At 62.0% G+C, this 115,343-nt stretch carries 93 protein-coding genes, 3 pseudogenes and 1 riboswitch (2 of these 97 cut by a window edge); of the genes and pseudogenes, 47 read left to right on the top strand and 49 right to left on the bottom strand.

Features of this window, described 5'->3' with window-relative positions:
* Together PFU01S_RS06380 and PFU01S_RS06375 are read left to right on the top strand one after the other, a co-directional pair.
* Window positions 1-39, top strand: the 3' portion of a protein-coding gene (locus PFU01S_RS06380) for an enoyl-CoA hydratase/isomerase family protein (RefSeq protein WP_028687476.1). Its footprint begins 1,032 nt before the window's first position; 39 of the gene's 1,071 nt are visible here — the last part of the coding sequence; its start codon lies beyond the left edge, outside the window; it ends in the stop codon at window positions 37-39.
* Between the two features lie 16 nt (window positions 40-55).
* Window positions 56-1,207, top strand: coding sequence for an acyl-CoA dehydrogenase family protein (locus tag PFU01S_RS06375; RefSeq protein ID WP_028687477.1), 1,152 nt, complete (start codon window positions 56-58; stop codon window positions 1,205-1,207).
* Window positions 1,208-1,256: 49 nt separating this feature from the next.
* Here PFU01S_RS06375 and PFU01S_RS06370 read toward each other — a convergent pair whose 3' ends face one another.
* Both PFU01S_RS06370 and PFU01S_RS06365 read right to left on the bottom strand, forming a co-directional pair.
* Window positions 1,257-2,189 carry a LysR family transcriptional regulator gene (locus PFU01S_RS06370; RefSeq protein WP_028687478.1) on the bottom strand — a complete coding sequence of 311 codons (933 nt, stop codon included), beginning with the start codon at window positions 2,187-2,189 and terminating at the stop codon, window positions 1,257-1,259.
* 5 nt (window positions 2,190-2,194) lie between these two features.
* Entirely contained in the window at window positions 2,195-2,908 is a 714-nt protein-coding gene (locus PFU01S_RS06365; RefSeq protein WP_028687479.1) for a tRNA (adenine(22)-N(1))-methyltransferase, read from the bottom strand.
* A gap of 126 nt (window positions 2,909-3,034) precedes the next feature.
* On the opposite strand from PFU01S_RS06365, the gene PFU01S_RS06360 reads away from it, so the two are divergent.
* On the top strand, window positions 3,035-3,415 hold the full coding sequence (locus PFU01S_RS06360) for a RidA family protein (protein ID WP_027914909.1): 381 nt from the start codon (window positions 3,035-3,037) through the stop codon (window positions 3,413-3,415).
* A gap of 145 nt (window positions 3,416-3,560) precedes the next feature.
* On the opposite strand, the gene PFU01S_RS22590 is transcribed toward PFU01S_RS06360, so the two are convergent.
* Window positions 3,561-3,998, bottom strand: coding sequence for a hypothetical protein (locus PFU01S_RS22590; RefSeq protein WP_028687480.1), 438 nt, complete (start codon window positions 3,996-3,998; stop codon window positions 3,561-3,563).
* 105 nt (window positions 3,999-4,103) lie between these two features.
* A pseudogene (locus tag PFU01S_RS22585) lies at window positions 4,104-4,337 on the bottom strand (hypothetical protein); the annotation flags it as partial.
* Window positions 4,338-4,545: 208 nt separating this feature from the next.
* Between PFU01S_RS22585 and PFU01S_RS06350 the strand changes: the two are divergent.
* Window positions 4,546-6,546, top strand: coding sequence for a peptidase U32 family protein (locus PFU01S_RS06350; RefSeq protein WP_028687481.1), 2,001 nt, complete (start codon window positions 4,546-4,548; stop codon window positions 6,544-6,546).
* 25 nt (window positions 6,547-6,571) lie between these two features.
* Here the strand turns inward: PFU01S_RS06350 and PFU01S_RS06345 are convergent, their stop codons facing one another.
* On the bottom strand, window positions 6,572-7,894 hold the full coding sequence (locus tag PFU01S_RS06345) for a sigma-54 dependent transcriptional regulator (protein ID WP_028687482.1): 1,323 nt from the start codon (window positions 7,892-7,894) through the stop codon (window positions 6,572-6,574).
* 341 nt (window positions 7,895-8,235) lie between these two features.
* Here PFU01S_RS06345 and PFU01S_RS06340 point away from each other — a divergent pair, with 341 nt between their 5' ends.
* Window positions 8,236-8,502 (top strand): YcgL domain-containing protein, encoded by a 267-nt coding sequence (locus PFU01S_RS06340; RefSeq protein ID WP_023535558.1) that lies wholly within the window; start codon window positions 8,236-8,238, stop codon window positions 8,500-8,502.
* Window positions 8,503-8,603: 101 nt separating this feature from the next.
* On the opposite strand, the gene PFU01S_RS06335 is transcribed toward PFU01S_RS06340, so the two are convergent.
* From PFU01S_RS06335 to cobW, 4 genes are all read right to left on the bottom strand, one after another.
* Entirely contained in the window at window positions 8,604-9,149 is a 546-nt protein-coding gene (locus PFU01S_RS06335; protein ID WP_028687483.1) for a vWA domain-containing protein, read from the bottom strand.
* A gap of 119 nt (window positions 9,150-9,268) precedes the next feature.
* Window positions 9,269-10,279, bottom strand: coding sequence for a magnesium chelatase ATPase subunit I (locus PFU01S_RS06330; protein WP_027914905.1), 1,011 nt, complete (start codon window positions 10,277-10,279; stop codon window positions 9,269-9,271).
* A 1-nt stretch (window position 10,280) separates the two neighbouring features.
* The gene (cobN, locus tag PFU01S_RS06325) at window positions 10,281-14,042 is read right to left on the bottom strand and encodes a cobaltochelatase subunit CobN (protein ID WP_028687484.1); all 3,762 of its coding nucleotides are present in this window, start codon (window positions 14,040-14,042) and stop codon (window positions 10,281-10,283) included.
* A gap of 3 nt (window positions 14,043-14,045) precedes the next feature.
* Window positions 14,046-15,113 carry a cobalamin biosynthesis protein CobW gene (cobW, locus tag PFU01S_RS06320; RefSeq protein WP_027914903.1) on the bottom strand — a complete coding sequence of 356 codons (1,068 nt, stop codon included), beginning with the start codon at window positions 15,111-15,113 and terminating at the stop codon, window positions 14,046-14,048.
* 100 nt (window positions 15,114-15,213) lie between these two features.
* Window positions 15,214-15,426, bottom strand: a riboswitch (cobalamin riboswitch).
* A gap of 337 nt (window positions 15,427-15,763) precedes the next feature.
* Here cobW and PFU01S_RS06315 point away from each other — a divergent pair.
* The 3 genes from PFU01S_RS06315 to PFU01S_RS06305 all read left to right on the top strand — a co-directional run bounded on the left by PFU01S_RS06315 (window position 15,764) and on the right by PFU01S_RS06305 (window position 19,360).
* On the top strand, window positions 15,764-17,362 hold the full coding sequence (locus tag PFU01S_RS06315; RefSeq protein ID WP_028687485.1) for an ATP-binding cassette domain-containing protein: 1,599 nt from the start codon (window positions 15,764-15,766) through the stop codon (window positions 17,360-17,362).
* Between the two features lie 74 nt (window positions 17,363-17,436).
* On the top strand, window positions 17,437-18,477 hold the full coding sequence (locus tag PFU01S_RS06310; RefSeq protein ID WP_255212319.1) for a branched-chain amino acid aminotransferase: 1,041 nt from the start codon (window positions 17,437-17,439) through the stop codon (window positions 18,475-18,477).
* Window positions 18,478-18,640: 163 nt separating this feature from the next.
* Window positions 18,641-19,360 carry a TorF family putative porin gene (locus tag PFU01S_RS06305; protein ID WP_023535690.1) on the top strand — a complete coding sequence of 240 codons (720 nt, stop codon included), beginning with the start codon at window positions 18,641-18,643 and terminating at the stop codon, window positions 19,358-19,360.
* Between the two features lie 43 nt (window positions 19,361-19,403).
* Here the strand turns inward: PFU01S_RS06305 and PFU01S_RS06300 are convergent, their stop codons facing one another.
* The 3 genes from PFU01S_RS06300 to PFU01S_RS06290 form a co-directional block, all read right to left on the bottom strand.
* A complete protein-coding gene (locus PFU01S_RS06300; RefSeq protein WP_028687486.1) occupies window positions 19,404-20,297 on the bottom strand; it encodes a DMT family transporter in 894 nt (297 codons plus the stop codon).
* Window positions 20,298-20,385: 88 nt separating this feature from the next.
* Complete coding sequence (locus PFU01S_RS06295; RefSeq protein ID WP_028687487.1) at window positions 20,386-20,814, bottom strand: RidA family protein; 429 nt, start codon at window positions 20,812-20,814, stop codon at window positions 20,386-20,388.
* Between the two features lie 142 nt (window positions 20,815-20,956).
* Window positions 20,957-21,169 carry a PLDc N-terminal domain-containing protein gene (locus tag PFU01S_RS06290; RefSeq protein ID WP_023535666.1) on the bottom strand — a complete coding sequence of 71 codons (213 nt, stop codon included), beginning with the start codon at window positions 21,167-21,169 and terminating at the stop codon, window positions 20,957-20,959.
* A 220-nt stretch (window positions 21,170-21,389) separates the two neighbouring features.
* Here PFU01S_RS06290 and PFU01S_RS06285 point away from each other — a divergent pair, with 220 nt between their 5' ends.
* On the top strand, window positions 21,390-22,397 hold the full coding sequence (locus PFU01S_RS06285; RefSeq protein WP_027914899.1) for a GlxA family transcriptional regulator: 1,008 nt from the start codon (window positions 21,390-21,392) through the stop codon (window positions 22,395-22,397).
* Between the two features lie 31 nt (window positions 22,398-22,428).
* Here PFU01S_RS06285 and PFU01S_RS06280 read toward each other — a convergent pair whose 3' ends face one another.
* Complete coding sequence (locus tag PFU01S_RS06280; RefSeq protein ID WP_027914898.1) at window positions 22,429-23,310, bottom strand: NHL repeat-containing protein; 882 nt, start codon at window positions 23,308-23,310, stop codon at window positions 22,429-22,431.
* Window positions 23,311-23,506: 196 nt separating this feature from the next.
* Here PFU01S_RS06280 and PFU01S_RS06275 point away from each other — a divergent pair, with 196 nt between their 5' ends.
* From PFU01S_RS06275 to PFU01S_RS06265, 3 genes are all read left to right on the top strand, one after another.
* A complete protein-coding gene (locus PFU01S_RS06275) occupies window positions 23,507-24,487 on the top strand; it encodes an aliphatic sulfonate ABC transporter substrate-binding protein (protein WP_028687488.1) in 981 nt (326 codons plus the stop codon).
* A 14-nt stretch (window positions 24,488-24,501) separates the two neighbouring features.
* On the top strand, window positions 24,502-25,893 hold the full coding sequence (locus PFU01S_RS06270) for an LLM class flavin-dependent oxidoreductase (protein ID WP_028687489.1): 1,392 nt from the start codon (window positions 24,502-24,504) through the stop codon (window positions 25,891-25,893).
* 106 nt (window positions 25,894-25,999) lie between these two features.
* A complete protein-coding gene (locus tag PFU01S_RS06265; protein ID WP_023535538.1) occupies window positions 26,000-26,836 on the top strand; it encodes a bifunctional allantoicase/(S)-ureidoglycine aminohydrolase in 837 nt (278 codons plus the stop codon).
* Between the two features lie 59 nt (window positions 26,837-26,895).
* Here the strand turns inward: PFU01S_RS06265 and sodC are convergent, their stop codons facing one another.
* The 3 genes from sodC to ggt all read right to left on the bottom strand — a co-directional run bounded on the left by sodC (window position 26,896) and on the right by ggt (window position 30,252).
* Complete coding sequence (gene sodC, locus PFU01S_RS06260; RefSeq protein ID WP_023535661.1) at window positions 26,896-27,411, bottom strand: superoxide dismutase family protein; 516 nt, start codon at window positions 27,409-27,411, stop codon at window positions 26,896-26,898.
* Window positions 27,412-27,510: 99 nt separating this feature from the next.
* Window positions 27,511-28,392: a LysR substrate-binding domain-containing protein gene (locus PFU01S_RS06255; RefSeq protein WP_027914895.1), complete on the bottom strand. Its 882-nt coding sequence runs from the start codon at window positions 28,390-28,392 to the stop codon at window positions 27,511-27,513.
* Between the two features lie 69 nt (window positions 28,393-28,461).
* A complete protein-coding gene (ggt, locus tag PFU01S_RS06250; RefSeq protein WP_028687490.1) occupies window positions 28,462-30,252 on the bottom strand; it encodes a gamma-glutamyltransferase in 1,791 nt (596 codons plus the stop codon).
* A 227-nt stretch (window positions 30,253-30,479) separates the two neighbouring features.
* On the opposite strand from ggt, the gene PFU01S_RS06245 reads away from it, so the two are divergent.
* Both PFU01S_RS06245 and PFU01S_RS06240 read left to right on the top strand, forming a co-directional pair.
* Window positions 30,480-30,878 (top strand): MerR family transcriptional regulator, encoded by a 399-nt coding sequence (locus tag PFU01S_RS06245; protein WP_028687491.1) that lies wholly within the window; start codon window positions 30,480-30,482, stop codon window positions 30,876-30,878.
* Between the two features lie 19 nt (window positions 30,879-30,897).
* Window positions 30,898-31,797: a hydroxymethylglutaryl-CoA lyase gene (locus tag PFU01S_RS06240; RefSeq protein ID WP_028687492.1), complete on the top strand. Its 900-nt coding sequence runs from the start codon at window positions 30,898-30,900 to the stop codon at window positions 31,795-31,797.
* Window positions 31,798-32,330: 533 nt separating this feature from the next.
* On the opposite strand, the gene PFU01S_RS06235 is transcribed toward PFU01S_RS06240, so the two are convergent.
* The gene (locus PFU01S_RS06235; protein ID WP_028687493.1) at window positions 32,331-32,837 is read right to left on the bottom strand and encodes an MgtC/SapB family protein; all 507 of its coding nucleotides are present in this window, start codon (window positions 32,835-32,837) and stop codon (window positions 32,331-32,333) included.
* A gap of 275 nt (window positions 32,838-33,112) precedes the next feature.
* Here PFU01S_RS06235 and PFU01S_RS06230 point away from each other — a divergent pair, with 275 nt between their 5' ends.
* From PFU01S_RS06230 to PFU01S_RS06215, 4 genes are all read left to right on the top strand, one after another.
* The gene (locus PFU01S_RS06230; protein ID WP_028687494.1) at window positions 33,113-33,352 is read left to right on the top strand and encodes a DUF3203 family protein; all 240 of its coding nucleotides are present in this window, start codon (window positions 33,113-33,115) and stop codon (window positions 33,350-33,352) included.
* Window positions 33,353-33,472: 120 nt separating this feature from the next.
* The gene (gene ccoG, locus PFU01S_RS06225; RefSeq protein WP_028687495.1) at window positions 33,473-34,876 is read left to right on the top strand and encodes a cytochrome c oxidase accessory protein CcoG; all 1,404 of its coding nucleotides are present in this window, start codon (window positions 33,473-33,475) and stop codon (window positions 34,874-34,876) included.
* A gap of 49 nt (window positions 34,877-34,925) precedes the next feature.
* Complete coding sequence (mapR, locus tag PFU01S_RS06220) at window positions 34,926-36,335, top strand: GntR family transcriptional regulator MpaR (RefSeq protein WP_027914888.1); 1,410 nt, start codon at window positions 34,926-34,928, stop codon at window positions 36,333-36,335.
* Window positions 36,336-36,819: 484 nt separating this feature from the next.
* Complete coding sequence (locus PFU01S_RS06215; protein WP_042139257.1) at window positions 36,820-38,463, top strand: PAS domain-containing hybrid sensor histidine kinase/response regulator family protein; 1,644 nt, start codon at window positions 36,820-36,822, stop codon at window positions 38,461-38,463.
* 16 nt (window positions 38,464-38,479) lie between these two features.
* Here the strand turns inward: PFU01S_RS06215 and PFU01S_RS06210 are convergent, their stop codons facing one another.
* Window positions 38,480-39,226: an SDR family oxidoreductase gene (locus PFU01S_RS06210; RefSeq protein WP_028687497.1), complete on the bottom strand. Its 747-nt coding sequence runs from the start codon at window positions 39,224-39,226 to the stop codon at window positions 38,480-38,482.
* 558 nt (window positions 39,227-39,784) lie between these two features.
* On the opposite strand from PFU01S_RS06210, the pseudogene icmH reads away from it, so the two are divergent.
* The 5 genes and pseudogenes from icmH to PFU01S_RS22430 all read left to right on the top strand — a co-directional run bounded on the left by icmH (window position 39,785) and on the right by PFU01S_RS22430 (window position 47,624).
* Window positions 39,785-40,578 (top strand): annotated as a pseudogene (icmH, locus tag PFU01S_RS06205) (type IVB secretion system protein IcmH/DotU).
* A gap of 116 nt (window positions 40,579-40,694) precedes the next feature.
* Window positions 40,695-42,881, top strand: a complete 2,187-nt coding sequence (locus PFU01S_RS06200; RefSeq protein ID WP_028687498.1) for a type VI secretion system Vgr family protein — start codon at window positions 40,695-40,697, stop codon at window positions 42,879-42,881.
* Window positions 42,878-43,780: a DUF4123 domain-containing protein gene (locus PFU01S_RS06195; protein WP_042139225.1), complete on the top strand. Its 903-nt coding sequence runs from the start codon at window positions 42,878-42,880 to the stop codon at window positions 43,778-43,780. The genes PFU01S_RS06200 and PFU01S_RS06195 overlap by 4 nt, the downstream gene beginning before the upstream one ends.
* Window positions 43,768-46,377 carry a T6SS effector BTH_I2691 family protein gene (locus PFU01S_RS06190; RefSeq protein ID WP_156041700.1) on the top strand — a complete coding sequence of 870 codons (2,610 nt, stop codon included), beginning with the start codon at window positions 43,768-43,770 and terminating at the stop codon, window positions 46,375-46,377. The genes PFU01S_RS06195 and PFU01S_RS06190 overlap by 13 nt, the downstream gene beginning before the upstream one ends.
* Window positions 46,377-47,624 carry a DUF6708 domain-containing protein gene (locus PFU01S_RS22430; RefSeq protein WP_050437963.1) on the top strand — a complete coding sequence of 416 codons (1,248 nt, stop codon included), beginning with the start codon at window positions 46,377-46,379 and terminating at the stop codon, window positions 47,622-47,624. The genes PFU01S_RS06190 and PFU01S_RS22430 overlap by 1 nt, the downstream gene beginning before the upstream one ends.
* A 115-nt stretch (window positions 47,625-47,739) precedes the next feature.
* Here the strand turns inward: PFU01S_RS22430 and PFU01S_RS06180 are convergent, their stop codons facing one another.
* Genes PFU01S_RS06180 through PFU01S_RS06170 form a run of 3 tightly spaced genes read right to left on the bottom strand, consistent with a single transcriptional unit; the run spans window position 47,740 to window position 50,966 of the window.
* A complete protein-coding gene (locus PFU01S_RS06180; RefSeq protein ID WP_027914885.1) occupies window positions 47,740-49,272 on the bottom strand; it encodes a DHA2 family efflux MFS transporter permease subunit in 1,533 nt (510 codons plus the stop codon).
* Window positions 49,269-50,462: an HlyD family secretion protein gene (locus tag PFU01S_RS06175; protein ID WP_027914884.1), complete on the bottom strand. Its 1,194-nt coding sequence runs from the start codon at window positions 50,460-50,462 to the stop codon at window positions 49,269-49,271. The genes PFU01S_RS06180 and PFU01S_RS06175 overlap by 4 nt, the downstream gene beginning before the upstream one ends.
* Window positions 50,463-50,492: 30 nt before the next feature.
* Window positions 50,493-50,966, bottom strand: a complete 474-nt coding sequence (locus PFU01S_RS06170) for a MarR family winged helix-turn-helix transcriptional regulator (protein ID WP_027914883.1) — start codon at window positions 50,964-50,966, stop codon at window positions 50,493-50,495.
* A gap of 238 nt (window positions 50,967-51,204) precedes the next feature.
* Here PFU01S_RS06170 and PFU01S_RS06165 point away from each other — a divergent pair, with 238 nt between their 5' ends.
* The gene (locus tag PFU01S_RS06165; protein ID WP_027914882.1) at window positions 51,205-52,203 is read left to right on the top strand and encodes a FecR family protein; all 999 of its coding nucleotides are present in this window, start codon (window positions 51,205-51,207) and stop codon (window positions 52,201-52,203) included.
* A gap of 11 nt (window positions 52,204-52,214) precedes the next feature.
* Here the strand turns inward: PFU01S_RS06165 and PFU01S_RS06160 are convergent, their stop codons facing one another.
* On the bottom strand, window positions 52,215-53,534 hold the full coding sequence (locus tag PFU01S_RS06160; RefSeq protein ID WP_028686349.1) for a Na+/H+ antiporter family protein: 1,320 nt from the start codon (window positions 53,532-53,534) through the stop codon (window positions 52,215-52,217).
* Between the two features lie 215 nt (window positions 53,535-53,749).
* On the opposite strand from PFU01S_RS06160, the pseudogene PFU01S_RS22865 reads away from it, so the two are divergent.
* The 6 genes and pseudogenes from PFU01S_RS22865 to PFU01S_RS06135 form a co-directional block, all read left to right on the top strand.
* Window positions 53,750-55,036, top strand: a pseudogene (locus tag PFU01S_RS22865) (methyl-accepting chemotaxis protein); the annotation flags it as partial.
* Window positions 55,037-55,138: 102 nt separating this feature from the next.
* Window positions 55,139-55,894, top strand: a complete 756-nt coding sequence (locus tag PFU01S_RS22860) for a methyl-accepting chemotaxis protein (RefSeq protein WP_371259672.1) — start codon at window positions 55,139-55,141, stop codon at window positions 55,892-55,894.
* Between the two features lie 69 nt (window positions 55,895-55,963).
* Complete coding sequence (locus tag PFU01S_RS06150; RefSeq protein ID WP_027914879.1) at window positions 55,964-56,980, top strand: ABC transporter substrate-binding protein; 1,017 nt, start codon at window positions 55,964-55,966, stop codon at window positions 56,978-56,980.
* Complete coding sequence (locus PFU01S_RS06145) at window positions 56,977-57,825, top strand: ABC transporter permease (protein ID WP_027914878.1); 849 nt, start codon at window positions 56,977-56,979, stop codon at window positions 57,823-57,825. Before PFU01S_RS06150 ends, PFU01S_RS06145 begins: the two co-directional genes overlap by 4 nt.
* A 90-nt stretch (window positions 57,826-57,915) precedes the next feature.
* The gene (locus PFU01S_RS06140; protein ID WP_027914877.1) at window positions 57,916-58,833 is read left to right on the top strand and encodes an AEC family transporter; all 918 of its coding nucleotides are present in this window, start codon (window positions 57,916-57,918) and stop codon (window positions 58,831-58,833) included.
* Between the two features lie 248 nt (window positions 58,834-59,081).
* A complete protein-coding gene (locus tag PFU01S_RS06135; RefSeq protein ID WP_027914876.1) occupies window positions 59,082-59,933 on the top strand; it encodes a CAP domain-containing protein in 852 nt (283 codons plus the stop codon).
* Window positions 59,934-59,997: 64 nt separating this feature from the next.
* Here the strand turns inward: PFU01S_RS06135 and PFU01S_RS06130 are convergent, their stop codons facing one another.
* From PFU01S_RS06130 to pgm, 4 genes are all read right to left on the bottom strand, one after another.
* Window positions 59,998-62,403 carry a TonB-dependent receptor gene (locus PFU01S_RS06130; protein WP_027914875.1) on the bottom strand — a complete coding sequence of 802 codons (2,406 nt, stop codon included), beginning with the start codon at window positions 62,401-62,403 and terminating at the stop codon, window positions 59,998-60,000.
* Window positions 62,404-62,534: 131 nt separating this feature from the next.
* Window positions 62,535-63,491, bottom strand: coding sequence for a FecR domain-containing protein (locus PFU01S_RS06125; RefSeq protein WP_027914874.1), 957 nt, complete (start codon window positions 63,489-63,491; stop codon window positions 62,535-62,537).
* Entirely contained in the window at window positions 63,488-64,000 is a 513-nt protein-coding gene (locus tag PFU01S_RS06120; RefSeq protein ID WP_027914873.1) for a sigma-70 family RNA polymerase sigma factor, read from the bottom strand. Before PFU01S_RS06120 ends, PFU01S_RS06125 begins: the two co-directional genes overlap by 4 nt.
* A gap of 78 nt (window positions 64,001-64,078) precedes the next feature.
* Window positions 64,079-65,716, bottom strand: a complete 1,638-nt coding sequence (pgm, locus tag PFU01S_RS06115; protein ID WP_027914872.1) for a phosphoglucomutase (alpha-D-glucose-1,6-bisphosphate-dependent) — start codon at window positions 65,714-65,716, stop codon at window positions 64,079-64,081.
* A gap of 232 nt (window positions 65,717-65,948) precedes the next feature.
* On the opposite strand from pgm, the gene PFU01S_RS06110 reads away from it, so the two are divergent.
* Together PFU01S_RS06110 and PFU01S_RS06105 are read left to right on the top strand one after the other, a co-directional pair.
* The gene (locus tag PFU01S_RS06110) at window positions 65,949-66,596 is read left to right on the top strand and encodes a DUF1345 domain-containing protein (protein ID WP_027914871.1); all 648 of its coding nucleotides are present in this window, start codon (window positions 65,949-65,951) and stop codon (window positions 66,594-66,596) included.
* Window positions 66,597-66,931: 335 nt separating this feature from the next.
* Entirely contained in the window at window positions 66,932-67,192 is a 261-nt protein-coding gene (locus PFU01S_RS06105) for a DUF1652 domain-containing protein (RefSeq protein WP_027914870.1), read from the top strand.
* On the opposite strand, the gene PFU01S_RS06100 is transcribed toward PFU01S_RS06105, so the two are convergent.
* The 9 genes from PFU01S_RS06100 to PFU01S_RS06060 all read right to left on the bottom strand — a co-directional run bounded on the left by PFU01S_RS06100 (window position 67,189) and on the right by PFU01S_RS06060 (window position 83,225).
* A complete protein-coding gene (locus tag PFU01S_RS06100; RefSeq protein WP_028686350.1) occupies window positions 67,189-69,255 on the bottom strand; it encodes a putative bifunctional diguanylate cyclase/phosphodiesterase in 2,067 nt (688 codons plus the stop codon). The two genes, PFU01S_RS06105 and PFU01S_RS06100, sit on opposite strands and share 4 nt — an antisense overlap.
* Before the next feature lie 145 nt (window positions 69,256-69,400).
* Window positions 69,401-70,888 carry an efflux transporter outer membrane subunit gene (locus PFU01S_RS06095; protein WP_028686351.1) on the bottom strand — a complete coding sequence of 496 codons (1,488 nt, stop codon included), beginning with the start codon at window positions 70,886-70,888 and terminating at the stop codon, window positions 69,401-69,403.
* The gene (locus tag PFU01S_RS06090) at window positions 70,885-73,992 is read right to left on the bottom strand and encodes an efflux RND transporter permease subunit (protein WP_027914867.1); all 3,108 of its coding nucleotides are present in this window, start codon (window positions 73,990-73,992) and stop codon (window positions 70,885-70,887) included. Before PFU01S_RS06090 ends, PFU01S_RS06095 begins: the two co-directional genes overlap by 4 nt.
* Before the next feature lie 31 nt (window positions 73,993-74,023).
* Window positions 74,024-77,119, bottom strand: coding sequence for an MdtB/MuxB family multidrug efflux RND transporter permease subunit (locus tag PFU01S_RS06085; RefSeq protein ID WP_028686352.1), 3,096 nt, complete (start codon window positions 77,117-77,119; stop codon window positions 74,024-74,026).
* Window positions 77,116-78,390 (bottom strand): MdtA/MuxA family multidrug efflux RND transporter periplasmic adaptor subunit, encoded by a 1,275-nt coding sequence (locus tag PFU01S_RS06080; RefSeq protein WP_028686353.1) that lies wholly within the window; start codon window positions 78,388-78,390, stop codon window positions 77,116-77,118. Before PFU01S_RS06080 ends, PFU01S_RS06085 begins: the two co-directional genes overlap by 4 nt.
* 218 nt (window positions 78,391-78,608) lie before the next feature.
* Entirely contained in the window at window positions 78,609-79,109 is a 501-nt protein-coding gene (gene tpx / locus PFU01S_RS06075) for a thiol peroxidase (RefSeq protein ID WP_027914864.1), read from the bottom strand.
* A gap of 153 nt (window positions 79,110-79,262) precedes the next feature.
* Window positions 79,263-80,543: a serine/threonine transporter gene (locus PFU01S_RS06070; RefSeq protein WP_027914863.1), complete on the bottom strand. Its 1,281-nt coding sequence runs from the start codon at window positions 80,541-80,543 to the stop codon at window positions 79,263-79,265.
* A 312-nt stretch (window positions 80,544-80,855) separates the two neighbouring features.
* Window positions 80,856-82,052, bottom strand: coding sequence for an amino acid aminotransferase (locus tag PFU01S_RS06065; RefSeq protein WP_028686354.1), 1,197 nt, complete (start codon window positions 82,050-82,052; stop codon window positions 80,856-80,858).
* Between the two features lie 147 nt (window positions 82,053-82,199).
* Window positions 82,200-83,225: an Ldh family oxidoreductase gene (locus PFU01S_RS06060; RefSeq protein ID WP_027914861.1), complete on the bottom strand. Its 1,026-nt coding sequence runs from the start codon at window positions 83,223-83,225 to the stop codon at window positions 82,200-82,202.
* A gap of 428 nt (window positions 83,226-83,653) precedes the next feature.
* On the opposite strand from PFU01S_RS06060, the gene PFU01S_RS06055 reads away from it, so the two are divergent.
* The 5 genes from PFU01S_RS06055 (at window position 83,654) to PFU01S_RS06035 (ending at window position 90,373) form a co-directional block, all read left to right on the top strand.
* Window positions 83,654-84,463 (top strand): gamma-glutamyl-gamma-aminobutyrate hydrolase family protein, encoded by an 810-nt coding sequence (locus PFU01S_RS06055; protein ID WP_027914860.1) that lies wholly within the window; start codon window positions 83,654-83,656, stop codon window positions 84,461-84,463.
* 285 nt (window positions 84,464-84,748) lie between these two features.
* Entirely contained in the window at window positions 84,749-85,660 is a 912-nt protein-coding gene (gene kdgD / locus PFU01S_RS06050; RefSeq protein WP_028686355.1) for a 5-dehydro-4-deoxyglucarate dehydratase, read from the top strand.
* Window positions 85,661-85,762: 102 nt separating this feature from the next.
* Window positions 85,763-87,127 (top strand): MFS transporter, encoded by a 1,365-nt coding sequence (locus PFU01S_RS06045; RefSeq protein WP_027914858.1) that lies wholly within the window; start codon window positions 85,763-85,765, stop codon window positions 87,125-87,127.
* 76 nt (window positions 87,128-87,203) lie between these two features.
* The gene (gene garD / locus PFU01S_RS06040) at window positions 87,204-88,757 is read left to right on the top strand and encodes a galactarate dehydratase (RefSeq protein WP_028686356.1); all 1,554 of its coding nucleotides are present in this window, start codon (window positions 87,204-87,206) and stop codon (window positions 88,755-88,757) included.
* A 23-nt stretch (window positions 88,758-88,780) separates the two neighbouring features.
* Entirely contained in the window at window positions 88,781-90,373 is a 1,593-nt protein-coding gene (locus tag PFU01S_RS06035) for an aldehyde dehydrogenase (NADP(+)) (RefSeq protein ID WP_027914856.1), read from the top strand.
* A 45-nt stretch (window positions 90,374-90,418) separates the two neighbouring features.
* On the opposite strand, the gene PFU01S_RS06030 is transcribed toward PFU01S_RS06035, so the two are convergent.
* The gene (locus PFU01S_RS06030) at window positions 90,419-91,168 is read right to left on the bottom strand and encodes a FadR/GntR family transcriptional regulator (RefSeq protein WP_027914855.1); all 750 of its coding nucleotides are present in this window, start codon (window positions 91,166-91,168) and stop codon (window positions 90,419-90,421) included.
* 138 nt (window positions 91,169-91,306) lie between these two features.
* On the opposite strand from PFU01S_RS06030, the gene PFU01S_RS06025 reads away from it, so the two are divergent.
* Window positions 91,307-91,957, top strand: coding sequence for a DUF998 domain-containing protein (locus PFU01S_RS06025; protein WP_028686357.1), 651 nt, complete (start codon window positions 91,307-91,309; stop codon window positions 91,955-91,957).
* A 74-nt stretch (window positions 91,958-92,031) separates the two neighbouring features.
* Window positions 92,032-92,361, top strand: a complete 330-nt coding sequence (locus tag PFU01S_RS06020) for a hypothetical protein (RefSeq protein ID WP_027914853.1) — start codon at window positions 92,032-92,034, stop codon at window positions 92,359-92,361.
* Between the two features lie 110 nt (window positions 92,362-92,471).
* Here the strand turns inward: PFU01S_RS06020 and PFU01S_RS06015 are convergent, their stop codons facing one another.
* Entirely contained in the window at window positions 92,472-93,686 is a 1,215-nt protein-coding gene (locus PFU01S_RS06015) for a YeeE/YedE family protein (RefSeq protein ID WP_028686358.1), read from the bottom strand.
* 135 nt (window positions 93,687-93,821) lie between these two features.
* Between PFU01S_RS06015 and PFU01S_RS06010 the strand changes: the two genes are divergently transcribed.
* Entirely contained in the window at window positions 93,822-94,730 is a 909-nt protein-coding gene (locus PFU01S_RS06010) for a LysR family transcriptional regulator (RefSeq protein WP_027914851.1), read from the top strand.
* Here PFU01S_RS06010 and PFU01S_RS06005 read toward each other — a convergent pair.
* The 4 genes from PFU01S_RS06005 to PFU01S_RS05990 form a co-directional block, all read right to left on the bottom strand.
* A complete protein-coding gene (locus PFU01S_RS06005; RefSeq protein ID WP_027914850.1) occupies window positions 94,715-95,248 on the bottom strand; it encodes a DMT family transporter in 534 nt (177 codons plus the stop codon). The two genes, PFU01S_RS06010 and PFU01S_RS06005, sit on opposite strands and share 16 nt — an antisense overlap.
* 188 nt (window positions 95,249-95,436) lie before the next feature.
* Window positions 95,437-96,726, bottom strand: coding sequence for a PQQ-dependent sugar dehydrogenase (locus tag PFU01S_RS06000; protein ID WP_027914849.1), 1,290 nt, complete (start codon window positions 96,724-96,726; stop codon window positions 95,437-95,439).
* Window positions 96,723-97,151 carry a DUF2231 domain-containing protein gene (locus tag PFU01S_RS05995; RefSeq protein ID WP_027914848.1) on the bottom strand — a complete coding sequence of 143 codons (429 nt, stop codon included), beginning with the start codon at window positions 97,149-97,151 and terminating at the stop codon, window positions 96,723-96,725. Before PFU01S_RS05995 ends, PFU01S_RS06000 begins: the two co-directional genes overlap by 4 nt.
* A gap of 194 nt (window positions 97,152-97,345) precedes the next feature.
* Window positions 97,346-99,532: an OsmC domain/YcaO domain-containing protein gene (locus tag PFU01S_RS05990; protein ID WP_027914847.1), complete on the bottom strand. Its 2,187-nt coding sequence runs from the start codon at window positions 99,530-99,532 to the stop codon at window positions 97,346-97,348.
* 263 nt (window positions 99,533-99,795) lie between these two features.
* Between PFU01S_RS05990 and PFU01S_RS05985 the strand changes: the two genes are divergently transcribed.
* Genes PFU01S_RS05985 through PFU01S_RS05975 form a run of 3 tightly spaced genes read left to right on the top strand, consistent with a single transcriptional unit; the run spans window position 99,796 to window position 103,855 of the window.
* On the top strand, window positions 99,796-100,251 hold the full coding sequence (locus tag PFU01S_RS05985; protein ID WP_027914846.1) for a (2Fe-2S)-binding protein: 456 nt from the start codon (window positions 99,796-99,798) through the stop codon (window positions 100,249-100,251).
* Window positions 100,251-102,491, top strand: a complete 2,241-nt coding sequence (locus tag PFU01S_RS05980) for a xanthine dehydrogenase family protein molybdopterin-binding subunit (protein ID WP_028686359.1) — start codon at window positions 100,251-100,253, stop codon at window positions 102,489-102,491. Before PFU01S_RS05985 ends, PFU01S_RS05980 begins: the two co-directional genes overlap by 1 nt.
* 17 nt (window positions 102,492-102,508) lie before the next feature.
* Entirely contained in the window at window positions 102,509-103,855 is a 1,347-nt protein-coding gene (locus PFU01S_RS05975; RefSeq protein ID WP_028686360.1) for a c-type cytochrome, read from the top strand.
* 31 nt (window positions 103,856-103,886) lie between these two features.
* Here PFU01S_RS05975 and PFU01S_RS05970 read toward each other — a convergent pair whose 3' ends face one another.
* Window positions 103,887-104,663 carry a substrate-binding periplasmic protein gene (locus PFU01S_RS05970; RefSeq protein ID WP_028686361.1) on the bottom strand — a complete coding sequence of 259 codons (777 nt, stop codon included), beginning with the start codon at window positions 104,661-104,663 and terminating at the stop codon, window positions 103,887-103,889.
* A 69-nt stretch (window positions 104,664-104,732) separates the two neighbouring features.
* On the bottom strand, window positions 104,733-105,050 hold the full coding sequence (locus tag PFU01S_RS05965; RefSeq protein ID WP_027914842.1) for a hypothetical protein: 318 nt from the start codon (window positions 105,048-105,050) through the stop codon (window positions 104,733-104,735).
* Window positions 105,051-105,361: 311 nt separating this feature from the next.
* Here PFU01S_RS05965 and PFU01S_RS05960 point away from each other — a divergent pair, with 311 nt between their 5' ends.
* A complete protein-coding gene (locus tag PFU01S_RS05960) occupies window positions 105,362-107,107 on the top strand; it encodes a BCCT family transporter (protein ID WP_028686362.1) in 1,746 nt (581 codons plus the stop codon).
* Between the two features lie 466 nt (window positions 107,108-107,573).
* Window positions 107,574-108,224 (top strand): TIGR04211 family SH3 domain-containing protein, encoded by a 651-nt coding sequence (locus PFU01S_RS05955; protein ID WP_027914840.1) that lies wholly within the window; start codon window positions 107,574-107,576, stop codon window positions 108,222-108,224.
* A gap of 158 nt (window positions 108,225-108,382) precedes the next feature.
* Here the strand turns inward: PFU01S_RS05955 and PFU01S_RS05950 are convergent, their stop codons facing one another.
* Entirely contained in the window at window positions 108,383-109,264 is an 882-nt protein-coding gene (locus tag PFU01S_RS05950) for a LysR family transcriptional regulator (RefSeq protein ID WP_028686363.1), read from the bottom strand.
* A gap of 133 nt (window positions 109,265-109,397) precedes the next feature.
* Here PFU01S_RS05950 and argC point away from each other — a divergent pair, with 133 nt between their 5' ends.
* Together argC and PFU01S_RS05940 are read left to right on the top strand one after the other, a co-directional pair.
* Window positions 109,398-110,357, top strand: coding sequence for an N-acetyl-gamma-glutamyl-phosphate reductase (gene argC, locus PFU01S_RS05945; RefSeq protein WP_028686364.1), 960 nt, complete (start codon window positions 109,398-109,400; stop codon window positions 110,355-110,357).
* 61 nt (window positions 110,358-110,418) lie between these two features.
* Complete coding sequence (locus PFU01S_RS05940) at window positions 110,419-111,105, top strand: GNAT family N-acetyltransferase (protein ID WP_028686365.1); 687 nt, start codon at window positions 110,419-110,421, stop codon at window positions 111,103-111,105.
* 44 nt (window positions 111,106-111,149) lie between these two features.
* On the opposite strand, the gene PFU01S_RS05935 is transcribed toward PFU01S_RS05940, so the two are convergent.
* From PFU01S_RS05935 to PFU01S_RS05915, 5 genes are all read right to left on the bottom strand, one after another.
* Window positions 111,150-111,905: an ABC transporter permease gene (locus PFU01S_RS05935; protein WP_027914836.1), complete on the bottom strand. Its 756-nt coding sequence runs from the start codon at window positions 111,903-111,905 to the stop codon at window positions 111,150-111,152.
* Entirely contained in the window at window positions 111,905-113,110 is a 1,206-nt protein-coding gene (locus tag PFU01S_RS05930) for an ABC transporter substrate-binding protein (protein WP_028686366.1), read from the bottom strand. Before PFU01S_RS05930 ends, PFU01S_RS05935 begins: the two co-directional genes overlap by 1 nt.
* Window positions 113,097-113,918 (bottom strand): ABC transporter ATP-binding protein, encoded by an 822-nt coding sequence (locus PFU01S_RS05925; RefSeq protein WP_028686367.1) that lies wholly within the window; start codon window positions 113,916-113,918, stop codon window positions 113,097-113,099. Before PFU01S_RS05925 ends, PFU01S_RS05930 begins: the two co-directional genes overlap by 14 nt.
* A complete protein-coding gene (locus PFU01S_RS05920; protein ID WP_028686368.1) occupies window positions 113,915-114,979 on the bottom strand; it encodes an acyl-CoA dehydrogenase family protein in 1,065 nt (354 codons plus the stop codon). Before PFU01S_RS05920 ends, PFU01S_RS05925 begins: the two co-directional genes overlap by 4 nt.
* Window positions 114,980-115,078: 99 nt before the next feature.
* A protein-coding gene (locus tag PFU01S_RS05915) for a carboxymuconolactone decarboxylase family protein (protein ID WP_023535132.1) crosses the window boundary here: on the bottom strand, window positions 115,079-115,343 show its 3' end. It continues 299 nt past the right edge of the window; 265 of the gene's 564 nt are visible here — the last part of the coding sequence; the start codon falls outside the window, past its right edge; it ends in the stop codon at window positions 115,079-115,081.

The raw sequence follows: 115,343 nt of genomic DNA, 5'->3' as shown, positions 1-115,343 counted from the left end.
GACCGCCAGCGGGTCGACCAATTCTTCGAAGGCCTGTGAGCCCGGGAGCAAGCAGATGCAAGACGTGGAACTGAGCGAAGAGCAGATCATGATCCGTGACATGGCCCGCGACTTCGCCCGCGGCGAGATCGCCCCCCATGCCCAGGCGTGGGAAAAGGCCGGCTGGATCGATGACGCCGTCGTGCGCAGCATGGGTGAGCTTGGCTTGCTGGGCATGGTGGTCCCCGAGGCCTTCGGCGGTAGCTATACCGACTACGTGGCCTATGCGCTGGCGGTGGAAGAGATTTCAGTCGGGTGTGGCTCCACCGGGGCCTTGATGAGCATCCATAACTCGGTGGGGTGCGGCCCGTTGCTGGCCTACGGTAGCCCCGAACAGCAGCAGCACTGGCTGCCGCGGCTGGCCAGTGGCGAGGTGATTGGCTGCTTCTGCCTGACCGAGCCCCAGGCAGGATCCGAGGCCCATAACCTGCGCACCCGCGCCGAGTTGATCGACGGGCAGTGGGTGATCAACGGCAGCAAGCAGTTCGTCAGCAATGCCCGTCGCGCCGGGCTGGCCGTCGTGTTCGCCGTGACCGATCCTGACCTTGGCAAGAAAGGGCTGTCGGCGTTTCTGGTACCGACAGACAACCCCGGCTTCAAGGTCGATCGTACCGAACACAAAATGGGGATTCGCGCGTCCGATACCTGCGCCGTCACACTCGACCAATGCCGTATCCCGGCTGGCAACTTGCTGGGCGAGCGCGGTAAAGGCCTGGCAATCGCTTTGTCCAATCTCGAAGGCGGCCGAATCGGCATCGCCGCCCAGGCTCTGGGCATCGCCCGGGCTGCCTTCGAAGCGGCGCTGGGCTATGCCCGGGAACGTGTCCAGTTCGGCAAGCCGATCCACGAACACCAGAGCATTGCGAACTTGTTGGCTGACATGCAGGTGCAGATCAATGCGGCTCGCTTGCTGATCCTGCATGCCGCGCGCCTGCGCAGCGCCGGCAGGCCCTGCCTGTCCGAGGCGTCACAGGCCAAGCTGTTTGCCTCGGAAATGGCTGAGCGGGTGTGTTCGATGGCCATCCAGGTCCACGGTGGCTACGGCTACCTTGAGGATTATCCCGTCGAGCGACACTACCGTGATGCGCGAATCACCCAGATCTATGAAGGGTCGAGCGAAATTCAGCGGATGTTGATCGCACGTGAGCTGAAACACTACGCGCTGTAAGGCCCGGCCTACCTGGCCTGCAGCGGCGTGAGCTTGTGCCCCGCTGCCGTCAGCGGCAATAACGGGGGTCTTCGACCAGGCGGGCGTGGGTGGCGAAAATGGGCGGCAGTCGTTCCTTGAGGTAGTCGATCCAGGTTCGGACCTTGGCGTCCAGGTAATGCCGCGAGGGATAAATCGCATACAAGGCGTTTTCCCGCAGCCTGTAGTCGGCCAGCACCCGGTACAGGCGCCCCTGTTCCATGGCTTGGCTGGCGGTGTAGAACGGCAGCAGACCAATACCCATGCCCAGCTCGCTGGCGACCAGCATGGCGTCCGCCACGTTGGTCATGAAGCTGTCCTGCGGTGCAATGACGCAATCCCCACCTGCCTGCGGAAACACCCAGTCACCCTCGTACAGCGGGTAGGCCATGCGCAGGCAGCGATGCTGGTGTAGATCGTCCGGGCGGGCAGGAACGCCTTTTTCATCCAGGTAGCCGGGAGCGGCACAGGCAATACTGAAAATCGTGCCCAAGGGGACGGCAATCAACTGTGAGTCCGGCAATGCCTGGTCCACGGTGATGACCACATCGTGCCCTTCAGCGAGCGGGTCAGGGTTGCGCTGGGAAAGCGTAAGCTCGATGACCACGTCGGGACAAAGCGCGTTGTAGCCCGCCACCAACGGCATCAACAGCAATCCAAGCCCATGCGGACAATGCACGCGTAGCCGGCCACGGGGCGTGAGGTGAGCACCCCGCGCCTCTCCCACTGCCTCGTCGGTCAATAGCAGTATCTGCCGTGCGCGCTCAAGAAACCGCTCCCCGGCCTCGCTCATGCGCAAGCGTCGGGTGGTGCGGTGCAGCAATCGGGTTTGCAGCTGATTCTCCAGCTCCGCCACGATGCGCGAGACTTGAGCAGCGGAGATGTCCAGCGCGTTGGCCGCCGCGGCAAAGCTACCGCACTCCACCACCCGGACGAAGGTACGCATGGCCTGCAACATGTCCATGAAGGCTAGTCCTCGGTGTGGGGGCGTTCGGCCAGCAGCCGGGTGATCCAGTCCACCTGTTGTTCGAAGTCTGCGACCTTGGCCGGCGGCACGGCAACGCGGGCCTGGGCGAAGTTGGCAAGGGTCTGCTTCTTTTGCCCAAGCATGCGTTGCCACTTTACGTGAAATGCCTGGCCATGGTCCTGCATCAACAGGGGGCCGAAATACAACTGCTGAGGGTTGTAGGCCACATAACCGGGTTCGGCCACGATGATTTCGTAGTCGAAGCGATGCTCGCGCAGAACATCTTCGGCGACGATACGGTAGCCATTGCTCATCAGCCACTGACGCACCTGCGGCTCGGCGCCATTGGGTTGCAGTACCAGGCGCTCGACACCCGCCAGGTGTGCCCTGCCCGCTTCGAGAATCTCGCAGATGGTTTCGCCGCCCATGCCGCACAGGCTGACGACCGTGATGCGGTCATCAGGCGCGATGACTGTCAGCCCATCGGCTAAGCGCACGGCAATGCGCCGTTCCAGCCCCTGCTTGCGCACATTGCGTTGAGCGGCCGCGAAGGGGGTGTTGGCGACCTCCCCGGCCACTGCGTACTCAATGCGCTCGCGAAGCATCAACGCCACGGGCAGGTAGCCATGATCAGAGCCAATATCAGCCAGACGAGCGCCTTCAGGCACATGGGTGGCCACGCGCTCCAGGCGCATGGACAAGGTGTGTTCGTTCACGGTAAGCCTCTCTGCAATGGCGGCGATTCTGACCGCGAATGCCGCGCTTTGCAAAAAACCGGCCTCTCGACCGGCGCAGGCCGCTCGCGTAGGCTTGAGGCTTTTCTACCCCGCAAGGCAGACCTCATGGCACATGCAGATATCGTCTACACCCCGGACAGCGACCCAGAATCCATTTCCTCCGATGTCGCCGAATACAACGGGATGCTGGTGACCACTCAAGTCCCGGTACACCCTGACGGTAGCCTGGCGTTGGGAGATATCGTCGAGCAGAGCGAATGCACGTTGCAGGCTTTGAAGGATGCCCTGGAGAAAGCCGGCAGCGGCATGGACCGGGTGCTGCACCTGACCATCTACCTGACCGATATGGCCGACCGCGCCGCCTTCAACCGGGTCTATCAACGTTTCTTCACTAAACCCTGGCCGGTGCGCGCTGCCGTAGGCGTGGCGGCGCTCGCGTTCGAGGGCATGCGCGTGGAAGTAACGGCAATGGCGGCCAAGAAGTGACGCTTAGCCGCCTGCTGGCAGGTGTCTCAATGCCGCACGTTGGCGGCGGCTCGTAGTGGTCGTGCTCAACCCTCGCCCTAGGGTAGCCATGCCACGCCGCCGCCGGCCCTTGTCTGGGCCGACAGAATCAGTGCAGGACCATGAGCTAAAGCTGCTGTCTGATTTTTTTGAGTTCAAGCAAAACGGAACGGTCGAGCTGTGCCATTGAAGCGACTCGAAAAGATTTCAGCTGTTTGGCAAAAGATTCTGGTCCGATTCCAGAGGCCGCAAGGGTAGCTTCTGTTGCAATGTAGCGGGTGATGATGGCAGCATCAGGCTTCAGAATTCGGGTGAAGTGCCTGTCCAGGTACTCTCCGGAAGCAAAAAATTCCCAAACCTTCTGATTGGATTCAAGACGATTGAGCCAGTCGGTACCAAGCGCTTGCGCTGCGGGCTCTCTAAAGCGTTTATCGCGCAATGTAGCCATGAAATTACTGCGCAAATCATTGCTTTTCTCTGGGCGCAGTAAAATACCGAGCGTGTGCTTGAGTTGTGCTCTGGCCTGCGCCAATCCAAAATCGATCTCCGGCTTTAACGGCGTCATGGGAGCAGATCTGGGCCGCTTCCAAAACTTCAATCTTTCCAATAGGTGTCCAGTTGGGTCGACGTGATTGACTGGATCGCCTGCGCAATACGCATAGGCGTTGAGGCCGCCTTGGTCGAACGGACTCAACGAATCGGGTGTTTCAAATCTCATCATGACACTGTTGAGGTATCTATAGCCCTGGCCAAACCCATAACAGCCCCGCAGCCCCTCCTGTACCGCCCCAACGTAACCCGTTTGGGAAAGGCGTGCGATGGCGCTATAGCCATACGGGGTATAGGCCGTAGGCGTGACAAGGGTTAAGCGACAACGCCCTGAAGCGGATGCCGGCCTGAGCATGTTATACACCTCCCTGCATCAATGGACTTGTCAGCCCTACTCTGTCCAGAGAGCCTACTGTAGGCAACTGCCATAAATACCAGGTCGTTGAAACACAGGCGCAGCCTGACAAGAGGCATTCATCCGACCAGCGCAGCCCGATGGTGTCGCCCGGCCGAATCGTCGGTACAATGCCCGGCTATACCGTGACAGCCGAAACCATAACGACATGTCCCTTCCCAAGCATCACCTGGAACTGCTCAGCCCTGCCCGCGACGTGGCCATCGCCCGCGAGGCCATCCTGCATGGCGCCGATGCCATCTATATCGGCGGCCCTAGCTTTGGCGCCCGTCATAACGCCTGCAACGAGGTGGGCGATATCGCCGAGTTGGTCGAATTCGCCCATCGCTACCATGCGCGCGTGTTCACCACCATCAATACCATCTTGCATGACAACGAGCTGGAGCCGGCGCGCGCGCTGATTCACCAGCTGTACGACGCCGGCGTCGATGCGCTGATCGTGCAGGACCTGGGGGTCATGGAGCTCGACATTCCACCCATCGAGCTGCATGCCAGTACCCAGACCGACATTCGTACCCTGGAGCGGGCCAAGTTTCTCGACCAGGCCGGCTTTTCTCAGCTGGTACTTGCACGCGAGCTGAACCTGCAGCAAATCCGTGCGATCGCCGCCGAAACCGACGCCGCCATCGAGTTCTTCATCCATGGTGCGCTGTGCGTGGCATTCTCCGGGCAATGCAACATTTCCCACGCCCAGACCGGTCGCAGCGCCAACCGGGGCGACTGCTCCCAGGCGTGCCGACTGCCCTACACGCTCAAGGACGACCAAGGTCGGGTAGTGGCGTTCGAAAAGCACCTGCTGTCGATGAAGGACAACAACCAGACCGCCAACCTGCGCGACCTGGTCGATGCCGGCGTGCGCTCGTTCAAGATCGAGGGGCGCTACAAGGACATGGGCTATGTGAAGAACATCACGGCCCATTACCGCAAGGAGCTCGACGCCATCCTGGAAGACCGCCCTGCCCTGGCCCGCGCTTCCAGCGGTCGTACCGCGCATTTCTTCGTACCGGACCCGGACAAAACCTTCCACCGCGGCAGCACCGACTACTTCGTGACTGACCGCAAGGTCGATATCGGCGCCTTCGACTCCCCTACTTTCACCGGCCTGCCGGTGGGTGTGGTGGAGAAAGTGGGCAAGCGCGACCTGCAGGTCGTCACCGACGTACCCTTGACCAACGGCGATGGCCTCAATGTGCTGGTCAAGCGCGAAGTGATGGGGTTCAGGGCCAACATCGCCGAGGCACGCGGCGAGTTCGAAGAAGACGGTCAAAAACGCTGGCGCTACCGAGTGGAACCGAACGAGATGCCTGCCGGGCTGCACAAGCTAAGGCCAAACCATCCGCTTTCGCGCAATCTGGACCACAACTGGCAGCAGGCCCTGCAACGGACCTCGGCCGAGCGCCGCATCGGCGTACGTTGGCAGGCGGTATTACGCGAGGAGCGCTTGACCCTGAACGTGACCAGCGAGGAAGGCGTGCATGTGCAAGTCGCCCTGGATGGCCCATTCGGCCCGGCGAACAAGCCAGAGCAAGCACTGGACCAGCTGCATGACCTGCTTGGCCAACTCGGCACCACGCTCTACCACGCCGACAGCATCGAGTTGGATGCCCCCCAGGCGTTCTTCATTCCCAACTCGCAGCTCAAGGCCCTGCGCCGGCAGGCCATCGAGACGCTGACCGAGCAACGCATCCAGGCGCACCCCCATGGCCGGCGCAAGCCGGAAACCTCGCCGCCGCCGGTGTATCCCGAGTCGCACCTATCGTTCCTGGCCAACGTCTACAACCAGAAAGCCCGGGATTTCTATCACCGCCATGGGGTGCAGTTGATCGACGCGGCGTATGAAGCTCATGAGGAGCATGGTGAGGTGCCGGTGATGATCACCAAGCACTGCCTACGCTTCTCCTTCAACCTGTGCCCCAAACAGGCCAAAGGGGTGACCGGAGTGCGCACCAAGGTGGCGCCGATGCAGCTGGTTCAAGGGGATGAAGTACTGACCCTGAAGTTCGACTGTAAACCCTGCGAGATGCATGTGATCGGCAAGATGAAGAACCACATCATCGACTTGCCGACCCCTGGCAGCGCCGTGGCCCAGGTCGTCGGCCACATCAGCCCGGAAGATCTGCTCAAGACCATCGTCCGCGCGCCTCACTGAGGCGCGTCGTACGCCGCCTGCGTCTTCAGCGAATCTGGTGCTTGTGCAACAAACGGTAGAAGGTCGGCCGTGAGATGCCCAGCACCTTGGCTGCAACGCTGAGGTTGTCGCTGTGACGGTCCAGCACATCGCACAACGCCTGGCGCTCGGCCTTGTGCTTGTACTCTTCCAGGGTGCCCAGCGGCGGCTGTTGCGCAAATGGCTGCAAACCCAGGTCCTTGGCCTCGATCTGACGCCCTTCGGCAAGTACCAGCCCGCGGCGCACCCGGTTGGCCAATTCACGCACGTTACCGGGCCAATCGTGCTGCCCCATTGCCGATAGCGCATGCTCACTGAAGGAGCGAGGCCGCCTGCCGGTTTCCAGGCTGTAGAAATGGGCAAAATGGTTGGCCAGCATCGGCAAATCGCCATGGCGGTCGCGTAACGGAGCGGTCACCACCTGCAGCACGTTCAGGCGGTAGTACAGGTCTTCCCGGAAGCGGCCCTGCTCGATGGCCCTCTCCAAATCCACGTGGGTGGCGGCTAACACCCGCACATCCACCGGTACTGGCTGACTGCCCCCCACCCGCTCAATGTGCTTTTCCTGGAGAAAGCGCAGCAGGTTGGCCTGCAACTCCAGCGGCAGGTCGCCTATTTCATCGAGAAACAGCGTGCCGCCGTTAGCCGCTTCGATGCGGCCGATCTTGCGTTGATGGGCACCTGTAAATGCGCCCTTTTCGTGCCCGAACAGTTCGGACTGAATCAAGTGCTCGGGGATGGCCCCGCAGTTGATCGCCACGAACGGCTGGCCACTACGCTGCGATTGGCGGTGTAGCGTACGCGCCACCAGCTCCTTCCCCGTGCCGCTTTCGCCGCGGATCAGCACAGGCGACTCGGTCGGTGCCAGCTTACCCAGCAGTTTGCGCAACTCTCGAATCGGCCGGCTCTCGCCCAGCAACTCGTCTTGGGTGTCGAGCGCCTTGACCGTGCCCTTGCCACGCAGCCGCGCCATGCCAAAGGCCCGGCCCAGGGTGACCTGTACCCGCGACTCATCGAAGGGCAAGGTATGGAAATCAAAAAACCATTCACAGACGAAATCCCCGAAGGCCGGGGAGCGCAGTTGTTCGGCGCTCAGCACCGCGATCCACTCGGTGTTGCTGCGCTTGATCATGTCCTTGACCACGTCCGGGTGTTTGAGATGCGCCTCATCCAGGCGCAATACGCCTACATCGCAGCGATGTTCCAATGCCTGCGCCAAGGTGCAGCTGTCGACATCCCACCCAGCCTCTAGCAAGCCAGGCGTCAGGCGCTGGCAATCGTCACAAGGATCGACGATGAGCAGGCGGCGTTGCACTGCGGTTTGTTGCATGACCGATCCTTGGCGCCAAGTATTGGTTTCTTGAAGTAAAACAGTAAGTTGTGGCGCCCGAATAACAGTAGCAATGAAGTTGACGGTGCCTATGACCGTTTGTCTGCCAATACGGCTTTTCGTAACTTGGCGGGGGAATTTTCGATGGGTAACGTCCTCACATGGGGCGCGTTAGAACGAAAAATGAATAATCGTTGATTATTTTGCTGTACCCATGTGACTCGATGCCGGTTGTCGAGCATCAGTACACATAACCCCGCGCTGCATTTCGCGATACATGAGGCGACCTTGAAGCAACGCGGACGTCACTTGAATGTTTGGGACCACAGAGAGACCGAACCATGAATGCCCCGCTCCGTGTCAACGAAGCACTGCTGATCGCCGACCACGCCTTCGAACCCTTCCACTGCGTGGCCTGGGACGCCCCCAACGGCACTGGCGACCTGAGCCTGGCGGTCATCGACCGTACCAGCGCCCGCATCGGCAGCAAGCAGGTAACCTCGCAAACTTATTCTGACAAAGCCCAGTGGCTTAACCTGATCGAAGAAGTACGCGCTGAACTTTGTGAAAAAGGCTACCACCTGCAGCCTTGGTCGATGCCCAAGTAAATGAACAGCTTCGACATGTGCGTGCTCTGCCACGCACATGCACTTCCAGCCGTCCCTGTTTACCCTTCTTGCGTGCGACTTGTTGCCGCACCACACCGCTGTTACTTCACCGCTTCGAAACTTAGCAGGTGTTGATAGTCCGCTGCCAATTGCTGTGCCAGAAGGCGAGCACGGCCCAGGCGGACCGGTGTCAGTTCCATGTCCACCAGCAATGTGCAGCACGGCAAGGGCTCGACGGTACCCCATTGCTGCAGGCGGCCGTCGGTGAACACCAGGCAGCGTACTTCCTCGTTAGGATGGGCCTTGCGCCGAGCGCCCAGCCACTGCCTTGCTTGCTCCAGCGCCGGCAGCAACGGCGTGCCGCCTCCCGCGCCCAGCGCCTGCAGCCAGGGTTGCAGCGCCGCCGAAGCTTTGAGTCCATGGCGCTGCCATTGTGGGGCACTGCCACTTGCCGTCAATAAAGCCAGCCGTGCCCGCTGGCGGTAGGCATGGTCGAATAACGTGGCCAATAGTCCTTTGGTGTGCGCGAGCGCCTGATGACGACGTGTCGAAGCGGAGGCATCGACGATGATCAGCCATAGCTGGGCCGGTGTGCCCCTGCGGGTGTGCCAGCACAAATCGTCGCGGTGCCTGGGCCGGCCCTTCAATAGGCTTTGTAACCAGGCGACCCGGCCAGCACTGGCTGCCTGGGCTCGACCGCGGCTTGCACCTGAGCGCGCGCCCTTGCCTGCTTGCGCACCCGTCGTCTTGGCCGGCTGACGGATGCTCAGGGCTTTTTTGCCCAGTTCGGCACCTCACGCCTTGGCCCGCTTGCCACAGGCTGCGGCGCCAAAGCCCCCCAGTCCCCCTGCCCGCCCTTCTCGGCCGAGCTGTTGCCGGTCTGTGACTGCGGCTGCTCGGGCGCTGCGGGCGCAGTAGCCTGGGCGGGCGATTGCCTGCGATGGCGCAAGGCAAAATCTTCCACCGCATCGATATCTGCCGCCTCGATGGCCGCCGCCCCGCGCCATGCGCAGTGGGCGCGGGCCGCGCGCAGCCACACCAGATCGGCCCGCAGCCCATCGACTCCAGCGGCGAAGCAGCGTTCGGTGATGCTGGCCAAGGTCCGGTCATCCAGTGCAATGTCGTCCAGCGCCTGGCGCGCTGCCTGACAGCGCTTACGCAAGGCCTCCTGGGCCGGTGCCCACTGGGCACAAAACGCCAGGGGGTCATGGTCGAAGGCCAGCCGGCGCCGGATGATCTGTTGCCGTGCATCAGGCGCGGGTAGACCGTCGAGCGCCACATTCAGACCGAAGCGATCGAGTAGCTGAGGGCGCAACTCGCCTTCCTCGGGGTTCATGGTCCCGATCAAGACGAAGCGGGCATCGTGACGATGGGAAATGCCGTCGCGTTCGATACGGTTGGTACCACTGGCGGCGACATCGAGCAACAGGTCGACCAAGGTGTCCGGCAGCAGGTTGACTTCATCGACATAGAGCACGCCACCATTGGCCTGGGCCAGCACGCCGGGGGAGAACTGCGCCTTGCCCTGCCCGAGTGCGGCATCCAAATCGAGTGTGCCCACCACGCGCTCTTCACTGGCGCCCAGCGGCAAGGTCACGAAAGGCCCATCGCCCAGCAGGTCAGCCAGGCCGCGGGCCAGGGTGCTCTTGGCCATGCCACGCGGGCCTTCGATGAGCACCCCGCCGATCCTGGGATCGATGGCCGTCAGGCACAGGGCCAACTTCAAATCGTCGGCGCCCACTACGGCGGCCAGGGGAAATTGTGCAGCGTCGTTCATTTCAAGCCTGTTCCTCGCCATCGAGCAGCTGTTCTTCCAGGGCATCGCGGTACTCGCCGGGGGACTGCCAGAGGCCGCGTTGCTGCGCCTCGATCAGCCGCTCGGTGAGGTCGCGCAGCGCCTGCGGGTTGTGCTCGCGCATGAAGTCGCGGGTCGCCGGGTCCAGCACGTAGGCATCGGCCAGCGACTGGTAATGGTGATCGTCGATCAGGTGCGTCGTGGCGTCGAAGGCGAACAGGTTGTCGACCGTCGCCGCCATCTCGAACGCCCCTTTGTAGCCGTGGCGTTTGACGCCATCGATCCACTTGGGGTTCAGCGCGCGCGCGCGGATCACGCGGTTGAGTTCTTCCTTCAATGTACGGATGCGCGGTCGGTCCACCTGGCTGTGGTCGCCGTGGTAACTGGCCACGGACGCGCCGGCCAGCGTTTCTGTGGCCGCCAGCATGCCGCCCTGAAACTGGTAGTAGTCATTGGAATCCAGCACGTCATGTTCGTGGTTGTCCTGATTTTGCAGCACTGCCTGCACCTTGCTCAGGCGCTCGACGAACTGCGCCCTGGCCGGCGTCCCCTCGTCCTGGGCGCCATAGGCATAGCTGCCATGGTTCAGGTAGACCTCGGCCAGGTCTTCACGGGTCTGCCACAGCCGCCCATCAATCGCATTCTGGATGCCAGCCCCATAGGCACCGGGCTTGGCGCCGAAGACGCGCCAACCGGCCTGTCGAGCCGCCTGCTCAGCGTCTAGGCCCTGCTGCTGCAAGGCCAGACGCTCACCGCGCACGCGCGCAGCCAACGGATTAAGATCATCGGGCTCATCAAGTCCGGCCACGGCCTGGACGGCAGCATCGAACAGGCGGATCAGGCTGCCAAAGGCGTCCCGGAAGAAACCCGACACCCGCAGCGTCACGTCCACCCGCGGACGATCCAGCAGGCTGAGTGGCAGTATCTCGAAATCGTCGACCCGCTGGCTGCCGGTGGCCCACACTGGGCGCACGCCCATCAGCGCCATGGCCTGGGCAATGTCGTCCCCACCGGTACGCATGGTCGCGGTTCCCCACACCGACAGCCCGAGCTGACGCAAGTGGTCACCATGATCTTGCAAATGACGTTCGAGTATCAGGTTGGCCGACGTAAAGCCTAGCCGCCACGCTGTCGTGGTCGGCAAGTTACGCACGTCGACGGTGTAGAAATTGCGGCCTGTGGGCAGCACGTCAAGCCGCCCACGGCTGGGTGCGCCGCTAGGACCGGCCGGCACGAAGCGCCCAGCTAGCGCTGCAAGCAACCCATTCATCTCGGCGGCGCCGCAGGCGTCCAGGCTCGGCGCCACTGTAGCGAGCAGATGATCGACAACGGCCTGGACGGGCGCTCCAAGTTCCACCTCCAACGCTGGCAGCGAGCCGTCGAGCGCACCTTCGATAACCTGCAATGCCAGCAGTTCGAGGCGCTCGCGCGTATCGCCGGCCGTGCGCCAGGCCTGGTCGCTGATGTTCATCAGTAGCAGAGGCCGTGGGCCTTCCCAGGGTTGCCCAAGGTCGCAGTCGAGCGGATCGAAGCCGGGGACCAGTGCCTTGGCCAGGGCGCGCAACACACTCGCATTGCCGCCACGGCCATCGCCACGCTCGACACGCAGCAGTGCCAGCAGCGTATCCAGGCGCAATCGGCCCTCGGGCGACTCGCCGAATACATGCAAACCATCGCGGATCTGCGATTCCTTGAGGTCGCACAGGTAGGTGTCCAGGCGTGGCAACCAGACGGTTGCATCGTCAAGCTGCCCTTCGAGCTGCAATTCCCGGTCGATGTGATGGGTCCTGACCAGTTCGAGGATGTCGCGTTGCAGCTCCCGTGCGCGACGCGGGTCGAGCAGTTGTGCTTCGTAGAATTCATCGGCCAATTGCTCCAGGTGGCGCAGCGGGCCATAGGTCTCGGCGCGGGTCAGCGGCGGCATCAGGTGATCGATGATCACCGCTTGCGTGCGCCGCTTGGCCTGCGCGCCCTCACCCGGATCGTTGACGATGAACGGATAGATGTTGGGCAGCGGGCCGAGCAGCGCATCCGGCCAGCATGTATCAGACAGCCCTACCCCCTTGCCCGGCAGCCATTCCAGGTTGCCGTGCTTGCCGACATGGATGACGGCGTCGGCGGCATACCCATGCCGTAGCCAGAAATAGAACGCCAGGTACCCATGGGGTGGCACCAGGTCCGGGTCGTGATAAACGGCGCTGGGGTCTAGCTGATAACCACGTGCTGGCTGGATGCCGACGAAGGTCATCCCCATGCGCACCCCGGCCACCATCAGGCGGCCCTCGCGGAACATCGGGTCTTGCTCGGGTGGCCCCCAGCGCTCCAGTACCGCCTTGCGGTTGGCGGCAGGCAGGCGGTCGAAGGCTGCCTGGTAATCGAGCAGGCTCATGCTCTGGGCGCAGGGCCGTTGGTCGATGTGGTCGAGGTCGTTGGTCACACCGCCCAGCAAGTGATGGATTAGCTGGGTGCCACTCTCGGGCAGCTCGCTGACTGGGTACCCTTCAGTGCGCAGCGCACGCAAGATATTGAGCGCCGCAGCCGGCGTGTCCAGGCCAACGCCATTGCCGATGCGCCCATCGCGCGTGGGATAGTTGGCCAGAATCAACGCCACGCGTTTGTGCGCATTGGGCTGGCGCGCCAGGGTCACCCAGCGCCGTGCCAGCTCGGCCACAAAATCCATGCGCTCGGGGTGCGCGCGGTAGCACACCACATCCGATTGGCTGCGCTCGCTGTGCCAGGCCATGTCCTTGAAGCTGACCGGCCGTGTGATGATGCGCCCGTCCAGTTCGGGCAGCACAATGTGCATGGCCAGGTCACGTGCGCCCAAGCCCTGCTCGCTGGCCTCCCAACCCGGCTGGTTGTCCTGCGCACAAATGGCCTGCAACACAGGGATGTCTCGTCTTAGCGGGCGCAGGTTAGGACGCTCAGGGCTGGACAGGGCAAAACCGGTGGTATTGAGCACCACCTCGGCGCCGACAATGTCGAGCCATGCCTCAACCTGTTCCAGGCAGGCGCTTTCCTTCAGGCTGGCTACCGCAATGGGCAACGGATTCAAACCTGCTGCCTGCAGGCGCTGGCAGAACACATCGATGAAGGCCGTGTTCGCCGCCTGCAGGTGCGAACGATAAAACAGTATTGGCGCCACCGGATAATCGGTATCCCAGTGTGGGAACCAGTCCTCCAGCGCCCCACTGCCCACCTGAGGGTGGTAGACCGAGGTGCGGGGCAACGCCCGCGGCTCGGACCAGCAATAGTCACGGTCCAGCCACTGACTGGCAAGGTAATAGAACAGGTTGAGTGCGTTGGCCTTGCCACCTTGGCGCAGGTAGTGCCACAACTGCTCGGCTTGCGCCCCCTGCACGGACCCGAGCCCGGTCAGTTCCGGGTCGGGACGGTCGTCGCCGGGCACCAGGATCACGTGCACGCCGCGCGCGGCGAGCGTGACCAACTGTTCCACGCCGTAGCGCCAGTACCCCACGCCGCCGTGCAGCGACACCAGGATGACCTTGGCATGCTGCAAGACCTGATCGACATAAAGGTCGACCGAGGCGTGGTTCTGCACCTGCATGGGGTTGGCCAGGCGCAGGCTTGGGAAGTCGCCGGGCAGTTGCTCGGCGCTGTCGGCGAGCAGGGCCAGGTGCGAATCACCGCTGCAGAGAATAACCAGTTCGGCAGGGGTCTGGCCGAGGTCGGCGATGCTGTCGTCCGGCACGAAGCCGCCGGGCTGGGTCCGCAGCAGGTGCATGGGTCAGGCGCCCAAGGCCTGGCGCAGACGCGCTTCGAGCTGGGCAGGGTCAAGGTCCTGACCGATCAGCACCAGGCGTGTGATGCGCGGTTCTTCGGCACGCCAGGCGCGGTCGAAGTGCTTGTCAAAGCGCGTGCCTACCCCCTGGATGAGCAAGCGCATCGGCTTGCCGGCAATGGCGGCGAAACCTTTGACGCGCAGGATGCCGTACTCGACCACCAGTTGGTTGAGCGCCTCGATCAGCACTCGCTCATCGGATTCGGGCAGGTCGATGGAGATGGAATCGAAGGCATCATGGTCATGATCGTCATGGTCATCGCCGTCGTGATGGGCATCGTGGTGGGTCGGGCGGGCGTCGATGTGCTGCTCGGACTCGGCGCCTAGGCCCAGCAACACCTCCAGCGGCAATTTGCCACTGCTGGCTTCGATAACTTTGACGGCCGCTGGCAGCTCTTCAGCGACCTCGGCACGTACCTTGGCCAGGCCGTCGGCGTCAATCAGATCGGCTTTGTTCAACACGACCAGGTCGGCGCTGGCCAGTTGGTCAGCGAACAGCTCGTGCAGAGGGGACTCGTGGTCCAGGTTAGGGTCCAGCTTGCGCTGGGCGTCGACTTGGTCCGGATAGGCGGCGAAAGTGCCTGCGGCAACGGCAGGGCTGTCGACCACGGTGATCACCGCATCGACGGTGCAGGCGGTGCGGATCTCAGGCCACTGGAAGGCTTGGACCAGTGGCTTAGGCAGAGCCAGGCCGCTGGTTTCGATCAGGATATGGTCCAGGTCGCCGCGGCGCGCCACCAGTTCGCGCATCACCGGGAAGAACTCTTCCTGAACGGTGCAGCACAGGCAACCGTTGGCCAGTTCGTACACGCGGCCATTGGCCTCTTCTTCGGTGCAACCGATGCTGCACTGCTTGAGGATGTCGCCATCAATGCCCAGTTCGCCGAATTCGTTGACGATCACGGCGATGCGTCGCCCTTGGGCATTGTCGAGCATGTGGCGCAACAGGGTGGTCTTGCCCGAGCCCAGGAAGCCGGTGACGATGGTAACGGGGAGCTTGGCCAGTGTTTTCATGTTGCAGTGCCCTTGGCAGAATGGCGCGGGCATGCAGGACGAGTGCCGTCGACCAGACTGGCCGGGCATGTTCGCCACCGGATCACCCCGCCCGGTTTAAAGTCGAAAACGTTGCGAGGCAGGTCTCCTGGCTTGCACCTGCGCCAGGCACGGTCATCAGGACCGGGCTTGGGAGAAGACGCCTTCCCGCGCTTGGCGCAGTGGCAGTGTCGACTCATCGATGGTGCCTACAGTTGCGGGGGCAGCCGCGGCTTGAACCGCGTTCCCGTCTTAGCTCCGGCCTGGCCGAAGAACCTCGAACGGCCAAGGCTACGCAGTGGCCGTCGGGTGGTCAACCGTTGTCGAGGCTGTGGGGACGCCGCACTGCTGGTAGGCGGCGAGCATCCTCTGGTTCACACAGGGGCACAGCGCTGAGCGTAGCGCAGTACGTGTGCAGGAGCGGCCGCTTCAACCAAAAGAATAAGTGCAAGGCACTCACCACTCCCCTCAGCGTCTGCCCCACTTTACGCGCCGCCCAGCCTCCTCTACTCTTTCCACGTCCCCATCACGAGGTATTCGTCCAATGCGCCATTGATGCCGCCGTCTGTTAGACGGCCAGTCTTCACTTTCCGGTCGCCACCGGAAATGTCGCGGCATTCGTGGAGTTGCACATGACGACTACGTCTATCCTTACGCTGGACAGCGTCACCCTGGTCTTGCCAGATGGCAGGCCACTGTTCACCGATCTAACACAGACCTTCGACAGTACCCGAACCGGATTGGTGGGTCGCAACGGCGTTGGCAAGAGCCTGCTTGGCCAACTCCTCGCTGGCCGGCGGTTGCCAAGCAGCGGCACGTGCCGGCGCTTTGGCCGTGTCCATCTTGTCGATCAACAGGTGATCGACACCAGCAAGACCGTAGCCGATCTGGCCCAGATGGGCCCATTGATCGCAGCGCTCGAACGAATCCAGATGGGCAGCCTAGAGGCGGCTGACTTCGACACCGTTGGCGAGCGCTGGGATGCGCCGGAGCGCCTGCGCGCCCACCTGCATCGCCATGGCCTGGGTCACTTGGAGCTGCAACGCCCTGTTCATACCCTGAGCGGCGGGCAAGCCATGCGTGTGGCGCTGATGGGCGCCTGGTTGAGCGAGGCCGACTTCCTGATACTCGATGAACCTACCAACCATCTTGACGACCACGGCCGCTCGCAATGGCTGGCGATGATGCAAACCTGGAACCGCGGCCTGCTCGTGATAAGCCATGACCGGTCTCTACTCGATCACATGGACGGTATTCTCGAACTGTCAAGCCTGGGTCTGAAAGCCTATGGCGGCAACTTCAGCCACTATCACGCGCAAAAGCGCTGCGAAACCACGCAAGCTGCACAGCAGTTGGAGTACCTCAAGCGCTCCCAACAGCAGCAAGCCAGAGCTCTGCTGCAGCAACGCCAGGCACTGGACAAAGCGCAGGCCCGGGCGGGGCGCAAGGCCAAGCACGTCAACCAAGCCAAGATCCTGGTCGATCACCGACAGCAAGGCAGTCAGGCGACACTTGGCAAGCAGCGCCGACGCCATCGGGAGGCCGAGGAACGGCTGACCGACAGGGTGCGCGAAGCTGCGCAAGCGGTCGAAAGCGCCTGCGAAATTACCGTGCACGCGCCAACGCTTGAGCCCAGCGTCCAGCGGCAAGTGTTAGTGCTGCAAACCTTGCGCCTGCCGCATGGCACATCGGTACCCATCGAATTCAGCCTGCGTCAGGGCCAACGCTGCGCCCTCACCGGCGTCAATGGCAGTGGCAAGAGCACCCTGCTGAAGATGATCGCCGGCCAGTTGCCAGCGCCTGCAGGCAACCTCCTGGTCGCAGGCGAAACAGCGCTGCTCGACCAGCACTGCAGCGTGTTGTCTGCCGACGTGAGCGCGCTGGAACACGTGCAACAGGCCAACCTGGCACTGGATCCGAGCCGTGCCCGCATGCTGCTGGCTCAGTTGGGCCTGGACGCTGCGCGTGTCGTGCTGCCCAGCAGGCTGCTCAGTGGAGGCGAGCGCATGAAGGCGGCCCTGGCAGCGATTCTGTACCGCAGGCGCCCGGTAGAACTGCTACTACTGGACGAACCTGGCAACCACCTTGACCTGCCATCGCTCCAGGCCCTGGAAAGGATGCTGGAGAAGTTCACCGGCGCGCTGATCATCGCTTCCCACGACCAGGTGTTGCTCGATGCGCTCGAGCTCGACCGCTATCTGCACCTTGCGCAGCCGCATGCCAAGTCGTGATAGGACATTTCCGATCCGGCGAAGATGTATTAAGGTGGCGTGTGCGCATATAACAGCAGCCCCAACGTGGGCACTTGCAAGACAACGAGGGTGTCATGAGCAACGAAAGCATTAACTGGGACAAGCTCGGCTTCGACTACATCAAGACCGATAAACGCTATCTGTCTGTCTGGCGCGATGGCGCGTGGGATGAAGGCACCCTGACCGAAGACAACGTGCTGCATATCAGCGAAGGCTCCACGGCCCTGCATTACGGCCAGCAGTGCTTCGAAGGCATGAAGGCCTACCGTTGCAAGGATGGCTCGATCAACCTGTTCCGCCCCGACCAGAATGCTGCCCGCATGCAGCGCAGCTGCGCGCGCCTACTGATGCCCCACGTGCCTACAGATGTGTTCATCGAAGCCTGCAAGCAGGTCGTCAAGGCCAACGAGCGCTTCGTGCCACCCCATGGCAAAGGCGCCCTGTACCTGCGCCCATTCGTCATCGGCACGGGTGACAACATTGGCGTGCGCACCGCGCCGGAGTTCATCTTTTCCATCTTCGCCATCCCGGTAGGCTCGTACTTCAAAGGCGGCATGAAGCCCCACAACTTCCAGATCTCCAGCTTCGACCGGGCTGCCCCGCAAGGTACCGGCGCTGCCAAGGTCGGTGGCAACTATGCGGCCAGCCTGCAGCCAGGCTATGAGGCGAAAAAGGCCAACTTCGCCGATGCCATCTACCTCGACCCGTTGACCCATACCAAGATCGAGGAAGTGGGCTCTGCCAACTTCTTCGGCATCACGGCCAATAACGAATTCGTGACGCCCAAGTCGGCTTCGGTACTGCCCGGCATCACCCGCTTGTCCCTGATGGAGCTGGCGCAGTCTCGCCTGGGCCTGACTGTCATCGAAGGGGATGTGGAAATCAGCCAGCTGGATCGCTTCATCGAGGCAGGTGCCTGCGGTACCGCGGCGGTGATCACCCCCATCGGCGGCATCGAGTATAACGGCAAGCTGCATGTGTTCCATGACCTTGAGAAGGTCGGCCCCGTTACCCAGAAGCTCTACAACGAGCTGACCGGCATTCAGAGCGGCGACATTGAAGCGCCGGCAGGCTGGATCGTTAAAGTGGCCTGATCACCGAAGCTGCTTGATGTCAAAGGCGCGCTCCTCAGGGGGCGCGCTTTTTTTTGCGCGTCGCGACAGGCAATTGCGTACTTGAGCAGGCCATGAGGTTTCCTCCTGGGGCCAGGCCCGGTATCCTTCAAGGCTCTACTGCAAGCCCTTCAGGAAGCCGACCATGACCAGGCCCCTTCTAGTGCTGAGCGCGGCCCTGCTGTTCAGCCCCACGCTCCTGGCCCAGCAGATCAAACGTGAAGTGGGCGACTTCGACTTTACCCTCAGTACGACCCCTACCCGCAGCATGGCCCAGGGGCTTATTTCCCCAGCCGCTACCGGCGCCTTTCACGGCGGCCTGGACTTCAGTCACACCAGCGGGTGGTACGTAGGGCAGTACACACCCAGCATGGGCGTGGCGCCAGGGTCCACCCTGCGGGTCGATAACTACGTGGGCTACAAGCATCACTTCGACAGTACCTTGGGTTACGAGATCGGCGTCATTCACTACAGCCAACCCAACATCGCAGGCGCAGAGAGCCATGCGCTGTATGGGGGTATTTCGATCATGGGCAGCCGCTTCGGCGGGGCATTGCGTGACAACCCAAGCAACCGGATCGGCACCTTGTATGCCGATTTCGGGCAGGTTCCCCTGCTCAATGCCGACCTGACGGTCAAGCTTGCACATCATCGGCTCGGCACCCCGTTCACGATTGGCGACGGCAGCCAGGTCAACGGTTTCTCCGACTGGTCCATGCAGCTGTCGCGGCCCTGGTTGGGCCTGGACCTGAACCTGATCTACAGCGACTCGAACCTGACCGGTGGCGGCTGCGATGCTTATTCGGGGATCAACACCTATTGCGAGAGCGTGGTGACGCTCAAGGCCCAGCGCAGTTTCTTCTAGGCAAGCCTGCTCATGCTCAGGCTTTGCCGGCCACTGGGCAACCTCAAGCCTGTGTCGGTGCCTGTAGACGAGGAGCCGTTACTGCGATAGCCACCCCGCCCAGTACTATCGCGCAGGCACCTATGGCACGTAGCGACAGCGCCTCTCCGATCACCAACACCCCACCCAGCGAGGCGATCACCGGGACGCTCAGTTGCAACGTGGCGGCCTGTTGAGCGCTGATGCGCCGCACCACGCTGTACCAGACGGCATAACCTGCCGCCGATGCCAGCATCCCAGAGCACACCGCGAAGAACACGCCGGCCGTCGAGAACCGTAGCTCGGCACCCAGAGCGATCAGCGGCGTGCACAACGCCAGGAAGGGCACGCTGCGAACGAAGTTGCCTGCCGTGTCCGCCAGCGGCCGAGGTGACCCCTGGCCCAGCAAGGTATAGAGCCCCCATGCCATGCCCGCGGCTACCATCAGCAAGGCGCTCGTCAGTGTAGGTGCGTGGCTGCCAGGCAGCAGCAAAACGACCAGGCCTGAAAAAGCCATCAGCATGCCTGACAACGCGCGCAGGCTGATCCGTTCTCCACGCACCGCCGCCACGCTGAACATGGTCAGCTGAACGGCACCAAACAAGAGCAATGCCCCTACGCCCGCGCTCAAATCAAGGTAGGCAATGGAGAACAGAAAGGCGTAGCAAAACAACGCCAGACCGCCTCTCCAACTGCCGGCAGCCCCTGAACAGGGGTTGCGCAGCCGCACCAGCCACCACAGGCACAAGGCGCCGCTGCCCAGGCGCAGTGCGGTGAAGGTGATGGCGTCGACGGCGCCATCCTTGAGCGCCAGCCGGCAAAGTACCGAATTGGCGGCGAAGGCCATCAAGCTGAACATGGCCGGCCAGAACCAGGCGCTCAGTAACGGCCGGTCGATCGGGGAGGAGGTCGTGCTCATGGTGTGGTCACCTCTGAGAACTGCTGTGCTCATCGCGCAGGAAGGCGCAAACCTGATTAGAGATTTACTACACAGCGAGTCGTTGGCGCTACCTACCTTGGGAGGAGGCGGGCAGCGCCGCTACGGCATCCACCTCGATTAGCATCCCGTCCAGGGCCAGTCGCGCAACCGGTATGAGCGTGCAGGTAGGTTTGGTAGCCTGGCCCCAGGCGCGGTCTACGGCGTCCACCCATTGCTTGAGGCGTGCCTGGCTATGATCGACGATAAGCAGTGTGAGCTTGCACACGTGCTCAAGACCCGCGCCTTTGCTGGACAAGGCCAGCGCCAGATTGGCAATGGCCTGTCGAGCCTGGACGGCGAAATCAGGGGACAGCGTTCCACTGGCCTGCTCCCCACCTTGACCCGCGATGAACAGCAGCCTGCTCCCGGAAATCACGTCAGCCACATGGGAGTAACCGTTGCCACTGGGGTCATACAGCGATTGAGGGTTACTCAGGTCAAAGGCGGAGGTCTGCATGGCATTGGCTCTCGGTCTGTGGAATGAACGCCGAGTATCCAACCTCAAGCAAACCTGAGGTCAAGAGCCGAAAGCGGCCCTGAGCGTGACAGTAGAATTACAGCAGCGATGCCGCCAGACGCCCCCGCGCCTGGCCCGCGATTCACTTCTCTTCCAATACAGCCTTGCCCTTGACTGCGCGAGGCCCGCGCCAGGCCCAGATCGGCAGGCCAGGGAACGGTGCCCACACCACGAACACAATCCACAGCATCTTGCGCTCGGCGCGCCGATCGCTGCCCATGATGTGCCAGATCGCCCAGATCTCCAGCAAAATCAAGATGATTGCCACCACGAACCAAATCGTTCCGATTTCCATGAGCTTCCTCCCATTGGCACTTACCCTATTGATTCCCCGATAACGCCTAGGGTTCCGTTGGATTTGAACGGCGCCAGCACGCATGCAACCTCCCTGCCCCAGGCCGACGCCCAGCGCATGCCTGAACACGACCTGCACATTGGCGCCAGCCACCTTGCCGATTGTCTTTCCAAGGGGCACCGGCCACACTTTGGTGCGAAGCCAGGAAGCGGAGTCCAGCGTGTCCACACCCCGTCAGTTCAGCAAAAAGAGCAGCACCAGCAACATGCTGCGGTTAAAGACCAGCAGCGCCAGCGTTGAAGCGCCCTATCGGGTCGACTTCGTTTTGCTCGAACACTTTTCCATGGCCAGCTTCACCGTGGCCATGGACGTACTGGTCACGGCTAACCTTTTGCGCGCCGACAGCTTCCAATTCACGCCCTTGTCGCTTGCCGGTGACCGCGTACTGAGTGACCTGGGGCTCGAGTTGATCACCACCGAGCTTTCGGCGACCGCCCTCAAGCACTTGGACTTGCTGGTGGTCTGCGGCGGCTTACGCACGCCGCTCAAATACCCTGAACTCGACCGCTTGCTCCAGGACTGCGCTTCCCACGGGATGGCCCTGGGCGGCTTGTGGAATGGCGCATGGTTTCTCGGGCGCGCCGGAGCGCTGGATGACTACGGCTGCAGCGTTCACCCCGAACAACGTGCCAGCCTTGCCGAACGTAGCCCGCAGACGCGTATCACGCCTGCAAGCTTTACCCTCGACCGGGACCGGCTGAGTGCCGCCAGCCCAAACGGGGCGATGGAACTGATGCTGGGACTGGTACGACGGCTGTACGGTGATGGCCTGGCAGAGGGCGTCGAGGAGATTCTGTCCTTCTCTGGTGCGCGCTATCGCCAAGTGGGTCCCGGGGCCAAGAAGTCGATGAGTCTGCACCTGCGCACCATCGTCGAGCTGATGGAAAACAACCTCGAAGAAACCCTCAGCCTGGACCAGTTGGCGGCTTACAGCGGCCGGTCCCGACGCCAGATAGACCGGCTGTTCCAGGCGCAGTTGGGCACCTCCCCCCGGCGTTACTACATGGAACTTCGCATTACCAAGAGTCGCCGCCTGTTGCAGTACTCCGATCTCTCGGTGATGGAGGTGGCGGTAGCGTGCGGCTTCGTCTCGGTGTCGCACTTCAGCAAATGCTACGCCGCCTATTTCGGCTATCCCCCGTCGCGTGAGCAGCGACTGGGGGATTGATGGCTGCTGTCATCGACTCTTTTTTCAGACTTCAGTTTGACGCAGCGGCCGGCTGCGCTGGAGGGGTCAGGTGCAGCACGCGATCACGTCCGCCTTCTGCAAGCCAGTAACCACCGCTGCCATCGGCCACGATCGACTGCGGCGCCTTGAGAAACGAGAGCACGGTCTGGCGAGTCCCATCGGGCTTTATGCGCAGCAGCCGCGCCCGGTGAGTGTTGTCTTCACTGATCCAGAGACCACGCTGGTCGCAAAACAGGAATGTAGGGTTGTTGAGGCCATCGATCACCACAGGGTCCTTGCCATCCTTGGACAGCGCCCGGACCTGCCCTTCGGCTTTCTCGGTATACAGTAGCCGGCCACCCCCGCATCGGGTCAAACCTTCGGCTTCGGTCAGGCCCGCACGCAACACGTCCACCTGGCCGCTGCGCCAGTCATAGCGCAGCAAGCGGCCATCACCCTTGCGGTCTTCGATGGCGAAAAGGTGGTTGCCCTCGTTCCAAAGGCCCTGTACCGCAATACCCTCGAAAAGTGGTGTGACGTGGCCATCGACCGCCAGACTCACCGGCGCCAGGCCACCTTCCTGGCTGAAGACCCAGCCCCCTCTTGCCGCCACCATGCCGTCCGGCTTAGACAGCTTGTCCACGAGCACTTCGCGCTCACCGTCCGCAGCAATCTTGAGAATGCTGCCGCGACCATCGTCCAGCTCTTGGCTGACCAACAGGCTGCCGTCGGCCTGGGGAAGCAGTGACGCAGCCTTGTCCACATTGCGGTGCACGACCTCGACCTGCCAGCCCGAGGCGGCTTGCACGGGGTAGAAGCTTTGCCAGGCGAAAAACCCGAGGGTTGCGACTACAAGGCCAGTGGTAGCGGTTAGCACGATGCGAGTGCTGCGTGTGCGCAGGAAGATAGACATGGAGAACTCCTTGATTCTGCTAGGAATGCTACCAACGGGATGTGAAAAAAACGTCGACAGCGCACAACTGATTACAAAACAAAAGGATATAAAAATAACTAAACAATCTAATAATTAGTAATAAAAAAATTGAAGAAGCGCGCTCATGTGCTTATTTTCTGGTGCTCCTGTTGAACTGAACATCAAGGATCGCGCCATGCCCCACCCCCTCTTTTCATCACTACGTCGGCGAGTACTGGGAGGGCTAATGGCCTCGCTTACCGGCGCCCTGCTGTTAGCCGGACCGGCCCAGGCGGGGGAAAACAGCACCCTGCGCATCGGATACCAAAAATTCAACAGCCTCAACATCCTCAAAGGCAGCGGTGCGCTGGAAAAGGCCCTTGCCCCTCAAGGGGTGAGCGTCAGCTGGCATGAATTTGCTGCGGGCCCTCAGTTGCTCGAGGCGTTGAGTACGGGTGCCATCGACGTGGGGCACGCTGCCGATGCGCCTTCGGTGTTTGCCCAGGCGGCCGGCAAATCCGTGGTCTACCTGGCTGCTGAACAGCCCTATCCACGTGGGATCGGGCTGGTGGTGCGCCAGCAGGACACTCTCACGCACGTGCAGGACCTGAAGGGCAAGCGCGTGGCCACTGGCCGGGGGTGGAATGCCCAGTATTTGCTGGCCGTGGCTTTGCAACAGGCAGGGCTGAGTTACCAGGACATCACCCCGGCGTACGTCAACAACGCAGCCGACGCGATAGCCGCGCTGCAGTCAGGCAGCGTTCAGGCCGCTACGCTATGGGACCCGTTCCTGGCTGCAGCAGAGCGTCAGCCAGGGCTGAAAAACCTGCGTGACGGGACCGGCTTGACCAATAATCGCACTTTCTATTTGTCCACCGCCCACTTCGCGGACAGCAACAAGGCGTTGCTCAGAACATTCTTCAGCGAACTGGCCAAAGCCAGCCAGTGGGCCAATGACAAACCTGCCGACGTCGCCGCATTGCTGGCACCGCAGCTTGGCATCAACGCCGATGTACTGGAGGTGGCGAGTCAACGACGCAACTACAACGCCGTGCCGGTGACGCCAGAGATCGTTGCCGAACAACAGAAGTTGGCAGACACCTTCCAAGGGCTTGGCCTGATCCCCCGCAAACTGAACGTAGCCGAAGCGGTTTATCCCGCTTCCGTGCTGCCCTGAGGCGAGGTCAGCCTATGCCCCGCCCTATGCGCTTCAACGCCTTCAGCATGAATGCTGCCAGCCACCAATCGCCTGGATTGTGGCGCCACCCACGCAACACCAGCACCGATTTCAACCGCCTGGCCTACTGGACCGACCTGGCGAGGCTGCTCGAACGCGGTGTGTTCGACGCATTGTTCATTGCCGATGTAATGGGCATCTATGACGTCTATCAAGGCAGCCCAGGCCCGGCCTTGCGCGGCGGCGTTCAGGTGCCGGTGAACGACCCGATGCTGCTGGTCCCGGCCATGGCCGCTGTGACCAAGCACCTGGGTTTTGGGGTCACCTTCTCGCTGACCTACGAGCATCCCTACCCCTTTGCCCGGCGCATGTCCACGCTCGATCACCTCAGCGACGGGCGCGTGGGCTGGAATATCGTCACCGGCTACCTGGACAGTGCCGCGCGTAATCTTGGGCTGGATCGACAACTGGGGCATGACCAGCGCTATGACCTGGCCGAAGAGTATCTGCAAGTGCTCTACAAGCTCTGGGAAAAAAGCTGGGACGAGGATGCCCTGGTGCTGGACCGTCAGGCTGGCCGTTACGTCGAGCCAACCCGTGTACACGCCATCGGTCACCTCGGCGAGCATTTCCAGGTACCTGGTATTCACCTGTGCCAGCCCTCCCCGCAACGGACCCCCGTCTTGTTTCAAGCAGGCGCATCTGCGCGTGGTCAGCAGTTCGCTGCAAGGCATGCCGAGTGCGTGTTCATCAGCGGGCCTACACCCACGGTGCTGCGGCGCTACGCCGATGGTGTTCGTCAGGCCAGCGAAGCGGCAGGACGCACGCGTGACGATGTGCTGATCTATGCCCAGGCGTTACTGATCGTCGCGCCCACCCACGAGCAGGCGCAGGCACGCTTTGCCCAATACCGCAGTTTCGTCGACATCGAAGCAGCCCTGACCCTGCTGTCAGGGTGGACCGGTATCGACCTGGATGGCCTGGACCCTGATGCGCCGATCCAGTACGTGGAAAACGATGCAGGCCGTGCGGCCCTGGCAGCCTTCACGGCGGCTGACCCTAGCCGCCAATGGACAGTGCGCGAAGCGGCGCAATTCATCGGGCTAGGAGGACGCGGGCCCGTCCTGGTCGGTACGCCAAGCGAAGTCGCTGACCAGTTGGAAGCGTGGGTCGATCAAACCGATATCGACGGTTTCAACCTCACCTATGCTGTCCAACCTGATGACCTGACCCACGTCGTGGAGTTGCTCATTCCTGAGCTGCAGCGCCGTGGCCGTTATCCCAAGGGCTACGTCGATGGCACATTGCGCCACAAGTTGTTCGGCGAGGGAGACCGCCTGACGGCGCACCATGTGGGTAGCCAGGTGAGTATTCAGCAAACAAATACCGGGTATTCCAACATTTAATTTGTAGATGCTCGGCGCGCCACCCTATCCTGTGCCCACGTCCCCTGCACCGCACCGGCCGGTGCGGTCCACGGCATGGGGATAGAACAACAAGTCGAGAGCATTCATGTCGAACCACGCCTATTTCGCGCCCCACGGCGGCCACCCGGCTCAAACCGAGCTGCTGACCGACCGTGCCATGTTCACCGAAGCTTACGCGGTCATTCCCAAGGGCGTGATGCGTGACATCGTCACCAGTCACTTGCCCTTCTGGGACAAGATGCGCATGTGGGTCATCGCCCGGCCGCTGACAGGGTTCGCCGAGACGTTCTCCCAGTACATCGTCGAGGTGGCGCCTGAAGGCGGGAGCGAACGGCCTGAATTGGACCCCAACGCCGAAGCGGTGTTGTTCATCGTCGAGGGCGAGCTGGACATCACCGTCGAGGGCCAGCACCACACACTGGTGCCAGGGGGCTATGCGTTTCTGGCGCCTGGCGCCGAATGGAGCTTGCGCAACAACAGCAAGGCCAATGTCACCTTCCACTGGCTGCGCAAGCACTACCAGAAGGTCGAGGGGCTGGACGTGCCGTCCTCATTCGTGACCCATCGCGACAACGCTACCGTGATCGAGATGCCAGGTACCGAAGGCCGCTGGAAAACCACCCGCTTCGTCGACATGGCCGACATGCGCCATGATATGCACGTCAATATCGTCACGTTCCAACCAGGTGGCGTCATTCCGTTCGCTGAAACCCACGTCATGGAGCACGGGCTTTACGTTCTCGAAGGCAAGGCGGTCTACCGCCTGAATCAGGACTGGGTCGAGGTAGAAGCCGGCGACTTCATGTGGCTGCGCGCCTTCTGCCCGCAGGCCTGCTATGCCGGCGGCCCTGGCAACTTCAGCTACCTGCTGTACAAGGACGTGAACCGTCACGTGCACTTGACGCTCAACCCCAAGCGCTGAAGTCAAAAGACCGCCTGCCGGTCGACGAGGCGCACCCACCAGGGTGCGCCAACCCGCCGTTACTCAACCACCCCACACGCCACGCGCGCACCACCGCCACCCAACTTCTCGGGGTGGTCGCTGTGGTTATCGCCACCTGCGTGCACCATCAAAGCATGGCCTTTGAAGTCCTCAGCCTTCAAGCGCGGTGCCAGCACTGGATAGGTTGCCTTGCCATCGGCACCTACATACAACGCCGGCAGGTCACCGCGGTGACCGCTGTCATCATAAGGGCCTTTGTGCGCGTTGGTCGATTGAGGGTCCCAGTGGCCCCCTGCTCCCCCTGCTGGCACGGTTTTGCCTGCGTCCTGCGCAGGTGCGCAGGACGGATTCTGGTGCAGGTGGAAACCGTGCACACCCGGTGGCAGGTCTTTGAGGTCCGGAGTCAGCAGCGTTCCGTACTTGTTCTGTTCGATACTGATGGTGCCGATCGACTTGCCTGGGCCATCGGCGCCTGCCAGCTTGAGCTCGACGGTCTGGGCGGCTTGGGCCAGGCCGGTAGTGGCCAGCAGGGCAGCGATTACAACTGCTTTCATAGGGTTCTCCATGGCGTGGTGAAGGCGGACGTCATACCCGCGTTGTGCATGGGACTGCATCATCGCGCAGTCATTCCCTTGTGCCACAGCCTGAAACACTTAAAGGCTACCACCGGCCAACAGCTGCTTGAGCACCTGCGCCAGGTCCTTGACCGTTGGATCGGCGGTCGGGCGGTGCACGATGACGATCTCATAGCTGTCGACTTCGTCCAGCCCCTGCTCGACGCCCAGCACGCGATGCTCCGTGGTGGCGGCGCGCGGCGGTAGCAGGCTGATGCCCATGCCATCGGCGACCGCGGCCTGGATGCCACTCAGGCTCGAACTGGTGAAGCTGATACGCCAGCGCCTGCCACTGCGCTCGATGGCGGTAATCATGTCCTCGCGGTACAAGCCCCGCGGCGGGAATGTCACCAACGGCACCGGGTCCAGTTCAAAGGCAGGCAGGCGCGCGCTGTCGATCCATTGCAGGCGCTCTGGCCAACAAGCGACGCCTTCGCGACTGTTGCGTCGTTGTTTGAGCAGTACCAGGTCCAGCTCGCCATTGTCGTAGGCCTGGCTCAGATCCCGGCACAGCCCACTGGTGACCTCCAGCTTCACCTGCGGATTGAGCCGACTGAAGGCCGATAGGGCATGGGTGGTCGATCCGCCCACGAAGTCTTCGGGCACACCCAGGCGCACCGTGAAGCCGACCATGGCACCGGCCAAGGCTTCGAGCATCTGGTCATTCAGGGCCAGCATGTGCCGGGCGTACCCGAGCAACGTCTGCCCGGCGTCGGTCGGGAGCACGTCGCGGTTGCCACGTACCAGTAAACGATGCCCCACCATGTCTTCCAGGCGCCGGACTTTCTGGCTGATGGTGGACTGGGTCGAATGCAAGCGAGCGGCAGCCGTGGTGAAACTGCCGCAGTCGGCCACCACGACGATCGCCCGTAAGAGGTCCAGGTCGAATAAGGCCCTATTCGGTTTAACGTTATGAGACATGCGAGTATTCGACAAATGAATGGGAGGAGCGTTTTCTAGCACGCGCCTGTACAGCTCGCAACGCTGGCCTTAGTCCCCCAGTGCCACGCCCTCCCGGCGCGGGTCGGCACCCCCCGACCAGTCTGACCCAGCTCGCCAAATGACTTGCAGGCCGCTGGTCATGTCCATTGGCGTTACCGTGTGGCCCCACGCCTCGAGCTGGCGGATCAACGCAGCGCTGGTCAACCCTGATTCCACCTCGGTTGCGCCGTTGCGGCTGCCGAAATTGGGCAAACCGGCGGCTTGCTGGGGGTTCAGCCGCCAGTCCAGCAATGCGATGAGTGCCTTGTTGACGTAACCGATGATCTGCGAGCCGCCGGGCGAGCCAAGGCTGGCCACCAACGCCCCATTGCCGCGGGAGAACACCAACGTTGGCGCCATGGCTGACAGGGGACGCTTACCCGGCTGAACGCGATTGGCCACTGGCCTGCCCTGTTCCCGGGGCACGAACGAAAAATCGGTCAGTTGGTTGTTGAGCAAGAACCCTTTGACCATCAGGTGCGAGCCGAATGCGCCTTCTACCGAGGTGGTCATGGCCACGGCATTGCCTTGGTCATCAATGGCGCTTACGTGGGAGGTGGCTATGCGCGGTGGCGATCGGTCAGGCGCGAGCGTCAACAGCGCACCCTTCGGATAGCCGGGGCTGGCCTTGTTCATGCTGCGCTCACCCACCTGACTGGCACGCTGTGCCAGGTAGCCCGGGTCGAGCAGGCCCTTGAGCGGAACGGGTACATAGTCACTGTCGGCCAGATACTGGGCGCGATCGGCATACACCAATCGTTCGGCTTCGGCAACCAAGTGCACGGCGCGTGCTGGCGCCTCCAAGGTGGCAGCAGTGGTCGAGGGGACGGGTGTGAGGTGGGCTAGATCGTCCCTGGCCGATCTGCGTTGCAATGCCTCCAGTATGCCCAAGGTCTGCAATACCGCCACGCCCCCGGAGGATGGGGGTGGCATGCCGCATACCTGCCAAGCTTTGTAGGGCCCGCAGACAGGTTCACGCTCGCTGGCGCGGTAGTGCTTCAGGTCATCGATGGACAGATACCCTGGGTTAGCGTGGTTATGAACAGCGGCCACCATGGCCTGCGCGACCTCGCCGTTGTAAAACGCCTGCGCGCCGTGCTGCGCGATCTGCTCGAATGTGTCGGCAAGTGCGGGGTTACGCAGTCGTGTGCCTACCGCAAGCGGGCGCCCCGTCGCGTCCAGAAAATAGCCAGCCATGCTGGGCGACCTGGCCACGAAGGGGTCAGCCTCCAGCAGCGCGTGTAGCCGTGCCGAGACTGGGAACCCGGTACGGGCCAATTCGATGGCGGGTTGGAACAACGCTTGCCAGGGCAGGACGCCGTGCTGCTTGTGGGCCAGCTCCAAGGCCCGCAGTACGCCTGGCACCCCCACCGCTCGCCCGCCTATCTGGGCTGACCTGAAGGGTATGGGTGCCCCTTTGTCGTCGAGAAACAGCCGTTCGGTCACCTGTGACGGCGCCGTTTCCCGGCCATCGAATGCCTGCGTCTTTTTCCCGTCCCAGTGGAGGATAAATGCACCGCCGCCGATCCCACTCGATTGGGGTTCGACAAGTGTCAGTACCATTTGCATCGCAATCGCCGCATCCACCGCGCTGCCCCCGGCGCGAAGGATGCGTTGTCCAGCCTGGCTAGCCAGCGGGTTGGCGGCTGCTACCATATGACGCTTGGCTGCCACCGGCTGCAAGCCGGCGCGATAACCGGAGCCAAGTTCGGGTGCTACGGGCAGCACTTGCCTGGCCTGGGCTAGGTTACAGGACAGGCTCAGGCACAGCGCGCTGACGGATACAAAGAGAGGGTTCATACAGCCGCTTCCTGCGTTGGGCCTGGCATCGATGCCAGGCTGTCGAATCGAAAAGGGGCGCTGACGCTTTTAGGTAAGCATTCTGGCTGGGCGAGGATAACGCGACTGCAACGCCCGGGACCATCGACGCTCACGCGGTTGTTGCGCGGTTCGATTCCTGTCGCTCACCTTGACGTATACGTAAAGCACGCTTCAGGATGGCGGCATATCCTGTCCAGAGCCCTGGTATGAGTACCCAGACCTACAGCATTTCCGACCTGTCCCGCGAGCTGGACATCACCACGCGTGCCATTCGTTTCTATGAAGAGCAAGGGCTGCTTCGTCCCGAGCGACGCGGCCTTGAACGCATCTATTCGGCGCGGGACAAGGTCAGCCTCAAACTTATCTTGCGGGGCAAGCGTATCGGCTTTTCGCTGGCAGAATGCCGTGAGTTGATCGAGCTGTACGACCCATCGGGCGGCAACCTCAAGCAACTCAACAGCATGCTCGCCAAGATCGCCGAGCGGCGCGCCCAACTGGAACAGCAAATGCTCGACATCCACCAGATGCAACTCGAACTGGACACTGCCCAGGAGCGCTGTGAACAGGCGCTGGCTTGCACGCTTGCCAATAAAGACCACGGTTGACCGTTACAGGAACCTCATCATGTCCTTGCCTGAAAAAGTTCGTCTGGTAGAAGTTGGCCCTCGCGATGGGCTACAGAACGAAGCCCAGCCCATCCCTGTTGCCGACAAAGTACGGCTGGTGGACGACCTGACAACGTCTGGCGTCGCCTACATCGAAGTGGGCAGTTTCGTTTCACCCAAGTGGGTGCCGCAAATGGCCGGTTCGGCCGAGGTGTTCGCGAGTATCGAGCAGCGTGCGGGCGTCACCTACGCAGCCCTGGCGCCCAACCTGCGAGGCTTCGAAGATGCCGTGGCGGCGGGCGTCAAGGAGGTGGCGGTATTCGCCGCCGCGTCAGAAGCGTTCTCGCAGCGCAATATCAACTGTTCCATCTCGCAGAGCCTGGAACGTTTCGAACCCATCATCGAGGCCGCGCGAGCCCAGGGTGTGCGGGTGCGTGGGTATGTATCTTGCGTACTCGGCTGCCCATACGAAGGCTCGGTCCGTGCGGAGCAGGTGCTGCCGGTGGCGCGCGCCCTGCACCAGATGGGCTGCTACGAGGTGTCGCTGGGCGATACCATCGGCACCGGTACTGCTGGTGACGTCCGACGCTTGTTCGAGGTGGTGGCGGGCCATATACCCCGCGCGCAATTGGCGGGGCACTTCCACGACACTTACGGCCAAGCCCTGGCCAACGTGTATGCGAGCCTCCTTGAAGGCATCAGCATATTCGACAGCTCAGTGGCGGGTTTGGGTGGCTGCCCCTATGCCAAGGGCGCGACGGGTAACGTCGCAACCGAAGATGTCGTTTACCTGCTTGATGGGTTGGGCATCGAGACCGGTATCGACCTGCAACGCCTGATCGAGGCCGGGCAGCGCATCAGCACGGTGTTGGGAAGGGCCAACGGATCGCGCGTTGCACGTGCGTGGCAGACGCGCTAGGTCATCAAGGTGTCACGTCCGTGTGGGTGAAGTGTTACCGCTTAGCGAAGACGAGGCCAGATACGGGTATCACGGAAACATCTGGTGTGGTTTTACCGACGTCGCGCTTTTGCGAATTTCTTCATCCCATTGATTCAAAAGGATTTTTAAAACCTGGCACGCGAACTGCTATATCTCTTGTATAACAAGAACAACAAAGCATCACTCAATAAAAATAATAGAGAACGGCTCTGACAGAACAAGAACAACACGGCAGAGGCGTAGCAAGCAGATTTTTTTGGAGTCGACCCGCGTTCCTGGGGCAAGCCCCGCGAATTGGCACAGAACAACAAAACTACCTCCAGGTAGCAGCAGCCAACTCGGATCGTACGTGATGAAGGTCGGTCAGCGCTCAAAAAAATACGTTTGCTCTTGGCCCCGAATGGGGGCCTTGCACCACCCGGGCAGGCTGACAAAAACAACAACAGGCCAGCCCTAATAATAAAAAGAGCAAGCAGCAACGCTTTGGGGGGAGCTTCGGCTCCCCTTAGTGCTTATCCCTCCTCCTTCTGCTTCTCTTCGTGCTTGCCCTCGGCCTTCTCGACCAGCAGTGGCATCGTGCCCAACACCAACAACGCGAGCACCGTGCTTATCAATGCGGTGGCCTCCCGGCCCATCCCAGCGGCAGTGCCTATGGCGGCGGTCATCCAGAGGCCAGCGGCGGTCGTCAACCCTTTCACGTGGCTGGTGTCCCGTCCGTTGCCTTTCAGGATGGTGCCCGCCCCGAGAAAACCGATGCCGGCGACGATGCCCTGGATCACGCGGCTGAGGGCCTGTTCGTCGGCGCCTGCCATGCTGGGCGCCAGCACGAACAGCGCAGCACCGAGCGACACCAGCATGTGCGTGCGCACCCCGGCAGACTTGCCCCGATGTTCCCGCTCGAACCCCAATACCGCGCCGAGCAACGCTGCCATCAACAAACGCACAAGAATGCGTGTCACCTCGTGCGCATCGGTCACGTCTGCAAATTCGATCTGGATCGCGTGCCAGATAGTTTCCATCCTGTACGTTCTCTTCTAAGGCTGGCTGCTTGGCGAACGTCAGGTGCCTAGGTGGCAGGGCCATGCTTGCCCCAAGTGCTAATACACCAACCACGGCCCCCATACGATCGTGCTTGCCGGCAATGGGCTGCACAGCTGCACCCAACACCGGGCCCAGCATCCTCTCTTCACATTCATGGACCCTGAGTGCCTCTGCAAAGTGCCGTTGAGCCAACGGGTGCAACGATGTCCAATACCCTGCGGTCAACCGTTCGAATCACATCAGGAGACTTGTCATGCCAGTGGAAATCGATGCCCAAACCCAACGCTGCACGCTCATCAATGATCAGCAACGTCTTGAAGGCGCCGCTTGCGACGTCGAGATCTTGACTGACGAGCAAATGCGCATGTCAGTGGCGGTACTGGCCGAGATGCGCACGCCTATCACCGAATTAGAGGCAGATGCCCTGATGGTGGCCGGTGCGGTCGATAGCCGCAGGCATCTGAAGAGCACCGCGCCAGGCTCGATCATATAGGGGGATGCACGGCATGCGGCGCAACTGATATGGTTTTTATCGCCAAGGCTGAGCCTGTGCTGCTAGCAGAGTGAAGGCCATAGTGCACAGGCCTGATTCAGGCTAGAAGAGCACGGAGCCATGACCGATAGAACGCCTTACTCAGTGATCGCCGCTGTTCCTGCCAATCCTTCCCGGCGCACTCGCGAAGCCGCCATCCACACGCGCAGTTTCAACGGGCTGTTTCGCACCCTGCGCATTGGTTTCGCCGGCGCCCTGTTCGCCCTGTTCTTCGGCACTGCCTGGCTGAACTGGAACGGCCGCCAGGCCGTGCTGTGGGACCTGGAGAACAGCAAATTCCACATCTTTGGCGCTACCTTCTGGCCGCAGGACTTCATCCTGCTCTCGGCGCTGCTGATCATTTGTGCGTTCGGCCTGTTCGCCATCACCGTCTACGCCGGGCGCGTCTGGTGCGGTTACAGCTGCCCGCAAAGTACTTGGACCTGGTTGTTCATGTGGTGCGAAAAAGTCACTGAAGGCGACCGCAACCAACGCATCAAGCTGGCCGCAGCCCCCTGGAGCGTGGACAAAGCCGCCCGGCGCATCGCCAAGCACTCGCTCTGGCTGGCCATAGGGCTGGTCACCGGCATGACCTTCGTGGGCTACTTCACACCAATTCGTCCGCTGGCGGCCGAATTGTTGACACTCCAACTGGGCGGCGTAGCGCTGTTCTGGGTGTTGTTCTTCACAACGGCCACGTACTTCAATGCCGGCTTGCTGCGCGAAGCGGTCTGCCTGCACATGTGCCCCTACGCCCGTTTCCAGAGCGTGATGTTCGATAAGGATACCCTGGCCGTCGCTTACGATCCGCGCCGTGGCGAAGCACGTGGCGCGCGCAAGAAAGGCAGCGACCCCCGCGCCCAGGGCCTGGGTGACTGTATCGACTGCACCTTGTGCGTGCAGGTGTGCCCTACTGGCATCGACATTCGCGACGGTTTGCAAATGGCCTGCATCGGCTGCGCGGCCTGTATCGATGCCTGCGACGGCGTGATGGACAAGATGGGCTACCGACGCGGGCTGATCGGGTACAAGTCCGAGCACAGCCTGCAAGGGGGTACTACGCACTGGCTACGGCCACGCCTGCTCGGTTACGCCGCAGCACTGCTGGTGATGATCGGTGCCTTGTGCGTGGCATTGTACCTGCGGCCGATGGTATCGCTGGATGTGATCAAAGACCGCGGTCTGTTCCGCGAAAATGCGATGGGTCAGATCGAGAACATCTACCTGCTCAAGGTGATCAACAAGACCGAGCACACTCAACACTACGCGCTTCGGTTGCTCGATGCCGAGGGCTTTACCCTGCAGGGGCAGACAGCGCTTACTGTACCCGCCGGCGACATGAGCGAAATGCCGGTGTCCGTGGCGATGCTGGCCGACCGACCCGAAAGCGGTGCGGTGCCGCTTACATTCGAAATCAGCGAACGCGACGACGATTCGGTGCGCAGCGTTGCGCACAGCCGCTTCGTGGCGCCCATGAACCGATGACGCCTACACTCCACTTTTCTTGCCTGCCAGGCTTCGACAGAAGGCCACAATGAAACGTTACGAACGCTTCGCCGACGACATCGCCGAACTCATTCGCTCCGGCGTACTGGGCCCTGGTGAGCGCGTGCCCTCCGTGCGGTACGCTAGCCAGACGCACGGGGTCAGCCCCTCCACGGTATTCCAGGCGTATTACCTGCTGGAGCGGCGTGGGCTGATCCGCGCCAGGCCGCGCTCGGGCTACTTCGTCAATGCCCATGCGACTCGCCAATTCAGCGAGCCTCAAGCGCTGCACCCGATCAGCGAGTCCACCGATGTGGACGTAAGTGCCCTGGTCTTTTCCATCCTCGACTCGATCAAAGACCCCAACACGGTACCCTTTGGCTCAGCCTTCCCGAGCCCATCGCTATTCCCTCTCCAGCGCCTGTCCCGGTCACTGGCCAGCGCCAGCCGTGCCATGGACCCTCGGGTGGCGGTCACGGATCTGTCGCCCGGCAACCCGCAACTGCGACGGCAGATTGCCCTGCGCTACATGGTCGGCGGACTGATGCTGCCGATGGAAGAACTGCTGATCACCAACGGGGCACTGGAGGCCTTGAACCTCTGTCTTCAAGCTGTCACCCAGCCAGGTGACCTGGTTGCAATCGAAGCGCCCGCATTTTATGCCTGCCTGCAGGTATTGGAACGGCTCAAACTCAAAGCCGTCGAAATCCCCGTACATCCCCGCGATGGCATGGACCTGGAGGTGCTCGCCCAAACGCTGCAAAAACACCCGGTCAAGGCGGTGTGGTGCATGACCACGTTCCAGAACCCGGTCGGCGCGAGCATGCCGGAGGCCAAGAAGCAGGCGTTGGTCGAGCTGGTGACTCGCCATCAAGTGCCCCTGATCGAAGACGATGTCTACGCCGAGCTCTATTATGCCCAGCAGGCCCCCAAGCCTGCGAAAGCATTCGATACCCAGGGCCTGGTCATGCATTGCGGCTCCTTCGCAAAGAGCCTCGCCCCGGGCTATCGCATCGGCTGGGTCGCCGCTGGGCGGTTCGCACAGAAGGTCGAGCGGTTGAAGCTCATGACCTCGCTCTGCGCCTCGATGCCGGCCCAGGCTGCCATCGCCGACTACCTGCAGCACGGTGGCTACGATCGGCACCTGCGCAAGTTGCGTTATGCCCTCGAAGGCCAGCAAGCCAATATGCTGGCAGCGATCGGGCGTCACTTTCCGGCACAGACACGTGTCAGTCAACCGTCAGGGGGGTATTTCCTCTGGCTGGAGTTACCGCAACAGATGGACGCGCTCAAGCTGTTCCACATGGCGCTGGCGCAAGGCATCAGCATTGCCCCGGGGCCGATCTTCTCGCCCACCCGGCGCTTCGGCAACTGCATCCGGCTCAACTATGGCAGTCCCTGGAACGAAGGTGCCGAACAGGCAATGGCCACCCTGGGGCGGATCATTCGTTCTTTCTGAGTTGTGCCTTTAACCTCTCATGCACACACGGCTATAGTTGTCGAAATTTCCAAGCCCAATTGCCCGCATGACATCACAAACGACGTTGGACGACCGCGCAGCCTTACAGGCCAGGCTGCTTGAGCTCGAGGCCGAGCACGAGCAGCTGCGCCTGAAGGCTGCTGCGTATGACGCCGTCGTCGAGCAAATCGATGAAGGCCTGTGCATCTTGCAAGTGCTTGAGGATGAGCACGGCCAACTCAATGACTATCGCTACCTGATGTACAACGAGGCCTGCGCCCGCCACACTCTTCATGTCAAAGAGGTGGGTTTGACCGCAAGGCAAACCATTCCTGACGAAGTGGACCAATGGCTCCCACATTTCGCCGAGGTGGCTCGCACGGGTGTGCCCATGCACTTCGAACAGCGGCTGGCGGTCTCGAATCGCTGGCTGACCTTGAAAGTCAGCCGCCTCGAGCCCGCCTGCGAGCGAACATTGCTGGTTCTGTTCACCGGCAGGCCCGACGAAAACGCTGACGTCAATCAGTTGCAGGCGCTCAACCAGGAACTGGCACAGCAAGTAGACAGAGAGCTTGCCAGTCGCAAGCTGCTGGGCAACTTGGTCGATCACAGCGTTGCCAACGTATTCGCGGCCGATTGCAGCTTCAGGCTGCTGGCGATCAACCGTACCGCGCAGGAAACCTTCAAGCGGTGGCGCGGCCTGGTGCCCAGGGTTGGTGAGTACATCCCCGACTTCATCGCCGACCAGCCGGATATCGTCAAACAATTGAGCGGGCTGTGGCCAAGGATCATGGCGGGTAAGTCTTTCGTGGACACCGTTGCCATTGGCCTGCAATCGGATGTCCGTCACTACGAGGTGCGCTACAACCCGCTGCTCGATGCCGACCAGGTCGTGCAGGGTGGTTTCATGTTCGCCTATGACATCACCGAGCGCGTCGCTGAGCAGCAGCGCCTTGAGCAAGTGGAAGAAACCCTGCGCCAGTCCCAGAAAATGGAGGCCATCGGCCAGCTGACTGGCGGGATCTCCCATGACTTCAACAACTTGCTCGGCAGCATAATGGGTGCGCTGGAGGTTGCCGCTCAGCGGCAGACCGAAGGTCGCTATCCGGATGTTGCCAGGCTCATCGGGTTGGCCAGGCAGGATACGAAGCGGGCGGCTACCCTGGTGCAACGCCTGCTGACCTTCGCCCGGCAACAAAAACTGACCCCACAGACGGTCGACGTCCATGCGTTGGTGACCAGCATGCACGATCTCATCAAGAGCTCGTTGCACGCCAGCATCGAGTTCCAGGACCACACCACGCCTGGACACTGGCTTATCCAGGTCGACCCTTCCCAGCTGGAAAACGCGTTGCTCAACCTGTGCATCAATGCACGCGACGCCATGCCTTTAGGCGGGATGCTGGACATTCGCAACAATGACGTGCGGGTGCAGCCTTCGCTGGCCGACCGTCTTCACTTGCCTGTAGGCGAGTACGTCAGGATTTCTATCAGTGACACCGGCGTGGGAATGAGCAGCGATGTGGCAGAACGTGCCATGGAGCCGTTTTTCACCACCAAGCCACTTGGCCAGGGATCGGGACTGGGGCTACCCATGGTCTATGGCTTCATTCGTCAATGCGGCGGTCAGGTGAAGATCACCAGCACGCCGGGGCAAGGCACGTGTGTGGACCTTTATCTACCCAAGGACACAGGCCAGATCGCGCTGAGCATTGCCAACGTACCAACGCCATCCTGGCCCTCCCGGCAGGATAAACATCTGGTCATGCTGGTGGAGGACGAAGACACGTTGCGTCTGGTGATAGAGGAACTGCTGATTGATCAAGGGATGGAGGTGCGCGCCTTTGCAGAAGGCTCGCAGGCCTTGGAAGCTTTGAGGGCCGGCCTGCAGCCGTCGCTGTTGATCACCGACATCGGCTTGCCAGGCAGAGTCAGTGGCAAGCAGCTGGAAACCGCCCTGCCCGACTCGGCAGCCCTGCTCTACATCACTGGCTATGCCGATGAACAGGGCGTCGCCATGTCGCGTAAGGGTGCAGTGATGTGCAAGCCCTTTGCACTGACCGCGCTGGTCGAACAGGTGGCCCTGCTGCTGGCCGGCCATGACGCTGGCTCGAACAGGCGCGTTTGATGATGCGGGCGGCCGGTTATCTTCCGCCACTTAGGTCGATGAATGTACCTGTCGAATAGGAAGCTTTGTCAGACAGCAGCCAGATGATCGCCTCGGCCACCTCCTCGGGCCGCCCGCCTCGGCCCATGGGCAACCCGGACTCGAGTTTGCAGACCCGATCTGGGTCACCCGAAAGCGCATGAAAGCCTGTATGAATGTAACCGGGCCTGACCCCGTTGACCCTTACACCTTCCGCAGCTAGCTCTTTGGCAAGGCCCAGTGTGAACGTGTCGAGCCCTCCTTTCGAGGCGGCGTAGTCGATGTACTCGTTCGGCGACCCGAGTCGGGCGGCCAGGGATGAGACGTTGACGATGGCCCCGCCATTTCCGCCGTGTCGTGCGGCCATACGCAGTACGGCGTGCTTGGTGCAGAGCATGGGGCCGACGATGTTGGTCTTCATCATGCTGAGCAATCGCGACTCGGTCATGTGCTCGAGACGGGTTTGGGGAGCGATGGTGGCGGCATTGTTTACCAGGGCCGCGATAGGCCCCAGATCTTTATCTATACGCTGAAACATCGCGATAATCTCGGCTTCGCTGCTGACATCGGCGCGCACGGCAATAGCCTTGGCACCCAGGGTACGGACTTGGCTGAGGATGGCTTGGGCAGCTTCATCGTTGCTGAGGTAGTTGATGCACAAGTGGTAGCCATGCCGGGCAGCTAACAGTGCAGTGGCAGCACCTATACCGCGGCTGGCGCCGGTAATCAGGATGACAGGGTTCATAAGGTGTCGAATAGATTGAGGCTGTGGTTTGACGATAGAGGACATTTAAGTAGGTTGCCAGTTAAGCGGGCGGTGATGGGAATGAGCAGGCGAATTTTCAGTTGGGCACTAGTGCTTGAAGTGATCGACTGAACCTTACGCAGGATAAGCGTGCGTTGTCGGCAACACCTAAATTGAAGTCCAAGAACGCTTATAGGAAGTGCGTCTCACAAAGAAACTTCCTACGATAAGTTAAGAACATCCCTGCGCGACGAAAACAGCAATTAATAATATAAAAGATGGCAACTGGAACACTGTCCTGATCACCCAATCGCCGCGGTGTGCATGACCGTCCACACAGAGCCATTGCCATGGAACAAACCCGTACGCAGCGTCACGACTTCAGCAACGGGGGGTCGCACGATGCCCAACGCTGCTTCGACTGCCAGAGGCCGGCAACTTTCCATCAGCTCCGTGGCAACGGTCGGCAGCAACGATCGTTCCAGGCAAAGAGGAGTTGGTGAGATGAGGAATGCGAGTAACGATCGTCAGGATGACAACACGGGCCTTTTCGATGCGATGGCTAAGCCAGGAACGGCGGCAGGAAGATCCGTTACTGCCCCCAACACGCGCGCACAGGCACAAATGCCTTCGCAGGGTTACCGCGCCGACCCCGACTTTAAACTACGCGGCGGCTATGCCAACCCCATGCTGGATGCCGCCGCTCCCCTGTTCGGCCTGGTGATTCGCCTGCGCACACTGAACTCACTGCCGAACATCAAGGCCGTGCATCAACAGGTACGCAACCAGATCCACACCATCAGGGAAGAAATGCGCCAGCACGGCTACGAGCACGCTCAGTTGCTCGCGTACTTTTACGGCCTGTGTCTGTACATCGATGGTGCAGTCATGGAACGGCCTTGGGGCAAAGCCAGTTGCTGGAGCCAGGAACCCTGCTCAGCATCTTCCACGACGAAACCTGGGGTGGGGAAAAGTGCTTCACCGTGCTCTCGCGCCTGATGCAAGAACCCAAGCGTTATCTGGATGCATTGGAGTTCATGTACTTCGCGTTGTGCCTGGGCCTCAAGGGCAGGTACGCCATTGCGCCGAACGGTGAGGCGTCGTTGAACGCCCTTATCCACCAACTCCACGGGACCATCCGTGAACTGCGCGGACCCACGCCAGAACACGTGTGCGATCCCTACCCCCATGTGACTCCCCGTAACTTACGCATGCGCCGGCAATGGCCGTCGTGGAGCCCATTGCTGGTATCTGCCGGGGCCATGGCCGTGGCCTACAGCATCTACAGCTACCGGCTGCACCTGATTACCACTGAGGTGCTGGGTTCGCTGAACGGCATCTTGCAGCAGTGAGTTGCAGAAAGACGCCAACAACTGGCGCAACCGGATCGCCTGACCCCACTGGCGTGCCCCTGGCAGCCAGGGTTACCTGGATAGTTTGAATCTCGACCGGCAGACAAGGATCGCTTATGCCTCGCCAATCTGACCTGCGTTACAGCTTCCAACCCCTGGTTGGCGATGCAGAATTCGAAGTGGTGTCGTTCACACTCAAGGAAGGCATCAGTCAGCCATTCACCCTCGAACTGCAGCTGATCAGCTACGAACACGACGTCGACTTCGGCCATTTGCTCGACAAGCCGGTGCTGTTCACCCTCTGGAACGGCGCGCGTCCCGTGCGCTACGTGCACGGGTTGGTCAGCCGTTTCACCCAGGCTGAAAGCGGCTTCCACCGCACCTACTATCATGCGCTGGTCGAGCCACGCCTGGCCCGCGCCGGCCTGCGCTCGAACTGGCGTATCTTCCAACACAAGAACGTGCCGCAAATACTGGCGCTGATGCTCAAGCGCCAGGGCATCGACCCGTACGAAATCCACGCCAGCCTGGACCATCAGGTCCGCGAGTTCTGCGTCCAGGCCGGCGAGACGGACCTGGCGTTCATCGCACGCCTTTTAGCCGAAGAAGGCTTCGTCTATCGCTTCGCCCACAGTGAAAAACAGCACACGCTGATCATCACCGATCGGCTGCTGTCACTGGGGTTGATCAGCCATGGCGCCGTCACTGCCGACGAGGAAGACGAAGGCTTTCACGGGGACGATCAGCCCTTGGACGCCCATACCGTCCTGTACCACGCCAACAGCGGTGGGGACCAACCGGTTTTTTGCTTGCGCCGCTTGAACTACAGCGAACAGGTGCGCACGGCAAGCCAGGTTCAGCGTGACCACACCTTCACCAACCCGGCCTACCGCCAGGAACACAGGGCCACGGGCCCGTTCCTGGAGCACCAATCCAGGGACTACGAGTATTTCGACTATCCAGGGCGCTACAAGCGCGATGCCGTAGGTAAACCGTTCACGGAAAACCGGGTCATGGCGTTGCGTCACGATGTGCGGCTGGCGCACGTGCAAGGTGATGATGTGCGCCTGCAACCGGGCCTGAGCTTCACGCTGACCGGTCACCCCAGACGCGACCTCAATGCGCACTGGCGGGTGAACACGGTCACTCACCAGGGCAGCCAGCTCACCAGCCTGCAGGAAGAGGCGACCAATGCCGAGCAGAGCACGCGGTACGCGCTGAGCGCCGTCCTGGTCCCCGGCAGGATCGAATGGCGACCCTCGCCTCTGGCAAAACCGCGCATTGACGGCCCGCACATGGCTACCGTGGTCGGGCCGAAGGGCGAAGAGATCTATTGCGATGAGTGGGGGCGGGTCAAGGTCAGCTTTCCCTGGGATCGCGAGAGCGAGAACAACGAATTCAGCTCCTGCTGGGTGCGGGTGTCACAAGGCTGGGCCGGTGGCAGCTGGGGCTCGATGGCCATTCCGCGAATCGGCCAGGACGTGATCATCCAGTACGTCAACGGTGATCCTGACCAGCCGATGATCACCGGGCGCACGTACTGTGGCAATCAGCTGCCGCCCTACGACCTGCCTGAACACAAGACCCGCATGACCATCAAGAGCCAGACCCACAAAGGTGACGGCTTCAATGAGCTGCGCTTCGAGGATGAGCTGGGACGCCAGGAGGTGTTCATCCATGCCGAGAGGGATCAGAACAATGTGGTCAAGCACGATGAGACGACGCAGATTGGGAACGACAGGTGTGAACGTGTAGCGCGGGATGAGCACATCGATATCGGTCATGACCGACACGAGGACGTGGGCAACGATCAACGTTTGAACGTTGGGAAAGATCATCACTGCCAGATCGGCCAGGATGATGTACTTGAGATCGGACGTCATCGCGTGCTCAACGTGGCACAAGATCGTACGGAGCAAGTCGGTAACAATCGCTATGACAAGACCACAGCCAATCATTCGATAGAAATTGGCGGCCACCTGGAGCAACACGTCGCCGGTCATGTCGAGCTACGGGCAGGGCAAGCGATTCGCCAAGGGACGCAAGTCTTGGAGCTCCAGGCATCAGAAAGCCTGACCATCAGGGCACCCGGCGCAACATTAAGGCTCGACGGCAGCGGCCTTACCATTGACGCCATTGCAATCAACATCAAAGGCCCGGTCGCACAAACCCCAACAGGGCGTTCACATGACCTGGCCATCCGTGCCACGCCAACGCCTGGTGAAGCCATCTGCATCAGCTGTTTATTGAAAGCAATCACAGAAGGTCGGAATGTCGTTCGCCTGGAGGGGAACCCGTCATGACAAACACCTTGTCCAAAAAACTTTTTCTTCCTCTGCGACAAGCAGAACGCTACCAACTTAGCGCCGTTCTCGAACTTTCCACATTAGGCCCTGAACAGTTAAAACGCCTTGTCCCACGTGATCACAGAATACTGCACCCCCTGATGCAACAAGCCGAATTTAGCAACGTGCGTCAGTGCGGCATCGGTTTGTATGCCGTCAAAGGCAAGGCTACAGTACAAAGCCAATCCAACCTTTTCTGGCAATTGAACGAGTTAGCAGCCGATGCCATATGCGGCTGGATCGTCAGCGCATTGCCCACTGCTGCCTTGGCCTCGCACCTGGCGCAAGCCAATACCGTGCTGGGACCTGACGGGCAACGTTATTTACTGCGTTATCACACCGAACACTGCCTGCGCGTGCTGCATGGCCGTAAGGATCTGCCTGAACTCGTCGAATGGTTCGCTCCGATCCACAGTTGGTGGGTGCCTTATCCGGACGCCAATGAAGAAATTTGGGGCTGCCTGATGGGCGGCGACAGGCCGGCCACCCAAGCGCTCAAAGACCTCACGCTGGACGCTGCGTGCTGGGAAGCGCTGGCAGTAGACCCCCTCGAACATCGCCTTGCCGATCAATTGAAAACCTCGCTGACCGTCAGTGGGCAAGCCAAACAGTGCCACAGCGTCCGCCTGGGGAGAGTACGTAAATACCTCAAGGCTGCGCGAGAAGCTGGGTTCATCGAGCAGCAAGACCTGATCACCTACGTCACCCATTTCGCCCTGCTTGGCGACAGATTGACACTCGAGCCCATCTGGCAGACCGCCGTCAAGGAGTCGCTCGAGCAAAGCTTGCCCCTTGATCAACGCCTTCAAACACACCTGCACCGTCTAATTCGCCAGGGGCCCTCATGTTCGATCTGAAGATGCTGATGGAAATCAATCGGCAGAACTGCGAAGCCTTGCAAGACCCTTTATCCATAGGGCCCGCCGTCTCATGCACCCGCACCTTCACCGTTCTGCCATTACGCTATGCCGCCGTGGGCGGTAATCCCCACCAGCGTCAGCAGCTCCCTACTCTGCCTGAACACCTGCGCCACCCGCATCGCACCGCCGCGCTGCATCAGGCGGACTATGCCATTCGCCCGCTGCGTGAAGGTTTCCTGTATGTCATGGAAAAGCGCAGGCTCAGTGGGCAATACAGCCTTCACCCTCCCTATCGAATCGCCGCGAACGGCGCCCTGTCGCTCTTCGACCCTGAACATCCAGAGCCAAAACCGCCTGGCATCTCCACATTCCAGGATGTCGTGCGCGCTATGACCTGGGCATTCACGGTTCATGATCTCGACGACTTGCTCGAGCTTCGCCTGTTCTACAGCCCCGATCCGTTGACCATCGCGGCGCAGCGGCAATTGCTGCGTCGACGCGACCTGCTGCCTGCCGTAGACATAGCGCCCTTCGCCAGCCCCAGCTGCCCAATGCCCAGGCCCTACACGATACGTCCTGACCAGTTGAACCTTGTCGCCGACTTTGCCGCGGAATCCAACGACGTGTTGCGCACGCTGTTGGACGCTCAGGTCTTCAGTACACCAAGCATCAGCTCGCTGGCGGCGGCACGGCAAGCCCTGGGTCCCTTGGGCAGTAAACCTGAAGCACGGGGCGTTGCCGTGGTGGTGGAGGACGCCATCGGCATTACCCAGGAACTCAATGCCTGGCGCAACGCTGGCATGGAACACCTCAGGAATTGGCTGGAAGCCAGTACCGAGAACGGTGGCCCCAGTAACGAGCGGAAGGTGTTGGTTGCTCAAGCCTTTAGCGAGCTGCATGAGCAATTCACGGAGCGAAAGGTTGCCGCGTTGGTCGGTCATTATGACAAGGCGCTACGCGCCAGTCTCGCCTACGTCATGCAGGGTTCGCAGTCGCGGCTGGCCGAACTTTGGGAACAGAAAAAAGAGGCCATCTTCGAAATACACGTAGAAAAAGAGAGGCAGAAGCTCGAAATCCTTGCCGAGAACGGCGAGTTTGCCAAACATTTCGAAGACCGCTACCTGCCACTCGTCAACCTGCAAGGTATGCATCGACACCTGGAGACGTTCGAGGCGCAGAGCGCCGAAGCACAACGTCTCGCCGAGTCCAGAGCGGCAGATCACCTCACGTGGTTGAAGTCGTCCGCACTGGTAGACGCACTTGTCCACTATGATGAGAGCGACCTCACCAATGGCTTGTGCTTTGCACATCAAACGGGCCTATGCGTGATAGGCCTCGAAGGCGTGCCAGCAGGCGCAGCATTGCTCGCCCAATGGTGGCGCGCCGACGATATAACCCCTGACAACCTTGCGCTGCGCTCGTTTGTCCTCAACCAACGTGAGATTGCAGAGGCGCTTGCGCGAACACGTACAGCGCTGGACGCACTGGCGCCAGGTAACGACCCTTTTCTTCAGCTGGAGACGGCCCTTAAACAAGCCAAGGAGCTCGCCGCACACTTCAGCCGGCTGGACAGCCATCTGGACCAGCTCGCGCAACATAGCCCCATCAATACTGCTGGCGCGTTGGCCTGGCTTGGGCAGCTGGGGCACCAGAGCCTGTCAGCGGGTGCGCCCGGCAGCGCTGATCGGTTGCTGTACCGACGCCTGAGCACCTACCTCATTGCCTCACTGGGTCAGCAAGCGGTGGAACTGCGCTTGAGTGAGCAGGCGCTGAACGGTAAAACGCCGTCGCCCGGCCGCGTCGCGGCGCCCATCGTACGCCGGCTTGATCAAGCTTATGCCGAGACATTGCACGGGGTGCACGGGAATCAGTTCTATCGTTTGCGGGTCGCCAGCGGATTACTGCTGTTGGAGGCCGGGCTGCTGTTGTTACAAGGCAGGCGGGATGACAAGGACCGACGCTTCTGGAGCGAAGTGACTGCAGCTGCATTTACAAGTGCGGCTGCGGGGATGGAGCTGCTTGCGGTGGGGACTGAACTGACGATTAGAGGCGTTGGTGGGAACAGCGCCACTGCGCGGGGCGCGCACGTTAGCCTGGGTCGGTATCGATTGTGGGGAGCCGGGTTGGCGGCGGCGGGCGCGGTTATAAGTATTAAGTGGGACTTTTCCGATGCCATTGATGCACAAGCAAGATCTAAACATATGTTAGTAGCGGCTCACAGCGTTAGAGCAAGCGCCATCATCACCTTACTTGTGGGGCAAGGGGGTATAGCATTTTCACAGGCGAGTGCGTTCTTCCATTGGCTAGCAATTCTTGATCCTACTGCACGCATAAGCAACTCATACGCAATGTTATCAAGATTATCTGCAAGACTTGCGGCGAACAGGCCTGCTATGCTCTGGCTCAGCCGTTTGGGCTTGATCGGCGGCACCGTCGTGGTAGTCAGTACTGTTGCCTTACTGATACTCGATGAAAGCGCGTTAGAGAAGTGGTGCAGTAAATGCTGCTTCCGCATTAAAAAAACCACCGAAGGTTACGAAAAAGACACGGAAGAACTTGAAGCTTTATTTAGCGCAATCAGAGAGATAGCGTAATGTATTTTTTTGAATGGCTCACATGGCTCTCCTATATTGACCCCAAGGAAGAACGCGATGCTTTTGAGAAAAAGCATAAAAAGATAAAACTCAAGACAGTCTATGAAAACGACGATCAGGAGATGATCACAGCCGCTAAAAATCCAGCCAGCAGCTCACCCAAGAGCCGAGGACCAGTTTATGCTTGCAACGAGCATATACTGGAAATGCGCTACGGCATGTGGGAAAACAAGCGCGGACTCATCAGCATCATCTCGGCCACCATAGTAGCTACGATTACATCATTCGCATACATGTCAGCAACGTCTCTAATTCGACTAGTAGACATAGTTAGAAACGATCAAGGGGAGCCGTATGGAGCCCATATCTTCATAGCAACTCTTACCAGCAGCTTAATGATATTGATCTCCATAATTTATATAAAGTATGGGTTATGTATCACGCGCTTGGAAATGTTTACGTCGCGCCACTTGCTGATTCGATTCAATCGTAGTACCCAACAGGTTCACCTGCACCGTCCTACTTACTGTGGTGGCATCGTCACACTTCCTTGGCACGGAGTCACGTCCAACGGCTCGAATATAAATTACGCTGCTGCCGGTGGTGTAGGCCTACCTTTGGTGCTTATGTGGCCACCGTCGTTCGCCGGCGCCCTCCATCCAGAACTCGCCCACGTAGGCAAAGCCGCCAACAACTTCACGGAGCTGCAATCCGAGTGGGAGTTCATCCGCCGCTTCATGGACGAGGGCCCGGAGGACCTGCCCCGCCCACCTATGACCTCGCACTTCCCCTGGCCCTGGCAAGCCTTTACCCCTCAATTCGAAGGCCTGACCCACTACTTTCGAAAATCCTCTCGAATCATCAAACTCGGCCTGGTCTTGATCTCGCCCGCCTTCCTGATCATCGGCACCGGCCATTGGCTAAGCCTGATGCTGTGCTGGAAACCGCGCTGGCCCAAGATCATTCGTGAAGCCGGTTTGCCCGGGAAACCCGTTCCGCCATTGACCACCGTCAATGACTATCCACCGGCCATTCAAGAGCGGTTACGCGAAAACGCTTACCTCTGGGCCGTTCGCCCAGGTAAACGCCCGGAGAGGAAGAAACGCACCTCGACTCGGCGGCTAAAGACCGAAGTAGAAACTTCGACTGCCCAAATGAGTAGGCCCCGTGAAGCCCCCGTGATGATCAGCCATGACGATGCAGTGAAGAGCAGAAGCGCGGACTCAAAAAACATCGGCTCCCCATGAAATTCTCTTTAGGGCTGCTGTGCAGCCCATCGAGGTCGGTCCGGCGCTCCGGCAAGACCGCTCCTACTGGGCTCCGGTATTTAGCAAAACACCGGTCACGCAACCCAAATCAAACTCAATGCCCGCCCCCCGGCCCCGCCTTGGCCGTAAACGGCGGCTTCGCGAACCAGACCAACAAAATCAGCCCTGCGAACACCCACGTCATCATCATGAAGTAGTCCACCGTCGACATCATGTAAGCCTGCCCGTTGAGCACCTGCTCCAACTGCGCGTAGTTGTGCAGGTTCGCCCCGCCCATCTGCTCAAGCGTATGCCGTGTCGCCGGCTCGTACTGGCTGATGTGCTCACTCAAGTAAGCATGGTGCTGGTCAGCCCGGCGGATCCAGATCCACGTCGTCAGCGAAGCCGCAAAGCTACCCCCCAATGTGCGCAGGAACGTCGCCAAGCCTGATCCATCGGCGATTTGCTGGGGCGGCAGGTCGGACAACAAGATGCTCAATGTGGGCATGAAGAACAGCGCAACCCCGATGCCCATGAACAACTGCACCAATGCCACATGCTGGAAATCCACCTGGCTGGTGAACCCTGCACGCATGTAGCAACTGCTACCGATCGCCAGAAACGCCAGCCCCGCCAGAATCCGCAAGTCAAAGCGATGCGCGTACTTGCCCACGAATGGCGACATGATTACCGGCAATATCCCGATAGGCGCCACGGCCAAGCCTGCCCAGGTGGCGGTATAGCCCATCTGCGTCTGCAGCCACTGGGGCAGGATCAGGTTGATGCCGAAGAAGCCTGCGTAGCCACCCACCAGGACGATGGTTCCCACGCGGAAATTGCGGTGGGCGAACAACCGCAGGTTCACCACCGGGTGCCGGTCGGTCAGCTCCCAGATGACGAATACAGCCAGGAACACGACGGATATCAGCGTACCGGTGATGATGAACGAGGACTCGAACCAATCAAGGTCGTTGCCTTTGTCCAGCACGACCTGCAAGGCCCCTACCCCAACGATCAACGTCAGCAGCCCTATGTAGTCCATCGGCTGTCGGCTGGTGACCACCGGACGATCGCGCATTTGCTGGCGCACCACCGCAGCGGCGAACAGGCCGATGGGCACGTTGATGAAGAAAATCCACGGCCAGCTGTAACTGTCCGTGATCCACCCACCCAGGATGGGCCCGGCGATAGGGGCCACGACCGTCACCATGGCCAGGAGTGCGAGCGCCATCCCCCGCTTGGCAGGGGGATAGACCGCAATCAGCAAGGTCTGGGTCATGGGATACAACGGACCGGCTACCACCCCCTGCAATACCCGAAAGCCCACAAGCTCCGGCATCGACTGGGCGATGCCGCACAAGAACGATGCCAGCACGAACAACAAGGTCGCCCACAGGAACAACTTCACCTCGCCAAAGCGTCGGCTCAACCAGCCTGTTAGCGGCAAGGCGATGGCATTGCTCACGGCGAACGAGGTGATCACCCAAGTCCCTTGCTCGTAACTGACCCCCAGGTTGCCCGAGATGGTCGGCAAGGCCACGTTGGCAATGGTGGTGTCCAGCACCTGCATGAACGTGGCAAGCGACAGGCCGATGGTGGTCAGCAGCAGGCTAGGCGGCGTGAACTGGGCGGCGGCGTTATTGCTCATCGCTGTGCCGTCTTGCCAGGCGCGCTGTTGTCACGGATCAGTTGCTCGATCAGCTTGTCCGCCTCGACCAACTGGCGATCGTAGACGTCGGTGGTGTAGCTCGCCTGTTGCGCAGGTTGCTGAGCCAGGGCCGGGCCACTCTGGTCGTGCAAGTCCACATCCACAACCGTGGACAGGCCGATACGCAAGGGATGGTCCTTCAACTGGTCGGGGTTCAAGTGAATGCGCACAGGCACCCGCTGCACGATCTTGATCCAGTTGCCGGTCGCGTTCTGCGCAGGCAGCAAGGCGAACGCGCTGCCGGTGCCGGCACCCAGGCTGTCCACCGTGCCACTGTAGGAGACATCGCTGCCATACAGGTCGGCAGTGATCTCAACCGGTTGGCCGATGCGCATCTGGCGCAGCTGGGTTTCCTTGAAGTTGGCGTCGATCCACACCTGGTCAAGCGGAATCACTGCCATGGTGGCAGTACCGGGTTGCAGGCGCTGCCCGAGCTGCACGCTGCGCTTGGCAACGTAGCCGGTCACTGGCGCTACCAGCGTGGTGCGCGCATGAGCCAGGTAGGCCTGACGCAGATCGGCCGCCGCGGCCATGACCTCTGGGTGCGAAGCCACCACGGTGTCATCGACCAAAGCAGCACTGGTACTCAGTTGCTGGCGGGCACTGTTAACCGCCGCCTGGGCAACACTCAGGTCATCGCGCGCATGGGAAAGCTCTTCGCCGGCGATAGCGCCGCTTTCGGCCAGCACCTTGCGCCGGTTGAAGTCCTGCTGGGCCTTGCGCAATTCAGCCTGACGCGTCTGCAACTGAGCCTTGAGCGAATCGACGTTGCTGTACAGACCGCGCACCTGCCTTACCGTACGCGCAAGGTTGGCCTGAGCCGATTGCAGGGCCACTTGGCTGTCGGCCGGGTCGAACTGCAGCAAGACCTGGCCGGCATGCACCAGGTCGCCATCGTCGGCGCCAATGCTGGTCACCGTCCCGGTCACCAACGGCGTGATTTCGACCACGTTGCCGTTGACGTAGGCGTCATCAGTGCTCTCGTACCAACGCCCAACCAGGCTGTACCAGGCCCAAGTGCCTAGCCCACCGAGGATCAGCAGCACCAACAGGCCAATCAGCCAGAGCTTGCGCTTGCGCGAGGAGGTGGGTGCCTCGGTAGGTGCAGGGGTGTCTGAGGAAGTAGCCATGACAATACCTTGGAATAAAGGAAACGGGGTTCAACGATCACCGAAGCGACGGATCGTCAGCGGATCGCCAGCGCCAAGCAGTACCTTGGCCAACAGACGCTCCAAGTCTTTGAGCTCATCGGCCGCCAGGGCGCCACACAGCTCGTTCATGGCGGCAGCTCCGATCTCGGGCAAACGGTCGGCCAGCCGCTGGCCATCGGCCGTCAACGCCAGGCGCACCACGCGGCGGTCCGTCGGGCAACGGGTACGCACCAGCAGGTCCTTTTGCTCAAGGCGATCGAGCATGCGCGTCATCGATCCGCTGTCCAGGCCCAGGTAGCGGCAGACCTCCGCCGGGGTATCGACCTGGTACTGCGTCACGATGATCAACACCTTGAACTGCGCGGCAGTAACGCCCTCGGACTCCAGGTGCCAGTCGAGGATCCGATCCTTCAGAAGCGCCGCGCGGCCCAACAGCATGCCGATGGCGCACGTCTCGAAATTGTCTGGCGAGAAATGGGGCATGAATGATTGCTCGAACAAGTGTGTGTAAATATTACTGCCTAGGCAGTGAATGTCAAAGACTTAATTAGCTTGCTATGTACGTGACACGAGCGCCTTTATTCATGGCGCGAAGCGTTCTCAAAAGCGAAAAATCTGAAGGCTTTTGCCGGAAAAGGCCGGGAAATGAAAGGGTTTGGCGGCTTTCCGTGTTTCTCGACGCGGTGGTGGAACGTTAGAATGCGCAAAACCTGGAGCCGCGATGAACCAAGACCGCCCGACTATCCACACCGATGACAGCATGGCCGACGCCGCTGCGCACTGGTGCATGCGCCTGCATGAAGGCGATTGCACCACTGCCGAGCGTGAGGCTTTTGCCCAGTGGCTGGCAGCCGATCCGCGTCATGCCGAGGAATACCAGGCCATGCTGGATATCTGGTACACGGCCGACTTGCTGCCGCGTCCCGTTCAAGCGAATGGGCACCCTGCCCCCGTGCGGCGCAGCGGTCGCAGGTGGCGCGCTCAGGCTTACGCTGCCGTCATCGCGTTGGCGGCTCTGCCGCTGGTGGGGTGGATCGGCTGGGAGCAAGGCTGGGTTCCCAACCGCTACCAGCACGTCGAGACGACGGACCACATGCAGACCGTGCAGTTGAGTGACGGCAGTACGGTGCAGCTCAACCTGAACACCGACCTGACCTACCTCAACTTCAAGCACCAGCGCCGTGTCACGCTCAAGCGTGGCGAAGCCTTCTTCACGGTCCACCACGACAGCTCGCACCCCTTCGTGGTCCGCGCAGGCAATGGCCAGACCCGCGTGACAGGTACCCGCTTCAATGTCTGGAAATACCAGGACAGGGTCAAAGTGACCCTGGTCGAAGGATCGGTGCTGGTATCCAGCGAGGGCAATGCGGGCTATCGGCTTGGCCCCGGTATGCAGGCCACCTACCGCAAGGGCGACTATGAGCCCCAGTTGCTGGAAAACAGCAACTTCGCCGACGCCCTGGCCTGGCGCAGCGGCAAACTGGTGCTCGACAACTTGACCCTCGAACAGGCACTGCCGGCCATAAACCGCTACCTCGACAAGCCACTGAGGCTTGCCGATGTCGGTACCGGTCAGATTCGTATCAGCGGCATCTACAACACCCGGGAAGTAGGCCAGTTGGTGAACAACCTGCCCAAGGTGCTGCCGGTCTACCTGACCCGCAGCAACGACGGCAGCACGGTGCTCAACCGTATTTCGCCGCCGCCCGCCAAGCGCTGAGTGCCCTGCTGTTAGAGCGTCATCGCCGCAAACCACCCGAAGGCCAACAGCGGCAGGTTGTAGTGGATGAACGTCGGCACCACCGTGTCCCAGATGTGATGGTGCTGCCCGTCCACATTGAGCCCGGAAGTCGGACCCAGGGTGGAATCCGATGCTGGCGAGCCTGCGTCACCCAACGCGCCTGCCGTACCGACGATACACACGGTCGCCAAAGGGTCGAAGCCGAGCTGGACGCACAGCGGTACGAAAATCGCAGCCAGAATCGGTACGGTGGAAAACGACGAGCCAATGCCCATGGTGACCAGCAGGCCCACCAGCAGCATCAGCAAGGCACCTATCCCTTTGCTGTGGTTGATCCAATGCGCCGAGGTTTCGACCAGGCTTTGCACATCACCCGTGGCTTTCATGACGTCTGCAAAGCCAGAGGCGGTGATCATGATGAAACCAATCATGGCCATCATCTTCATACCTTCGGTGAACAGATCATCGGTGTCGCGCCACTTGACGATGCCTGAGAGCGAGAAAATCAAGAAGCCGACCATCGCGCCGATGATCATCGAGTCCACCAGCAGCTGAACGACGAACGCGGCGACGATTGCAATGCCGGCCACCAGTAGCGTCATCGGGTTGTAACGCACGCTCACCTGTTCGACCTGCTCGATACGCGCTAGGTCGTAGTCGCGTTTTTTTCGGTAGCTGACGAACATCGCCACTATCAAGCCCACCAACATACCAGCGGCGGGAATGGCCATGGCGTGGGTAACGTTGACACCCGTGATGTCGACCCCTGCACGCGCCACGTTGGCCAGCAGAATCTGATTGAGGAAAATGTTGCCGAAACCCACAGGCAGGAAAATGTAGGGCGTGATCAGGCCGAATGTAATGACGCAGGCGATCAGGCGCCGGTCGATACGCAGGCGGGTCAGCACATAGAGCAGCGGCGGCACCAATAATGGAATGAAGGCGATATGGATGGGCAGAATGTTTTGCGACGAGACGGCCACCACCAGCATCAAACCGATCATCAACCATTTGACCCTGCCACCTTGGTCGTGGCCTTGCCGGTCGATCATGGCCAATGCCCGGTCGGCCAACGCATGCGCCAGGCCGGATTTGGCGATGGCCACGGCAAAGGCACCCAGCAACGCATAGGACAGTGCCACGGTAGCCCCCCCGCCGAGCCCACCATTGAAAGCTTCAAGTGTGCCTTGCACACCCAGGCCGCCGACCAGCCCACCTGCCAGGGCACCGACGATCAGGGCGATGACCACGTGCACGCGGGACAGGCTCAGTATCAGCATGATGCCGACCGCGGCAATCACTGCATTCATGGGGGGCTTACCTCACTGGGAACAAAAAAGCGCGCACTCTGACGCAGTGCACGGCAGATGTCAAAACTGCCAGGCAACGGCGGATTGCCCGCAACCGGCGGATTAAATTGAATGTTTGAATAAAGAAAAGTCTGTAGGAGCCGATACCCACCTGGGGCTGGAAACCGCCTCGCCCGTGCCCTAACCCTTACTTGTCATAAAAAGGGATCTGCCCCATGCCTCTGCGACAACTTTCCATCCAATGGAAAATCACATTGCTGGCCGGCCTGTGCCTGGCCGGCATCGTCACCCTGCTCATCGGTTTGTCCCTGTACCGGATGGACCACAGCTCGGACCTGGTCAAGGCCAGCAGCATGCAGATGCTGACCGAATCGGCCCAGTCGCGCATCGAATCCCAGGGCGAGGTGCAGGCCCTGAACATCCGCCGCCAATTCATGGATGCTTACCAGTACGGTGCGGGCTTTTCCAGGCAGGTACTGTTCCTGCGCGAACAGGCCGAAAAGCGCTTTCTCGATGCGTTCGACCTGCGCGAGGACATGACCCGGCAGGTGCGCGCCGCGCTCCAGGCCAACCCCGATCTGCTGGGCCTGTCACTGGTGTTCGAGCCCAATGCGCTGGACAGCAAGGACAGCCTGTTCGCCGGCCAGGCTGAGCTCGGCAGCAACGAAACCGGGCGCTTCGCCCTGTACTGGTCGCAACCGCACGTGGGCCAGCTCACCTCGATGGCCCTGCCCGAGCGCGACATGGCCGACACGTCCATCGGGCCCAGCGGCCAACCTGCCAACACCTGGTGGGTATGCCCGCGTACATCGGGCAAGGTCTGCGTGGTCGAACCCTACTTCTATGCCATCGATGGCCAGCAGGTGCTGATGACCAGCATCGTCTTCCCGCTGGTGGTGGACGGCAAGGCGATCGCAACCCTGTCGGTGGACATCAACCTCAACAGCCTGCAGGCCCTGAGCGAACAGGCCAGCCGCAGTCTCTACGAAGGCCGCACCACCGTCGGCATCCTCAGCCCGGTGGGCTTGCTGGCAGGCTACAGTGCCGATGCCAGCAAGCTCTCCCAGCGTTTCGATCAGATCGACACGACCAAAGGTGCGGAGCTTGTGGCCAAGATGGCCGACGGCAAGATGACCATCATCAATGACCGCCAACGCCTGAAAGTGCTCGCGGCCTTCCGCCCGATCCCGGACGCCAAGCCATGGGGCGTGTTGCTGGACGTCCCCGAAAACGCCCTGACCGGGCCCGCCGAGGCCCTGAAGCAGGAACTGGACGCCCTCAACACCAGCGGTACCCTGCTCGAACTGGGCCTAGGCCTGGCAGCAGCCATTTTTGGCCTGCTGATGGTGTGGCTGATGGCCCGGGGCGTTACTCGCCCGATACTGGGCGTGGCGGCCATGCTCAAGGACATCGCCAGTGGCGAAGGTGACCTGACCCGCCGCTTGACCTACGACAAGCAAGATGAACTGGGTGAACTCGCGGGCTGGTTCAACCGCTTCCTGGACAAACTCCAGCCCACCATCGCCGAGGTGAAACAGTCGGTACAGGCCGCCCGCTCGACGGCCGATCAGTCCTCGGCCATCGCCACCCAGACCAGCGCCGGCATGGAGCAGCAATACCGCCAGGTGGACCAGGTAGCCACCGCCTCGCACGAGATGAGCGCGACCGCCCAGGATGTCGCCCGCAGCGCAGCGCAAGCCGCGCAGGCGGCCCGCGACGCCGACCAGGCAACGCGCGAAGGGTTGGCGGTGATCGATCGCACTACCCACAGCATCGATTCGCTGGCCGCCGACATGAGCACGGCCATGGCCGAGGTGCAGGGCCTGTCGCAGAACAGCGAAAAAATCGGCTCCGTACTGGAAGTCATCCGCTCGATTGCCGAGCAGACTAACTTGCTGGCGCTCAACGCCGCCATCGAGGCAGCCCGAGCCGGTGAGGCCGGGCGCGGCTTTGCGGTGGTCGCCGATGAGGTTCGCAACCTGGCCCAGCGCACCCAGGAGTCGGTCGAAGAAACCCGCCAGGTCATCGAGGCCTTGCAGGACGGTACCCGTGAAGTGGTGGGCGCAATGGACAACAGCCATCGTCAGGCCCAAAGCGGCGTGCAGCAGGTCGGCCAGGCCGTGACCGCCTTGCAGCGCATTGGCCAGGCGGTGACGGTCATCACCGACATGAACCTGCAGATCGCCTCGGCAGCCGAGGAGCAAAGCGCGGTGGCCGAGGAGATCAACAGTAACGTGGCGACCATTCGCGATGTCACCGAGTCGCTGTCAGGCCAGGCCAACGAATCGGCGCGGGTCAGTCAGTCGCTCAATGCCTTGGCCAACCAGCAGCAGGCATTGATGGACCAGTTCCGCGTCTGAGTCTGCCCCCTGTGCTGCGTCGTCTACACTTGCCCCATTCCCGAAGGGCCGTAGACGACGAGGTCAGGCATGAAAAGAGGTTCATCGCTGCTGCTCGGGGTGCTGTTCGCCCTGGGCCTGGCCGCTGCCGACAGCGCTAGCGCTGCCGATCAGAAGCCACCCATCCGCTTTGGCGCCCTTACCTGGGAAAGCGGTGCCTTCACCACCGAACTCCTGCGCGTGATCGTCGAGCGTGGGTACGGCTACGCCACCGAGACATTGCCTGGTAGCACGGTCAGCCTGGAAGTCGCCCTGGCCCGCAACGACCTGCAAGTGATCGCCGAAGAATGGGCCGGTCGCAGCCCTGCCTGGGTCAAGGCCGAGCAGGCAGGTCAGGTGTTTGCGCTGGGCGACACGGTCAAGCATGCCGAAGAAGGCTGGTGGGTGCCGGCGTATGTCATCGAAGGCGATGCGTCGCGCAAGCTCAAGGCCTTGGCGCCTGAACTGCGCAGCGTCGAGGATCTCAAGCGCTACGCTGCGGTGTTTCGCGACCCCGAATCACCCGACAAAGGCCGTTTCCTGAACAGCCCCAGTGGCTGGACGTCCGAGACCGTGAACAGCCAAAAGCTCAAGGCCTATGGGCTGGACCAACTGTACACCAACTTCCGCACAGGTTCCGGGGCCGCGATGGATGCGGAGATCGGGTCGGCCATTCGCCGGGGCCAACCGGTGCTTTTCTACTACTGGAACCCTACCCCGCTCATGGGCCGCTACAAGCTCGTGCGGCTACAGGAACCTGCATTCGATGCCCAGGCCTGGGCGACCTTGACCGACCCTGCCAACCCAGCCCCAAAAGGCAGCAGTTCGCTGCCGGCGAAACTCTCGGTTGGCGTGTCCAAAGCCTTTCGTGAGCAATACCCGGACGTGGTCCAGGTATTCGAACGGGTGGATCTGCCTATCGACACGCTCAACCAGGCATTGGCGCAGATGAGCGAAAAACGTACCCCACCCCGTGACGCCGCCTTGGCGTTCATGCGCCAGCACCCGCACGTGTGGAAGGCTTGGCTTCCCGAGCAGGTGGCCACCAAGGTCGAGGGCGGTCTGTGAGCAATGGTTTCCCCCAGGCTTTGCAGTTTTCCTTCGCCGATCAGGTCAACCGCATGGTCGACTGGTTGGTACTCCATTATGGGGACCACCTGCGCAGCGTCTCCGACCAGTTGCTGCAAGTGCTCGTTGGCCTTGAAAACCTGCTGCGGCTCATGCCGTGGTGGCTACTGCTGGCGGCGGTCGGTGCGCTGGCCTGGCATGCTTGCCGAAGCCTGCTGCGCAGCTGTGTCCTGGTAGGGCTGCTGGCGGTCATCGGTATGCTGGGGTTATGGGACAAACTGCTGCAGACCCTGGCGCTGGTGCTGGTCAGTACCGGGTTGTGCGTGCTGGTTGGCATACCGTTGGGCGTCGTGCTGGCCGCTCGACCGTTGGCAAGGCGCCTGGTAATGCCAGTGCTCGACGTGATGCAGACCCTACCCGCTTTCGTCTACCTGATTCCCGTGTTGATGCTCTTCGGTCTGGGCAAGGTGCCTGCGGTTTTCGCGACCTTGATCTATGCCCTGCCACCGTTGGTGCGACTCACTGAACTTGGGTTGAGTCAGATAGACCCGTCGTTGCTCAAAGCCGCCCAAGGCCTTGGCGCGACCCGTGCCCAGCGGCTCAGGCGCATCGCACTGCCCCTGGCGCTGCCCAGCATCATGGCCGGGCTCAACCAGTCGGTCATGATGGCCCTGTCGATGGTCGTGGTCGCCTCGATGATTGGGGCGCGAGGGCTTGGCGAAGATGTGCTTGCAGGCATCCAGACGCTGAACGTTGGTCAAGGCGTCGAGGCCGGGCTGGCCATCGTGGCACTGGCCATGGTCATCGACCGTATCAGCCAGGCGTATGGGCGTGGACGGCGTTGAAAGGCCATAGCCAGGGCGGTAGGACGGGCATGGCAAAGCAAGTGTCCGGCCGGTACTCTGTGCAACGTACCCGGCCACGGATCTGCCTCCATGCTGCATGTGCTGTTGACCACCCTGCTCCCCATCATCCTGTTGATCGCCCTGGGCACACTGCTGCGGGTGCGTGGCTTCGTCTCGGACAGCTTCTGGCCGGGAGCCGAGCGCCTGAGCTACTACGTGCTGCTGCCCTCGTTGTTCCTCCATGGCCTGGCCACTGCCAACCTGGACGGGGTGCCGGTGCTGGCCATGGTCGCGGTGCTGATGCTTTCGACCCTGTCCGGGGCGTTGCTGTTGGTGCTTTATCAGGGCATGCGCCAGCACGACGGCACCGACTTCACGTCGCTGTTTCAGGGTGGCATCCGGTTCAACAACTACATCGGCGCGACCTTGGCCGCGGGCATCTACGGCAGCGCGGGCATCGCATTGGCAGCAGTGGCCAACGCAGCCATCGTGCCACTGGTCAATCTGCTCTGCGTGCTGGTGTTCGCGCGCTTCAGCGCCCGGCACAGCTCGCCGCTGACGGTGCTGCGGGCGATCCTTGCCAACCCACTGATTCTAGGGTGTGCGGGGGGCATGCTGTTACGGGTGACGGGGCTGGGCCTGCCGGCTGGCATCGAGCCTACCCTTGGCGCGCTAGGGCATGCCGCGTTGCCGCTGGGGTTGCTGTGCGTCGGTGCGGCCCTGGGTGGTGCACGTCTCGGTGATCAGGCCCAGCCATTGATAGCGGCCTGTGTCTTCAAGTTCCTGGTGATGCCGGTGACGACATGGGGGCTCTGCCGCCTGCTCGGCCTCAGTGGCCAGGCCGCTGTAGTGGCGGTGATTTTCCAGGCGCTGCCAACGGCATCGTCGTCCTACGTCATGGCCAGGCAAATGGGCGGCAACGCGCCTCTGATGGCGACCATCATTGCGGTACAGACGGTGGCGGCGGCGGCCACGCTTCCTCTGGTCCTTTCACTGTTGTTGGGCTGACAGCTGCACAACATCATGCATGGCCGATATCATGCCGAGTGCAAGTCCGGTCCACGCACACCCAGCATTGCCCACTACACCTGGCCTGCACGCCGCCGCACTTTTTGCCCAGCCTGCGGTCTACTCTCCCTTACGACCGACAATGACTGCAGGCGTTTTCAATGCGTTGCACAGCTCGGGTCAAAACCATCGGGCTTGTGTAGGATAGGCAGCGCCTACTCGCCGCTGCCAGCCTCAGGGAGAACCATATGCGCGTCCTGTCATCTGTCGCTGCCTTCACGCTTGGGCTGATCGTTTCCTCCCAGGCACTGGCTGTCACGGGCGAAGAAGCACAGTTGATAGCGGCCATCAACGTCTACCGCAGCCAGGCGCAGCCCTGTGGCGAGCAAGGCTCGCTCGAACTGCCGCCGCTCAACAGCGACACACGCCTGGCACTGTCTCCCGAAGGCACTCGTGACCTTCAGCAGGCCATGACCCGCGCCGGTTACCCCATGGTCAACGTACAGGCGATCAGCCTGTCTGGCCCCCGAGATGCACCCGCTGCCATGCACGCCATTGAAGAAAGCTTCTGCCAGGTGGTGCTCGATCCTCAGTTCGTCGACATCGGCGTCAGCCAGGAAGGTCGGGATTGGCGCATTGTGCTGGCGCGCCCCCTGCTCTCTGGTCGCTTGGGCGACTGGCAGGCGGAAGGGCAAAAGATGCTCCAGGAAATCAACGCCGCGCGTCAGCAGCCCCGCCAGTGCGGCGGCCAACCCTACGCCGCCGCACCTGCACTTGGCTGGAACACCGTGCTGGCCGGAGTGGCAGCCGGCCACACGCGGGCCATGGCCAACCAGAACTTCTTCGATCACATCGACAAAGAAGGCCGCACCCCAGGTGATCGGGCCGAGCTTGCCGGTTATCTGTACCAGCAGATTGGCGAGAACATCGCCGCCGGGCGCGACACGCCGCACAAGGTGGTTCAAGGCTGGCTGGACAGCCCAGGCCACTGCGCAGTCCTGATGAGCGCCGACTTCCGGGACCTCGGCGCAGCCTATGCCGTAGACCCGAAGAGCGATGCCGGCATCTATTGGACGGCCCTGTTCGGCTCGCCGCAATAGCGCCTGGTTGAACCGGCGACACCCGACACCCGCAGTGTTGGCCCCGGGCTTCAGGCTGGCCGGATCAGAAACCCAGCGTGGCAGACAGCAGGTAAGTGCGTGGCGTCGACAAGGTAAGCCCCGGTTCGGCGTCATCCGGCGCGCCTGCTGAGCTCCAGTAACGGTCGTCGAGCACGTTTTCGACGCTGGCGCGCAGGGTCACCTGCGTGTCGTCCAGCTTGAAGGCGTACCGTGCCCCCAGGTCATAGCGTTCCCAGCCGTCGATCTTCTTGCTGTTGTTCTGGTCCAGGTACTGGGAGCTCGAGTGCGTCCCGCGCGCCGTCAGGGTCAGCCCCTGGACCACCGGCACATCCCATTCGGCCCCCAGGTTGACGTTGTACGCGGGCGTTGCGGGCGCACGGTTGCCATCGTAGGCCCCCCTCACGGTATCGGTCAGCTCACTGTCGATGTACATCACCCCGCCCAGCACACGCACCCCTTTCGTGGGTTCACCGAACACGGTCAGCTCCACACCCCGGTTGTTGCGCTTGCCATTGGCGCCGAAGACCCGGGAGCCGGGGTTGGTTTCATAGGCAGGCTGACGGATTCTGAAGGCGCTGGCCGTGAACGCCACGTTGCCCAGGTCATACTTGGCACCCACTTCCACCTGGCGGCTGGTGAAAGGCGGGAAAATCTGATCCTCGTTGATCGAGGTGGACGGTGCGATCTTGCCTTGGCTCAAGCCTTCCATGTAGTTGGCATACACCGACAGCTCCTCCGTTACCTTGTACAGCACACCACCGGAGGGCGACACCTTCTTCTCGTCATACGCCGTGTCGCCTTTGACCCCATCACTCCAATCGTCCACCTGCACCCGCTGCCAGCGCAGCCCCAGGGTCAACAGCAATCGGTCATCAAAGAAGCCGAGGGTGTCGGACAACGCCAGCCCAGAGAAACGGTTCTCGGTGTAATCCTTCGAATCGAGCCGCGTCGGGGTACCTGGCGTGGGCGTCGCCGTCGGATGATAGAGGTTGCCGGGTGAGGCGGCGTAACGGGCACCCCCATTGGTGAAGTCCATGTAGTAGTACGTGGCAGCCAGGTTGATCTCGTGGCTGACGGGCCCGGTGTGCAACCAGGTCCTCAAGCCCGCCAAGGCAGTGCGTACCGATTCATCCCTGCTGAAATCGCGGGGCTGGATGGTGAAGTCGCCAGCATTGTTGATCACAGAGACGTTATGGCGCAGGAAATCGTGTCGGCTCTCCCGGGCACCCACTGCGCCATAGGCCAGCACAGAATCGCTGAGGTCATATTCGGCATGCACTGCCCCGAAGGTATCGTTGGTGCGCGCCTTGCTCCACGCCTGGGCGTAGTTGCGGTGCACATCGCCAGCACGCGGTACCTGGGCGCTTGCCCCTACCAGCACACGCTCCTGAGGGGCATCGGTGTCACGCTCGGTATGCCCAAGGTCGGTCGAAAGCCGCAGGCGCTCGCCGCGAAAATCCAGCCCCAGTACGGCCATTTCGCGGTCCACTTGCTGGTGGTCCCATTCGGTATCGCCAGACTGTTTCACCGCGTTCAGACGCATGCCGAACTGCTGCTGTTCACCGAACCTTCGCCCTACGTCAACGGCCCCGCCTACCTGGCCCGCCGAGGCGTAGCTGCCGGTGAACTCGGTGATCGGCGTGTCGCCAGCGCGTTTGGGTTGGACGTTGATGCCGCCGCCGACGCTACCCCGTGGCGCAATGCCGTTGATCAACTGGCTGGGGCCCTTGATGATGTCGACCCGTTCGGCCATCTCCATATCGATCGAATAGGTAGGTAGCAAGCCATAGAGGCCGTTGTAGGACACATCACTGTTATACAAGCTGAAACCGCGAATGGTGAACTGCTCGAAACGCCCACCGGCCGGGTTGGTGGCACGAACCGAAGGGTCGCTGGCGACCAGTTCGCTCAGGGTGCGGGCCTGTTGGTTCTTCACGAGGTCGCTGGTGTAACTGGTGATGCTGAACGGCGTTTCCATGAAATCGCGCGCACCCAGCAAGCCCTGCGCGCCTTGGCGGGCGACCTGCCCGCCTGCATAAGGGGGTGCCTCGTCGGTCGCCGGTAGGCCACCGACGATGCTGGTAGGGGCTATTTCCAGCGGGCCACTTTGCTGGGGCGACGGCACGAGAGTGAAAGCATCTTGGCCCACGGCTACCCATTGCAGACCGCTGCCGCGCAGTAACTGCGTGAAGCCTTCATCGACGCTGTATTGCCCGGTCAGCCCTTCGCTGCGCAGGCCCTTGACCAGCGCTGGGTCCAGCGACAAGCTGACCCCTGCTTGATCGGCGAAGCGGGTCAATGCCGCCCCCAGGCTCGCCGCTGGCACTTGGTAGGTGCGCCGGGCTGGCTCATCGGCCCAAGCGGGCGTGCCGAGCAGCAGGCTGATGGCGAACAATGGGCGTGCTGCCCGCACCCATGGGCGCAGGTGGATGGACTTTACTGCAGGCATCTATAAAGCTCCCCTTTATGGTGTTCTAGGGGTAATGACAGGCGAGTCCGGAAAAGGGGACAGCTTCTCGTTGATATCACGTGCAATGCGTCGCAACGCAGCGTTCGGGGTGAACTTGGCGGGTTCGAGCTTCAGGCAGTCGTTGCTCGCGGCACCAGCGTGATCCAGTAGCGGGTACGGGCTACCACCTGCACCGGCAGGCTTGCCGCGAGCAGCGTCAATACCTGGTCGGTGTCATCCAGTCGGAAGGTGCCGGTCACCCGCAGCCTGTCCAACGCCGGATCCCAGCGCAGCACACCTGGGCGATAGCGGCTCAACTCCACCAGCAGGTCGGCTAGCCGCTGATCGTCCAGGCGCAACACGCCATCACGCCATCCCAGTCGCCATGCCTCGAAGATACCGACATTTCGAATACCTGACGCCACAAGGTCGGCCTGCTGACCGGCGTTGAGGCGCAGGCGATTACCCCCTGAGGGCTGCACGTCTGCCCTGCCCTGGACTACCGCGACCTGACACCCTGATTCGATCAGGCGGACGCACACCTGTCCAGGGCCAAGGGTCGCACCACCCAGCGACACCTGGCCTGAAGGCACCTGGATGGTCAGGGGTTGAAGGCCAGGCGTGGTGACTGAAATTTCGCCGCGTCGCAACCACACCTTGTGATTTACGGTGTCCAGGTCGACAGCGCTGTCGGTGTTCAATTGCACCGTGGTGCCGTCATTGAACGTCACCACTCGACGCTCACCTACATCCGTGCGCAGGTCGGCAGTCCAGGCCTCAAGGGGCAGTTCGTGGCTCATCCACCAAGCCATGGGCATCAGCGCTGCCAAACCGAGCATTTGCCCAAGGGCGGTACGCCGGCTCTGGTCCGGACGGTCCAGCGTGGCCATGGCCAGACTGGCAGGCAAACCGGTGAAGCGCTCGCGCAAGCGCAGCGCCTGCTGCCAGGCAGTCTCATGCACAGCGCTTTGGCTGCGCCACTGCTCAAGCCCGGCCAGGTCCGTCTCACGGGTATCGCCTGAATCGATGAGCGCCAACCATTGCGCGGCCTCGCGCAAAGCTTCCCGCAGGTGCTCAGGCGCGCTCACAGGAGTTCGGCCAGCAGGCAGTGCTCGTAAGCGTGCGCCATGTAGCGCTTGACCGACCGCTCGCAAACACCAAGCCGGCTGGCGATGTCGGCGTAGCTCAGTCCTTCGAGCTGGCTCAGCAGAAAAGCCTTGCGCACGACTGGCTTCAAACCGCCCAGCAATTCATCGAGTGCCTGCAGCGTTTCGAGCAACAACCAGCGCTGCTCGGGCGAAGGTGCGTGCTGTTCGGGCAGGTGGGCCAGGGCCTCAAGGTAGGCTTTTTCAAGGCTGCGGCGTTGGTGCAGGTTGCTCAGCAGTCGCTTGCCAACTGTCAACAGGTAGGCGCGTGGTTCGCGGATGTCGGTCAACGGCTGGGCGCTGGCCATCACGCGAAGGAAGGTATCCTGACTCAGGTCGGCCGCATCCCAGGCATTGCCCATGCGCCGTCGTAGCCAGCCCTCGAGCCAGCCACGGTGCTCCCGGTAGAGGTCGGGGAAGCTTTGCGAGGGCGGCGGCGCGGCTTCGAACATGGACAAGTCCCTGCGATGATGTAAATAGGATTAATTCTAATTTACATCTCACCACAGGGCCAAGCCCTTTATCACTGCTTACGCAATGGCCGCATCCACCAGTACCTGGGCTTCCTGTACCAGACGTTGCAAGTGGGCTTCGTCGACGAAACTCTCCGCGTAGATCTTGTAGATGTCCTCGGTGCCGGATGGCCGGGCTGCGAACCAGCCATTGGCGGTGATGACCTTCAGACCACCGATGGCCTGCCCATTCCCTGGCGCGTGGCTCAGGATCTGCAGGATTGGCTCTCCAGCAAGCTCGGTGGAGGTCACTTGCTCGGGCGCAAGCTTGCTCAACAACCCTTTCTGGCGGGCATCGGCCTTGGCTTCCACGCGGGTAGCGAACGGCTTGCCCAGGGCCTGGGTCAGCTCGGCATACGCCTGGCTTGGGTTACGTCCCGTCCGGGCGGTCATTTCCGCAGCCAGCAAGGCCGGGATGAGGCCATCTTTGTCGGTTGCCCATACCGAGCCGTCGCGGCGCAGGAACGAGGCGCCCGCACTTTCTTCGCCACCAAAGCCCAGCGTGCCATCGAACAGGCCTTGGGCGAAGAACTTGAAGCCTACGGGTACTTCGTACAGCTCGCGGCCCAGCCGTTGGGTTACGCGATCGATCAGGCCGCTGGACACGACCGTCTTGCCGACGGCTGCGTCGCTACGCCACTGGGGACGGTTGCGGTACAGGTAGTCGATGGCCACGGCCAGGTAGTTGTTAGGTTGCAGCAAGCCGTCGGGGGTGACGATGCCATGGCGATCATGGTCCGGATCGCAGGCAAAGGCCACGTCGAAACGCTCGCGCAGGCCGATCAAGCCCTGCATGGCGTAGGGTGACGAAGGGTCCATGCGAATCTGGCCATCCCAGTCGACGCTCATGAAACGGAACGTCGGGTCGACCTCGGTGTTTACCACTTCCAGGTCCAGTTGATAATGCTGGGCAATGGCCGACCAGTAGCGCACCCCTGCCCCACCCAGCGGGTCCACACCCAAGCGCAGCTTGGCCGCACGGATGATCTCGAAGTCGATGACGTTTTCCAGGTCTGCCACGTAGTGGCTGACGTAGTCGTGACGATGGGTGGTAGGGGCCTGCAGCGCCTGGGCGTGGTCGATACGCTTGACCCCCGCCAGCCCGGCCGCCAGCAACTCGTTGGCCTTGGCTTCGATCCACTTGGTGACGTCGCTGTCGGCCGGGCCGCCGTTGGGCGGGTTGTACTTGAAGCCGCCACTTTGCGGCGGGTTGTGCGAGGGCGTGATGACAACCCCGTCGGCCAGGCCGTCCTGGCGCCCACGGTTGTAGCAGAGGATGGCATGAGACACTGCCGGTGTCGGGGTGTACTCGTCGTCCTTGGACAACATCACCTGCACGCCGTTGGCAGCCAGCACTTCCAACGCACTCGCTGCTGCAGGTGCTGACAGCGCGTGGGTGTCGGCACCGACGAACAGGGGGCCATCGATGCCCTTTTCCTGGCGGTACAGGCAGATGGCCTGGGTGATGGCCAGTACATGGTATTCGTTGAAGCTCAACTCAAGCGAAGTACCCCGGTGCCCCGATGTGCCGAAGGCGACCCGCTGGCTCGCCACGCCAGCGTCCGGCCGGCCGGTATAGTAGGCCGTGAGCAGGCGGGGAATATCGACCAGCACGCTGGCTGGAGCCGGCTTGCCTGCCAAAGGACTGAGCGTCATGCATTAACCTCGAGTTCAGCGAAATGTGGGGGGTTAGAGCGTGCAGTGTACTGAGAGTTGCAAGTGCGCGCGATGCAGGGCACGAAAGAAACCCCGGGTATCGCTCGATGATAATTTGATGCAGACCCCCCGTCCCTGCCACGGGATGATATCGAGCCCCTGCCTTATGTGGATCTTGGCTCAAGCCATGCGGTCAGAAGCCTTGTCGAGCACACCATTGCTGTGAGGCACCATGGCTTTCTATCGTCTGACGCGCACTCACCCTCGATTGAGCCTGGCCACAGGCGCAGGGTTGCTGAGCGCCTGGCTGATCCCTGTCAGCGACCCTGTGCAACGCCTGCTGGCAGGCTGGAACATTGGCGTCTGGTTGTACCTGATGCTGGTACTCTGGCTCAGCTGCACCGCAAGCCCTGCAAAGGTTCGCAAGGTGGCCCACAGCGAAGACGAAAACGCGGGCCTGGTGCTGCTGACCGTCTGCGTCGCAGCGATCGCCAGCCTGGTCGCCGTGACGCTGCAACTGGTGTCCAGCCGCGGGCTGCAGGGCAGTGCATTGACGGCTCACTACCTGTACACCGGGTTCACCGTCGCAGGCTCCTGGCTGCTGATTGGCTGCATCTTCAGCCTTCACTATGCACGGCTGTTCTATGCAGTGAAGGCCACGGCGCCGCCTTTACGCTTCGCCGATGGCGAAACCCAGCCAGACTACTGGGACTTTCACTACGTCTCGTTCACCATCAGCGTGGCCGTCCAGACATCCGACGTGGGGGTAGCCGGTAGCGCGATGCGGCGCGTGGTATTGGCCCACTCGCTGGTGGGGTTCGTGTTCAACACCGCCATTCTTGGCTTTACCATCAATATCGCGGCTGGGTTGCTTGGGTGAATCACCCGTCGGTCAGGTTTCATGAACTCACGCCATGCTCGGCTTTATACGTTCTATAGGCTTATCTCGTATCCCCACCCTGAACCCGGCTTCCGAGGTTCAGCGTTTGGATTGGCTCGATGCGGTGGGCGTGTGCCCGCCGGACGGGCAAAATCATGAGGATGCGCCTTAACCGGCTTCAGATTCCCATAGCGCTGTGATGCAGGTCATGCCCTGCAACATTTGTCACATTTGCAAGCGAGAATCACGTCAGCCAGATGCTATGGTTACATTCCCGGCAGCCACGGTGCGCGGCCGCCCTTCACCAGCTTTCAGTCACGTACAAGGAGGCTCGGATGAACAAGATGACCTTCCCCAACGCCTGTCAAGTCATGCGCTGGCACTTCCATCCGTTGGGTTTCGAAGCCAACATGGATGCACCGCGCAGCATGGTGGCGCGGCTGTTCGATCGAAGCACGGGCGAAACCTTGCTGGCCATAGCAGGCATCCCCTGCACAGCCATCATGGCTGCCAGCGATGTAGAGCGCATCATCGAAGCGGTCGAAACCGAACTCGATGCCTTCCAACCCCCTCCTTTGCTGCGCAACGCCAGTTAACCCAGGGTCGAGTTCGACCCCCGCAACTGCTCGGCCGGCACGGGTCGACCGAGCAAGTAGCCCTGAAGCGAATCGCAGCCTAACCGCGTCAGGAAGGCCTGCTGACTGGAGGTCTCGACGCCTTCTGCGACGATTCGCAACCCCAGTGCGCGGCCCAGGGCAACGATGGCCGACACGATGGCCGCATCCTCGCCCTCATCTTCCAGCTCGCGCACGAACCCTCGGTCGATCTTCAGCTCGTTGGCTGGCAAGCGCTTGAGGTACATCAGGCTGGAATAACCTGTACCAAAGTCGTCAATCGATAGGTCCACGCCCATGTCCGAGAGCTGCTGGAGTACGGTCAGGCTCACCTCCACGTCGGACATCGCCGTGGTTTCGGTGATTTCTAACGTCAGGCAGTTGGCGGGCAGTGCGTGACGTTCGAGGGCACGCGCCACGCTATCGAGCAGGCCCGCGTGGCAAAACTGGATGGCCGACAGATTGACCGCGATCCGCCAGCCCTCGATACCCTCATCCAGCCACAGGCGCATCTGGCGACACGCCTCGTCCAATACCCAGTCACCGATGGGGATGATCAGGCCGGTCTTTTCCGCCAGGCCGATGAAACGGTCTGGGGCCAAAAGCCCGTGCTGAGGATGCTCCCAACGCAGCAACGCCTCGGCGCCGATCGGTTGACACCGCTTGGCGTCGAACTTGGGTTGGTAATGCAGACGGAATTGACCGGCTGCCACTGCCAGGCGCAAGTCCTGCAACAACTGCAGCTGCTGACGGGCGTTGCTGTTCATCGAGGCGTCGAAGAAGCTGTAGCCATTCTTGCCGACCCGCTTGGCGTGATACATGGCAGCGTCGGCGTTGCGCAGCAGCTCGTGCTGATCCTGGCCGTTGCCGGGATACAGGACGATACCCAGGCTCGCTGAAAGCTGCAGATCATGCTCGGCCACTCTGAAAGGCCGCGAGACCAGATTCACCTGTTTGATGGCAACGTTCATGGCATCGCTCGGGTCCTGTAACTCGACCAACAGCACGAACTCGTCCCCGCCGATGCGCGCCAGCGTGTCCTGACTGTGCAGGTGACCCCGCAATCGCGTCGCCACAGCCTTGAGCAGCAGGTCCCCAGCATGATGGCCAAAGGCGTCGTTGACCGGCTTGAACCCATCCAGATCAATGAACATCAGCGCAAAGCACCCCCCCTGCTCAGCGACCTTCGCGATGGCCAGTTCTATGCGGTCAGCCAGCAGACTGCGATTGGGCAGCCCTGTAAGCGTGTCGTGCAATGCCAGCTGAGTCAGCTCCTGGTTGGCCAGGGTCAAAGACCTGGCCAACGCCGCCGTGCGAGCTTCGAGGCGCGCGTCCAGTACGGAGGTCAGCAAGGCCACGAGCAACACGGCAAAGGTCGTGATCAGGACAAGCGATACCAGGCCGTCCCCTTCCAGGCCATCGGGCAGCGCGCCACAGAAACTGCCCTGGGGAAAACCAGCGGCCGCCATACCGGTGTAGTGCATGCCAACGATGGCGATCCCCATGAGCACCGCTGCCAGCCCACGTATCTGACGCACGTAGGGGGTCTGCCGGCGCAGCCGGAACGCGGTCCACAGCGCCGCAGCCGAGGCGCCCACCGCGATCAGCAGCGAGGCCATGAACAGGCTCGGGTCATAGTCGATCCCGGGTGTCATGCGCAGCGCTGCCATGCCGGTGTAATGCATGCTGGCGATTCCGGCACCCATGATGAGCGCGCCGAGGGCAAGCTGCAGGAAGGGCAAGCTGGGCTGGCTGACCAGCCACAGGGCGAAGCCCGAGGACAGCACCGCGATCAACAGCGAACATGCCGTCAACGTGAGGTCATAGCCCAGCTCGACAGGCAGCTGCAAGGCGAGCATGCCGACAAAATGCATCGACCATATGCCGGTCCCCATGGCCAGCGCCCCGCCGATCATCCATAGCGAGGCGGCATACCCTCTGGCGGTGGCAATGCGCCCGGCAAGGTCCAGCGCCGTGTAGGACGCAAGGATGGCCACGCACAGGGAAATCAGCACCAGCGAAGAGGAGTAGCTAGCGGTCAGCATTTTGCGAAGTACCAGGGGCTGGCAGAGGTAGGCACGAAAGGCCGACCATTGTACTCAAGCTTTGGTAAAACGCACGGTGTTTCGACATGTCAAATGGCCATGTCGACAGCAGGTAGGTGCGTCGACATGTGCCATGGGCTGCGCATCAATCCTGGTCGGCGAAAGCCCCACGGGCATCCCAGCCACCGCCCAGCGCTGCCACCAATTGGACACTGGCGACCAAGCGTCCCTGCAACAGGTTGAGCACACTGCGTTCGTTGCTCAGGGCGGTGGCTTGCACATTGACCACATCCAGATAGCCGATCAAGCCGGCCTTGTACTGATTTTCCGTAAGCCGCAGCGATTCGCGGGCTGCCTCCAGGGCTTCCTGGCGCACCACGGCTTCGTCCCCGTACACCTTCAGTTGCACCAGCAGGTTCTCGACTTCCTTGAACCCATCGAGCACGGTCTGGCGGTACTGGGCGACCGTCTGGTCGTATACGGCAACGGTACGGTCCACCTCGGCGCTGCGCCTGCCGGCATCGAACAGGGTGAGCGCAAGCTGTGGGCCAACCGACCAGTAGCGGTTGGGCAACTCGATCCAGTTGTTGAAGCTGCTGCTCGAATAACCGCCATTAAGGCTCAGGCTGAGATCTGGGAAGTAAGCCGCACGTGACACGCCGATATTGGCGTTGGCGGCCATCACGTTGCGCTCGGCAGCGGCGATGTCGGGTCGGCGCTCGAGCAGTTGCGACGGCAGTGCCACCGGGATTTGTGGCAATGCAGGAATAGCCTGGCTGTCGGCCAGGGCAAATTGCGCAGGCGTCTTGCCCAGCAACACGGCAATGGCGTTCTCGAATTGAGCGCGCTGCCAGATCAGGTCGATCAGGTCAGCCTCGGTGCTTTTGAGCTGGGTGCGCGCCTGGGCCACGGCATCGGGGCCGGCGGTGCCCGCGCGGTATTGATTCTGGTTCATCCGCAGCGATCGCTCGTACGCGGCCACGGTGGCTTGCAGCAAGCGTTTCTGCTCATCGATGACGCGCAGTTGCAGGTAGTTCTGCACCAGCTCCGACTGCTGGCTCAAGCGCATGGCGGCAAGGTCGGCCAGGCTGGCCTGGGCACTGGCCTGGTTGGCATTGAGCGTCTCGCGCAACTTGCCCCACAAGTCGATTTCCCAGCTCACGCCCAACTGGGCGTTGTAGGTGTCACGAATGCCGCTGCTGTTATTGGACAGGCTTGAGCTGGAACTGCCGGTGCCCTGGGCTGACCTGTTCTTGGCCACGCTCAGGTCAAGGCTTGGAAACAGCCCGGCGCGGCTACTGCGCACCAGCGCCTGGGCCTGACGATACTGAGCCTCGGCTTGCGCCACACTCTGGTTGTTGCGGTTGAGCTCCTCGACCAGTGCGTTGAGTTGCGCGTCGCCGTAGATCTCCCACCAGGCACCGCGGGCGATGGCGTCAGAAGGCGTGGCCTGCGTCCAGCCTTCGGCATGCTTGAATTGCGCCGTGCCGGCCATTTCCGGGCGGTGGTAATCCGGGGCCAGTGTACAGGCGCTGAGCAAGGCGGCCCCCAAGGCAGCCCCCAGCAAACGCGAGCCGCGAACACGGCTGAGCACTTGCAGGGCACGATGAAGCGGAGTCTGGGCAAAAGTCATAGCGGGTTTTCCAAGGCCGCGTCGGTGCGCACGCCGCGCCAACGGTTGTAGCGGTGACGCAAGCGGTCCAGATACAGGTAGACCACAGGCGTTGTGTAGAGGGTCAGGACCTGGCTGAAAACCAGGCCGCCGATGATGGTCAGCCCCAGCGGCTGACGCATCTCCGCCCCTTCTGCCTGGCTCAGCAGCAGGGGCAAGGCGCCGAGAATGGCCGCCAGCGTCGTCATCAGGATCGGGCGCAAGCGCAGCAGGCACGCGCGCCGAATGGATTCCTCGGGCGAGAGCCCCTGGTGGCGTTCAAGTTGCAGGGCCAGGTCGATCATCAAGATGGCGTTTTTCTTCACGACCCCGATCAACAGGAACAGCCCCAGCAGGGAAATCAGGCTGAATTCGCCACCGGTCACATACAGCGCCAACAAGGCACCAACGCCGGCCGAGGGCAGCGTGGACAAGATGGTCAGGGGGTGGATATAGCTCTCGTACAGGATCCCGAGCACCAGGTACACAAGCACCAGTGCGCCCAGAATCATGAAAGGCTGCCCCTGCGCGGTCTTGGTGAAGGCGTCGGCGGTGCCGCCCAGCTTGGCGATCACCCCTTCCGGTAGGCCGAGCTTGGCCACGGCACGCTCGACCGCCGCCAGCGCCTGGTCGGTGCTGTAGCCTTCGGCGACGTCGAAGGCGATGTCCTCGGAGGCGAACTGGTCTTCGTGGCTGACCCGGTCGTTGGCCAGGCTATTCTCGTAGTGCGCGATGGTCGACAGCGGCACCCGCGCGCCCTCGGCGGTAATCACCTGCACCTGCTCCAGCGTACTGGGGTCCCAGGCGTATTTCGGGTTGATCTCCAGCACGACCTGATATTGGTTGAGGCTGTCGTAGATGGTGGAGATCTGCCGTTGGCTGTAGGCGTTGTTCAGCACGGTGGTGACCATCTGCATGTCGATGCCCAGACGCTTGGCCTGATCACGGTCCACCACCAGTGTCACCTGCTGGGTGCCCGCCCCGTCGCGTGCGTCGATGGCGGTCAGCTCGGGCAAGGCGCGCATGGCCGCGACGACTTTGGGGAACCATTGGCGCAAAGCTGCCAGGTCGCCGCTCTGCAAAGTATACAGGTACTGCGAGGACGACTGATCGCGCCCGCCGCCGCCTAGCTGCAGGTCCTGATCGGCCATCAGGAACAGCCGCCCGCCTGGCACCTTGGGCATTTCCTTGCGCAGGCGCTCGATGACCTTCTGGGCATCGAGCTTGCGTTCGCCGATGGGCTTGAGCCTGACCAGAACCATGGCGTTGTTGGTGCCGCTGTTGCCGCCGATGAAGCCTGCAACACTCTGCACGGCAGGGTCTGCGAGCAAGGCGCGCCGGTAGATTTCCATCTTTGGCTGCATCACGCTGAACGACAGGCCGTCGTCACCGCGAATGAAACCCATGAGCTGGCCGGTATCCTGCTGGGGCATCAGCGTTTTGGGCACCACGATGTATAGCGCCACGTTGACTGCAATGGTCACCAGCAGGCTGATCAGGGTCAGGCGCCGATGCCGCAGCGCCCAGCCCAGGCTGCGGTCATACGCGGCAACCATGCGCCGGTGCACGGCATCGCTCCAGCGTTGCAGGCGAGTCTGCTCGGCCTGGTGCGCAGTCAGCCAGCGGGCGCACAGCATGGGGGTGAGGGTCAGCGACACCAGCAGCGAAACCATGATGGCGGCCGCCAGGGTGATGGAAAATTCCTGGAACAAACTGCGCACGATGCCGCCCATGAACAGGATCGACACGAACACGGCCACCAGTGACACGTTCATCGACAAGAGGGTAAAGCCGACTTCCTTGGCGCCCAGGAACGCCGCTTTCATGGGTGGCTGCCCGTCCTCGATATGCCGGGAGATGTTCTCCAGCACAACGATGGCATCGTCCACCACCAGTCCCGTCGCCAGGATCAGCGCCATCAGCGACAGGTTGTTGAGCGAGAAGCCGCACAGATACATGACCGCGAACGTGCCGACCAGCGACACCGGCACCGCAAGGCTTGGAATCAGTGAAGCACGCAGGCTGCCGAGGAACAGGTAGACCACCAGGATCACCAGTACCACGGCGATCAGCAGGGTATGCTCCGCCTCCTTTAGCGTGGCCTTGATCACCGGCGAACGGTCCATGGCCACGTTTAGCTCGACGCTTGCCGGGAGCAGCGATTGCAGTGCAGGCAACTGCGCCTTGATCTGGTCCACCGTGGCAATGATGTTGGCACCTGCCTGCCGGTTCACGACCAGCAACACCGCGCTCTGGTCATTGAAAAAACCACTGTTGTAGCGATTTTCGACCCCATCGGTGATGGTTGCCACATCCGATAACCGAAGAATCGTGCCATTCTCCTGGCGAATCACGATCGGCCCGTAGTCCTTGGCGCTTTCCAACTGATCGTTGGCCCGCACCTGCCAATTGCGCTCGGCATCCTCGACAAAGCCCATGGGCCGGCGCTGGTTGGCGTTGGCCACGGCGGTACGCACCTCATCCAGCGCCAGGCCGTACTGGTTCAACAATTGCGGCTCGACCGAAATGCGCACGGCCGGCAGCGAACTGCCCCCGATCTGCACCTCACCCACGCCAGGCACCTGGGCCAGGCTTTGGGACAGGATGGTGTCGGCCAAATCGTACAGCTGCCCTTTCTGCAGCACACTTGAGGTCAGCGACAGGACCATGACCGGTGCCTGCGACGGGTTGATCTTCTTGTAGGTCGGCATGCTGCGCATGCCGCTGGGCAGCAGGTTGCGGGTGGCATTGATTGCGGCCTGCACCTCGCGCGCAGCGCCGTCGATGTCGCGGCCAAGCTCAAAACCAATGATGACCCGCGTGGAGCCCTGGTTGGAGCTGCTGGTCAATGTGGTGACGCCGGCGATGCTGCCCAGCTTGCGCTCGAGCGGCGTTGCCACGGTCGAGGCCATGACCTCGGGGCTTGCGCCCGGCAGGTTGGCCGACACCACGATCACCGGGAAATCCATCTGCGGCAGCGGCGAGACCGGCAACAGACCGAAGCTGACCGCGCCCAGCAGCATGATCGCCAAGCTCAACAGCATGGTTGCCACGGGCCTGCGGATGAATGGCGCCGACAGGTTCATCGGGCCGCCCTTAGGAACGCGCTGCACGTACTCATACCGGCTCCTGCGCCAGGTCGCGCTTGCCGAAGCGACGGCCCAACCGGTCGAAATACAGGTATATGACCGGCGTGGTGAACAGTGTCAGCACCTGGCTCACCAGCAGCCCGCCCACCATCACCAGGCCCAGGGGTTGGCGCAGTTCGGCGCCGGACCCGGTGGCCAGCATCAACGGCACTGCACCGAACAGGGCCGCCAGCGTGGTCATGAGGATCGGTCGGAATCGCAGCAGCGCGGCCTGGTAGATGGCATCGCGCGGACTCATGCCTTGGTGACGCTCGGCTTCGAGCGCGAAGTCGATCATCATGATGGCGTTTTTCTTGACGATGCCGATCAACAGGATGATGCCGATGATGGCGATCATGCCCAGGTCATTGCCACTGATCAGTAGCGCCAGCAACGCACCCACGGCAGCCGAAGGCAGCGTCGAGAGGATGGTTACCGGATGGATATAGCTTTCATAGAGCACACCCAGCACGATGTACATGGTCACCACCGCCGCGAGAATCAGCAGCAAGGTGCTGGACAGCGATGCCTGGAACGCCTGCGCCGCGCCCTGGAAACGGGTCTGGATACCCAACGGCATGCCGATGTCCTGCTGAACCTGCTCGATCACTTGCACGGCCTTGCCCAGCGACGCGCCCTGCCCCAAGTTGAATGACAAGGTGACCGCCGGGAACTGGCCGATGTGGGAAATGGCCAGCTGCGCCTGGCGCTGCTCGATGCGCGCCAGCGCGGACAGTCGCACTTGCCCGCCATCACCGGCCTTGACGTGGATCGACTCCAGTGCCTGGGGCCCGATCACGGCCGCGTCTCGCGATTGCAGCACCACCCGGTATTGGCTGGCCTGGGTATAGATGGTCGATATCTGCCTTTGGCCGAAGGCATCGTAAAGCGCGTTGGTGATCTGCGATACGCTGATGCCTAGCCGACTGGCCATGTCCCGGTCGATCACCAGGTACACCTGCAAGCCATTCTCCTGCAGGTCACTGGCCACATCGGCAAGCTCGGGGCGCAGGTTCAGGGCCTGGACCAGCTTGCCACTCCACTGCCCCAGCAGCTCGGCATCGGGCGATGACAGCGTGAACTGGTACTGCGTGCGGCTGACCCGGTCCTCGATGCTCAAATCCTGCACCGGCTGCATGAACAGGCGGATGCCCACCAGCTTGTCGAGCTGGGGTTGCAGGCGCTTGATGACATCGGTTGCAGTGACATCGCGCTCGCCATGAGGCTTGAGGTTGATGAGCATGCGGCCGCTGTTGAGCGTGGCGTTGTCGCCGTCCACGCCAATGTAGGATGAGAGGCTCTGCACAGCAGGGTCTTGCAGAATAACGCGGCTCAGGGCCTGCTGGCGCTCGCTCATGGCCGCAAACGAGGTGGACTGGGGCGCTTCGGAGATACCCTGAATGACGCCCGTGTCCTGGACCGGGAAGAACCCCTTGGGCACCACCATGTACAGCAGTACCGTCAACGCCAGGCTAGCCACCGCCACCAGCAGGGTCAGGGGCTGGCGCTTGAGTACCCATTGCAGGGCGCTGGCGTAGTGCTTGATCAGCCAGTCGATCCAGGCGCCGCTGGCGCGGTAGAAGCGGCCTTGCTCGTCAGGGGTGGGTTCACGCTTTAGCAGGCGGGCACACATCATCGGCGTGAGGGTCAGCGAGACCACCAGGGAAATCAGGATGGCCACCGCCAGGGTGATGGCGAACTCCCGGAACAGGCGCCCTACCACATCGGCCATGAACAACAGCGGGATCAGCACGGCGATCAGCGAGAAGGTCAGCGAGATCAAGGTAAAGCCAATCTGCCTGGCGCCTTTGAGCGCCGCCTGCATAGGCGTTTCGCCCTCCTCGATGTGCCGGGAAATGTTCTCCAGCATCACGATCGCATCGTCCACCACGAAACCGGTGGCGATGGTCAGCGCCATCAGGGTGAGGTTGTTGATGGAAAACCCTGCCAGGTACATGACGGCGAAGGTACCGACCAATGACAGCGGCACGGCAATCGAAGGAATGATCGTGGCGCTGAACCGCCGCAGGAACAGGAAGGTGACCATCACCACCAGGGCGATGGCGATCAGCAGTTCATGCTGAACGTCGCGCACGGCGGCACGGATGGTCTGGGTACGGTCAGTGAGCACGGACACGTCCAGGCCCGCGGGCAGGTTGTCGGTGATCGAGGGCAGCATGTCCTTGATGCGGTCCACCACCTCGATGACGTTGGCACCTGGCTGACGCTGGATGTTCAGGAGCACGGCATGGTTCTGGTTGGCCCAGGCCGCCAGCCGCTCGTTTTCCGCGCCGTCGACGATTTCCGCCACATCCTTCAAACGCAGCGGAGCGCCGTTGTTGTAGGCCAGGATGAGGTTGGCGTATTCCTCGGGCGAGCGCAGCTGGTCATTGGCGTCGAGCATCGAGACGCGGGTAGGACCATCGAAATTGCCTTTTGGCTGATTGACGTTGGAGGCCCCGATGAGTGTGCGGACATCCTCCAGGTTGAGCCCGTTGGCTGCCAGCGCATCCACGTTGACCTTGATGCGCACGGCCTGGCGCTGGCCCCCGGCGATGCTGACCATGCCCACCCCGCTGGTCTGCGCCAGCTTCTGTGCCACGCGGGTGTCGACCAGGTCGTTGAGCTTGGGCAGCGGCATGGTCTTGCTGGAGATGGCGAGCGTCAGCACTGGCGTATCGGCCGGGTTGACCTTGTTGTAGACAGGAGGCGCCGGAAGATCGCTGGGCAGCAGGTTGCTGGCGGCGTTGATTGCAGCCTGCACCTGCTGCTCGGCCACATCCATGTTCATGTCCAGGTTGAAGCGCAGGGTCAGCACCGACGCGCCACCGGAACTGGTCGAGGCCATCTGTTCAAGGCCGGGCATCTGGCCGAACTGACGTTCGAGTGGCGCGGTAACGGCACTGGTCATGACCTGGGGGCTTGCACCGGGATACAGGGTCATGACCCGAATCGTGGGGTAATCCACCTGCGGCAGCGCGGCGACAGGCAGCATGCGGTAGGCAATCAGACCGGCCAGTACCAAGGCCAGCATGGTCAAGGTCGTTGCGACTGGCCGCAGGATGAACAGGCGCGAGAGGTTCATGCGCCCGCCTTGCCTGCGGTGCTGTCGGCCTGGCCCGGGGCACTGCTTTCTTGGCCCTGCAAATGCTGGCCGGGCGTGGTGGGCACCTGGGAGCTGTCATCGACCACGTCCACCTTGGTGCCTTCGCGCAGACGGTCGGTGCCTTCGAGCACCAGGCGATCACCGGCCGCCAGGCCTTCGAGGATCACGCTGTTCTCACCGTCGCTGGGGCCGACTTTCAGCTTGCGCACGTTGACGGTATTTTCGCCGTTGACCACGTAGGCGAACGTCCCGTCGTTCCCGAACTGGATGGCGGCGGCTGGCGCCAGCACCACCTGCTTGAGCGTATCGGCAAGCAGGCGCACGTTTACGAACTGGTTGGGGAACAGGGCCAGGTCCTTGTTCTCGAAGCGGCCCTTGAACTTGAGGGTGCCAGTGGCAGTGTCGATCTGGTTGTCGATACTGCCCAGCACGCCAGTGGCCTGCAGCTTGCTGTCGCCTCGATCCCACGCCTCCACGGGCAGGCTGGCCCCGGTGCGATAGCGCTCAAGAACGGTGCCCAGTTCGGTTTCTGGCAGTGTGAACGCCACGTTGATCGGCTCTGTCTGGGTGATCACCACCAGGGCGGTGGTGTCGTTGGCGGCCACCAAATTGCCCAGGTCGAGCTGGCGCAGGCCGACACGGCCGCTGATGGGCGCGCGAATCTGGGTGAATTCGAGGTTCAGGCGCGCATCGTTGACCTGCGCCTGGTTGGTCTTGACCAGCCCCTGGAATTGCGCCACCTGCGCCTGCGCAGTGTCCAGGGTTTGCTTGGCGATACTGTCCTCGGCGTACAGCCCTTTGTAGCGAGCGACGTCGACCTGGGCATTCTTCAGTTGCGCCTGGTTCTGGGCCAGGGTGCCCTCGGCCTGCTGCAGGGCAATACGGTAGGCACGTGGGTCGATTTCAGCAAGCAGGTCACCGGCCTTTACTTGCTGGCCTTCCTTGAAGTGCACCTTGACCAACTCCCCCCCTACACGGCTGCGCACATTCACGGTATTGGTCGCGGTCACGGTGCCAAGCGCCTTGTAGTAAAGCGGGAAGTCGCCCACCCGTGCAGGTTCCACCCTGACCGGGACAGGGTCGGTAGACCCTCCGAAACCGGGCCGCCCGCTCTTGCCACCCAGCCCCCCAGCAGCCTGGTCGGTGGCTGGCGTGGCAGGCCATAGCCACCAGGCCAGCACTGCAACCAGCAGCACGATCAGCAGCATAACGAGCCAGCGACGGGGAGAACGGGATGTAGGCGCTTGCATGGGTTGAACGAACCTTGTTCGGATTGACGATTCAGGAGGGTGAACGATAAGCACTGTCGACAGCCAAGCAAAGCGCCTTTACCAGAGGTTTACCTTTGCCTGACGTTGCCAAGACCCTGAACTTTAAACGAAAACGGCCCGGAAAAGCGTTCCGGGCCGTTACAGGGTATAGCTTGGAGCAATGGGCAGGAGGAAGGTTCGATCCCTGCCCGGCGCCGTCACTTCAACGCGGCAAGGGCGGCGTCGTAGTTGGGCTCGTCGGCGATTTCAGCGACCAGCTCGCTGTGCAGCACCTTGTCGTGCTCGTCCAGTACCACAACGGCGCGGGCAGCCAGGCCTGCCAATGGGCCGTCGGCGATGGCAACACCGTACTGCTCAAGGAACTCACGGCCACGCAAGGTGGAGAGGTTCTTGACGTTTTCCAGGCCTTCGGCACCGCAGAAGCGAGCCTGGGCGAATGGCAGGTCGGCGGAAACGCACAGTACGACGGTGTTGGCCAGCTCGTTGGCCTGGGCATTGAACTTGCGCACAGACGTGGCGCAGGTAGGCGTATCGACACTTGGGAAGATGTTCAGCACCTTGCGCTTGCCGGCGAAGTCATTGAGCGACTTGTCGGCCAGCCCCTCGCCTACCAGGGAGAACGCCGGCGCCTGAGCACCGACCTGTGGCAGCGAGCCATTGACTTGGACGGGATTGCCTTTGAGAGTCACTTGAGCCATGACAAAATCCTTGATCTTGGGTTGGGAAAAGGATCAAGAGTTAACCATGAAGGCCAGCATGTGCCTATGGGGCAACGTGAATTTGTTGGCGGTGAAGCATTGGCCCGCCCCGGCGCACGTACCGAGCACCGGGGCGGGCCTGCAACTGGGCGCTTAAGCCAACAGGCCGTAGACGACCGAAGTCAGGGCGACCAGGCCGATCACGGTGACGAACACGTTCGACAGCGCCCCGCTGTACTTGCGCATTGCCGGCACGCGGCGGATGGCATACATGGGCATCAGGAACAGCAATACCGCGATGATCGGGCCGCCGAGAGACTCGATCATGCCCAGGATGCTGGGGTTGAGCGTGGCAACGATCCAGCACACCACCAGCATCAGCGCCGCCACCACGCGGTCCAGGGCCTTGGCACCCGGGCGCGCGCCGGTCTTGGCGATGATGCCCTTGAGACCCTCGCTGGCGCCGATGTAGTGGCCCAGGAATGACTTGGCGATGGCGACGAAGGCGATCAAGGGCGCGGCGAAGGCGATGGTCGGGTTGCTGAAATGGTTGGCCAGGTACGACAGGATCGACAGGTTCTGCGCCTTGGCTTCGGCCAGCTGCGTGCTGTCGAGGGTCAGCACGCAACTGAAGACGAAGAACAGCACCATGGCCACCATCAGCAGGTGCGCACGCGCCAGAATCTGGCCGCTGCGGGCGTCTGCATGATCGCCATAGCGGCGTTTCTGGTCGACCGCGAAGGCCGAGATGATGGGTGAATGGTTGAACGAGAACACCATCACCGGGATGGCCAGCCATACCGTGTGCAGGAAGGCCGAACCGCTGGGCACGGTGTGGACGCTGTCGAGAATGCCGCCGGTCCAGTGCGGAACCAGGTACAGGCCCAGCAGCGCCAGGGCCACGATGAACGGATAGACCAACAGGCTCATGACCTTGACGGTGGCCTGTTCGCCGCAGCGTACGATTGCAAGCAGGCCCAGGATCAGCACGAACGACAGCAGTGCACGGGGTGGAGGCGCCATGTGCAACTGGTGCTCCATGAAACTGCTGACCGTATTAGTCAGGGCCACGCTGTAAATGAGCAGGATGGGGAAGATGGCGAAGAAGTACAGGACCGTGATCACGGCGCCTGCCTTGATGCCGAAGTGTTGTTCGACCACGTCGGTGATGTCTGCCCCTTCGCGCCCCGAGAGCACGAACCGGGTCAACCCGCGGTGGGCGTAGTACGTCATCGGGAAAGCCAGCGCCGCCAGCACCAGCAATGGCCAGAACCCGCCAAGCCCGGCATTGATCGGCAGGAAAAGCGTACCTGCGCCAATGGCGGTGCCAAACAGGCCGAGCATCCAGGTGGTGTCCTGACGGGACCATTTGCCGAGGGTACCGGCGGTCGTTTCTTCGTAACGCTGTTCTACGCTTGAGGCCTGCTCATTCATCCGGGTGACGCTCCACTCGCAAGACTGCAACAGGCTGAGAATGACGAAGCGTTGGCTGCGCCCTACTCAACCGGAAAAAGAGGGGCGCGATTGTGCACGGAAAGGTTGCACTTGCGAAGCCTTTTTCGGAGGGGCGGTTGCACTTGTTTGTACAAGCGGTAGGTGCAGCCGGGCTGCTCAGCACGCTCGGCGTGCAGAAGGTCTTGACTGGCACAGGCGTCCTTGCGGGCAGGACACGAATAAAGAATGACGATGGCCGAAGCCGCAGGGCGGCCTCGGCCATCGTCGTTGCATAACGTTAAGCGTGGGCGCTTACTGATGCACAGCCGCGAATGCCTCGGCAACACGCTGCAGGTTTGCCGGCCGCAGGCCTGACATGCACACGCGCCCACTGTCGATCAGGTAGACGCCAAACTCATCTCGCAAGCGGCGCACCTGCTCCACGCTGAAGCCTGTGTAACTGAACATGCCCCGCTGACGCAGCAGGAACTGGAAATCACGCCCCGGCAGCAACACGCCCAGCGCATCGACTAGCGCTTGGCGCATGTCCAGAATGCGAGTGCGCATGACTTCCACTTCCGCAGCCCACTGGGCATTGAGGACGGGATCGTTGAGCACGCCTGCGACCAGTTGGGCACCGAAGTTGGGTGGGCTGGAATAGTTACGGCGCACGGTGGCCTTGAGTTGGCCAAGCACGCTCTGCGCCGTGGCCGCATCGTCGCAGACCACCGACAGGCCGCCCACACGCTCCCCATACAGGGAGAAGATCTTGGAGAACGAGTTGCTGACCAGGCACGGCACGCCTGCGCTGGCCATTTCGCGGATGGCGAACACGTCTTCGACCAGCCCTTGGGCAAAGCCTTGGTAGGCGATGTCCAGGAAGGCGATCAACTGACGGGCCTTGACCACCTCCACCACCTGCTGCCACTGGCCCTGGTCCAGATCGGCACCTGTCGGGTTGTGGCAGCAGGGGTGCAGCAGCACCACACTGTTGGCAGGCAAGGTGTGCAACGTGGCAAGCATACCTTCGAAGTCCACGCCACGGGTGGCCTGGTCGAAGTACGGGTAGGTGTTCACCGTGAAGCCCGCCCCCTCGAAGATGGCGCGATGGTTGTCCCAGGTGGGGTTGCTGACCCAGACTTGCGCCTGCGGGAAATAACGTTTCAGGAAGTCGGCACCGACCTTCAGGGCTCCGGAACCACCGACGGTCTGCACCGTTGCCACGCGACCGTCAGCAACCGCCGGGTGGTCGGCCCCGAACAGCAGGGCCTGAATGGCCTGACGGTAACTGGCAAGGCCTTCCATGGGCAGGTACAGCGAAGCATCGTGATCCTGACCTGCGATGCGCTTTTCCACTGCATCCACTGCAGCGAGCTGCGGCACTACTCCGGCTTCGTCGTAGTAAAGGCCGATGCTCAGGTTGACCTTGTCGGCGCGTGCATCGGCCTTGAAGGTTTCCATCAACGAGAGGATCGGGTCGCCGGCGTAGGCTTCGACATGTTTGAACACAGCGTGCAGCTCCTTGGGATCAGGACGAGTCAAAAAGGCAGCCAAGAGCATACCCGTACTGGCTGAGAATGGGCACCAACTATCGTGCAAGGGGTATATGCAACCCTGCATGATCGGGTAAGGGCCGCCTACCCTGCCCTGCGGCGATCAGATGAGCAGATCGCGCAGCGCCTGCAGGGTACTGATGCCGATTGCCACCCCTTCGCGCTGCGCCCGTTCACGCTCCAGGTGCCGCCGGGCACCTGGCATGCGACTGACGCCGGCCGCCTCCATCTGCTCGAGTAGCAGGCGGCTGCGCTGGGCGAACCGTTGCCCTTGTGCGATCTGTGGATCGATGACGATCAGCAACTGCCCGGTCCACGGCGTCTTGGCCCCGGGATGGCCAGACCAGTCGAACTCCCACGAAAAATGCCCACCCGTGAGTGCTGCCGCCAACAATTCCACCATCATCGACAAGGCCGAGCCCTTGTGCTCGCCGAACGGAAGCAGAGCACCGCCGTCCAGGATCTTGGCCGGGTCCTGAGTCACCTGGCCCTGACCGTCCACGCCCACCCCCAGGGCCACGGGCTCCCCGGCACGGGCAGCCAGTTGCACATCGCCATGTGCCATCGCACTGGTGGCCATGTCGAACACGATGGGTGGATGCCCTTCGCAAGGCGCAGCGAAGGCGATCGGGTTGGTCCCGAACACCGGCTTGCGCGCACCGTGCGGTACGACGCATGTCATGCTGTTGACCACGCTCAGGGCAACCAGGCCCTGTTCGGCGAACGGCTCCACATCCGGCCACAATGCGGCAAAATGATGGGAATTGTGGATGGCCAGCACTGCGATCCCAGCAGCGCGTGCCTTGGCCACCAACACGTCCCGGGCAGCCGCCAATGCGGGCTGCGCAAAACCACCCCGTGCATCGACACTGATATAACCGGCCGCCAGATCACTGACCTCGGGAGTAGCCTTGCCATCCACCCAACCGCTGGCCAAGGTCGACACGTAGCCAGGCATGCGGAACACGCCATGGCTATGCGCGCCATCACGCTCGGCGCTGGCACAATTGGCGGCCAGTACCCGAGCCACTGCCGGCGTACAGCCATGACGCTCGAAGATCGACTCAAGCAGGGCTTTGAGCTCAGCAAAGGGAACATGGGTGACGGGCTCGCTGCTAGGGATGGCCATCAAAATATCCTTCTTCTGATCATGGAGGGATGTGCTGCACCGCAACAGCTCGGAAGACTAACCCACGCCTGCTGGCAGGGCCACGTGATCCGGTCGAGTCACCTGCCAAGCATCAGCCTGTAGCCCCTGGAACCGTTGGAACATTGCGGCGCTGCAATGAGTCGACTGCGTCGTTAAGTATTATTGACCATCGCCCTAGCCAAACCCGCGCCGCCACTGCCTTTCAGCCCGCCAGGCCCCGTGATTGGGGCCTGGCGGGCTGCTGCGGTCGTTTGACATATCGAACGGCTCTGGCAATCTAACACCAAGTCCCGACCGGCATCGTCGACGCCGACGAGTCGGCAGTGCTCGGGGCCCCAGGTTGCACCAGCGCCGCGCGCCGAGCACCTGCACAACAACGACAGGTTCAACCTGTCCCAAGGTGACATATGTCCAACAGCAACATTGGCAACAAGCAACCTTCCCTGCGCAAACCCATCGTTCTGATGACCATGGGCACCCAAGAGCGCAAAGGCCATGACTACCAGGTCATGACCCACAAATACATCACCCCGCTGGTCGATTTCGCCGATTGCGTCCCGGTCCTGGTGCCCACCTGCTGTGGCATCGAGGCACTGGAGACCTACTTGGACATGGCCGACGGCGTGTACCTGACGGGCGCGGGCAGCAACATCGACCCAGCGCTGTACGGCCAGGAGAACGAAACCCCAGGCAAAGGCCAGGACAGGAACCGTGACCTGTTCGACATTCCGCTGGTCAAGGCGGCGATCAAGCGCGGCCTGCCCATCTTCGGCGTGTGTCGGGGCATGCAGGAAATCAACGTGGCGCTGGGCGGGGACATCTACCAGAAGGTGTACGCCGAGCCTGGTTTCAATGATCACCGTGAAAACCCCGAAGACCCTGTCGAGGTGCAGTACGCTCAGGCTCACAGCGTGAAGATCAAGCCCGGCAGCTGGCTGCGCGATACCCTTGGCACGGACGAAATTCGCGTCAACTCCCTGCATGGCCAAGGCTTGCGCAACCTGGGCAAGGGCATCGAAGCCATTGCCCACGCCGAAGACGGGTTGGTCGAGGCCATCCATGCCCCGGGCCTTTCGTCTTTCCTGTTTGCCGTTCAATGGCACCCGGAGTGGCAAGCTGCCAAGAATCCTGACTCGATCAAGCTCTTCCAGGCCTTTGGCGATGCGTGCCGAGCGCAGGTTCGCAAGGCACAGGGCAAGCCTCAACAGGCGGCCTGATCACCCGCACACAGGCGAGTAATTAAGCATGGGGCGGCGCAAGGCCGCCTCATTCGTTTGTAAAGCGACTACCCATCCCAGAGATATGATGACCCGACAGCAGACACAACTGTCTAAGGCCGCTTTCTGCGCTCCACCATCCATCCATAGCGCGCCATTAATGCAATCCCTCATCACCTAGACCGAAAAAAAATCCAGAGGGGACTGTTCTTGAGTTAGGTTGTACGATAACTTACTTCATACAAACCGCACCGCTCCCACCCAAGTGTCTGGATGCCTATAACAATGAACCCACAAGAACTGAAATCCATCCTCTCCCACGGCTTGCTGTCATTTCCTGTCACCGACTTCACTGCGCAGGGCGATTTCAATCAGGCTGGCTACATCAAACGCCTGGAATGGTTGGCCCCATACGGCGCGAGTGCACTGTTCGCCGCCGGGGGTACGGGCGAGTTCTTCTCCCTGGCTGCCAGCGAATACAGCCAGGTCATCAAGACAGCGGTGGACACATGCGCCACGTCGGTACCTATCCTGGCGGGCGTAGGTGGTGCAACCCGCCAGGCCATCGAGTATGCGCAGCAAGCCGAGCGCCTGGGGGCCAAGGGCCTTCTGTTGCTGCCGCACTACCTCACCGAAGCCAGCCAGGATGGCGTCGCTGCCCATGTAGAGGCCGTGTGCAAGTCGGTCAACATCGGCGTAGTGGTCTATAACCGCAACGTCTGTCGCCTCAATGCCACCTTGCTCGAACAACTGGCCGAGCGTTGCCCGAACCTGATCGGCTACAAGGACGGTCTGGGTGACATTGAACTGATGGTGTCGATCCGTCGCCGCCTGGGTGAGCGTTTCAGTTACCTGGGCGGGCTGCCGACTGCCGAAGTCTATGCTGCAGCGTACAAAGCGCTGGGTGTGCCGGTGTATTCATCGGCGGTATTCAACTTCATCCCCAAGACGGCCATGGACTTCTACCACGCCATTGCCCGGGACGATCACGCCACCGTAGCCAAGTTGATCGACGACTTCTTCCTGCCCTACCTGGAAATTCGTAACCGCAAGGCCGGTTACGCCGTCAGCATCGTCAAGGCGGGTGCCCGCATTGCCGGCCATGACGCAGGCCCGGTTCGTGCACCGCTGACCGACCTGAACCCCGAGGAGTATGAAATGCTTGCCGCCCTGATGGACAAGATGGGGCTGCAGTAAACCCTCGCGGCGCCTGCCAGCGCCGCCCCCGGAGTGGGCCCGCCCTACTCCGGCACAATTCGAAGACCCCGCACAACAATAACTAGTGGGAGTACTACCAGCATGCAAGCGACGAAGAAAACGCATGTGCGCTACCTGATCCTGTTCATGCTGTTCGTGGTGACCACGATCAACTACGCCGACCGCGCAACCATCGCCATCGCAGGGTCGAGCCTGCAAAAAGACCTAGGGATCGACGCCGTCACCCTGGGCTACATCTTCTCGGCCTTCGGCTGGGCCTATGTGGCCGGACAGATTCCCGGCGGATGGTTGCTGGATCGCTTCGGCTCAAAAAACGTCTATGCATTCAGCATCTTCACCTGGTCACTGTTCACCTTGCTGCAAGGCTTCGTCGGCGGCCTGCCGGTGGCCTGGGCAGTCGTCACTTTGTTCACCTTGCGTTTTCTGGTCGGCTTTGCCGAAGCGCCGTCGTTCCCCGGCAACGCCCGGATCGTCGCCGCCTGGTTTCCCACCCAGGAGCGAGGCACGGCCTCGGCGATCTTCAACTCGGCGCAGTATTTCGCCACCGCCCTGTTCGCGCCCCTGATGGGCTGGATCGTGTTCAGTTTCGGTTGGGAGCATGTGTTCGTGGTCATGGGCGTGCTGGGCATCCTCTTTTCGATGGTATGGCTCAAGACCATCTACAACCCACGCCAGCACCCGCGTATCAGCCCCGCCGAGCTTGAACACATCGAGCAAAACGGCGGCTTGGTGGACATGGACCACAAGCGCGGCAACGACGGGCCCAAGTGGGGCTACATCAAGCAATTGCTGACCAGCCGCATGCTCCTGGGTGTGTACCTTGGCCAGTACTGCATCAACGCCATCACCTACTTCTTCCTGACCTGGTTCCCGGTGTACCTGGTGCAGGAACGGGGCATGACCATCCTCAAGGCAGGGTTCATCGCTTCGCTGCCGGCTATCTGTGGCTTCATCGGTGGGGTCCTGGGCGGCGTGATCTCGGACTGGTTGCTGCGCCGCGGCAATTCGCTGACCTTCTCGCGCAAACTGCCAATCGTGTGCGGCCTGATGTTGTCCACCACCATGGTGTTCTGCAACTACGTCGATGCCGAATGGATGGTAGTAGGCTTCATGACCCTCGCGTTCTTCGGCAAAGGCATTGGTGCGTTGGGCTGGGCAGTGGTGGCCGACACCTCGCCCAAGCAGATCGCAGGCCTGTCCGGCGGGTTGTTCAATACCTTCGGCAACATCGCCTCGATCACAACCCCTATCGTGATCGGCTACATCATCAGCGCCACCGGCTCGTTCAAGTGGGCGCTGGTCTATGTGGGCGCCAATGCGCTGGTGGCAGTACTGAGCTATCTGGTGATCGTCGGTCCGATCAAGCGCATCGAGCTGCGCGATGAGACGCCTGAGCCCAAACCAGCGCCTGTGGCGGATGCCCAGCTTGCCAGCCCGCGTCATTGAATGAGCACGTGCGCACTGCCCGCCAGTGCGCACGCACGTAAAAAAAGCCTGAGAACCTGAACAATAGGGCCCGAACATGCAGCTGATCGAACATTCCGAATCGCCGCGCTACATCCGTCTTCACGATGATGACAATGTGGTGGTAGTGGTCAACGACGGCGGCCTGGGCGAAGGGGCCCGGTTCGCCGATGGGCTTACCTTGGTAGAAGACGTGCCCCAGAGCCACAAGGTGGCCACCGTGCCCATCGCCAAGGGCCAAGCGGTACGGCGCTATGGACAGGTGATCGGCTATGCCCTGGAGGACCTGCGCCAAGGCAGCTGGGTGCAGGAGGGTCAGCTGGCCATGCCCGCCCCGCCCGAGCTGGACGATCTGCCACGCTGCGATGCAGTTCCCCAGCCGAAACCGCCGCTGCTGGGTCATACCTTCGAAGGCTACCGCAATGCCGACGGTACGGTCGGCACCCGCAACATCCTGGGTATCACTACCACCGTGCAATGCGTCACCGGGGTGCTGGAGCATGCCGTCAAGCGCATTCGCAATGAGCTGCTGCCGCGCTATCCGAATGTTGACGATGTGGTGGCCCTCACTCACAGCTACGGCTGCGGCGTGGCCATCAATGCCCGCGATGCCTATATCCCCATCCGTACCGTGCGCAACCTGGCGCGCAACCCTAACCTGGGTGGCGAAGCGCTGGTCATCAGCCTGGGCTGTGAAAAGCTCCAGGCCAGCCAAGTGATGCACGAAGACGACCTGTCGGTCGACCTCAGCGAGCCCTGGCTGTACCGTCTGCAGGACGCAAGCCTGGGCTTCACGGAAATGATCGAGCAGATCATGGCCCTGGCCGAAACCCGCCTGAAAAAACTCGACAAGCGCAGGCGTGAGACTGTGCCGGCCAGTGAGCTGATCCTGGGCATGCAGTGCGGCGGCAGCGATGCCTTCTCCGGCATCACCGCCAACCCGGCGCTTGGCTACGCGGCAGACTTGCTCGTGCGGGCCGGTGCAACAGTGCTGTTCTCGGAAGTGACCGAGGTACGCGACGCCATCTACATGCTCACCTCCCGCGCACAGGATCCGCAGGTGGCCGATGCGCTGGTACGCGAAATGGACTGGTACGACCGCTACCTGCACCAGGGCGCTGCCGACCGCAGCGCCAACACCACCCCAGGCAACAAGAAAGGCGGTTTGTCGAACATTGTCGAGAAAGCATTGGGCTCCATCGTCAAGTCCGGCAGCGGCGCCATTCAAGGTGTGCTCGGGCCGGGGGAACGGGTGAATGGCAAGGGGCTCATCTTCTGTGCCACACCTGCCAGCGACTTCGTCTGCGGCACCCTGCAACTGGCCGCCGGGATGAACCTGCATGTGTTCACCACCGGCCGAGGTACGCCATACGGCCTGGCAATGGCGCCGGTGGTGAAGGTATGCACCCGCACCGAGCTGGCGCAGCGCTGGCCGGACCTGATCGACATCGACGCCGGGCGCATCGCCACGGGCCGCAGCACCATCGAAGAGCTGGGCTGGGAGCTGTTCCATTACTACCTGGACGTGGCCAGCGGGCGCAAGCACACCTGGGCTGAGCAACACCGCCTGCACAACGACATCACCCTGTTCAATCCCGCACCCATTACCTGATCCTTTTTTCTGAGGAGTTCCAGATGCCAGAGATTCTTGGCCACAACTTCATCGCCGGCCAGCGCAGCGCCGCCGGCACACAGCGCCTGCAAAGCTTGGATGCCACTACCGGTGAGCCCCTGCCCTATGGCTTCGTACAAGCCACCGAGGGCGAAGTGGACGAGGCGGCCGAAGCCGCACAGGCCGCTTTCGCAGCGTTTCGTCAGTTGGCACCGGCACGGCGCGCCGAATTTCTGGAGGCCATTGCCGCAGAGCTCGATGCGCTCGACGATGACTTCGTGGCGATCGTCTGCCGTGAAACCGCATTACCAGCAGCCAGGATCCAGGGTGAGCGCGGCAGGACCAGCGGTCAGATGCGCCTGTTTGCACAGGTGCTGCGCCGAGGCGACTATCTGGGTGCGCGTATCGACCTGGCGCAGCCAGACCGTCAGCCGCTGCCGCGCGTGGACCTGCGGCAGATGCGCATCGGCGTTGGACCTGTAGCGGTGTTCGGCGCGAGCAACTTCCCCCTGGCCTTCTCTACCGCCGGTGGTGACACCGCCGCTGCACTGGCTGCCGGTTGCCCGGTGGTATTCAAAGCGCACAGCGGCCACATGGCTACCGCCGACCTGGTCGGTTGTGCCATCGAACGCGCGGCCGCCCGTACCGGCATGCCCAAAGGCGTGTTCAACATGGTGTTCGGGGCAGGCGTGGGTGAGCCATTGGTCAAGCATCCGGCCATCCAGGCGGTGGGCTTCACCGGCTCGCTCAAAGGTGGCGATGCCCTGTGCCGCATGGCCGCCGAGCGCCCCCAGCCGATCCCGGTGTTTGCCGAAATGTCGAGCATCAACCCGGTGATCGTCCTGCCTGGGGCGCTGGCCAAGCGCGGCGAAGCGATTGCGCGTGAACTGGCAGGCTCCGTATGCCTGGGGGCTGGACAGTTCTGCACCAATCCGGGGTTGGTGATAGGGCTGCAATCGCCCGCTTACACCCAACTGCTCAAGAACTTGGGCAGCCATCTTGATCAACAGGCTGGCCAGACCATGCTCAATGCAGGTGGCCTGCGAAGCTACGCCAGTGGGCTGGATCATCTTCACGCCCATGACGGTATCGTGCACCTGGCCGGCCAGCCGCAGACAGGCCCGCAGGCACGTGCACAGCTGTTCGAGGCCGAGGCCCGCCTGCTGGTGGAGTCTGACCCGCTTTTGCAGGAAGAAGTCTTCGGCCCGACGACGGTAGCGGTGCAAGCGCGCGACGAGGTACAACTGCGCAGCGCCCTGCAGGGCCTGAGAGGCCAGCTGACCGCGACGCTGATCGGCGAGCCTGAAGACTTTGCTGCGTTCGCCTGGTTGGTACCGCTGCTGGAGGAAAAGGTCGGCCGCATCCTGGTGAACGGCTACCCCACCGGGGTGGAGGTATGCGATGCCATGGTCCACGGCGGCCCGTACCCCGCCACCTCGGACGCTCGGGGCACGTCTGTCGGCACGTTGGCCATCGACCGATTCCTACGGCCGGTGTGCTATCAGAACTACCCGCAGGCGCTGCTGCCAGAGCCGCTGCGCGACAGCAACCCGCTGGGGTTGCGCCGGCTGGTGAATGGCCAGTGGAGTGATAAAGCGATCGAAGGACAATCTTGAGTCATTAGCCGTGATGAGGGACACCAGGAGGCTGGGGCGATGGTGTCACGCCCCGCTCACCTGTGCCCGCTCATGCGCCTGGCGCAGCCGTTCCCGGCTGTTGCTCAGGTGCATGCGCATGGCCATTTTCGCCCCTTCGCTGTCCTGACGTGCAATGGCCTCATAGATCGCTTCGTGCTCATGCATCAGCCTGCTCATGTAATGGGGCTGGTCGTCGTGGGCCAAGCGGGCAGAATTGAGGCGGGTTCGAGGGATGATGCTGGTGCCCAGGTGGTTGATGATGTCGGCGAAATAGTGATTACCGCTGGCCTGGGCGATGCGCAGGTGGAATTGAAAGTCCGCGGACACTGCATCGGTAGCATGAGCTGCCCCTTCATTGAGCTCATCGAGGGCCGCGCGCATCCCAGCCAGCTCTTCATCGCTGCGTCGCTGCGCGGCAAGGCTGGCCGACTCGATCTCAAGGGCGATGCGCAGCTCCAGTACCGCGAGTACTTCGCGCAGCGTCACCACCGTGGCCGGGTCGATGCGCAGCCCCCCAACCGGTGGAGCGTCCAGCACGAAGGTACCGATACCATGACGGGTTTCCACCTGCCCGGCGGCTTGCAAGCGCGAGATCGCCTCTCGCACGACCGTGCGGCTGACCCCTTCCTCGGCCATGATCTGCGATTCGGTCGGCAGCTTGTCACCGCGCTTGAGTTGACCACTGCGAATGCGTTCGGTCAGCACCGTGACCAGTTCCTGGGCCAGGCTGCGCGGCTTGCGCCTGGCCCGAGCCGGTGGTTGTAGATCTGACATGCCCTGTGCTTCACCTTGAAAGACAGCCGCCATGATAGCAGGCAGTTGTACGATCACATACGGCTGCCACGTTATTGGTGCTGGTGCTATCACGACACCGTTTGTTAAGGTCCGGGCTTTCCATGGAAGGATGTCTGCATGAAACTGCTGGACCGATCACTCCTGAGCTGTGGCTTGCTCATTCCATTTTGGCTGGCTCTGGGCGTTTCGCTGACCGCCATGGCCTACCCCGGCTACGATCATCTGCAATTGGCAATGAGCCAGCTTGGCGCCGTCGGCGCCCCAACCCATGGCCTCTCCCCGCTGGTGAACAATTTCCCACTAGCGCTCTTGTTCGCCTTGTTCGCCTGGGGCATTGCGCGGCGCTGGCGCGGCTCCCGGCTGGCCATGGTCAGTGCGGTACTGTTGCTACTGCACGCCGTTGGCAGCTTGGGCACGGGTTGGTTCGCCTGCGACCAGGGCTGCGCGCCTGACCAGCCTTCCACGTCGCAGCAGTTGCACAACCTGTCAGGGCTGTTGATGTTCTTGTCCTTGACCCTCGCCAGTGGCCTGTGGGTCTGGCTCGGCGCTCGCGTCGCGGACTCTCGCGCCCTGGCGGTCACCTCGCTGGTATGTACCCTTGGCGCAATCATCACCGTCGGATTCATGGGCCAAGCCATGCAGAGCGGGGAACTGTTCGGGCTTTACCAGCGGCTCAATTATGGCGTGGGGGTGGCGTGGGTAGCGGCTATCGCCGGTTACAGCCTGTGTGAACAGGCCAGCACAGGCGCCAAGGCTGCGCTGGCCTGAAGGCAAACTGCTGGCCCCTGGCTACGGAGGGAGGAGGCAAACTTCTTTCTCCTTCAAGCGCTTAGGACAGGAACATGCGAGTCATTCTAGCAATTACAACGGGCTGCCTGCTGGCGACGGTAGGTCTCAGCGCCAGCGCGCGATCGTTGACTCAGAACGATCGCCAAGCCTGCACGTGGGGTGCCCAGATTGCAGCCCAGGCCCAACAAGCCAAGTTGTCTGGCGTGACGCTCTATACCGCGCGCAAGAAGCTGCAGGCCCGCAAGTTTGCCAAGCCGTGGATGCGCATGACAGCCTTCGGCATCACCGAGCAAACCTATAACAGCCGCTCGCGGCTCTCACCGGCTGCCATCGGCAAAACCTACCATGAACAATGTGTACAGCATGCTGTGGCACGTAGATAGCTAGTTAAATCAGATAGTTACGAACTATATTTGATGTTAACTATCAGTCCAGCAGCCCCCAACCTAACGTTGATTGGCCGAGTCGTTAACCACCCGGCCAGCCCCTTGCCTTAACAGCCGGTCAAGGTCGTCGCGCGGCGCTCCCCTGCAAAGAACGCAGGGCGTAGCCGTACCCCGACCACGTTGCCCATGTAGGCGGCGATCAGCCATAGCCAGCCGTGCAGGCTCCCCGATGCGATACCGCTGAAATAAGCGCCAATATTGCAGCCGTAGGCCAGGCGAGAACCGTAGCCCAGTAACAGGCCGCCAATGACAGCAGCGATCAGTGACGGCAGCGGGATCTTCAGGCTCGGCGCAAAGCGCCCGGCAAGACCTGCGGCCAGCAGCGCCCCCAGCACGATGCCCAGGTCCATGACGGTGGTTACATCCTGCCAGACTGGCGAGGCCAAGGCCTTGGCATTGGCCGGCGCCTGCCAGAACACCCAGCTGCTTACCTGAACGCCAAGGCTGTCCAGCACCTTTGCGCCCCACAAGGCGAAAGCCGAGGTGATGCCCCAGGGCCGCCCAGCCAGCGCCAGGGTGGCATAGTTGAGCACGGCCAACGCGACGGCACCCCAGACCAACGGCCAGGGGCCCCGTACAAAGCGTTGCAGACCTGCCCGGCCATGCTGCTCAGGCTGTTCAAGCCCACCGTGGCGGCGCTTTTCCAGGTGCACCGTGACCCAGGCGATCAGGCCGAACACGCCCAGGCTCACCAGCAGGGCGGGCACGAGGCCCCATGCCTGCACGATCGAGGTCGCAGGCAATGATGGCAAAGCAAACCACCAGTCGGCGTGGTGCGTGGCGGTCACGGAACCGATGCTGAAGAACAGCAGGGTCACCAGCATTCGGGCATTGCCGCCACCAACGGTGAACAAGGTGCCCGACGCGCAGCCGCCCCCCAGCTGCATGCCGATGCCGAAGATGAAAGCCCCGAACACGACGGACACCCCGGCCGGTGCCACAAGCCCTGTCACGGGGTTGCCGAACAGGTTGCCGGCCGCAAGCGCCGGGAAGAACAGCAGTACGGCCAGTGCCAGCATGACCATCTGTGCGCGCAAGCCGGCGCCACGCCGCTCATTGATGAACACGCGCCACGCGGAAGTGAAACCGAAGGCGGCGTGATACAACGTCAGGCCCAGCGCAGCCCCCAGCAGCAGAAGCAGCACCTGCTTGAAGCCTGCGTTGACATCCAGGAACCAGGCGCCAGCCATCAGTAGGCCCAAGGCGACTAGGGGTGCGCCCAGGCGGCGCGGTTCAGGTGAAGCGGTAGCGGAAAGACCCATCGAAATACTCGGAAAAAATCGAACAGGTGCGCAGTATAACGGCAACCGCCGGCAAGGTCGTGTTGTGCCGCCAGCGGCACAGGCGCGCATTTGTTAGGCTTGGCCCTGCCCCCTTACGGATCAGACGCCCGGACCATGGATCAATTGCGCAGAATCGACCTGAACCTGCTTCTGGCCCTGCACGCCCTGCTCACCGAGCGGCATGTGACACGCGCTGCCATTCGCCTGCACCGCAGCCAGCCGGCGGTCAGCCATGCGCTGGCACAGCTGCGCGAGCATTTCGATGATCCTTTGCTGGTACGTCAGGGTGGCAAGATGATGCTCACCCCGCGGGCTCAGGCCTTGGCACAGCCGCTGGAACACGCATTGGCGGATCTGGAAGGGCTGCTGAGCACGCCGCAATTCGATGCCACGCAGGCCCGGCGATGCTTTCGGCTCTCGCTGTCGGACTACGCCGCACGGATCATCCTCCCACCTCTGCTACGCCATGTGCGGCGCGCTGCCCCGGGCATCGACCTGGCGGTCAGCCAGGCCAGTCGCGAGGCGATGGTGGCCCAATTGCTCGACGGCGAACTGGATCTGGCACTGGGGGTCTTTCCGGAGCTGCCTCAAGGCATCATCGCCCAGTCATTGTTTGACGATCGCTTCGTAAGCGTGGCTGACCAGCAGACGCTGCCGGCCACGGGCGAACTGAGCCTGAGCCAGTGGTTGGCGCGCCCCCATGTGCTGGTGGCTACGCGCCCCGACGCCTTCGATGAGATTGACCGTGCCCTGGCCTCCCAAGGTCATCGCCGTCACATTGCCCTTGCACTGCCCCATTGGAGCGCAGCCGTGCAAGTGTTGAAAGATACCGACCTGATTCTTACCGTGGCGCGACGGGCCGTTGCCCCGCTGCCTGCCCATGCAGGGGTTCGCGAGTTCATCCCGCCGGTGCCTCTGGACTGCATCGATTACCGGCAAGCCTGGCACAGCCGCAAAGACGGTGACGCAGGGCATCGCTGGCTGCGCGAGACGGTGCTGACGTGCTGTCAGCCGGAGGTCTGATCGTGGCTTGAAGACTGTACTGCGGGCTCGCTTTTGCTGGATGTACTGGTCGCCCATTGACTCTGCACCAGCCACACGCCCGCCAGAATCATAACTAGCCCAAGTACTCGCGCCAGTCCCAGGGGCCTGCCAGGCAGGTTCATGATGGCAAAATGATCAGCAACCACCGCCGTAACGATCTGCCCTGCCACCACCAGCACCAGAAAGCCTGCCGCCCCAAGCCTGGGCGTCAGCGCCGCCGCCCCTGCCACATAAAGGGCGCCCAACACACCGCCGATCCAGAGCCACCAAGGCCCTTGCAAGGCTTTGCCGATGTCCGGCGCAGGGATCCGCATCACCAGCAGCGCTGTGATAACGACCACCGCGCTGACGGCAAGTGACGCAAAAGCGCCCCACAGCCAGTGACCGAGTGCCTTCCCCGCAGCGGCATTGCCAGCTGCTTGAAACGGCAGGACAGCGCCAGCAATCAACGCTAAAACAATGGGTAACAGCACAAATATAAGGGATTTACTGAACATGACCGTTCTCGCTACCAGGACGGAGTTCAGCATGAGGCTATTGATGCCTCGCATGGAAATCGAAAACTGAGATGGAAACTATTCGTATGGCGAATAGCAACCTGGCGCGTCTTCGCCCAGGCACCGCGTGACTCTCACATTGAGTGTCGGCTACAGGGGCAATGTGTCCTGCCCCCGTAGCCGATTCATCAGTTGCGCGTCACCCGCCAGATGGTGTTGGCCAGATCGTCCGCAATGATCAGTGCCCCACGCGGGTCGACGGTCACACCCACCGGCCGCCCACGCGTCTTGCCATCTTCGCCTCTGAAACCGGTGGCGAAATCGATGGGTTCTCCCGCCGGCTTGCCGTTGCTGAATGGCACGAAGATGACCTTGTAGCCGACCGGGTTCGGCCTGTTCCAGCTTCCGTGCTCACCCACGAATACCCCTTCAGCAAAGCCTTGCCCCATGGCGGCCGTGGAGAAGTCGACACCGAGCGCTGCGACATGCGACCCCAGGCTGTAGTCGGGCTTGATCGCGGCAGCCACCTTGTCAGGGTTCTGCGGGCGCACCCGGTCATCGACATTCTGCCCCCAGTAACTGTAAGGCCAGCCGTAGAAGCCGCCTTCACGCACTGAAGTCAGGTAATCGGGAACCAGGTCCGGGCCGAGTTCATCGCGCTCGTTGACCACTGTCCAGAGCTGCCCGGTACCCGGCTGGACGGCCAGTGCAGTGGGGTTGCGCAGCCCAGTGGCGTAGGGGCGATGCGCGCCAGTCTGGGCATCGACTTCCCACACCATCGCACGGTCGATCTCGACCTCAAGCCCCCGCTCGGTGATGTTGCTGTTCGAACCGATGCCCACATAGAGGAAGCGGCCGTCCGGGCTGATGGTCAGTGCCTTGGTCCAGTGATGGTTGATCTCGGCTGGCAGGTCGGTGAGTTTGACCGGTGGGCCGTCGGCCTTGGTCTGGCCGTCGCGGTAGTCGAAGCGCACCAGCGCATCCTGATTGGCCACGTACAACTTGCCATCGGCAAATGCCAGGCCATAGGGCGCATTCAGGTTTTCGGCAAAGACGGTCTGCAGCTCATACTTGCCGTCACCGTCGGCATCGCGCAACAGGGTTAAGCGGTTGCCGCCCTTCACCTGGGTATTGCCCTTGGCCTTGATCTGGCTGGCGATCACATCCTTGGGCTTGAGTTTGGCAGCGCTGCCGCCGCGCCCCTCTGCCACCAGGATGTCGCCGTTGGGCAACACCAGGCTCTGACGCGGGATTTTCAAATCGGTGGCGATGGCGGTGACGCTGAAACCGTCGGGTACGGTCGGCTTTTGCTGACCCCAAGCCACCGGCTCGGCGATCTTCATGCTGGGCAGCAGACCGCGCTGGGGCTCGGGCAGTTTCGGGTCGGGCCCACGGGCCTGGGTAGGGTCACCCTCACCGCCGCAAGCGGCCAGCAACAGCGAAAGGGACAACAAGCTCACAGCGTGCAGCGCTCTCATGCTTCACCTCCCGAACGCAGGTTGCTCAAGCCAAGCCACGCCGTTACCACCGCGAGCACCGTCACGATTACCGACAGTACCAGCCCGGACGGCATCACAGCCCAGGCGTCCTTGGCGTGCTCGAAGGCGTTGACCAACCCAAGCACCCACGTCACCAGCAGCAACAAGAAATAAAGGGTCGGCCGCCCGGCCTTGCGCCGAGCGCTGATCAAGTTGGCCAGGGCGAACAGCAGGGCCAGCCCGCAGAACACCAGGCCCCCTGCGATCAGCCAGGCGGCAAAGTTGCTCCATTGAATCTGGTAGCTGTTGTAGTAGGCAATGTCACTGATCATTGCCCCCAGGAACAGCGGCACGGTGCCCGCCAACAACAACGCATGCAGTGGGCCAGGTCTGCAGCGGTACAGGGTAGGGTCGGATACGGTCACGGTGCCTCCTTTTCGTTCAGTGACCAGGGCCGGCGAGAGACGGCCCACGGGGATACGCAGGGTGCGCCTAGCAAATGAGCACCCTGGCGAGCCGATAGTTCAGCCACGCACCACTGAAATATCCTGCAAGAAATCCCGAACCGCCTCCCTGTGTGGCATGCGCGGCCTATCCAGGCCCGCATGCCTGCAGGACGTCAAGCCAGCCGCGCCCGAGCGGCGTGCAGCTTCTTGTAGCTGTCGATCAGGCGCAAATGGCGATCCAGCCCTTCGAGCTTCATGCTGGTCGGGGTCAGGCCGTAGAAGCGCACGCTACCTTCGATCGAGCCCAGTACCGCGTCCATCCGTGGGTTGCCGAACATGCGGCGGAAATTGACTTCGTAGTCGGCCATGTCCAGCTCATCGTCCAACTGCACTTCCAATGCCACGTTAAGCGCCTGGTAGAACAACCCCCGCTCCACGGTATTGTCGTTGAACTGCAAAAACGCCTCGACCAGTTCCTTGGCCTCCTCGAAGCGCTGCACGGCCAGGCAAATGAGCAGTTTGAGCTCGAGGATAGTCAGTTGCCCCCAGACCGTGTTGTCGTCGAATTCGACGCCAATCAGCGTGGTGATGGTGGTGTAGTCGTCGACATCGCAGTTGTCCAGGCGCTTGAGCAGCAGCTTGAGCGAGCGGTTGTCCAGGCGGTGCAGGTTGAGGATGTCGGCGCGGAAGGACAGCGCCCGGTTGGTGTTGTCCCAGATCAGGTCCTCGACCGGGTAGATTTCCGAATAGCCTGGCACCAGAATTCGGCAGGCGATCGCCCCGAGGTTGTCGTACACGGCCATGTAGACTTCTTTGCCAAGGTCTTCGAGGATGCCGAACAAGGTGGCTGCCTCCTGCGCATTGGCACCTTCGCCCTGGGCAGTGAAATCCCAATCGACGAACTCGAAATCAGGCTTAGCGCTGAAGAAGCGCCACGACACAACGCCGCTGGAGTCGATGAAGTGCTCGACGAAATTGTTCGGCTCGGTCAGGGCGTGGCTTTCGAACGTGGGCTGCGGCAGGTCGTTCAAACCTTCGAAGCTGCGGCCCTGCAGCAGTTCCGTCAGGCTGCGTTCCAAAGCCACCTCAAGGCTTGGGTGCGCACCGAACGAGGCGAACACACCACCGGTGCGCGGGTTCATCAGGGTCACGCACATCACCGGGAATTCACCGCCCAGCGAGGCATCCTTGACCAGCACCGGGAAGCCCTGTTCTTCCAGCCCCTGGATACCCGCGACGATGGACGGATAGCGCGCCAGCACCTCGTCCGGCACATCTGGCAGGCACAGCTCGCCTTCCAGGATTTCACGCTTGACCGCTCGCTCGAAGATTTCGGACAGGCACTGCACCTGCGCTTCGGCCAGCGTATTGCCCGCGCTCATGCCGTTGCTCAGGAACAGGTTCTCGATCAGGTTCGATGGGAAGTACACCACTTGCTGGTCCGACTGGCGCACGAACGGCAGTGAGCAGATGCCCCGGGCCGTGTTGCCCGAGTTGGTGTCGTACAGGTGCGAGCCGCGCAGTTCGCCATCGGGGTTGTAGATGGCCAGGCAATGCGCGTCGAGGATTTCGCTGGGCAGGGCATCACGGGGGCCGGGCTTGAACCACTGCTCGTCCGGGTAGTGCACGAACGCCGCATTGGCCAGCTCCTCTCCCCAGAACTGGTCGTTGTAGAAGAAATTGCAGTTCAGCCGCTCGATGAATTCGCCCAATGCTGACGCCAGGGCAGCTTCCTTGGTAGCGCCTTTGCCATTGGTGAAGCACATGGGCGACTGCGCATCGCGCACGTGCAGCGACCAGACGTTAGGCACGATATTGCGCCAGGAGGCAATTTCGATCTTCATGCCAAGGTCGGCCAGGATGCCAGACATGTTGGCAATCGTCTGTTCCAGTGGCAGGTCCTTGCCCGGGATGCGCGTGCTGGTTTCGGCCACTGGCATCAGCAGACCCTGGGCATCGGCGTCGAGGTTGTCGACCACCTCGATCACGAATTGCGGACCGGTCTGCACCACCTTCTTGACCGTGCAGCGCTCGATTGAACGCAAGATGCCCTGGCGGTCCTTGTCAGTGATGTCTTCGGGCAATTCGACCTGGATCTTGAACACCTGGTTGTAGCGGTTCTCAGGGTCGACGATGTTGTTCTGCGACAGGCGAATGTTTTCGGTCGCAATACCGCGTGTCTGGCAGTAGAGCTTGACGAAGTAAGCCGCGCACAGCGCCGAAGACGCCAGGAAATAGTCGAACGGCCCAGGGGCCGAACCATCGCCCTTGTAGCGGATCGGTTGATCGGCGATCACCGTGAAGTCGTCGAACTTGGCTTCGAGACGGAGATTGTCGAGAAAATTGACCTTGATTTCCATGCGGGTTTACCGTGACTTTAAGCGTGCAAAACACAATGGTCGGCATTATCCGGTTTTTCACCGCGGAAATCCTCCCCGAAGGTCGTACGCGGCAGCTACAGGCGCACGCTTGCGCATTCCGGGGAAATCCTTGCCTGATCCTCTGCATCTGCACAGCCTGCCGCAGGCAACGGTTCAGCGGTGTGCTAGCGTTTCTGCACGGGGCAACGCATCCCCAACCATCACGACAAGAACAGCGCAGACCGATCACTGGCAGGTGAACCATGGAATTACACATCAACGGCACGACCCACCAGGTCGATGCAGATGCCGACACGCCCTTGCTGTGGGTGATCCGCGACGATCTGGGCATGACCGGCACCAAGTATGGCTGCGGCCTGGCCCAATGCGGGGCCTGCTCGGTGCTGGTCGACGGCGTTGTGGTGCGCGCCTGCGTTACCCCGGTGTCCGGCGTGGTTGGCAGACAGGTATCGACCATCGAGGCGATCGAAGCGGACCCTGTGGGCAAGCGGGTGGTAGCGGCCTGGGTGGAACACCAGGTCGCGCAATGCGGGTATTGCCAGTCCGGTCAGGTGATGGCAGCGACCGCACTGCTCAAGCATACCCCTGCACCCAGCGCCGAGCAGATCGATGCGGCCATGATCAACCTGTGCCGTTGCGGCACTTACAACGCTATCCATGCAGCCATGCATGACTTGGCGCAGGGAGTCAAAGCCTGATGAGCGCTCCTGATCCCGTTGCCGAACTGCATAGGTTGCAAGCTGGCGAAACCGTCAATCTTTCGCGCCGCCGTTTCCTCGTGGGCACGGCCGCAGGCGCATTGGTCCTGGGCTTCGGCCTGCCGACGGGCGTTGCGCGTGTGCAAGCCGCTGCCGATGCGCAGCGAGGCACCCAGGTACCGGCGTTCCTGGAAATCCGACTGAATGGCACGGTTCGTCTGCTCAGTCCGTTCATGGAAGGCGGCCAAGGACCGTTTACCGCCATGGCGCAGATCGTTGGCGAGGAGCTGGATGTGGATCCCGCTCATTTCGTCGTGGACAGCGCCCCACCCGGCCAAGCCTATGTCGTGATGGAAAACGGCATGCGCATCACCGGCGGCAGCATGTCCGTACGCATGAGCTACCCCACCATGCGCCGTCTGGGCGCACTGGCGCGGGCGATGTTGCTGCAGGCCGCCGCGCAGCAACTCGGGGTCGAGATGAGCGAGCTCACCACGACGCCGGGCACCGTAGTACATACCACGTCAGGGCGCACACTCGGTTATGGCGAGCTCGCCAAGCGCGCCATGGACTTGCCGGTCCCCGACCCTGCCACCGTCAAGCTACGAGATCCTGCCCAGTTTCGCTGGATCGGCAAACCGGTTCGGCGGTTGGATGCGTACGACAAGTCCACCGGCAAGGCCTTGTACTGCATCGATATCAGCGTGCCAGGCATGCTTCACGCAGCCGTGCAGCATGCCCCTCGCCTGGGCATGACGGTGGGCCAAGTGCGCAATGAGGCACAGGTGTCTGCCATGAAGGGCGTGCATTCGGTACATCGCCTGCCCGGGGCTGTTGCCGTGGTTGCGCCGCGGTGGTGGCACGCCAAGCGTGCTGTCGAGGCGCTGCAAGTGGAGTGGCTGGAGCCGGCCGCAGACTCCACCGTACGGGCCATGCCGGCTGATTTCTCCAGCGACGGCTGGCTCCAGCACCTGGCCGATGCTACAGGTCCGGCCCGTGATGAGGAAACGGCCGGAGATGTGGCAAGCGCGCTGGACAACGCCGTGACCACTGTAGAAGCCAGCTACCACAACCAGTACCTGAACCATGCCCAGTTGGAACCCCCTTCTGCCATTGCCCGCTTCAATCCCGACGGCACACTGGAGGTCTGGCTGCCCAACCAGGCGCCCGACATGTTCCGCGATGACATTGCCAAGCGCACCGGACTGCCACCCGACCAGATCACGCTGCATTCGCCACTGCTGGGGGGCTTCTTCGGTCGGCACTTCCTGTATGAGTCGGCCAACCCCTACCCGCAGGCCATCGCGCTGGCCAAGGCGGTAGGCCAACCCGTCAAGCTGATCTGGAGCCGCGAGGAAGAGTTCTTGCGCGATGTGCTACGCCCAGTCGCCGCGGTCAAGTTCCGGGCCGGGCTCGATGCCGAAGGCTTGCCGGTGGTCCTGGAAGCGGTCAGCGCCACGGAGGGCCCCACTGAAGCCCTGGCCGGCAAACAAGGTGAAAAGGTAGACCCCACGGCATTGGAGGGGCTATCGGGCAAAGCCTATGCCATTGCCAACAAGCGCATTGCACAGGTGTACGTCAAGGGCCCGGCCATGCTCGGCTATTGGCGGTCGGTGGGTAACTCGCTCAACGATTTCTTCTATGAGTCCTTCCTGGATGAGCTGGCGGACAAAGGGGGCCAGGACCCTCTGGCCCTGCGTCAACACCTGCTGCGAGACAACCCACGCCTGACCCAGTTACTGCAAGCGGTCGTCGAGCTTTCAGGTGGCTGGAAACGCGGGCCTTTCACTGCCGAGGATGGCACGCGGCGGGCCCGGGGCTTGGCGATGGCGTCCCCTTTCGGGTCCGAAGCGGCCGTGATCGCCGAGGTCTCCATCGAAGATGGCCACGTGAAGGTCCACGACATCTGGCAGGCGATCGATCCGGGTAGCATCGTCAACCCGGCCATCATCGAGCACCAGGTCAATGGCGCGGTCGCCTTGGGGTTGTCGCAGACGCTGGTCGAGGAAGCGGTATACGTCGATGGCATGCCGCGTGCGCGCAACTATGACCTGTACCCAATCCTGCCGCCTGCGCGCATGGCCCGGGTGCATGTACGCATCGTTGAAAGCGGCGCGAAGATGGGCGGTATCGGCGAGCCACCTTTGCCCGCGGTAGCACCGGCAGTGGCCAATGCCGTGGCCCAGCTGACCGGACAGCGGGTTCGCAGCCTGCCCATGAGCCGTCATACCTTCAGCTGACCGACAAGGACGCCGCCATGAACCCTCGTACTGCTAGAACCCTCGGCTGGCTGTTGCTGCCCTGCGCGGTCGTCGCTGGCTTGGCCGGTTGGTACGTCACCCGAGAACCTGCCTCGCCGTTCGCTGATGAGCAGGCACGCGCCACCGACGACCTGGCATTGATCCGACGCGGGGAATACGTCGCACGGCTGGGCGATTGCGTCGCCTGCCACAGCGTGCCTGATAACCCGCCCATGGCAGGTGGGCTCGAAATGGCAACGCCGCTTGGCACGATCCACGCCACCAACATCACCCCTGACAAAGAAACAGGCATCGGCGCCTACTCGCTGGCCGATTTCGACCGGGCCGTGCGCCACGGTGTGGCGCCTGGTGGCCGCCGCCTTTACCCCGCCATGCCCTACCCCTCCTATGCCAAACTCAGCGACGATGACGTACGAGCGCTGTACGCATTCTTCATGCGCAGTGTTCAGCCAGCACGGCAGCCGAACAAGCCTGTCGACATACCCTGGCCATTGAACCTGCGCTGGCCCATTGCCCTGTGGAACGGAGCCTTCGCCCCTGCCAGCCCGTACTTGGCGAAGAACGACAAGAACACACTGTGGAATCGCGGCGCCTACATCGTGCAGGGACCGGGGCACTGCGGCAGTTGCCATACCCCCCGCGGCCTGGCCTTCAATGAAAAAGCCTTTGATGACTCGGGCACGGCGTACCTCGCAGGCGCCTTGCTCGATGGCTGGTACGCGCCAAGTTTGCGCAATGATCCCAACACCGGCCTCGGGCGCTGGAACGAGACTGAGGTGGTGCAGTTTCTCAAGACCGGTCGCAATCGACATGCCGTGGTCTTCGGCTCGATGACCGAGGCATTCAACAACTCTACGCAGTTCATGACCGATGGCGATCTACAGGCCATCGCCCATTACCTCAAGGCGCTGCTCGGCGACCCATCCCGTGATGGCAAACCCTGGCAGTATCAGCCCGAGCCCACACTCGCGCAGCTGGAGCGCCCAGGCGTACGCACTTACATGGCACGCTGCGCCACCTGCCACGGCATGGATGGCAAGGGCCAGGGCGAGTGGATGCCGCCCCTGGCTGGTGCCACTTCCTTGCTCGCCAAGGAGGCTGCCTCGGCCATCAACATCACCCTGAACGGGTCGCAGCGGGCCGTGGCCGATGGCAGGCCCGATGCCTACCGCATGCCCGCCATGCGTGCACAGTTGAGCGATCAGGAAATAGCAGAGGTGTTGAGCTATACCCGAAGTGCCTGGGGTAACCACGGCAACGCCGTGAAAGCGGCGGCCGTGGCCAAGCTGCGCAACGATACCGACCCTGCCAGCCCCAGCCCGATCATCCTGCAAATGCGCTGAGGCATGCCACGCCGTCGAGCACGGGAAAGCCTTAGCGGCTGCGTTCCAGGTTGAGTCTGAGCAACTGCTGCGGTACATCCTGCGCGTTGAGCTGCTGCATCGCCCGGCCCAAGGCTTCGCGCAGCGCCGGCTGGTTGCACGGCGAAGCCTTTGACAGGGCCAGGTACAGGCCTTCGCTGGAGACAGGCGGCTGCAGGATCAGCACCTGCTGGTCGATGCCCAAGGTGCGCGCCAGGGCCATGCCCGGGTACTGCTCATAGATCACATAGTCACTGCGCCCGTGCATCAGCTTTTCGAAAGCCTGCCTGGCGCTGGGCACCGCTTCGAGCATCAGGTGCTGCCTGGCATAGGCATCGAACTGTTGACCGTGACTGTTATTGACCAGCGTTCCGCCCTTGAGGCCCTGCAGATCCGACCATTGCCCGTAGACGAAGCCATGCCCCTGACGAGCCCAGATCACGCTCGGCGTGTAGAGAAATGCGGGCAGAATGTAGTCCATCTGCTGCCGGCGAGCGTCGGTGATGAAGTAGCCGGCCATCAAGTCGATTCTGCCGGTGCGAACCTCTTCCTGGGCTCTGGACCAAGGGCCTACATAGAGGACGTCGATTTCCAGGCCAAGGCTGTTGGCCAGGTGGGTGACCAGATCGGCATTGGCCCCAACCAGGTGTTGCGGGTCGAGGGGGTCATGCCAAAGGTAAGGTGGGTATTCCGGATTTCCGGTAGCGGTCAGGCGTTTACACGGCTCGGCAGCCATTGCCAACGATGGCAACAGCCCGAGGCACAACAGGCCAACCAAACCCTTGATCATGCAAGAACTCCGGCAGACGACGCTGTGATTCCTCGTTCCCTGCGCTGGGCACTGGACGTAAAACCTGCTTCAGGCGGTCAGCTCTACCCGCGCGCGCTCACCGGCCCGCTGGAACACCTCGCGCACCTCGTCGGCTTTGGCCTTGGTAACCGACTTGCCGCTCAGCAGTTCGTCGACCACACGCAGGCCTTGCTCGACGGCAGTGGCTAATTGGTCCGCATCGGAGGCGTCGGCGATATCACCCAGATAAGGCGCGATGAGGTAGACATAGCGATCCTGCAGTTTCAGTGTCTCCAGGGCGTCGAGTGCCTGCTGGAAGCGATCGGCAGCGGCGGGGCTCATGCTCAATTTATCGAAATGAATCAGGCTCACACGATCAGTGGCCATGTTGACGAATCTCCGTTTCCTGATGCGGCCCAGGCCACGAGCAGCAGCGTGTCCACGCTACTCGGACAAGCAGGCCCGGGTGATGTCGATCAGGTTAACAGAACACGACACAGAAAGGGTCATCCGCCCAGGAACTAAAAGTGACCAGCAGGTCGCGCAATGGAAGCCCCAGGGCGCAACCGGGACAGGCAGCGGGATTTGGTGCGCAGGATAATCGCCCGGCAAACCACCCTGCCGAGAACGCCACCACGCGCTCGCCCCTACAACAACAAGCCTGTTTCAGCAGGCACGTCACACAGGGCTTCAACTTCATGGCAAAGGAACACTTCGCAGAGACACCCGATCTTGGCGTGACCGATCCCTCCAAAACGGACGAAGCCCGACAGGACAGGCGCCTGGAGGGCAAGCTCGACTGGGTCGTGTTCGGTTTCACCAGCCTGCTGGCCATCGCGTTCGTGCTGTGGGGTTTCCTCAACCAAGTCAATTTGGCTAGCAGCGCGTCCAGTGCGCAGTCGTGGGTCATTCTCAACTTCGGCTGGTTCTTCGTGCTGACCTCGACTGTGTTCGTCGTGTTCGTACTGTGGTTGGCTGCCAGTCGTTATGGTCGTGTGCCGCTGGGCAGGGACGGGGAACTGCCCGAATTTCGAACGGTGTCGTGGGTGGCGATGATGTTCAGCGCCGGCATGGGCATCGGCCTGATGTTCTTCGGCGTGGCCGAGCCGTTATCGCACTACGTTTCCCCGCCGCCGGGCTCGACCACTGGTCAGTCGAGCGAAGCGATGCAGGTGGCCATGGCCACCACCCTGTTTCACTGGACGCTGCACCCTTGGGCAATGTATGCCATCGTCGGGCTCGCCATCGCCTATGGCACTTTTCGGCGCGGCCGCTCCCAACTGATATCCGCAGCCTTCAGGCCCTTGATCGGCAAGCACGCCAATGGCCCGCTCGGCCGGCTGATCGACATGATGGCAATCTTTGCCACGCTGTTCGGCTCGGCCGCATCGCTGGGGCTTGGGGCGCTGCAAATTGCAGGTGGCCTTGAATACAACGGCTGGATCGAGCACCCCGGCAAGCTGTTCTACATCGCACTGATCACCGTGCTGACCATCGCCTTCGTCACCTCAGCTGTGTCGGGCATCGGCAAGGGTATCCAGTGGCTGTCCAATACCAACATGGTGCTTGCACTTGTGCTCGCCGTGTTCGTGTTTCTGGTCGGGCCTACCCTGCTGATGCTCAACCTGCTGCCGACATCGATCGGTATCTACATCAAGATGCTGCCGGAAATGATGGCGCGCACCAATGCCAGCGGCGGCGAACCGATGAACGCCTGGCTGGCCGGCTGGACGGTGTTCTACTGGGCATGGTGGATCTCCTGGACGCCTTTCGTCGGCATGTTCATCGCCCGTATCAGCCGTGGCCGCACCATTCGCCAATTCGTCACCGGGGTACTGCTGGTGCCAAGCCTGGTCAGCCTGGTGTGGTTCACCATCTTCGGCGGAGCGGCCATCGACGCCTTGCGCGAAGGCGCCTTCGTGCTGGCTAACGGTGCCGTCAACAGCAACCATGCGCTGTACCAATTGCTCGCCAGTTACCCTTTGGCCTCCGCCACTGCGGTGCTGGTGATGATCCTGGTCGGTATCTTCTTCGTATCCGGTGCCGACGCAGCATCACTGGTCATGGGGACGCTGTCCGAACATGGCACCACCTCCCCTTCACGACGCACGGTGATTTTCTGGGGAGCGCTCACCGGCACGGTCGCAGCCATCATGCTGGCCATCGGTGATCCCAGCGCGCCGGACAAAGCCCTGACCGGGCTGCAAAACCTGACCATCGTGGTGGCCCTGCCCTTCGTACTGGTCATGGTGCTGCTGTGTCTGGCGCTTTATCGCGACCTGCGCAAGGACCCCATGATGCTGCGCCACCTTCGCGGTACCGAGCTGATCGAAAAAGCTGTGTTGTATGGCGCCGTCAAGCATGGCGAAGAGTTCTACATCGTCGTTCAGGAAAAGAAAGCCTCGGTGAAAGCTGTTGCAACCAAAGAGCTGACCGAATCATGAGGTCGCCAGATCGGGCGCTCTGATGCCTACCCGCGAAACTGGTAAAAGTGCCAGTTTCGCAGCCCCAGCGACCGACGCAATATCGTCAACGCCTTCCAGCCGAATGAGCGCAGCGCTCATGAATGACCTTCAGCAAGGTAGAGTCGCCTGGTTCGATGCCGGCCAGGGTTGGGCTGCAGCCAGGGAACGAACGGCATCAGTTTTCCATTCCAGGGGCGACGCCTGCTAGACCCAGGCAGGCCCCATTGCCGCGCTCAGGTTTACCAATCGAACCGGTGTACAGAAAGAATGCCTGGTTGACCCTGCCCCGCACCTCATCCATTTGCGCAACATGTTGAAGACTTTTCGCGACGCCAACGGTGAACCAGCTTACAAAAAAACGGTCTTTGGCTGACGGTTCACTACCCGACCGGTTCGCGGCCCATTCATCGGCCTACATTTGTCCAGCTTCAGCGAAGACCCCAAAATGCCCGACTCCCGCCTAACTGCCTTTGCCCTCCCTGCCCTGCGCGGCGGTCTGCTTGCCAGCGCCCTGGCGCTCGTCACGCCCGCGCACGCCGAGACGCCAGCCAGCGATGCCCGCTGGGTCAGTGACAGCCTCAGCACCTACGTACGCAGTGGTCCGACAGACGGCCACCGTATCGTCGGTACGCTGAAGTCCGGGCAGCCGCTGACGCTGATCGGTACCCAGGGCAACTACAGCCAGGTCCGTGGACAAAACGGTGATGTGGTGTGGATCCTCTCCAGTGATCTGCAGTCAGTGCCTGGCCAGAATGAGCGCTTGCCTGAGCTCGATGCCAAGGTGGCCGAATTGACAGGGCAATTGAAGACCATCGATGACAGCTGGAAGAACCGGGTGCAGGGCATGCAGGAAACCCTGGATTCGCGCAAGCAACTGGTCGACGAACTCCAGGCGCGCAACAAGGACTTGAACGAGCAACTGGACCAGAGCCAGTCGAACCTTCGCGATGCCCAGGCGCGCCTGGGTGACGAGAACAAGCAGGTGATGATGCGCTACATGGTGTATGGCGGCAGCATCGCAGGGGCGGGCTTGTTGGTCGGTCTCATTCTACCGGCCTTGACCCGTGGGCGGAAAAAGAGCGATCGCTGGTTCTAAGGCTTGTATTGACGATTCGGGCTGAACGCCTGGGGCTGCGGCGCAGCCCATCGCGGCCCCGCCTGCTTAGCCCATGGCGCAGATACTTGCGCCCTGCCCGTTTTCGGCATTGCTCAACCCGTCATCCCCAGCATTGACCGCTGCTGCGCCTGCCCACGCTACTGACTCAGCCGCTCCAATGCCTGAAGCACATAGTGAGTAGCCTTATCCTGCCTGGCGTCCCGGCAGGCGATCCCCAACTGCCGCCACAACCCAGGCCTCAAGGGTCGACAGACCAGACGTGGGTCTGCCTCCGTTACCTCACCCTCCTGCGGCAGCAACGTGGCACCGTACCCGGCACTCACCAGGCGCTTGATCGCGTCGTTGTAGTTCAGTTCGATGCGTGGCTGTGGGTGCAGCCCGGCCGCTGCGAACCATTCGGAGCAGACCCGCGACAACTGCGTGCTGCTGTCATTGAGGATCAAAGGGCGCTCGGCCAACCACTGAGGCGTGACAGCTGCCGGCGGCTGCCAGTCAGCCGGCATGTAAGCCAGGATGGGGTCTCGGCGCCAAGCAGTGACCGCCAGGCCCTTGCCCGCCACTTGTGGCAAGGCCACCAGGCCGATGTCCAGCAGCCCTTCACGCAACTGCACCAGGGACGCCTGGGAAGTGAGGACCTGCACCTGCACATCGATGCCCGGGTGATCAATGCGCAGGTGCTCAAGCGCCTCGGGCAGCAGGTGCGCGATGGCCCCTGTCGATGCGCCAAGCCGCACACGCCCTGTCAGGCCTTGCACTTGATTGCGCACCTCATCCAGGGCCAGTTCGGCATCGGCAAGCAGGCGCCTGGCGCGCACCAGAAGGGTTTCGCCAATGGCTGTCGGCCGAACCTGGCCGCGTGTGCGGGTCAGCAGCGAAGCGCCCACCCGCGACTCCAGCTCGGCCACGTGCAGGCTGATGGTGGGGGGTGCCAGATTGAGCTGACGGGCTGCCGCCGCAAAAGACCCTAGCTGACTGATCACCACCAGCGTCCGCAGGCGGTCAAGGCTTATTTCACGCACAGTGCCACGGTTTCCTTGAGCTAAACGTCGAAAGGTTCAGAATAGCTGAACGTCCCGGTCATGAAATGTAAATTTTCTTTACGTCTGGCTTGAGCGACGCTGGTGTCCGACCTACTGGCTTGGACACGTGAACATGCATCTACCTCTTGTCTTCATCGATGGCGATCAAGGCACCACCGGGCTGCAAATCCATGCCCGCCTGCACGATCGCAAGGACCTGCGCCTGCTGACACTTGCCGACGCCCAGCGCAAGGACCTCAAGTGCCGCAGCGAGGCCATCAACCGTGCCGACATCGCCATCCTCTGTTTGCCCGATGACGCTGCACGCGAAGCGGTGAGCGTGATCGACAATCCCGGGGTGCGGGTGATCGATGCCAGCTCAGCCCACCGTACCGCGCCAGGTTGGACCTACGGTTTCGCCGAACTGAATCGTGACCAGGCTGCGCATATCGGCCAAAGTACCCGGGTCAGCAACCCTGGCTGCTACCCGACGGGCGCGATCGCACTGCTCGGCCCCTTGATCGCGGCAGGCTTGGTACCTGCCGACTACCCGCTGGCCATCCATGCCATCTCGGGCTATTCCGGCGGCGGGCGCGCAGCGGTGCAGCAGCATGAGCAGCAGGACAATAGCGACGCCTCGGCCGTGCTCATGTACGGGCTGGATCTGGCGCACAAGCATGTGCCCGAGATCCAGGTCCACGCCGGCCTATCGGCCCGTCCCATGTTCATGCCCGCCTATGGCGCCTATCGCCAGGGCATCGTCCTCAGCATCGCCCTGCACCTGCGCATGCTGCCCGGCCGGGTCAGCGCGCAGCAGTTGCAGGCGTGTCTGGAGCAGCACTACCAGGGCGCCCGCCACGTGAAGGTGATGCCGCTGCAAACCCAGGGCACAGCCGAGCGGCTCGACCCCCAGGCGCTCAACGGGACCGATGATCTGCGCCTGGCCCTGTACGCCAACCCCTCGCACGGCCAGGTGCTGTTGACCGCCGTCTTCGACAACCTGGGCAAAGGGGCTGCCGGGGCTGCCGTGCAGAACCTGGACTTGATGCTCGACGCCCTGCGCGCCGACGGCGATAACGGCAAAAACGGGTAGACTGTACAGCCCGCGCACTCATGCTGCGGGCTGTATTCCATTCGCCGGAGCCTGTTTGCCGATGCACATCCTGAGCCGCCTGTCCAGCGTGCCACCCGAGTCGTTCCAGAACCAGATCCGGGAACTGGTCATCCACGAGGTGGGTGAGCTGAGTAGTGTCGCCATTACGCCTGACAACCCGTTGTACCCGTTGTACCAATACGGTGTAGGCATGGAGGTACACCAGTACCTGCAAGCACTCGATGGCACCCGCGGGCTGCGCGTTGCCCTGACGCTGGCGCTCGATGCCGATGCCCCGGATCAGTTACTGGGCTTCGCTCTGGCATTGCCCGCCGACAACGACGACCAGGCCTGCGCCCTGGCTTTTCTCGCTGTAGCGCCCACGTACCGCCGCAAGGGGGTCGCGCGCGCCTTGCTGGCCGACCTGCAGGCTCAGTACAGGTACATCGAGTTGAATGCCTTTGCCCATCAGGTGCCGTGGTTCGAAGTCATGGGCATGCAAGCCGTCTCGGCCAACGGCCCACAGGTACTGATGAGCAGTACCGGTCAGGGCGGTGATGCGCTGATCGGGCGCCTGGACATCGCGCCCATCTACCAGACCACCGAAGTCATGCAAATCCACACCTATCTGCTGAACCAGCACGGCGAGGACGCCATGATCGAGGCCGAACAGCGTCGGGACGAGCGTCTGGATGAGCTAGCCCTTCAGGCTCAAGCCTGTGTGCAGCAACGCCTGACGGTACATTGATCCCCCTGCTCCTGCGCCTGTGACACGGCGCAGGTTGCCCACACTCAGGCATGCACCCAACGGCGATGCAGACCACGGGCCAGCGCATCCAGGGCAAAGCCCAACACCCCGATCAGCAGCACCATGGCCATCAGCTCTGAATAGGCCAGACGGTCGCGTGTATCGAGAATGAAGTATCCCAGGCCTGCGCTCACCCCGAGCATCTCGCAGGGCACCAGCACGATCCACAGAATGCCGATGGCCAGCCGTACGCCTGTGAGCACGTGCCCGATCACACCAGGGACGATCACCTTGCACAAGGTTTCCCAGCGGGTGGCGCTCAGGCTTCGGCTCAGCTGCAGCCAGCGCGGGTCCAGTTGCCTTACACCGGCAGCGGTATTGAGCAGGATCGGCCACAGCGCTGCGAACGCCAGCAGGAAGTAGATAGGTTGGTCGCCCACCCCCATCAGCATCACCACGACCGGCATCCACGACAGCGGCGAGATCATGCGCAGAAACTGAAAAGCAGGTGTAGTCGCCGCCTCCAGGTGCCGGTAGCTGCCCACCAACAGCCCAAGGGGCACGCCTATCAGCAGTGCCAGCACTAACCCGATCAGGATTCGTTTGAGGCTGACCCAGATGTGACCGTACACCTCGCCTTGCCCAAGCAGCTCGATCAGGCTGGTAAAGGTGGCTGAGGGCGAGAAGCGTGCCGACAGACCATCGGGCTGGCCGAAGGCTGCCACCCCCGCCCACCAGACCAGCAGCAACCCCAGCAATCCGGCCAGCCCCAGGCTGGCATGTACCACGTGCTTGCGCATCAGACCGCGAACTCCTCGCTGCGCTCGAAGCTGTCGCCAATACCGAAGACCGAAGGGCCACCGACGCTGGCGATGGCGTTGCGCACAAAACGGTCGTCGACCAGATCACCGGCCACGTGGGCCGGGTCCAGGTCGGCGAGGAACGCGTTGTTGCCTTCGATCAGGGTGCGCTTGAGCCGGGAAACGAGCTCTTGGGTGTAGCTGGGGTACGGGTACGGCTGGAAATCGATGCGTTTCTCATCCCACTGCTGGTGCTGTATGGCGCCAGTGGCAATGTAGTCGGCACGGTCGCTGGCAGCGGGTGCCAACACCTTGGTCAACACCGCGGAATCGTGCGGGGTGTACTTGTTAGGGCCTGACTTGGACAGCAAGGCAGCCGCCTCTGCCCGGTGTTCGCGGGTCCATTGCTGGGCCTTGACGATGGCGTTGACCACCTTCTGCGACCAGTCCGGCCGGTTGTTCAGGTCGTGCTCGTGCATGAACACCACGCAGCAGGCATGGTTGCGCCAGACGTCTGCGGTGAAGCGCTGCACGCGACCGACCTTGAGGTTTTCGGCCAAGGCGTTGAACGGCTCGGCGACGATGTAGCCGGCGATGCGCTTGCTGGCCAGCGCTGGGGGCATGTCAGAGGGAGGCAGCACCAGCAGGTTGACTTCGTTGGCGGCGAGCGCTGCTGTGGCAGGCTTGGACACGGCGGTCAGGCCGCTGTCGGCGAGCATCTGTTGCAGCACCACGTTATGGATCGAGTACCAGAACGGAATGGCCACGGTCTTGCCACCGAGCTGTTTCATGTCGGTGATGTCCGGCGCTACCGTCAGCCCCGAACCGCCCACGTGGTTCCAGGCCACCACTTTGGCCGGCACCTTGCTTGCGTAACGCGCCCAAACCGTCATCGGTGACAACAGGTGAATGACGTTGACCTGCCCAGAAATGAACGCTTCGATCACCTGTGCCCAGCTGCGCAGCAACACGGGCCGTTCGGCCTTGATGCCTTCGGCTTCGAACAGGCCATTGTTATGCGCCACCAGCAACGGGGTGGCATCGGTGATAGGTAGATAACCGATGCGCACAGGCGCATCGGGTTCTGCGGCGGCGCGCGCCTGCAGGCTGGACAGCAGCGGCAAGGCGCCAGCTGCGGTCAGCAGTGCGCTCATCTTGAGAAAATCGCGACGCGAAGAAGCGCCGCAGCAGTCATCCATGCACATGGACAGCCTCCGAGGGCAACGGGGTGGGTTGAGGTTCGTTTGTGCGGCTTGCCCGCCGAAGGGTTTTGAGAATCTCGATGCGCAAAGCGCCCAATGCCTCGACCTGCTGCGTCCGGGGTTGCAGCAGGTCGACGCGCCATTGCCCGAGCGTGTGCGCTGGGTGGTCGCCCAGTAGCAATACGCGGTCGGACAACAGCAGGGCTTCGTCGATGTCGTGCGTGATCAGGACCGCCGCGGTGTTGTGCGTGGCGATCAATTGCAGCAGCAGTTGCTGCATGTCGGCGCGGGTCACCTCGTCCAGCGCGCCGAATGGCTCGTCGAGCAGCAGCACTTCAGGTTGGCGCGCCAGGCAACGGGCCAATGCCGTGCGCTGGGCCATGCCGCCGGAGAGCTGGGCCGGGTACTGGTTGCGCGCATGCTCCAGGCCCACGGCGGCAATGGCATGGTCGACGCGTGCCCGACGCTCGTCTGCGGCAAGCGCTGGCTGGCGAGCGAAGTCCAGGCCGAAGGCAACGTTCTTTTCCAGGCTCAGCCAAGGCAGCAGGCTTGGATCCTGAAAGGCCACTGCCAGGCGCGGATGCGGACCCTGCAGCGGCTGGCCGTGCAACATCACATGCCCACCCTGGGGTTGCTGAAGGCCGGCCAGCACGCGCAGCAGGCTGGACTTGCCGACCCCGCTGGGGCCCAGGATGCTCACCACCTCGCCTGGGGCCAGTTGCAGATCGAACTGCGCCAGTACCTGCTGCCAGCCCTCGGCACGGGGGTAACCCAGGCTGATGCCCTGGGCTTGTAGCACCACGCGGGTCATGCCGATGCTGCCTGGCGGTGAAGTTCAGCGCGCAGTTGCACCAGGCTGGGGGTGACGATCGGCACGAAGGCCGACTCACGCCAGCGCCGAGCGAAGCCTTCGCCGTACTCGCACAGGTAAGCTTTGCCGCCGCTTGCCTGAAGCTCAAGCTGCACGGCATCGGCAGCGCACTCGGCCAGGGTGATGCGCAATTTGAACAGCGCTGCCGGTTGCTCCTTGAAGCGCTCATCGAGCAGCCCCTGCTTGAGCTCGCTCACGGTGTTCTCCAGGCGAGCACCGAGTACCTGCCTGGCTTCATCCAGGAACGAAGCGCGCCCGTGCAGGTGACCCTGGACTTCCTCCAGCGCCCTGCGCGCCAGGCCGATGGCCATGCCGCACTGCAGCCCCAGGAAAGCCGGCCGCACCCGGGGTAGGAATTCATGTGCGTTATCGTGCAGCAACCAGTCACGCGGCAGCTGCACCTGATGAAAGGCCAGCGCAGCGGTGTTACTCGACTGCAAGCCCATCAGTTGCAGGTCATCTGAGCGCTCAAGACCTTGAGCATCGGACGGAATGGCCAGCACGAAGGGGGCGCCACCGCCTTCATCTTCGATAGCCGCGGCGACAACGAAGCCGCTCTTGCGCAGGTTGGTCACCCAGTGCAACCGCCCTTCCAGGTCCCAGCCATCCTCCAGAGGCCTACCGCGCACCTGCAGTGTCTCGATACCCGAAAGAAACTTCATGGCGTTGGACAAACCCGTAGCGCCGGCCAGTTCACCGCTCAGCAGTGCAGGCAGTAGCCGTTGGCGCAGCCCGGCATTGGGGCTCTGTAGCAGGTACTCGATGAAGGCCCGCTGCCCCCAGCAAACGAAGGCCGTCGCCAGTGAACGGCTGGCAATGGCTGCGATGGCCTCCACGGCATCGGTGATCTGACCACCTGAACCACCCAGGGCAGGGTCAATGCCAACGCGCAGCAGCTGCGACTGGGCGATCTGCGACAGCACCCGTTGCGGCTCGCACTGGCCTCGGTCGATGGCTTCGGCATTGGCATCCAGCCACTGTCCAAATGCGCACTCTTGCATGTGTTCTTGCTCCTTTTGAAACGCCGCGGCCGCCTGGCGACCCGTTCACGGCCAATGGCCGCTCCTGCACCGACCGCCGTGCGGCGGGTTGCCTGCGCCTTATGCAGACGGCTGTTGCCAGCGGTACTTACCCAACTCATCGTTGAGCGGCGTCTGGGCGAACACATTAGCAAAGTTGCACAGGGTTGCGAGGCTGACGCCCAGAATCACTTCCAGCGCATTGCCCTCGGTGAAGCCGGCGTCACGAAAAGCCTGGTAGGTTGCCGGGCTCACGTCGCCGCGGGTAGCGATGACTTCGCGGGCAAACGCCGCCAGGGTTTCATAACGCGCGTCGGGAAGCTCACCGCGCGCGCGCAGGGCGTCG

Source organism: Pseudomonas fulva NBRC 16637 = DSM 17717, from assembly GCF_000730565.1.
GTDB classification, from domain to species: Bacteria; Pseudomonadota; Gammaproteobacteria; order Pseudomonadales; family Pseudomonadaceae; genus Aquipseudomonas; species Aquipseudomonas fulva.
Note: the sequence above shows the minus strand (reverse complement) of the source record. Positions and strands in the feature narration are given on the sequence as shown.

Coding starts and splice junctions, on each gene's coding strand:
- PFU01S_RS06375 (WP_028687477.1), top strand. CDS start 56: ATGCAAGACGTGGAACTGAGCGAAGAGCAGATCATGATCCGTGACATG.
- PFU01S_RS06370 (WP_028687478.1), bottom strand. CDS start 2,189: ATGGACATGTTGCAGGCCATGCGTACCTTCGTCCGGGTGGTGGAGTGC.
- PFU01S_RS06360 (WP_027914909.1), top strand. CDS start 3,035: ATGGCACATGCAGATATCGTCTACACCCCGGACAGCGACCCAGAATCC.
- PFU01S_RS22590 (WP_028687480.1), bottom strand. CDS start 3,998: ATGACGCCGTTAAAGCCGGAGATCGATTTTGGATTGGCGCAGGCCAGA.
- PFU01S_RS06350 (WP_028687481.1), top strand. CDS start 4,546: ATGTCCCTTCCCAAGCATCACCTGGAACTGCTCAGCCCTGCCCGCGAC.
- PFU01S_RS06345 (WP_028687482.1), bottom strand. CDS start 7,894: ATGCAACAAACCGCAGTGCAACGCCGCCTGCTCATCGTCGATCCTTGT.
- PFU01S_RS06340 (WP_023535558.1), top strand. CDS start 8,236: ATGAATGCCCCGCTCCGTGTCAACGAAGCACTGCTGATCGCCGACCAC.
- PFU01S_RS06330 (WP_027914905.1), bottom strand. CDS start 10,279: ATGAACGACGCTGCACAATTTCCCCTGGCCGCCGTAGTGGGCGCCGAC.
- cobN (WP_028687484.1), bottom strand. CDS start 14,042: ATGCACCTGCTGCGGACCCAGCCCGGCGGCTTCGTGCCGGACGACAGC.
- cobW (WP_027914903.1), bottom strand. CDS start 15,113: ATGAAAACACTGGCCAAGCTCCCCGTTACCATCGTCACCGGCTTCCTG.
- PFU01S_RS06315 (WP_028687485.1), top strand. CDS start 15,764: ATGACGACTACGTCTATCCTTACGCTGGACAGCGTCACCCTGGTCTTG.
- PFU01S_RS06305 (WP_023535690.1), top strand. CDS start 18,641: ATGACCAGGCCCCTTCTAGTGCTGAGCGCGGCCCTGCTGTTCAGCCCC.
- PFU01S_RS06300 (WP_028687486.1), bottom strand. CDS start 20,297: ATGAGCACGACCTCCTCCCCGATCGACCGGCCGTTACTGAGCGCCTGG.
- PFU01S_RS06295 (WP_028687487.1), bottom strand. CDS start 20,814: ATGCAGACCTCCGCCTTTGACCTGAGTAACCCTCAATCGCTGTATGAC.
- PFU01S_RS06290 (WP_023535666.1), bottom strand. CDS start 21,169: ATGGAAATCGGAACGATTTGGTTCGTGGTGGCAATCATCTTGATTTTG.
- PFU01S_RS06280 (WP_027914898.1), bottom strand. CDS start 23,310: ATGTCTATCTTCCTGCGCACACGCAGCACTCGCATCGTGCTAACCGCT.
- PFU01S_RS06275 (WP_028687488.1), top strand. CDS start 23,507: ATGCCCCACCCCCTCTTTTCATCACTACGTCGGCGAGTACTGGGAGGG.
- PFU01S_RS06270 (WP_028687489.1), top strand. CDS start 24,502: ATGCCCCGCCCTATGCGCTTCAACGCCTTCAGCATGAATGCTGCCAGC.
- PFU01S_RS06265 (WP_023535538.1), top strand. CDS start 26,000: ATGTCGAACCACGCCTATTTCGCGCCCCACGGCGGCCACCCGGCTCAA.
- sodC (WP_023535661.1), bottom strand. CDS start 27,411: ATGAAAGCAGTTGTAATCGCTGCCCTGCTGGCCACTACCGGCCTGGCC.
- PFU01S_RS06255 (WP_027914895.1), bottom strand. CDS start 28,392: ATGTCTCATAACGTTAAACCGAATAGGGCCTTATTCGACCTGGACCTC.
- ggt (WP_028687490.1), bottom strand. CDS start 30,252: ATGAACCCTCTCTTTGTATCCGTCAGCGCGCTGTGCCTGAGCCTGTCC.
- PFU01S_RS06245 (WP_028687491.1), top strand. CDS start 30,480: ATGAGTACCCAGACCTACAGCATTTCCGACCTGTCCCGCGAGCTGGAC.
- PFU01S_RS06240 (WP_028687492.1), top strand. CDS start 30,898: ATGTCCTTGCCTGAAAAAGTTCGTCTGGTAGAAGTTGGCCCTCGCGAT.
- PFU01S_RS06235 (WP_028687493.1), bottom strand. CDS start 32,837: ATGGAAACTATCTGGCACGCGATCCAGATCGAATTTGCAGACGTGACC.
- PFU01S_RS06230 (WP_028687494.1), top strand. CDS start 33,113: ATGCCAGTGGAAATCGATGCCCAAACCCAACGCTGCACGCTCATCAAT.
- ccoG (WP_028687495.1), top strand. CDS start 33,473: ATGACCGATAGAACGCCTTACTCAGTGATCGCCGCTGTTCCTGCCAAT.
- mapR (WP_027914888.1), top strand. CDS start 34,926: ATGAAACGTTACGAACGCTTCGCCGACGACATCGCCGAACTCATTCGC.
- PFU01S_RS06210 (WP_028687497.1), bottom strand. CDS start 39,226: ATGAACCCTGTCATCCTGATTACCGGCGCCAGCCGCGGTATAGGTGCT.
- PFU01S_RS06200 (WP_028687498.1), top strand. CDS start 40,695: ATGCCTCGCCAATCTGACCTGCGTTACAGCTTCCAACCCCTGGTTGGC.
- PFU01S_RS06195 (WP_042139225.1), top strand. CDS start 42,878: ATGACAAACACCTTGTCCAAAAAACTTTTTCTTCCTCTGCGACAAGCA.
- PFU01S_RS06190 (WP_156041700.1), top strand. CDS start 43,768: ATGTTCGATCTGAAGATGCTGATGGAAATCAATCGGCAGAACTGCGAA.
- PFU01S_RS22430 (WP_050437963.1), top strand. CDS start 46,377: ATGTATTTTTTTGAATGGCTCACATGGCTCTCCTATATTGACCCCAAG.
- PFU01S_RS06180 (WP_027914885.1), bottom strand. CDS start 49,272: ATGAGCAATAACGCCGCCGCCCAGTTCACGCCGCCTAGCCTGCTGCTG.
- PFU01S_RS06175 (WP_027914884.1), bottom strand. CDS start 50,462: ATGGCTACTTCCTCAGACACCCCTGCACCTACCGAGGCACCCACCTCC.
- PFU01S_RS06170 (WP_027914883.1), bottom strand. CDS start 50,966: ATGCCCCATTTCTCGCCAGACAATTTCGAGACGTGCGCCATCGGCATG.
- PFU01S_RS06165 (WP_027914882.1), top strand. CDS start 51,205: ATGAACCAAGACCGCCCGACTATCCACACCGATGACAGCATGGCCGAC.
- PFU01S_RS06160 (WP_028686349.1), bottom strand. CDS start 53,534: ATGAATGCAGTGATTGCCGCGGTCGGCATCATGCTGATACTGAGCCTG.
- PFU01S_RS22860 (WP_371259672.1), top strand. CDS start 55,139: ATGGAGCAGCAATACCGCCAGGTGGACCAGGTAGCCACCGCCTCGCAC.
- PFU01S_RS06150 (WP_027914879.1), top strand. CDS start 55,964: ATGAAAAGAGGTTCATCGCTGCTGCTCGGGGTGCTGTTCGCCCTGGGC.
- PFU01S_RS06140 (WP_027914877.1), top strand. CDS start 57,916: ATGCTGCATGTGCTGTTGACCACCCTGCTCCCCATCATCCTGTTGATC.
- PFU01S_RS06135 (WP_027914876.1), top strand. CDS start 59,082: ATGCGCGTCCTGTCATCTGTCGCTGCCTTCACGCTTGGGCTGATCGTT.
- PFU01S_RS06130 (WP_027914875.1), bottom strand. CDS start 62,403: ATGCCTGCAGTAAAGTCCATCCACCTGCGCCCATGGGTGCGGGCAGCA.
- PFU01S_RS06120 (WP_027914873.1), bottom strand. CDS start 64,000: ATGTTCGAAGCCGCGCCGCCGCCCTCGCAAAGCTTCCCCGACCTCTAC.
- pgm (WP_027914872.1), bottom strand. CDS start 65,716: ATGACGCTCAGTCCTTTGGCAGGCAAGCCGGCTCCAGCCAGCGTGCTG.
- PFU01S_RS06110 (WP_027914871.1), top strand. CDS start 65,949: ATGGCTTTCTATCGTCTGACGCGCACTCACCCTCGATTGAGCCTGGCC.
- PFU01S_RS06105 (WP_027914870.1), top strand. CDS start 66,932: ATGAACAAGATGACCTTCCCCAACGCCTGTCAAGTCATGCGCTGGCAC.
- PFU01S_RS06100 (WP_028686350.1), bottom strand. CDS start 69,255: ATGCTGACCGCTAGCTACTCCTCTTCGCTGGTGCTGATTTCCCTGTGC.
- PFU01S_RS06095 (WP_028686351.1), bottom strand. CDS start 70,888: ATGACTTTTGCCCAGACTCCGCTTCATCGTGCCCTGCAAGTGCTCAGC.
- PFU01S_RS06090 (WP_027914867.1), bottom strand. CDS start 73,992: ATGAACCTGTCGGCGCCATTCATCCGCAGGCCCGTGGCAACCATGCTG.
- PFU01S_RS06085 (WP_028686352.1), bottom strand. CDS start 77,119: ATGAACCTCTCGCGCCTGTTCATCCTGCGGCCAGTCGCAACGACCTTG.
- PFU01S_RS06080 (WP_028686353.1), bottom strand. CDS start 78,390: ATGCAAGCGCCTACATCCCGTTCTCCCCGTCGCTGGCTCGTTATGCTG.
- tpx (WP_027914864.1), bottom strand. CDS start 79,109: ATGGCTCAAGTGACTCTCAAAGGCAATCCCGTCCAAGTCAATGGCTCG.
- PFU01S_RS06070 (WP_027914863.1), bottom strand. CDS start 80,543: ATGAATGAGCAGGCCTCAAGCGTAGAACAGCGTTACGAAGAAACGACC.
- PFU01S_RS06060 (WP_027914861.1), bottom strand. CDS start 83,225: ATGGCCATCCCTAGCAGCGAGCCCGTCACCCATGTTCCCTTTGCTGAG.
- PFU01S_RS06055 (WP_027914860.1), top strand. CDS start 83,654: ATGTCCAACAGCAACATTGGCAACAAGCAACCTTCCCTGCGCAAACCC.
- kdgD (WP_028686355.1), top strand. CDS start 84,749: ATGAACCCACAAGAACTGAAATCCATCCTCTCCCACGGCTTGCTGTCA.
- PFU01S_RS06045 (WP_027914858.1), top strand. CDS start 85,763: ATGCAAGCGACGAAGAAAACGCATGTGCGCTACCTGATCCTGTTCATG.
- garD (WP_028686356.1), top strand. CDS start 87,204: ATGCAGCTGATCGAACATTCCGAATCGCCGCGCTACATCCGTCTTCAC.
- PFU01S_RS06035 (WP_027914856.1), top strand. CDS start 88,781: ATGCCAGAGATTCTTGGCCACAACTTCATCGCCGGCCAGCGCAGCGCC.
- PFU01S_RS06030 (WP_027914855.1), bottom strand. CDS start 91,168: ATGTCAGATCTACAACCACCGGCTCGGGCCAGGCGCAAGCCGCGCAGC.
- PFU01S_RS06025 (WP_028686357.1), top strand. CDS start 91,307: ATGAAACTGCTGGACCGATCACTCCTGAGCTGTGGCTTGCTCATTCCA.
- PFU01S_RS06020 (WP_027914853.1), top strand. CDS start 92,032: ATGCGAGTCATTCTAGCAATTACAACGGGCTGCCTGCTGGCGACGGTA.
- PFU01S_RS06015 (WP_028686358.1), bottom strand. CDS start 93,686: ATGGGTCTTTCCGCTACCGCTTCACCTGAACCGCGCCGCCTGGGCGCA.
- PFU01S_RS06010 (WP_027914851.1), top strand. CDS start 93,822: ATGGATCAATTGCGCAGAATCGACCTGAACCTGCTTCTGGCCCTGCAC.
- PFU01S_RS06005 (WP_027914850.1), bottom strand. CDS start 95,248: ATGTTCAGTAAATCCCTTATATTTGTGCTGTTACCCATTGTTTTAGCG.
- PFU01S_RS06000 (WP_027914849.1), bottom strand. CDS start 96,726: ATGAGAGCGCTGCACGCTGTGAGCTTGTTGTCCCTTTCGCTGTTGCTG.
- PFU01S_RS05990 (WP_027914847.1), bottom strand. CDS start 99,532: ATGGAAATCAAGGTCAATTTTCTCGACAATCTCCGTCTCGAAGCCAAG.
- PFU01S_RS05985 (WP_027914846.1), top strand. CDS start 99,796: ATGGAATTACACATCAACGGCACGACCCACCAGGTCGATGCAGATGCC.
- PFU01S_RS05980 (WP_028686359.1), top strand. CDS start 100,251: ATGAGCGCTCCTGATCCCGTTGCCGAACTGCATAGGTTGCAAGCTGGC.
- PFU01S_RS05975 (WP_028686360.1), top strand. CDS start 102,509: ATGAACCCTCGTACTGCTAGAACCCTCGGCTGGCTGTTGCTGCCCTGC.
- PFU01S_RS05970 (WP_028686361.1), bottom strand. CDS start 104,663: ATGATCAAGGGTTTGGTTGGCCTGTTGTGCCTCGGGCTGTTGCCATCG.
- PFU01S_RS05965 (WP_027914842.1), bottom strand. CDS start 105,050: ATGGCCACTGATCGTGTGAGCCTGATTCATTTCGATAAATTGAGCATG.
- PFU01S_RS05960 (WP_028686362.1), top strand. CDS start 105,362: ATGGCAAAGGAACACTTCGCAGAGACACCCGATCTTGGCGTGACCGAT.
- PFU01S_RS05955 (WP_027914840.1), top strand. CDS start 107,574: ATGCCCGACTCCCGCCTAACTGCCTTTGCCCTCCCTGCCCTGCGCGGC.
- argC (WP_028686364.1), top strand. CDS start 109,398: ATGCATCTACCTCTTGTCTTCATCGATGGCGATCAAGGCACCACCGGG.
- PFU01S_RS05940 (WP_028686365.1), top strand. CDS start 110,419: ATGCACATCCTGAGCCGCCTGTCCAGCGTGCCACCCGAGTCGTTCCAG.
- PFU01S_RS05935 (WP_027914836.1), bottom strand. CDS start 111,905: ATGCGCAAGCACGTGGTACATGCCAGCCTGGGGCTGGCCGGATTGCTG.
- PFU01S_RS05930 (WP_028686366.1), bottom strand. CDS start 113,110: ATGTGCATGGATGACTGCTGCGGCGCTTCTTCGCGTCGCGATTTTCTC.
- PFU01S_RS05925 (WP_028686367.1), bottom strand. CDS start 113,918: ATGACCCGCGTGGTGCTACAAGCCCAGGGCATCAGCCTGGGTTACCCC.
- PFU01S_RS05920 (WP_028686368.1), bottom strand. CDS start 114,979: ATGCAAGAGTGCGCATTTGGACAGTGGCTGGATGCCAATGCCGAAGCC.